Source organism: Acinetobacter sp. V116_7, assembly GCF_056735735.1.
The window spans coordinates 1-110,847 of the sequence record NZ_JBWZIF010000024.1 but is presented as its reverse complement, the minus strand read 5'-3'; the positions used below and the strand labels follow the sequence as shown (position 1 = coordinate 110,847).

At 38.9% G+C, this 110,847-nt stretch carries 96 protein-coding genes, 5 tRNA genes and 2 pseudogenes; 63 read left to right on the top strand and 40 right to left on the bottom strand.

The features are described from left to right. Nucleotides 1-76, top strand: a tRNA-Phe gene (locus AC1PJP_RS10590). Between the two features lie 172 nt (nucleotides 77-248). Here AC1PJP_RS10590 and AC1PJP_RS10585 read toward each other — a convergent pair. The 5 genes from AC1PJP_RS10585 to ompR all read right to left on the bottom strand — a co-directional run bounded on the left by AC1PJP_RS10585 (nucleotide 249) and on the right by ompR (nucleotide 4,755). After that, the gene (locus AC1PJP_RS10585) at nucleotides 249-680 is read right to left on the bottom strand and encodes a GNAT family acetyltransferase (protein WP_004789884.1); all 432 of its coding nucleotides are present in this window, start codon (nucleotides 678-680) and stop codon (nucleotides 249-251) included. A 129-nt stretch (nucleotides 681-809) separates the two neighbouring features. Continuing rightward, nucleotides 810-2,324: an acetyl-CoA hydrolase/transferase family protein gene (locus tag AC1PJP_RS10580; RefSeq protein ID WP_005300881.1), complete on the bottom strand. Its 1,515-nt coding sequence runs from the start codon at nucleotides 2,322-2,324 to the stop codon at nucleotides 810-812. A gap of 35 nt (nucleotides 2,325-2,359) precedes the next feature. Continuing rightward, nucleotides 2,360-2,488 carry a hypothetical protein gene (locus tag AC1PJP_RS10575; protein WP_081399242.1) on the bottom strand — a complete coding sequence of 43 codons (129 nt, stop codon included), beginning with the start codon at nucleotides 2,486-2,488 and terminating at the stop codon, nucleotides 2,360-2,362. Between the two features lie 27 nt (nucleotides 2,489-2,515). Next, nucleotides 2,516-3,973, bottom strand: coding sequence for an ATP-binding protein (locus AC1PJP_RS10570; protein WP_199945073.1), 1,458 nt, complete (start codon nucleotides 3,971-3,973; stop codon nucleotides 2,516-2,518). Between the two features lie 17 nt (nucleotides 3,974-3,990). Further along, entirely contained in the window at nucleotides 3,991-4,755 is a 765-nt protein-coding gene (ompR, locus tag AC1PJP_RS10565; RefSeq protein ID WP_000060753.1) for an osmolarity response regulator transcription factor OmpR, read from the bottom strand. 667 nt (nucleotides 4,756-5,422) lie between these two features. Here ompR and AC1PJP_RS10560 point away from each other — a divergent pair. Both AC1PJP_RS10560 and AC1PJP_RS10555 read left to right on the top strand, forming a co-directional pair. Next, on the top strand, nucleotides 5,423-7,771 hold the full coding sequence (locus tag AC1PJP_RS10560) for a Tex family protein (protein ID WP_111855107.1): 2,349 nt from the start codon (nucleotides 5,423-5,425) through the stop codon (nucleotides 7,769-7,771). 296 nt (nucleotides 7,772-8,067) lie between these two features. Continuing rightward, the gene (locus AC1PJP_RS10555) at nucleotides 8,068-10,254 is read left to right on the top strand and encodes a bifunctional SulP family inorganic anion transporter/carbonic anhydrase (RefSeq protein ID WP_479766942.1); all 2,187 of its coding nucleotides are present in this window, start codon (nucleotides 8,068-8,070) and stop codon (nucleotides 10,252-10,254) included. Between the two features lie 67 nt (nucleotides 10,255-10,321). Here AC1PJP_RS10555 and AC1PJP_RS10550 read toward each other — a convergent pair whose 3' ends face one another. Both AC1PJP_RS10550 and AC1PJP_RS10545 read right to left on the bottom strand, forming a co-directional pair. Continuing rightward, nucleotides 10,322-11,212, bottom strand: a complete 891-nt coding sequence (locus tag AC1PJP_RS10550) for an SDR family NAD(P)-dependent oxidoreductase (protein ID WP_479766941.1) — start codon at nucleotides 11,210-11,212, stop codon at nucleotides 10,322-10,324. 273 nt (nucleotides 11,213-11,485) lie between these two features. Beyond that, nucleotides 11,486-12,763 carry an O-acetylhomoserine aminocarboxypropyltransferase/cysteine synthase family protein gene (locus AC1PJP_RS10545; RefSeq protein ID WP_479766940.1) on the bottom strand — a complete coding sequence of 426 codons (1,278 nt, stop codon included), beginning with the start codon at nucleotides 12,761-12,763 and terminating at the stop codon, nucleotides 11,486-11,488. A 295-nt stretch (nucleotides 12,764-13,058) separates the two neighbouring features. On the opposite strand from AC1PJP_RS10545, the gene ettA reads away from it, so the two are divergent. After that, entirely contained in the window at nucleotides 13,059-14,720 is a 1,662-nt protein-coding gene (gene ettA, locus AC1PJP_RS10540) for an energy-dependent translational throttle protein EttA (RefSeq protein WP_005300902.1), read from the top strand. A 60-nt stretch (nucleotides 14,721-14,780) separates the two neighbouring features. Here ettA and AC1PJP_RS10535 read toward each other — a convergent pair whose 3' ends face one another. Further along, nucleotides 14,781-15,473: a YidX family protein gene (locus tag AC1PJP_RS10535; RefSeq protein ID WP_151988694.1), complete on the bottom strand. Its 693-nt coding sequence runs from the start codon at nucleotides 15,471-15,473 to the stop codon at nucleotides 14,781-14,783. Between the two features lie 157 nt (nucleotides 15,474-15,630). Between AC1PJP_RS10535 and AC1PJP_RS10530 the strand changes: the two genes are divergently transcribed. The 5 genes from AC1PJP_RS10530 to AC1PJP_RS10510 all read left to right on the top strand — a co-directional run bounded on the left by AC1PJP_RS10530 (nucleotide 15,631) and on the right by AC1PJP_RS10510 (nucleotide 22,952). Next, nucleotides 15,631-16,029 (top strand): cation efflux protein, CzcI-like, encoded by a 399-nt coding sequence (locus AC1PJP_RS10530; RefSeq protein ID WP_215898316.1) that lies wholly within the window; start codon nucleotides 15,631-15,633, stop codon nucleotides 16,027-16,029. Between the two features lie 54 nt (nucleotides 16,030-16,083). After that, complete coding sequence (locus AC1PJP_RS10525) at nucleotides 16,084-17,499, top strand: TolC family protein (protein ID WP_479766939.1); 1,416 nt, start codon at nucleotides 16,084-16,086, stop codon at nucleotides 17,497-17,499. Between the two features lie 2 nt (nucleotides 17,500-17,501). Next, complete coding sequence (locus AC1PJP_RS10520) at nucleotides 17,502-18,722, top strand: efflux RND transporter periplasmic adaptor subunit (RefSeq protein WP_479766938.1); 1,221 nt, start codon at nucleotides 17,502-17,504, stop codon at nucleotides 18,720-18,722. Next, entirely contained in the window at nucleotides 18,712-21,870 is a 3,159-nt protein-coding gene (locus AC1PJP_RS10515) for an efflux RND transporter permease subunit (RefSeq protein WP_479766937.1), read from the top strand. The genes AC1PJP_RS10520 and AC1PJP_RS10515 overlap by 11 nt, the downstream gene beginning before the upstream one ends. A gap of 131 nt (nucleotides 21,871-22,001) precedes the next feature. Further along, on the top strand, nucleotides 22,002-22,952 hold the full coding sequence (locus AC1PJP_RS10510; protein ID WP_013196684.1) for a cation diffusion facilitator family transporter: 951 nt from the start codon (nucleotides 22,002-22,004) through the stop codon (nucleotides 22,950-22,952). Nucleotides 22,953-22,971: 19 nt separating this feature from the next. On the opposite strand, the gene AC1PJP_RS10505 is transcribed toward AC1PJP_RS10510, so the two are convergent. Continuing rightward, entirely contained in the window at nucleotides 22,972-23,310 is a 339-nt protein-coding gene (locus AC1PJP_RS10505; RefSeq protein ID WP_267531263.1) for a hypothetical protein, read from the bottom strand. A gap of 275 nt (nucleotides 23,311-23,585) precedes the next feature. Between AC1PJP_RS10505 and AC1PJP_RS10500 the strand changes: the two genes are divergently transcribed. Next, nucleotides 23,586-24,536 (top strand): hypothetical protein, encoded by a 951-nt coding sequence (locus AC1PJP_RS10500; protein WP_005300925.1) that lies wholly within the window; start codon nucleotides 23,586-23,588, stop codon nucleotides 24,534-24,536. Nucleotides 24,537-24,624: 88 nt separating this feature from the next. Here the strand turns inward: AC1PJP_RS10500 and AC1PJP_RS10495 are convergent. The 8 genes from AC1PJP_RS10495 to AC1PJP_RS10460 form a co-directional block, all read right to left on the bottom strand. Beyond that, nucleotides 24,625-24,700: transfer RNA gene (locus AC1PJP_RS10495), tRNA-Glu, on the bottom strand. Between the two features lie 30 nt (nucleotides 24,701-24,730). Further along, nucleotides 24,731-24,806, bottom strand: a tRNA-Glu gene (locus AC1PJP_RS10490). Nucleotides 24,807-24,927: 121 nt separating this feature from the next. Next, on the bottom strand, nucleotides 24,928-25,827 hold the full coding sequence (locus AC1PJP_RS10485; RefSeq protein ID WP_479766936.1) for a hypothetical protein: 900 nt from the start codon (nucleotides 25,825-25,827) through the stop codon (nucleotides 24,928-24,930). A gap of 119 nt (nucleotides 25,828-25,946) precedes the next feature. Further along, complete coding sequence (locus AC1PJP_RS10480; RefSeq protein WP_004789844.1) at nucleotides 25,947-27,368, bottom strand: amino acid permease; 1,422 nt, start codon at nucleotides 27,366-27,368, stop codon at nucleotides 25,947-25,949. Nucleotides 27,369-27,496: 128 nt separating this feature from the next. Beyond that, nucleotides 27,497-27,572, bottom strand: a tRNA-Glu gene (locus AC1PJP_RS10475). A 25-nt stretch (nucleotides 27,573-27,597) separates the two neighbouring features. Continuing rightward, nucleotides 27,598-27,673: transfer RNA gene (locus tag AC1PJP_RS10470), tRNA-Ala, on the bottom strand. Between the two features lie 57 nt (nucleotides 27,674-27,730). Then, a complete protein-coding gene (gltX, locus tag AC1PJP_RS10465) occupies nucleotides 27,731-29,239 on the bottom strand; it encodes a glutamate--tRNA ligase (RefSeq protein WP_004789843.1) in 1,509 nt (502 codons plus the stop codon). Nucleotides 29,240-29,355: 116 nt separating this feature from the next. Beyond that, nucleotides 29,356-29,655, bottom strand: coding sequence for a hypothetical protein (locus AC1PJP_RS10460; protein WP_005300933.1), 300 nt, complete (start codon nucleotides 29,653-29,655; stop codon nucleotides 29,356-29,358). 399 nt (nucleotides 29,656-30,054) lie between these two features. On the opposite strand from AC1PJP_RS10460, the gene AC1PJP_RS10455 reads away from it, so the two are divergent. Further along, nucleotides 30,055-31,053 (top strand): sulfate ABC transporter substrate-binding protein, encoded by a 999-nt coding sequence (locus AC1PJP_RS10455; RefSeq protein WP_005044064.1) that lies wholly within the window; start codon nucleotides 30,055-30,057, stop codon nucleotides 31,051-31,053. 66 nt (nucleotides 31,054-31,119) lie between these two features. Here AC1PJP_RS10455 and AC1PJP_RS10450 read toward each other — a convergent pair whose 3' ends face one another. Beyond that, entirely contained in the window at nucleotides 31,120-31,719 is a 600-nt protein-coding gene (locus tag AC1PJP_RS10450) for a TetR/AcrR family transcriptional regulator (protein WP_479766944.1), read from the bottom strand. Nucleotides 31,720-31,841: 122 nt separating this feature from the next. Here AC1PJP_RS10450 and AC1PJP_RS10445 point away from each other — a divergent pair, with 122 nt between their 5' ends. The 9 genes from AC1PJP_RS10445 to AC1PJP_RS10405 all read left to right on the top strand — a co-directional run bounded on the left by AC1PJP_RS10445 (nucleotide 31,842) and on the right by AC1PJP_RS10405 (nucleotide 41,054). After that, nucleotides 31,842-32,447: an NAD(P)H-dependent oxidoreductase gene (locus AC1PJP_RS10445; RefSeq protein WP_479766935.1), complete on the top strand. Its 606-nt coding sequence runs from the start codon at nucleotides 31,842-31,844 to the stop codon at nucleotides 32,445-32,447. Between the two features lie 257 nt (nucleotides 32,448-32,704). Then, entirely contained in the window at nucleotides 32,705-33,628 is a 924-nt protein-coding gene (gene rsmH, locus AC1PJP_RS10440; RefSeq protein ID WP_005300940.1) for a 16S rRNA (cytosine(1402)-N(4))-methyltransferase RsmH, read from the top strand. Then, nucleotides 33,628-33,960 carry a cell division protein FtsL gene (gene ftsL, locus AC1PJP_RS10435; protein ID WP_004789835.1) on the top strand — a complete coding sequence of 111 codons (333 nt, stop codon included), beginning with the start codon at nucleotides 33,628-33,630 and terminating at the stop codon, nucleotides 33,958-33,960. Before rsmH ends, ftsL begins: the two co-directional genes overlap by 1 nt. A gap of 11 nt (nucleotides 33,961-33,971) precedes the next feature. Further along, the gene (gene ftsI, locus AC1PJP_RS10430; RefSeq protein WP_005300944.1) at nucleotides 33,972-35,804 is read left to right on the top strand and encodes a penicillin-binding protein PBP3; all 1,833 of its coding nucleotides are present in this window, start codon (nucleotides 33,972-33,974) and stop codon (nucleotides 35,802-35,804) included. A gap of 3 nt (nucleotides 35,805-35,807) precedes the next feature. Next, complete coding sequence (locus AC1PJP_RS10425) at nucleotides 35,808-37,307, top strand: UDP-N-acetylmuramoyl-L-alanyl-D-glutamate--2,6-diaminopimelate ligase (RefSeq protein ID WP_479766934.1); 1,500 nt, start codon at nucleotides 35,808-35,810, stop codon at nucleotides 37,305-37,307. An 8-nt stretch (nucleotides 37,308-37,315) separates the two neighbouring features. Beyond that, nucleotides 37,316-38,716, top strand: coding sequence for a UDP-N-acetylmuramoyl-tripeptide--D-alanyl-D-alanine ligase (locus tag AC1PJP_RS10420; protein WP_479766933.1), 1,401 nt, complete (start codon nucleotides 37,316-37,318; stop codon nucleotides 38,714-38,716). Next, nucleotides 38,717-39,835 (top strand): phospho-N-acetylmuramoyl-pentapeptide-transferase, encoded by a 1,119-nt coding sequence (mraY, locus tag AC1PJP_RS10415; protein WP_004789827.1) that lies wholly within the window; start codon nucleotides 38,717-38,719, stop codon nucleotides 39,833-39,835. 59 nt (nucleotides 39,836-39,894) lie between these two features. Then, nucleotides 39,895-40,227 carry a DUF7709 family protein gene (locus tag AC1PJP_RS10410; RefSeq protein ID WP_192454579.1) on the top strand — a complete coding sequence of 111 codons (333 nt, stop codon included), beginning with the start codon at nucleotides 39,895-39,897 and terminating at the stop codon, nucleotides 40,225-40,227. 2 nt (nucleotides 40,228-40,229) lie between these two features. After that, nucleotides 40,230-41,054: a putative RNA methyltransferase gene (locus AC1PJP_RS10405; RefSeq protein ID WP_479766932.1), complete on the top strand. Its 825-nt coding sequence runs from the start codon at nucleotides 40,230-40,232 to the stop codon at nucleotides 41,052-41,054. A 95-nt stretch (nucleotides 41,055-41,149) separates the two neighbouring features. Here AC1PJP_RS10405 and ponA read toward each other — a convergent pair whose 3' ends face one another. Then, nucleotides 41,150-43,711 carry a penicillin-binding protein PBP1a gene (gene ponA, locus AC1PJP_RS10400; RefSeq protein ID WP_479766931.1) on the bottom strand — a complete coding sequence of 854 codons (2,562 nt, stop codon included), beginning with the start codon at nucleotides 43,709-43,711 and terminating at the stop codon, nucleotides 41,150-41,152. A gap of 161 nt (nucleotides 43,712-43,872) precedes the next feature. Between ponA and AC1PJP_RS10395 the strand changes: the two genes are divergently transcribed. From AC1PJP_RS10395 to AC1PJP_RS10315, 17 genes are all read left to right on the top strand, one after another. Then, a complete protein-coding gene (locus AC1PJP_RS10395) occupies nucleotides 43,873-44,931 on the top strand; it encodes a pilus assembly protein PilM (protein WP_005300961.1) in 1,059 nt (352 codons plus the stop codon). Next, entirely contained in the window at nucleotides 44,931-45,572 is a 642-nt protein-coding gene (locus AC1PJP_RS10390; RefSeq protein ID WP_013196695.1) for a PilN domain-containing protein, read from the top strand. Before AC1PJP_RS10395 ends, AC1PJP_RS10390 begins: the two co-directional genes overlap by 1 nt. Next, nucleotides 45,569-46,318, top strand: a complete 750-nt coding sequence (locus AC1PJP_RS10385; protein WP_151988681.1) for a type IV pilus inner membrane component PilO — start codon at nucleotides 45,569-45,571, stop codon at nucleotides 46,316-46,318. Before AC1PJP_RS10390 ends, AC1PJP_RS10385 begins: the two co-directional genes overlap by 4 nt. Before the next feature lie 10 nt (nucleotides 46,319-46,328). After that, a complete protein-coding gene (locus tag AC1PJP_RS10380) occupies nucleotides 46,329-46,856 on the top strand; it encodes a pilus assembly protein PilP (RefSeq protein WP_042895464.1) in 528 nt (175 codons plus the stop codon). Nucleotides 46,857-46,918: 62 nt separating this feature from the next. After that, nucleotides 46,919-49,084 carry a type IV pilus secretin PilQ gene (locus AC1PJP_RS10375; RefSeq protein WP_323739876.1) on the top strand — a complete coding sequence of 722 codons (2,166 nt, stop codon included), beginning with the start codon at nucleotides 46,919-46,921 and terminating at the stop codon, nucleotides 49,082-49,084. An 11-nt stretch (nucleotides 49,085-49,095) separates the two neighbouring features. Continuing rightward, complete coding sequence (aroK, locus tag AC1PJP_RS10370) at nucleotides 49,096-49,665, top strand: shikimate kinase AroK (protein WP_004789808.1); 570 nt, start codon at nucleotides 49,096-49,098, stop codon at nucleotides 49,663-49,665. A gap of 28 nt (nucleotides 49,666-49,693) precedes the next feature. Continuing rightward, nucleotides 49,694-50,776: a 3-dehydroquinate synthase gene (aroB, locus tag AC1PJP_RS10365; protein ID WP_479766930.1), complete on the top strand. Its 1,083-nt coding sequence runs from the start codon at nucleotides 49,694-49,696 to the stop codon at nucleotides 50,774-50,776. A gap of 16 nt (nucleotides 50,777-50,792) precedes the next feature. Beyond that, nucleotides 50,793-51,671: a hypothetical protein gene (locus AC1PJP_RS10360; RefSeq protein WP_479766929.1), complete on the top strand. Its 879-nt coding sequence runs from the start codon at nucleotides 50,793-50,795 to the stop codon at nucleotides 51,669-51,671. A gap of 461 nt (nucleotides 51,672-52,132) precedes the next feature. After that, nucleotides 52,133-56,608 (top strand): glutamate synthase large subunit, encoded by a 4,476-nt coding sequence (gene gltB, locus AC1PJP_RS10355; RefSeq protein ID WP_171067762.1) that lies wholly within the window; start codon nucleotides 52,133-52,135, stop codon nucleotides 56,606-56,608. 69 nt (nucleotides 56,609-56,677) lie between these two features. Next, on the top strand, nucleotides 56,678-58,099 hold the full coding sequence (locus tag AC1PJP_RS10350) for an FAD-dependent oxidoreductase (RefSeq protein WP_004789801.1): 1,422 nt from the start codon (nucleotides 56,678-56,680) through the stop codon (nucleotides 58,097-58,099). Nucleotides 58,100-58,272: 173 nt separating this feature from the next. After that, the gene (locus AC1PJP_RS10345; protein WP_479766928.1) at nucleotides 58,273-59,160 is read left to right on the top strand and encodes a metal-dependent hydrolase; all 888 of its coding nucleotides are present in this window, start codon (nucleotides 58,273-58,275) and stop codon (nucleotides 59,158-59,160) included. Between the two features lie 130 nt (nucleotides 59,161-59,290). After that, on the top strand, nucleotides 59,291-59,881 hold the full coding sequence (locus AC1PJP_RS10340) for a LemA family protein (RefSeq protein ID WP_003653797.1): 591 nt from the start codon (nucleotides 59,291-59,293) through the stop codon (nucleotides 59,879-59,881). Nucleotides 59,882-59,905: 24 nt separating this feature from the next. Next, nucleotides 59,906-60,988: a TPM domain-containing protein gene (locus AC1PJP_RS10335; RefSeq protein ID WP_479766927.1), complete on the top strand. Its 1,083-nt coding sequence runs from the start codon at nucleotides 59,906-59,908 to the stop codon at nucleotides 60,986-60,988. Next, complete coding sequence (locus tag AC1PJP_RS10330; RefSeq protein WP_479759941.1) at nucleotides 60,982-61,542, top strand: TPM domain-containing protein; 561 nt, start codon at nucleotides 60,982-60,984, stop codon at nucleotides 61,540-61,542. The genes AC1PJP_RS10335 and AC1PJP_RS10330 overlap by 7 nt, the downstream gene beginning before the upstream one ends. A 346-nt stretch (nucleotides 61,543-61,888) precedes the next feature. Continuing rightward, nucleotides 61,889-62,320: a pilin gene (locus AC1PJP_RS10325; RefSeq protein ID WP_479766926.1), complete on the top strand. Its 432-nt coding sequence runs from the start codon at nucleotides 61,889-61,891 to the stop codon at nucleotides 62,318-62,320. A 58-nt stretch (nucleotides 62,321-62,378) separates the two neighbouring features. Continuing rightward, nucleotides 62,379-63,692, top strand: a complete 1,314-nt coding sequence (locus AC1PJP_RS10320; protein WP_479766925.1) for an O-antigen ligase family protein — start codon at nucleotides 62,379-62,381, stop codon at nucleotides 63,690-63,692. A 105-nt stretch (nucleotides 63,693-63,797) separates the two neighbouring features. Then, the gene (locus AC1PJP_RS10315; RefSeq protein WP_479766924.1) at nucleotides 63,798-65,426 is read left to right on the top strand and encodes a PglL family O-oligosaccharyltransferase; all 1,629 of its coding nucleotides are present in this window, start codon (nucleotides 63,798-63,800) and stop codon (nucleotides 65,424-65,426) included. A gap of 43 nt (nucleotides 65,427-65,469) precedes the next feature. Here AC1PJP_RS10315 and bfr read toward each other — a convergent pair whose 3' ends face one another. From bfr to gmk, 7 genes and pseudogenes are all read right to left on the bottom strand, one after another. After that, the gene (bfr, locus tag AC1PJP_RS10310; protein ID WP_000678123.1) at nucleotides 65,470-65,934 is read right to left on the bottom strand and encodes a heteropolymeric bacterioferritin subunit Bfr; all 465 of its coding nucleotides are present in this window, start codon (nucleotides 65,932-65,934) and stop codon (nucleotides 65,470-65,472) included. Between the two features lie 245 nt (nucleotides 65,935-66,179). Beyond that, the gene (locus AC1PJP_RS10305; protein ID WP_004789790.1) at nucleotides 66,180-66,374 is read right to left on the bottom strand and encodes a bacterioferritin-associated ferredoxin; all 195 of its coding nucleotides are present in this window, start codon (nucleotides 66,372-66,374) and stop codon (nucleotides 66,180-66,182) included. Nucleotides 66,375-66,593: 219 nt separating this feature from the next. Further along, nucleotides 66,594-66,977 (bottom strand): RidA family protein, encoded by a 384-nt coding sequence (locus AC1PJP_RS10300; protein WP_004789789.1) that lies wholly within the window; start codon nucleotides 66,975-66,977, stop codon nucleotides 66,594-66,596. Between the two features lie 144 nt (nucleotides 66,978-67,121). Further along, complete coding sequence (locus AC1PJP_RS10295; protein ID WP_005301002.1) at nucleotides 67,122-69,227, bottom strand: RelA/SpoT family protein; 2,106 nt, start codon at nucleotides 69,225-69,227, stop codon at nucleotides 67,122-67,124. Nucleotides 69,228-69,266: 39 nt separating this feature from the next. Continuing rightward, nucleotides 69,267-69,356: pseudogene (locus AC1PJP_RS10290) on the bottom strand (hypothetical protein); the annotation flags it as partial. Nucleotides 69,357-69,436: 80 nt separating this feature from the next. Further along, the gene (rpoZ, locus tag AC1PJP_RS10285; protein ID WP_002116990.1) at nucleotides 69,437-69,715 is read right to left on the bottom strand and encodes a DNA-directed RNA polymerase subunit omega; all 279 of its coding nucleotides are present in this window, start codon (nucleotides 69,713-69,715) and stop codon (nucleotides 69,437-69,439) included. 72 nt (nucleotides 69,716-69,787) lie between these two features. Next, nucleotides 69,788-70,417 carry a guanylate kinase gene (gene gmk / locus AC1PJP_RS10280; RefSeq protein WP_004789787.1) on the bottom strand — a complete coding sequence of 210 codons (630 nt, stop codon included), beginning with the start codon at nucleotides 70,415-70,417 and terminating at the stop codon, nucleotides 69,788-69,790. A 122-nt stretch (nucleotides 70,418-70,539) separates the two neighbouring features. Here gmk and ispH point away from each other — a divergent pair, with 122 nt between their 5' ends. The 12 genes from ispH (at nucleotide 70,540) to rplS (ending at nucleotide 81,633) form a co-directional block, all read left to right on the top strand. After that, nucleotides 70,540-71,490: a 4-hydroxy-3-methylbut-2-enyl diphosphate reductase gene (gene ispH / locus AC1PJP_RS10275; RefSeq protein WP_144732820.1), complete on the top strand. Its 951-nt coding sequence runs from the start codon at nucleotides 70,540-70,542 to the stop codon at nucleotides 71,488-71,490. A 170-nt stretch (nucleotides 71,491-71,660) separates the two neighbouring features. Further along, nucleotides 71,661-72,134, top strand: a complete 474-nt coding sequence (locus tag AC1PJP_RS10270) for a pilus assembly FimT family protein (RefSeq protein ID WP_479766923.1) — start codon at nucleotides 71,661-71,663, stop codon at nucleotides 72,132-72,134. Continuing rightward, complete coding sequence (gene pilV, locus AC1PJP_RS10265; RefSeq protein WP_479766922.1) at nucleotides 72,128-72,688, top strand: type IV pilus modification protein PilV; 561 nt, start codon at nucleotides 72,128-72,130, stop codon at nucleotides 72,686-72,688. The genes AC1PJP_RS10270 and pilV overlap by 7 nt, the downstream gene beginning before the upstream one ends. Continuing rightward, nucleotides 72,688-73,692 carry a PilW family protein gene (locus AC1PJP_RS10260; RefSeq protein ID WP_479766921.1) on the top strand — a complete coding sequence of 335 codons (1,005 nt, stop codon included), beginning with the start codon at nucleotides 72,688-72,690 and terminating at the stop codon, nucleotides 73,690-73,692. The genes pilV and AC1PJP_RS10260 overlap by 1 nt, the downstream gene beginning before the upstream one ends. Continuing rightward, the gene (locus AC1PJP_RS10255) at nucleotides 73,689-74,498 is read left to right on the top strand and encodes a PilX N-terminal domain-containing pilus assembly protein (protein WP_005301018.1); all 810 of its coding nucleotides are present in this window, start codon (nucleotides 73,689-73,691) and stop codon (nucleotides 74,496-74,498) included. The genes AC1PJP_RS10260 and AC1PJP_RS10255 overlap by 4 nt, the downstream gene beginning before the upstream one ends. A gap of 11 nt (nucleotides 74,499-74,509) precedes the next feature. Next, the gene (locus tag AC1PJP_RS10250; RefSeq protein ID WP_479766920.1) at nucleotides 74,510-78,364 is read left to right on the top strand and encodes a PilC/PilY family type IV pilus protein; all 3,855 of its coding nucleotides are present in this window, start codon (nucleotides 74,510-74,512) and stop codon (nucleotides 78,362-78,364) included. A gap of 10 nt (nucleotides 78,365-78,374) precedes the next feature. Next, entirely contained in the window at nucleotides 78,375-78,857 is a 483-nt protein-coding gene (locus AC1PJP_RS10245; RefSeq protein WP_005301024.1) for a type IV pilin protein, read from the top strand. Further along, nucleotides 78,854-79,279, top strand: coding sequence for a type IV pilin protein (locus AC1PJP_RS10240; protein ID WP_192834155.1), 426 nt, complete (start codon nucleotides 78,854-78,856; stop codon nucleotides 79,277-79,279). The genes AC1PJP_RS10245 and AC1PJP_RS10240 overlap by 4 nt, the downstream gene beginning before the upstream one ends. 147 nt (nucleotides 79,280-79,426) lie before the next feature. Next, the gene (gene rpsP / locus AC1PJP_RS10235) at nucleotides 79,427-79,678 is read left to right on the top strand and encodes a 30S ribosomal protein S16 (RefSeq protein ID WP_000260334.1); all 252 of its coding nucleotides are present in this window, start codon (nucleotides 79,427-79,429) and stop codon (nucleotides 79,676-79,678) included. 20 nt (nucleotides 79,679-79,698) lie between these two features. After that, nucleotides 79,699-80,247 (top strand): ribosome maturation factor RimM, encoded by a 549-nt coding sequence (gene rimM / locus AC1PJP_RS10230; RefSeq protein WP_005301030.1) that lies wholly within the window; start codon nucleotides 79,699-79,701, stop codon nucleotides 80,245-80,247. Between the two features lie 42 nt (nucleotides 80,248-80,289). Next, the gene (trmD, locus tag AC1PJP_RS10225; RefSeq protein WP_005301033.1) at nucleotides 80,290-81,045 is read left to right on the top strand and encodes a tRNA (guanosine(37)-N1)-methyltransferase TrmD; all 756 of its coding nucleotides are present in this window, start codon (nucleotides 80,290-80,292) and stop codon (nucleotides 81,043-81,045) included. A gap of 219 nt (nucleotides 81,046-81,264) precedes the next feature. After that, the gene (gene rplS / locus AC1PJP_RS10220; RefSeq protein WP_004789772.1) at nucleotides 81,265-81,633 is read left to right on the top strand and encodes a 50S ribosomal protein L19; all 369 of its coding nucleotides are present in this window, start codon (nucleotides 81,265-81,267) and stop codon (nucleotides 81,631-81,633) included. A 53-nt stretch (nucleotides 81,634-81,686) separates the two neighbouring features. Here the strand turns inward: rplS and AC1PJP_RS10215 are convergent, their stop codons facing one another. Continuing rightward, on the bottom strand, nucleotides 81,687-82,628 hold the full coding sequence (locus tag AC1PJP_RS10215; RefSeq protein WP_479766943.1) for a lipase family alpha/beta hydrolase: 942 nt from the start codon (nucleotides 82,626-82,628) through the stop codon (nucleotides 81,687-81,689). Between the two features lie 116 nt (nucleotides 82,629-82,744). After that, a complete protein-coding gene (locus tag AC1PJP_RS10210) occupies nucleotides 82,745-83,776 on the bottom strand; it encodes a lipase secretion chaperone (protein WP_479766919.1) in 1,032 nt (343 codons plus the stop codon). A gap of 153 nt (nucleotides 83,777-83,929) precedes the next feature. On the opposite strand from AC1PJP_RS10210, the gene truB reads away from it, so the two are divergent. From truB to AC1PJP_RS10195, 3 genes are all read left to right on the top strand, one after another. Then, on the top strand, nucleotides 83,930-84,835 hold the full coding sequence (gene truB / locus AC1PJP_RS10205) for a tRNA pseudouridine(55) synthase TruB (RefSeq protein ID WP_013196721.1): 906 nt from the start codon (nucleotides 83,930-83,932) through the stop codon (nucleotides 84,833-84,835). Between the two features lie 19 nt (nucleotides 84,836-84,854). Then, a complete protein-coding gene (locus AC1PJP_RS10200; RefSeq protein WP_005301047.1) occupies nucleotides 84,855-85,631 on the top strand; it encodes a sulfite exporter TauE/SafE family protein in 777 nt (258 codons plus the stop codon). Nucleotides 85,632-85,841: 210 nt separating this feature from the next. Continuing rightward, nucleotides 85,842-86,285: a hemerythrin domain-containing protein gene (locus tag AC1PJP_RS10195; protein ID WP_005301050.1), complete on the top strand. Its 444-nt coding sequence runs from the start codon at nucleotides 85,842-85,844 to the stop codon at nucleotides 86,283-86,285. 7 nt (nucleotides 86,286-86,292) lie between these two features. On the opposite strand, the gene AC1PJP_RS10190 is transcribed toward AC1PJP_RS10195, so the two are convergent. From AC1PJP_RS10190 to serA, 3 genes are all read right to left on the bottom strand, one after another. Next, the gene (locus AC1PJP_RS10190) at nucleotides 86,293-87,156 is read right to left on the bottom strand and encodes an EamA family transporter (protein WP_479766918.1); all 864 of its coding nucleotides are present in this window, start codon (nucleotides 87,154-87,156) and stop codon (nucleotides 86,293-86,295) included. A gap of 92 nt (nucleotides 87,157-87,248) precedes the next feature. After that, nucleotides 87,249-88,133, bottom strand: coding sequence for an EamA family transporter (locus tag AC1PJP_RS10185; protein ID WP_111855051.1), 885 nt, complete (start codon nucleotides 88,131-88,133; stop codon nucleotides 87,249-87,251). Nucleotides 88,134-88,231: 98 nt separating this feature from the next. Then, nucleotides 88,232-89,464, bottom strand: coding sequence for a phosphoglycerate dehydrogenase (gene serA, locus AC1PJP_RS10180; RefSeq protein WP_004789759.1), 1,233 nt, complete (start codon nucleotides 89,462-89,464; stop codon nucleotides 88,232-88,234). 378 nt (nucleotides 89,465-89,842) lie between these two features. Between serA and AC1PJP_RS10175 the strand changes: the two genes are divergently transcribed. Beyond that, nucleotides 89,843-91,252: an FAD-binding oxidoreductase gene (locus AC1PJP_RS10175; protein WP_199945112.1), complete on the top strand. Its 1,410-nt coding sequence runs from the start codon at nucleotides 89,843-89,845 to the stop codon at nucleotides 91,250-91,252. A gap of 76 nt (nucleotides 91,253-91,328) precedes the next feature. Continuing rightward, nucleotides 91,329-92,753, top strand: coding sequence for an AbiH family protein (locus tag AC1PJP_RS10170; protein WP_199945114.1), 1,425 nt, complete (start codon nucleotides 91,329-91,331; stop codon nucleotides 92,751-92,753). Between the two features lie 52 nt (nucleotides 92,754-92,805). Here AC1PJP_RS10170 and AC1PJP_RS10165 read toward each other — a convergent pair whose 3' ends face one another. Beyond that, nucleotides 92,806-93,594 carry a xanthine permease gene (locus AC1PJP_RS10165; protein ID WP_479766917.1) on the bottom strand — a complete coding sequence of 263 codons (789 nt, stop codon included), beginning with the start codon at nucleotides 93,592-93,594 and terminating at the stop codon, nucleotides 92,806-92,808. Nucleotides 93,595-93,780: 186 nt separating this feature from the next. Between AC1PJP_RS10165 and AC1PJP_RS10160 the strand changes: the two genes are divergently transcribed. Then, nucleotides 93,781-94,149, top strand: a complete 369-nt coding sequence (locus tag AC1PJP_RS10160; RefSeq protein WP_004789750.1) for a hypothetical protein — start codon at nucleotides 93,781-93,783, stop codon at nucleotides 94,147-94,149. 46 nt (nucleotides 94,150-94,195) lie between these two features. Here the strand turns inward: AC1PJP_RS10160 and AC1PJP_RS10155 are convergent, their stop codons facing one another. Both AC1PJP_RS10155 and AC1PJP_RS10150 read right to left on the bottom strand, forming a co-directional pair. Continuing rightward, nucleotides 94,196-94,510 carry a putative quinol monooxygenase gene (locus AC1PJP_RS10155; RefSeq protein WP_267531238.1) on the bottom strand — a complete coding sequence of 105 codons (315 nt, stop codon included), beginning with the start codon at nucleotides 94,508-94,510 and terminating at the stop codon, nucleotides 94,196-94,198. Between the two features lie 13 nt (nucleotides 94,511-94,523). After that, the gene (locus AC1PJP_RS10150; RefSeq protein WP_479766916.1) at nucleotides 94,524-95,111 is read right to left on the bottom strand and encodes an NAD(P)H-dependent oxidoreductase; all 588 of its coding nucleotides are present in this window, start codon (nucleotides 95,109-95,111) and stop codon (nucleotides 94,524-94,526) included. A 224-nt stretch (nucleotides 95,112-95,335) separates the two neighbouring features. Between AC1PJP_RS10150 and AC1PJP_RS10145 the strand changes: the two genes are divergently transcribed. Continuing rightward, a complete protein-coding gene (locus AC1PJP_RS10145) occupies nucleotides 95,336-95,701 on the top strand; it encodes a hypothetical protein (RefSeq protein ID WP_111855048.1) in 366 nt (121 codons plus the stop codon). A 371-nt stretch (nucleotides 95,702-96,072) separates the two neighbouring features. Further along, nucleotides 96,073-97,302 carry a chloramphenicol efflux MFS transporter CraA gene (craA, locus tag AC1PJP_RS10140; RefSeq protein ID WP_479766915.1) on the top strand — a complete coding sequence of 410 codons (1,230 nt, stop codon included), beginning with the start codon at nucleotides 96,073-96,075 and terminating at the stop codon, nucleotides 97,300-97,302. A gap of 41 nt (nucleotides 97,303-97,343) precedes the next feature. Here craA and yccS read toward each other — a convergent pair whose 3' ends face one another. The 4 genes from yccS to AC1PJP_RS10120 all read right to left on the bottom strand — a co-directional run bounded on the left by yccS (nucleotide 97,344) and on the right by AC1PJP_RS10120 (nucleotide 102,280). Continuing rightward, nucleotides 97,344-99,494: a YccS family putative transporter gene (gene yccS / locus AC1PJP_RS10135; protein ID WP_479766914.1), complete on the bottom strand. Its 2,151-nt coding sequence runs from the start codon at nucleotides 99,492-99,494 to the stop codon at nucleotides 97,344-97,346. Nucleotides 99,495-99,697: 203 nt separating this feature from the next. Continuing rightward, the gene (gene sodC, locus AC1PJP_RS10130) at nucleotides 99,698-100,267 is read right to left on the bottom strand and encodes a superoxide dismutase family protein (RefSeq protein ID WP_151768241.1); all 570 of its coding nucleotides are present in this window, start codon (nucleotides 100,265-100,267) and stop codon (nucleotides 99,698-99,700) included. A gap of 125 nt (nucleotides 100,268-100,392) precedes the next feature. Beyond that, entirely contained in the window at nucleotides 100,393-101,511 is a 1,119-nt protein-coding gene (locus tag AC1PJP_RS10125; protein WP_013196736.1) for an AI-2E family transporter, read from the bottom strand. A 124-nt stretch (nucleotides 101,512-101,635) separates the two neighbouring features. Beyond that, entirely contained in the window at nucleotides 101,636-102,280 is a 645-nt protein-coding gene (locus AC1PJP_RS10120; protein WP_479766913.1) for a ParA family protein, read from the bottom strand. A gap of 158 nt (nucleotides 102,281-102,438) precedes the next feature. Between AC1PJP_RS10120 and AC1PJP_RS10115 the strand changes: the two genes are divergently transcribed. After that, entirely contained in the window at nucleotides 102,439-102,906 is a 468-nt protein-coding gene (locus AC1PJP_RS10115) for a Holliday junction resolvase-like protein (RefSeq protein ID WP_002116954.1), read from the top strand. A 139-nt stretch (nucleotides 102,907-103,045) separates the two neighbouring features. Next, a complete protein-coding gene (locus AC1PJP_RS10110) occupies nucleotides 103,046-103,609 on the top strand; it encodes a hypothetical protein (RefSeq protein ID WP_479766912.1) in 564 nt (187 codons plus the stop codon). Nucleotides 103,610-103,661: 52 nt separating this feature from the next. On the opposite strand, the gene AC1PJP_RS10105 is transcribed toward AC1PJP_RS10110, so the two are convergent. Both AC1PJP_RS10105 and AC1PJP_RS10100 read right to left on the bottom strand, forming a co-directional pair. After that, complete coding sequence (locus tag AC1PJP_RS10105) at nucleotides 103,662-104,195, bottom strand: hypothetical protein (RefSeq protein WP_479766911.1); 534 nt, start codon at nucleotides 104,193-104,195, stop codon at nucleotides 103,662-103,664. Between the two features lie 26 nt (nucleotides 104,196-104,221). Next, nucleotides 104,222-105,010 (bottom strand): class I SAM-dependent methyltransferase, encoded by a 789-nt coding sequence (locus AC1PJP_RS10100; protein ID WP_479766910.1) that lies wholly within the window; start codon nucleotides 105,008-105,010, stop codon nucleotides 104,222-104,224. 127 nt (nucleotides 105,011-105,137) lie between these two features. Between AC1PJP_RS10100 and AC1PJP_RS10095 the strand changes: the two genes are divergently transcribed. The 4 genes and pseudogenes from AC1PJP_RS10095 to AC1PJP_RS10080 all read left to right on the top strand — a co-directional run. After that, nucleotides 105,138-106,415, top strand: coding sequence for a hypothetical protein (locus tag AC1PJP_RS10095; protein WP_479766909.1), 1,278 nt, complete (start codon nucleotides 105,138-105,140; stop codon nucleotides 106,413-106,415). Nucleotides 106,416-106,828: 413 nt separating this feature from the next. After that, nucleotides 106,829-108,256: an amino acid permease gene (locus AC1PJP_RS10090; RefSeq protein ID WP_312322961.1), complete on the top strand. Its 1,428-nt coding sequence runs from the start codon at nucleotides 106,829-106,831 to the stop codon at nucleotides 108,254-108,256. Nucleotides 108,257-109,294: 1,038 nt separating this feature from the next. Continuing rightward, on the top strand, nucleotides 109,295-110,569 hold the full coding sequence (locus AC1PJP_RS10085; protein WP_004789729.1) for a Glu/Leu/Phe/Val family dehydrogenase: 1,275 nt from the start codon (nucleotides 109,295-109,297) through the stop codon (nucleotides 110,567-110,569). A 135-nt stretch (nucleotides 110,570-110,704) separates the two neighbouring features. Continuing rightward, nucleotides 110,705-110,847, top strand: a pseudogene (locus AC1PJP_RS10080) (hypothetical protein); the annotation flags it as partial.

Sequence of the window (110,847 nt, the reverse complement as noted above, 5' to 3'; positions counted from 1 at the left end):
GGCGTGATAGCTCAGTAGGTAGAGCAACGGATTGAAAATCCGTGTGTCCCCAGTTCGATCCTGGGTCTCGCCACCATATTCGAAAAAGCCTCATACATAACGTATGAGGCTTTTTTCATGCTTGTGATTTTATCTAAAGCATTATTTGTTTAACTGTGGGTAAAATGAGATTTATCCACAAGGACACTTACTTATCCCCAAACTCAGTTTATTTTCTGTGTTATGCCAAAATGATAATAAATAAGGCTCTAATCATGTGAACTATCGTTAATTAGACGTTTTCCTAAACATACCGCTTCTACTTCGTCATAGCCGAGTTGTTCATAAAAATTCAGTACATTCAAATTATCTTTACGCACCAATAATTGAAGTTTTGGGCAGCCTCGCGCAATCAGCCGCTTTTCAAGCTGCTGAACAAGGGCTGTAGCTATCCCTAAGCGTTGTTGGTGGGGGTGAACAGCCAAATAATTAATCCAGCCTCTATGGCCGTCATAGCCACCCATAAGCGTACCAATCAGTTGCTCATCTTTAATCGCAACTAGAAACAAATCATCTTGTTGTGAGACTTTTCTAAAAATATCCGTTTCAGGATTATTCCAAGGTCGAGTCAGGCCGCAGCTTTCCCATAAAATGACGACATCTTCCAGATCCGCATTTGTAAATTGACGAATGATAAACATATGGATTTCTACTTTTTGTTTTGATGTGCTCAAAAGATAAAATAAAAACTCGGGCTTGAGCAGTGTTTATTAATAATTTACACAAATAAAAAAGCACTCCCTTAGGAGTGCTTTAATTCAACCAGTTATTTAAGCTGATTTTGCAACTGGTGCTGCTTGAAGCATTTGACCAGTTTCTTCGAAGTTTGCATGCCAAGACAACGCTTCACGAAGTAAATGAGGAGTGTGTCCACCTTTAGCACATGCACGATCAAAGTAATCATTTAATGCATCACGATAAAGTGGGTGTACACAATTGTCGATAACAGCGCGAGCGCGTTCACGAGGCGCCAAACCGCGTAAGTCTGCTAAACCTTGTTCTGTCACTAAAATATCAACATCATGTTCACTGTGGTCAACATGGCTCACCATTGGCACGATAGAAGAGATATCGCCGCCTTTAGCAATTGATTTGGTCACAAAGATTGCTAAGTGAGCATTACGAGCGAAGTCACCAGAACCGCCAATACCGTTCATCATTTTTGTGCCACATACGTGAGTTGAGTTCACGTTGCCGTAAATATCAAACTCAAGCGCAGTGTTAATGCCGATAATACCTAAACGGCGAACCAGTTCAGGGTGGTTAGAAATTTCTTGTGGACGAAGTACTAATTTGTCTTTGTAAGCTTCGATATTGCCAAAAACTTTCTCGCCACATTTTGCAGAAAGTGTAATTGAGCTACCAGAAGCAAATTTCATTTTGCCTGCATCAATGAGTTCAAAAGTACAGTCTTGTAATACTTCTGAGTACATGATGAGGTCTTCAAAGTCAGAATCTTTTAAGCCAGTTAATACCGCATTTGCAATAGAACCGATACCCGCTTGTAATGGACCAAGGCTCTTTGGTAGGCGACCTGCCGCAACTTCTTTATTAAAGAAAGCAATAAGATGGTTTGCAATGCCTTGAGTTTCATCATCTGGCGGAGTTACCGTTGATGGTGAATCGTGAGTATCGTTAAATACAATACCGACAATCTTTGCAGGATCGATTTGGATTGCTGTTGTACCAATACGCTCATCCACTTTTGTTAATGGAATTGGAGTACGTGTTGGACGATAAGTCGGAATATAGATGTCGTGTAAACCTTCAAAGCTTTCGCTTAAAGATGTGTTGATTTCAACAATAACTTTCTCGGCAAAAATAGCAAAACTTGCAGAGTTACCTACAGAAGTTGTTGGGATAATGCCGCCATCTTCAGTAATTGCAATTGCTTCAATTACCGCAACATCAGGGCGTTTAAGTTGTTGGTTACGCATTTGTTCAACAGTTTCAGACAAATGTTGATCAATAAACATAACTTCGCCATTGTTAATGGCACGACGTAAAGTGTTGTCCACTTGGAATGGCATACGACGAGATAAAACACCTGCTTCCGTGAGTTGTTTGTCTAAGTCATTACCTAAGCTAGCACCCGTAATTAACGTGATTTTTAACGGATTTTTCTTTGCAAGTTCTACAAGTGCTTGTGGAACAGCTTTAGCTTCACCAGCACGAGTAAAACCACTCATACCTACAGTCATTCCATCTTCGATGAATTGCGCAGCTTGTTCAGCACTGATGACCTTGTCATGAAGAGAAGCTAGGCGAATACGACTTAAAGACATTGGACATCCTCAGAATTGTCAAAACATACGGGATTTTAGCTATGAAAAATTGAAAAGTGCATAGGTGTTAGGCTAAGGTCTAATTTTGTAAATAAATGGTGGTATAAATTATATTTATGGTTTTTATTTAATTGATTTTTATCGCTTTTATTTGTCTTTAAAATGAGGCTTTTAATAACCAACTGGTTAAATTAAAAGCGCTCACTCAAAGTTTGTTTTATTTTTTCTAATGGATTGATCGAGCTATTTTCTTCAGGGACTGATTTTGGGATCGGTAAAGAAATAATAACTTCTAAACCGCCTTGTTCACGGTTGTGAATTTGAATTTCACCATGATGAATATCGACAATACGTTTGACAATAGCCAATCCAAGTCCACTCCCTTGGATCGTTCTTGCGGCGTCTCCTCGGACAAAGGGTTGCATTAATTCTTCAATTTGATCTGGTGGAATACCTTCACCATGATCGGCAACAGTAATTAAAATATGTTCATTTTCAACTTTTGCACTGAGATCTATAGGTTCAGCACCATAGCGTTTTGCATTATTAATCAGGTTCGCAATAAGTCGTTTTAAAGAAAGGCTACGTGCCGGAATAATAGGCACATCCTGCATCTCGAATTGAATATCAAGTGGCTTAAATTGCACAACAAGTTCTTGCAAAAGTATATTGATATTGGTGTCTTTCAACTCTTCGTCTGAACCATCACGCATATACGAAATGAACTGATTAAGAATCGCGTCCATATCATCTACGTCATAGACTAGTCCTTCACGTAAGAACTCGTCAGGTAACATTTCTGCTGTTAAACGAATGCGTGTTAAAGGAGTTCGCAAATCATGTGAGATACCAGCCAACATAATACGTCGTTCACGCTCGGTTTGATCAAGCGTATAGACCATGCGGTTAAAGGCTTGGTTCACCTGTCGAATTTCTAATGGACCATGATTGGTATCTAGGTAAGGTGCTGTTCCTGATTTACTATATTCATTGGCAGCATTTTGCAAACGACGCAAAGGGCGGTTCATTTGTCTGACTAGAATCAAAATAATGATAGCTGACAGTAGAGGAACACCAACGACCCAACCAATTAATAGCTCAGGGCTGTAGTTTGCATAGGTTTTTAAAGGTTCACGAACCCAGTTCCCATGCATTTCAGGTGTTTGAATCCAAATACGTGGGCTAGGCTTAAACTGGAAGTAAACCGTAACATCCTTAGCCCCAATCTCATTTGCCAGTTTTTGTTCGATTTGATTAGTAAAAAACTCAGCAATTACTTTATCGCGGACACTTGGATATTCTTTGGGATTGGTAATGTATTCAATTCCAACACGATTACGTAACCACTCATCAACATCGACTTCATTTTCGCGATGAAAAATTCGTATATCTGGATTGTTGACGAGCTCGAGTTCAACTGCAAGATAACGCGCGTGTTGTTGAATTTCAGGTAAGTAAAGAGTGCGCCAAAAGAACCATAACGACATAAATAAGCTAAAAAACACCACCAGCAGTACCAGAATAGTGGTACGCATGGCAGCAGAGCGTGGCTTAATTTTGTCGAGAAAACGTTCCCACCGAGTTCGTTTCCGTTCTGAGTAGGTAGCGTAATCAGTAAAGTTTTGTGGCGCGATTGGATCTAAACTCACTCTATCTTATCTCAAACTTATTCCGCACCATCTGGAACAAATACATAACCCACGCCCCATACCGTTTGAATATAACGTGCACGTGCAGGATTATCTTCAATTAAACGACGTAGGCGAGAGACTTGAACATCAATTGAACGTTCCATTGCACCCCATTCACGGCCACGAGCTAAATTCATGAGTTTGTCGCGCGTTAATGGTTCACGTGGGTGCTGTACCAATGCTTTTAATACTGCAAATTCACCAGTCGTTAAGGTAACGATTTGTCCTTCGCGTGTTAGTGTGCGGGTAGACAAGTCTAGAGACCATGGACCAAAGCTTACAACTTCAACTTGTTGGCTTGGAGCACCAGGAACTTCACGAACTTGGCGACGCAATACAGCACGGATACGGGCTAAAAGTTCATTTGGATTAAATGGCTTTGGCAAGTAATCGTCTGCACCAGCTTCAAGACCTGCAATACGGTCTGAATCGCTACCGCGCGCTGTTAGCATGATGATTGGTGTATCAATATTTGATTGGCGTAAACGACGGCAAATACTCAAACCATCTTCAACTGGCAACATAAAGTCGAGTACGATAAGTGAAAATAACTCACGTTGTAATAGACGGTCCATTTGCGAAGCATCGTGGGCAGTTTTTACAACAAAGCCTTTATCTTCCAAAAAACGTTGCAAGAGGGTACGTAAACGCACATCGTCATCGACCACTAAAATACGTTCGACACGATCCGTTTCGTTGTGTACGGTTTCAGGATGTTCAGCAGGTACAACTAAACTCATGATGTACTCCCTTTAAAGTCATAATTTATATATTATTGGGTCGGTGAGGCTTATTGCCAACAAGCCCTCAGTATAATGCTGATGTTCTTGTTAAGACTATGTATCAATTTGCTCAAAATTACAATTTTCAAGGTAGTTTGAAACCAAAAAACAACATCTTAAGCTCATAATTTAGCAAAGACTGATCTAAAAAAACAAATAGTTAAATCTTTGATAATTTTTTAATAATTAAATATTAATAACTAATTGTTTCAAATAAGTTATTTCAGATTAGCTCACTTGTTTCTTTTAATTTTTTAATTGTTGAAATAAGCAAATAGCTGGGTTCGATAAAAAGTTAGACGAATAAAACCTTGTTGAATCTCTATATTTTTATCTTTTGAGGAGTGTACCAATATGTTCATTTTCTCATAAATTATAATAAAATTTTGTCAGATTCATGACAGTAAGTCCTACGTTTATATTTTATAAAGATTAAAAGACAGAGCTCAGTCTCAACTTTTTCATAGTTGAACTCCTGTTTTTATGTGCTCTAGTAGTCGTAAAAAGTATAAATATTCAGAGTCAATACAAAAAAACGTTTTGAATACGCAAACAAGTGTGGATTTTATGGGCTTGGTCTTTATAATCAGTGCTTTTAAACTTTATCCTTGTGGGATCAAACACGATGACTGACTTAGTTCAGCAGTTGGCAAGTGAGCTTGCCGTACGTCCAAACCAAGTAGAAGCTGCCATCCGCTTAATTGATGAAGGTGCCAGTGTTCCATTTATTGCCCGTTACCGTAAAGAAGTAACACAAGGTTTAGATGATACGCAGTTACGCCAATTAGATACTCGTTTAGCGTATTTACGTGATTTATATGAGCGCCGTGAAAAGGTTATTCAGTCATTGCAAGAACAGAATAAATTGAGTGATGACTTGTTGGCGCGGGTGAATGCAGCCGAAACAAAAAATGCTTTAGAAGAAATTTATGCACCGTATCGCCCTAAGCGTACAAGTAAGTCTTTTAAAGCAAAAGAAGCAGGTTTAGGACCAATTGCTGAAAAAATTATTGCAGAACAAGTTGACCCGACAGAAGCATTGGCTGGTTTTAGTCATGAAGACTATCCAGACGTTGAGAGTCAGTTAGATGCGATTCAGCATATTCTGATTGATGACTGGGCACAAAATATTTCACTTACTACAGAATTAAAAACAACTTTTGCAAAAACTGCGGTTTTAAAAAGTGCGGTTGCATCTGAAGAAAAGAAAGAAGTTGGTAAAAAATTCCGTGATTACTTTGAATTCTCTGAAGGTCTAAACAAATTACCTTCACATCGTTTATTAGCGATGTTACGTGGTCGTCAAGAAAACGTATTGGGTTTGAAAGTAGATGGTGAAGATGATGCGCCATTGGCACGTATTGAAACTGAATACAACCTTGAGCAAATTCAACCTCAAGCACGTCAGGATTTCTTAAAGCAAACTGCAAAATTATTCTGGTTAGGCAAGATTCGTCCTCAAATCGAACATTCATTGCTAACAGAAAAACGCCTTACTGCTGAAGCAGAAGCAATGCAGGTATTTGCTGAAAATCTTCGTCATTTATTATTGTCAGCGCCAGCAGGTAGTCGTACGACTTTGGGTGTTGACCCTGGTATTCGTACAGGTGTGAAATTAGCAGTGATCAGCGATGCAGGTGATGTACTTGCTCACAGCACGATTTATCCATTTGCACCTAAAGAAGATAAAGAAGGTTCAATTGCTGAACTTGCACGTCTATGCCGTGAATATAATGTAGAGCTGATTGCAATTGGTAATGGTACAGCTAGCCGTGAAACAGAAGCTGTTGTTGCTGAAATGATGGCTGCGAATACTGATCTGAATTTAACACGAATCACTGTAAGTGAAGCGGGTGCATCAGTTTACTCGGCAAGTGAACTTGCATCGGCAGAGCTTCCAGAGCTTGACGTTTCAATTCGTGGTGCAGTTTCTATTGCTCGCCGTTTACAAGATCCACTTGCTGAACTTGTTAAGATTGATCCGAAGTCAATTGGTGTGGGTCAATATCAACACGATGTGAACCAGACTGGTTTGGCAAAAACCCTTGATGCAGTGGTAGAAGACTGTGTGAATGCTGTAGGCGTTGATGTAAATACCGCCTCACCAGCAATCTTGGCTTATATTGCTGGTTTAAACAAAGCAATTGCTCAACAGATTGTTGAATACCGCAAAGAACATGGCCGTTTTGACAACCGTCAAGCGTTGAAAAGCGTACCGCGCTTAGGTGATCGTACTTTTGAACAAGCAGCTGGTTTCTTACGTATTCAAAATGGTTCTGAACCTTTAGATGCTTCTTCAGTTCACCCTGAAAGTTATGGTCTTGTTGAGAAAATTGTTGCAGCAAAAGCAACAACTGTTAAAGACATCATCGGTAATACTGAAATCATTCGCCAAGTAAAAGCTGATGAATTTGTTGATGACAAATTTGGTTTACCAACAATTCAAGACGTTTTAGCTGAACTTGAAAAACCAGGTCGTGACCCACGTCCAGAGTTCCGTACTGCTAAATTCCGTGAAGATATTACTGAAGTTGGTCAATTGACAGAAGGTATGCAACTTGAAGGTGTGATCACGAATGTCACAAACTTTGGTGCCTTTGTTGATATTGGTGTACATCAGGATGGTTTAGTTCATATTTCTGAACTTGCAAATGAGTTTGTATCTGATCCACATAAAGTTGTAAAACCGGGTCAGATTGTACAAGTACGTGTTATGCAGGTTGATGTTGAACGTAACCGCGTGAACTTAAGTATGCGTGCTGAAGGTTCTGCACCTGTAAAAGCTCAGCGTCCACCACGCCGTGAGCAAAATACGGAACAACGTTTTGAGCGTAAACCTCAAGGTAAACGTCCTCAACCGCGTAAAGATCAAGCTGAACGTCCTCAGCGCGCCAAGCAAGAGAAACCTCAAGAACAAAAAATTGGTGGTTTAGGTGCATTGTTGCTACAAGCAGGGATTAAAGGCTCTAAATAAGCGTCTTTAATTAATAAAAAGGCCTCCAATCGGGGGCTTTTTTATTGGCGAAGTATTATTTTTAATAGGGGTTAAAGAGCAATTCAGGAAAAAATCGCAGTCGTAAAGATGAGGTGAATCTTAAGATCAACAAATCGTTGTTAAATACACAATTAAATATACAACGTTATAGCATAACTAAACTTTAATGATATTCAGTTGTTCGACATTATCAACCGAGCCTTGAAGCATTTACTCACTTTCAGGCTGTAATAGTACAACTTTGCTTATTTCTTTTTATTATAAATGGTTGTTTTATGTCGGTTTTAAACCTGAAAAATAGATTTCATTTAAAAGACCTCTTATCTGGAGTCGTCGTATTCCTTGTGGCATTACCGCTGTGCTTGGGTATCGCTTTAGCCTCAGGTGCTCCCATCATCTCAGGTATTATTGCAGGTATTGTAGGCGGCATTATCGTAGGTTTGCTAAGTGGTTCCCACATTAGCGTTGCAGGCCCAGCGGCAGGGCTGACTGCCGTCATTCTTGTACAGTTAGAACAACTAGGCGGCAATTATGCCGCCTTTTTATTATGTATTATTTTTGCTGGTGTCCTGCAAATTCTATTTGGATTATTCAAGTTAGGTTTTTTTGCCAACTTTATTCCAAATAATGTCATTTTAGGATTGCTAGCCGCTATTGGTGTCATACTGATTGCGACACAATTGCCTTATCTGTTTGGACTTTCTGATTTTTCATTGAAACAGGTTTGGACATCGACTCCGGATGCATTTCTGCAGCGTTTTGATGGCGGAGCTGCACTTATTGGTTTGCTCAGTTTATTCTTAATTTTAGCGTGGGATAGTAGCCCACTCAAAAAATTAGCTTTACCTTCGGCATTGATTGCGGTTGTGCTTGCAGCAGTTTTAAATTTTGTTTTAGTGAGTATTGGCTCTCAATGGGCAGTGCAAATTGATAACCTCATTCAGTTACCGAATATCTTACAAGCACCTGAAGATGTATTAATTTTTCCTGATTTTAGCTATTTAGCTGAGCCTATGATTTACACAGGGGCAATTACTCTGGCTGTCGTGGCATCTTTAGAAACATTATTGAATCTAGAAGCGGCAGACAAAATTGATCCTCAAAAACGCTCTTCTCCTCCTAACCGTGAACTCTGGGCACAAGGTACAGGTAACATCATTTCTGGCTTAATTGGTGGAATGCCGGTGACTTCAGTGATTGTACGTAGTTCGGTAAATGCGAATACAGGCGCGCGTAGCAAATGCTCTACCATTATTCATGGCGTATTGTTGCTACTAGCGGTTTTGTTCTTCGTGCCATTAATGAACATGATTCCTTTGTCTGCATTGGCTGCGATCTTAATCGTGACAGGCTTTAAGCTGACCCATCCAAAACTCTTTAAGCAGCTTTATCAAAAAGGTTGGAAACAGTTTTTACCTTTTATTATTACTTTGGTTGCAATTTTACTGACCGATCTTTTAATGGGAATTTTAATTGGTCTGTTCGCCAGTAGTGCTTTTATTCTCTATGGTAACTTTAATAAAGGTATTCGTGTTTATAGAGAGAAGCGCTTGCATGGCGTAGTGACTCGCATTGAACTTCCATCACAAGTGACCTTTCTTAATCGTTCTGCGCTTATTTCTGCATTGGAACATGTGCATAAACATCAGCAACTCATTATTGACGCGACTCAATGTGATTCGATCGATCCTGATATCTATCAAGTTATTCAAGATTATCAAAGTGAAACGGCCATTAAACGTCAGGTAAATCTTAAACTGGTCGGGTTCAAACAGCACTATCAAGACGTTGATGATGCAGTACTTGATATTGATATTAGTACACATGATTTGCAACAAAAGCTGAGTCCTCAACAGGTCGTCAACTTACTTAAAGAAGGGAACGAACGTTTTGTAAAAAATGAACGTCTACAACGAGATATTTATCGACAAATTCGTGTTACTGCAGATGAGGGGCAGCATCCGATTGCGGCAGTCCTTGGTTGTATGGATTCACGCGCACCTACCGAAATGATTTTTGATGTGGGTATTGGTGATCTTTTTAGCTTACGAATTGCAGGTAATATTGCTGGGCAAAAAGTGTTGGGTTCACTTGAGTTTGCTTGTCAGGCTAAAGGCTCTAAAGTAATTGTTGTTTTGGGACATACCGATTGCGGTGCTGTGACGAGTGCATGTCAATTACGTCTAGAACAAAAGCAGGTGTCTGATGTAAAGGAAATGCCCCACATTCAATATGTGCTTGGGCCATTAATGCATTCGGTTGATAGCGTATACGACATTATGCAGCCCCGTGAATTAGGTAATGCTTTTATTAGCCAAGTAACCGCAATGAATGTCCACTACAATATCCAGTACATTATTAATAACAGCAGTGTGCTCAAAGATATGGTTGAGCGAGGTGACATTGTAGTTGTGGGTGCAATTTACGATGTAAAAACAGGGGATGTTCAATTTCTTGATTGATCAGTTCTTTAATTAAAAAAAGCGCCTTATTTAAGGCGCTTTTTTTAATTATGATATCAACTCAAAATTACCAGTGTTCGCCTGGGAATATTCGTGCATATGCTTTTTGTGCCCAGTTTAATTTCTCGGTTTTTTCACCTTTTGCTGCATCTGAACTTGGGAATAAACGGAAACCAATCGACATAAATATATTGTTGATGCCCGGTGCAACCGAATATGTCATTGAAGCTAAGCGGCCTAAGTTAGTTGCCATACGTTTTGGACGTTTCACAATTGCATAAGCAATTAAGTCTGCAGCCTGCTCAGGTGAAAGTGTTGGTACATATTTATAAATTTTAGTCGGTGCAATCATTGGGGTACGAACCAATGGCATATAGATTGAAGTAATTGCGATTTTATGGGCATGAACTTCGGCTGATAGACAACGGCTAAATGCATCAAGCGCTGCTTTAGATGCAACATAAGCAGAAAAGCGAGTCGCATTTGCTAACACACCAATCGAGCTAATATTAATGATTTGCCCGTCTTTACGCTGAATCATATGTGGCAAGATATTGAGAACTAGACGAACTGCGCCAAAATAATTTAATTGCATCGTGCGTTCAAAGTCATGAAAACGATCATAAGACTCATGTACGGCACGGCGAATAGAGCGGCCTGCGTTATTAATTAAAATATCAATGTGATCAACGGTCGCTAAAATTTCTTTAGATACTTGATCAATCATGTCCATATCGTTGAGATCACACGGGAAAATTGATGCCTTACCGCCACGACTTTCAATATCTGCTTTCACTTCTTCCAAAGTTTCTTGAGTACGGGCAACCAGTAAAACATGGGCACCAGCATCAGCAAGCTTATTTGAAATCGTTAATCCGATTCCACTTGAGGCGCCTGTCACTAAAATGACTTTATCTTGTACCTTTTCCTGGAACAGAGCTTCTAATTTTTTATTCACAGCATTTTACCTAAGTAGGGGCAGGGACTATTTATTCCGGTATGTAATTTTTATTTTTTACAACCGTAGGTTCATCCAAATGAACTCATAAATATTGTCCTTATCTTAATAGATGTTTAAAAATTGTCTAGTCTGTAAATATATGAAATTTAACAATTTATTTAGAGTAAAAACTCTAAAATACGATCTTAATCTATTAATTATTTTAGTTGTATAATAAATGAAAAATAAAAAAAGCCTCTATTTCCAGAGGCTTGTTGAATAGTTTAAAAGTTATACAGCTGAAAGTGCTTGGTCTAAATCGGCAATTAAGTCATCAATATGCTCAATTCCAATTGAAAGACGTACCATATCTTCGCTTACACCAGCAGATTTAAGTTCTTGTTCATTAAGCTGGCGATGGGTCGTCGTTGCAGGATGACATGCCAAACTTTTTGCATCGCCAATATTTACGAGACGAGTAAATAATTGAAGAGCATCGATGAACCGAGTACCGCCTTCGAGACCATCTTGTACGCCGAAAGATAAAATTGCAGAAGGTTTACCTTTTACATATTTTTGAGCAAGTTGGTGCTGTGGATGGTCTGTTAAACCTGCGTAGTTGACCCATTTTACTTTCGGATGGTTTTGCAAATATTCCGCAATTTTCTGAGCATTTTCAGTATGACGTTCAATGCGTAAGTTTAGAGTTTCGAGACCCTGTAAAATTAAAAAAACACTGAGCGGGCTAATAGCTGCGCCTGTATTGCGTAATGGCACAACGCGAGCTCGTGCTATATAGGCAGCCTCACCTAAAGCTTCGACATAATTAACCCCGTGATAGCTTGGGTCTGGTGTATTCAAAACTTTAAAACGTTCTGGATATTTACCCCAAGGGAATTTACCGCTATCTACAATTGCTCCACCAATGCTATTGCCGTGTCCACCGATATATTTAGTAAGTGAATGAATGACGATATCGGCACCATATTCAAATGGTTTTAATAAAGCAGGGGTGGCAACGGTGTTATCGACAATGACGGGTACACCATATTCATGTGCGATTTTTGAAATTTCTTCTAAATCGATGATATTTCCGAGCGGGTTACCAATTGACTCAACAAAAACAAGTTTAGTTTTATCATCAATTAAATTACGTAAGCTTTCAGGGTTTTGATAATCAAAAAAGCGAACTTCAATGCCTTGTTTGGGTAAGGTATGGGCAAATAGATTATACGTTCCGCCATACAAGGTTGAGACGGAAGCAATATTGTCTCCAGCTTCGGTAATCGTCTGAATTGAGTAAGTAATTGCTGCCATTCCAGAAGCTAGAGCTAAAGCACCAATCCCACCTTCGAGTGCAGCAAGGCGTTGCTCAAGTACAGCAGTGGTCGGGTTCATAATACGGGTATAAATATTACCCTGAACTTTTAAATCAAAAAGATCGGCACCGTGTTGTGTGTTATCAAATGCATAAGAAGTGGTTTGATAAATAGGGACTGCAACAGCTTTTGTGGTTGCTTCTGGTGAATAACCAGCATGGATTGCTAAGGTTTCATCTTTATAAGTCATGATTACTTCATCTTCGTGAGTTAAATATTGAGCGAGTCTAGCCTAAAATTCATATTGAAAATTGCAGAAATTCTGGTTTGTTTTCTAATTTTAGGAATAAAGATAGAAAAATATACGCTGAAACGCTGTATAAATCTTATACATAAACATTTTGCAACTTATTGAAAAAGAAAATTGTTTGATAAATCCGTACGATGGAAATCATAACTTCAAGTCAATGAGGTTTTCAGCGTATAATACGCGCGATTATTTATCGCTTATGCGATGTATTGGTTTTTCAATTGAGGAGTCCTGCGTGGCCCAATATATTTATACGATGAACCGAGTGTCTAAAATGGTTCCGCCAAAGCGCGAAATCTTAAAAGACATCTCTTTATCATTTTTCCCGGGTGCCAAAATTGGTGTACTCGGTTTGAACGGTGCAGGTAAATCTACCCTGCTTCGTATTATGGCTGGCGTAGATAAAGATTTCTCTGGTGAAGCTCGTGCACAACCTGGAATTAAAATCGGCTATTTAGAGCAAGAACCACCGCTAGATCCGACAAAAGACGTTCGTGGTAACGTTGAAGATGGCGTGCGTGAAGCTTTAGATGCATTAGAGCGTCTTGATCAGGTTTTTGCAGAATATGCAGACCCAGATGCAGATTTTGATGCACTTGCAAAAGAGCAGGAAAAATTAGAATCAATTATCCATGCTTGGGATGCACACAACCTAAACAACCAGCTTGAAATTGCTGCGGATGCTTTAAATCTTCCAGCTTGGGATGCAGACGTAACATTACTTTCTGGTGGTGAGCGTCGTCGTGTTGCACTTTGCCGTTTATTGCTTTCGAAACCAGATATGTTACTTCTGGACGAACCGACGAACCATTTAGATGCAGAATCTGTAACTTGGTTAGAACGTTTCTTGAAAGATTTCCCGGGCACTATCGTTGCCATTACGCATGACCGTTATTTCTTGGATAACGTGGCTGAGTGGATTCTTGAACTTGACCGTGGTATGGGTATTCCTTATCAAGGAAACTATTCTTCTTGGTTAGAACAAAAGAATGCGCGTTTAGAACAAGAGCAGAAACAAGAAGAATCTTTTGCTAAAGCATTGAAAAAGGAACTTGAATGGGTTCGTTCAAATGCGAAAGGTCAGCAAAAGAAAAACAAAGCACGTATGGAACGTTTTGAAGAGCTTAACTCTAAAGAATTCCAACAACGTAATGAAACGTCTGAAATCTATATTCCACCTGGCCCGCGTTTGGGTAATAAAGTTGTGGAAGTTGAAGGTATCAGTAAATCATTCGATGGCCGCTTGTTGTACGAAAACTTAACGTTTACCGTACCTCCAACAGCGATTGTTGGTATCGTTGGTCCAAACGGTGCGGGTAAAACGACTTTATTCCGTATGATGACTGGTGAACAGCAACCTGATACAGGTACTGTGACCTTAGGTGAGTCAGTTAAAGTGGCTTATGTTGGTCAGATTCGTGACACTCTAGATAATAATAAAACTGTTTGGGAAGAAGTTTCTGGCGGTTTAGATATCTTAAAAATTGGTGATTACGAAATCGCGTCACGTGCTTACATTGGCCGTTTTAACTTTAAAGGTCAAGATCAGCAAAAACGTGTAGGTGAATTATCTGGTGGTGAACGTAACCGTTTACAACTTGCGAAGATCTTGCAGATGGGTGCAAACGTGATCTTACTGGATGAGCCATCGAACGATTTGGATATTGAAACTTTACGTGCGCTTGAGGATGCAATTCTTGTATTCCCAGGTACGGTAATGGTGGTATCGCATGACCGTTGGTTCCTTGACCGTATTGCGACACATATCTTGTCATTTGAAAATGAACAGCCAGAATTCTACGCAGGTAACTATGCAGAATACGAAGCATATCGTCAGTCACGTTTAGGTGACGACGCTGTTCAAAAACGTACGAAATACAAAAAAATTAGCGGTTAATCTCTGCTAATTGAAAAAACCAGCCTAAGGGCTGGTTTTTTGTTTTAAGAGTGAAAGATCTTACTTATTAAAGTCACCATGTAAATCTGACCATATTAATGATGGAGCTACCGTAATCACATCAAAGGTCATTGCTAAAGGATATAACGCCATACGTGTTACACGTTTAAACGGATGTTTCTTGGTTATTTCATCTTTTTGCTGTAAAGCGACTGGGTAGGGGGCTGCGAGTTGCTGTTTAATCTTTTGATTCTCTGCTTTTTGGTAAATCTTTCCTTTAAAGCGGATGATGGTGAAGGGATAAAAAACTTGTTGTTGATTTTTCATTGCCATGAATTGATTTTTAAAACCTAAGGTCTTTAAAAGTTCCTTTTGCTTTTCATCCATTTTGGACGTAGGGATATTATAACGAATCGTTATTTCTCCATGGAAATGGGTGGAATCATCCATCTCAAGTACAAGAGGTGATGGAGTCTTTATTGTTCTCTGCTCTGCTGGAATACTTTTGATAATATTTAAAAGATTTGAGCTCCCCTCAGTCATTAAATAATTATAATCTTGACCGATAAATACAAAGCCTTGTTCTTGATCATTTTTAACTGCTTGACCTAATGCAATAATTTGATCGGTTTTTAAAGTGGTTGTTTTAATTTCAGTTGTTTCATTTGGTAAAGCGGTGGACAATATATTAGTCGCACAGCCCGTTAAGCCCAGACAAATTGTTAATATAGATGCAGAAAAAAGCTTGTACATAATGATTACTCAAAAGAAATTATTTTTGTCTCGTATAGAGTGAGATAAGTTCTAAATAAAAAAACGGAGATTTATGAATCGAGGTTTTGTAATTTTATTACATGCCTAGAGCCTGTTATAGTGCCTTTGTTCAACTTTTTAGTTTAATGGTGTGCTTTTGCCACGTTCCGCAATTTTTATGTCCGTCTTGTTTAGTTTGCTCATATTCCAGAGTTTATGGAATGTAGCTGCTGCATTTTGTGCGCATGAAAATCAGGAAAAAGCATTGCATCATTTCGGGCATCACGCAGCTTTAGATGTATATCAACCTTCACATCAAGCTCATACTGAACAGAAAGATGCCGGAAATATTTCTCATAAAGCACCTTTAAATTTGCAAGATCATCATGATCATTTGCCTTCATGTTTTCATGTGGTGATGACTGAAGTTGCAAAGCAAGCTGAAACACCTGTAGTGCATGTGCAGGAACTCTCACAAATTTATCACTGGTCTAATTCTTACCAGTCGCCCCATCTTACTGCTTTAAAACCTCCTCCTGTTTTAACCCCGCTATAGGTGGGGTAGCCAAAACAAGCCCACCGCATCTCTTATTTATTGCGGGGCAAAAACATGTCTTCTATTTTTTCAACTCGAGTGAGTTCTACTTCTCACTTAGAGAGTAACGTTAAGATAACGTTAAAAAAGGTTTTAACAATCTCAAGCCTATCTGTTGCGATGCTATTGGCTGGACAAGTAACGATGGCTCAGTCTGAGATTCAACAAGAACGTTATATTCAAAAAGCAGCGTTTACTTTTGACCAAGCTTTAGAGCAGGTACAAAAATATCAAAGTCAGCAAGGTGTTTGGCAAGCACAGCAGCAAATGGCTGAGGCCAATTTAAAACAAAGTCGTTTATGGGCCAACCCAAGTCTTTCCATTGAACAAACTGGCTTCCAAAGTGATCAAGAAAAAGAACTCGCGATAGGTATTTCTCAGCCTTTAGATATTTTTGGACAACGTAAGGCTGCGCAAAACTTAGCAAAAGTGGAAATATCAAAAATTGATTTGGCTGAGCAGCGTTATCAAGCTGAACTTGGATTAATCGTTAAATATTTCTGGTCACAAGTGGCTTTGTTTGAGCTTGAAAAGTCTCTTATTGCAGAGCAGCTAGAAGTCAGTCAAGAAAATTTGTTGGCATCGGAAAAGCGTTATCAAGCAGGAAGTATTGCGCAAGTTGATGTAGACCGAGTGCGGATGTCTCACTTGGAAAATCAGCGTTTATACCAACAAGTTGATTTAAAACTTCAAGTTGCGAAACAACAATTGGTGAACTTATGGGGAGGTGGTTCAAGTCAGTTTCAGCTATTCCAAAGTCCAAATCAGTTATGGGTATTGGCCGCGAATCTAGAACCAAGCCAAGATGCGCAAAATAATTTATTAGAGCGTTCTTTCCAGCTAGATGCTCTTGCGCAGCAAGCCAATATTCAACAGCTTAAAGCAAAAGCAAGACCGCAACCTACTGTAACTTTGGGTGTTAATAACACTCGTTCTCCAGAACAGAGTACAGATAACCAAATTCGTTTAGGTGTGGAAATTCCTTTAAATCTTTTTAATCGCCAGCAATACGGAATCAAGATTGCTCAGGCCAAACAAGAGCTATCTCAACGTCAGCAAAGCTTTTATCGACAGCAAAATCAGGTTGATATTGAAACCCTAATATCAGAGTTAAAAGGTTTACGCTTCCAGTTTAAACAACTGAATGATCAGCAAGTTCCTCTTGCTATTCAAGTTCAGCAAAAAACATTGCAAGGTTTCCGTTTGGGTAAATTCGCCGTTACCGATGTTCAGCAAGCCACCATGCAATTGCAAGACGTGCGCTTACGTAAAGTCGAGCTATTAAAACAAGCTTGGCAAAATTCAATTGAAATTCAAAGTTTAAGTCTTGGGTTAGAACCAGAACAGATCATGGCGAAAGATGCCTTAATGCAACTCAATCAACGTGCTTGGCAACAAAGTCAAACATTCCCAACTCAGGCAGGAGAATAATAATGTCGACAAATTTAAAGAAAAATTCTCAATGGCTCTGGGTCGGGGTGATTGCTGCAATCACTGCACTATTAATTGGTTTACTGGTTTTAAATTCAAAAAATAAATCTAATTCTTCCGAAGCATCGGAAGGTCACGGGCATGCTGAAGAAGAGGGTGAAGAACACCATGAAGAAGGTGAAAAACCACTGCTACTCACTGCCCAGCAAATGCAGGAACAAAATTTAAAAATTGAACAAGCTGAACTAGGTGAAGTTCCTCAACTTCAAACTTATCCAGCAAAACTGGTTGTGAATACAGACCGACAAGCCCATGTCTCACCAAGTTTTAGTGGTCGTGTCGAAGCGGTATATGTTGAATTGGGGCAACAGGTTAAAAAAGGGCAGGCTCTCGCAAGCTTATTGGTTCCAGATTTAGTCGATCAACAAGCAAATTTGCAAATTGCCCAGTCTAATCTTGATTTAGCGCGTCAAGACTATGAACGTGAGCGTAGCTTATGGTCTCAAGGAATTTCTGCCAAACAAGATTATCAACGAGCTTATAACGCTTACCAGCAGGCCCAAATTCAAGTGAAAGCAGCTCGTTCGCGCTTAAGTGCTTTCGGGGCGGGTTCGGGCTCAGGAGGACGCTATACCTTAACAGCGCCAATTGCTGGGATGGTGAGTAATAAAGATATTGTGGTAGGTGAAAACGTACAGCTAGCAGACCAGCTTTTTATTATTAATCAGCTTGATCAGTTGTGGCTGGAGTTTATTTTACCAAGCACCGCAAATCTGAATTTACAGCCAAATCAGCAGATTGAATTTAAATCTTTACAAACAGGGAATGCATTTAACGCTCAAGTTCAAAGTTTAACAACTGAAGCCGATGCTCAAACGGGGCGTTTACAAGTACGTGCCAAGGTCTTGGCAAATAGTAGTGAATTGCGTCCAAACTTGATGGTTAATGTTGAGCTGAATTCTTCAGGCACAACGCAAAAAGTGACCCGTGTAAAAGCTCAGGCGATTCAACAAGTCGAAGGTAAAGACGTTATCTTTATCCCAAAAATGGTGAAAACAGGCTTTGAATTTGAACCTGTCACTGTGCAGTTGGGGCAACGTTCTAAAGATGGTCAGTGGGTCGAAGTTGTAAAAGGTATTAATCCAAGCCAGCGCTATGTGGCAGAAGGTAGCTTCTTGCTGAAATCCGAACTGGAAAAGGGAGAGGCGGAGCATGGACATTAATAAACCTGAGCTACCCAAACCAGAAGGACTGTTTGATAGAGTTATTCAGTTTGCTATTCAAAATGCCATTTGGGTTATGTTATTTGTACTGACTTGGATTGGAGTTGGGATCTGGAGTTATCAAAAGCTTCCTATTGATGCAGTTCCAGATATTACTAATACGCAAGTCCAGATTAATACCCAAGCCAATGGTTATACCGCTTTAGAGGTTGAACAGCGGATTACCTATCCTATTGAAAATGCGATGGCTGGAATTCCAAATCTGGAACAAACCCGCTCTATTTCACGTTATGGGCTTTCTCAAGTCACCATCATTTTTAAAGATGGAACCGATATTTATTGGGCAAGACAACTGATTAACCAGCGTTTACAAGAGGCGGATGGGCAACTGCCTGAATCAGTCGATCCAGTCATGTCTCCTGTTTCTACAGGTTTAGGTGAAATTTACCAATGGGTCGTAAAAGCAAAATCTGGTGCTAAAAAAGCAGATGGCACGGCCTATACAGCCATGGATTTACGTGAAATTCAGGACTGGATTGTACGTCCTCAATTGCAGCGTGTGAAAGGCGTAGCCGAAATTAACAGTATTGGTGGCTACAATAAAACTTATATTGTGTCGCCTGATTTAAAACGTTTGCAGCAGCTTCAGATTTCAATCAATGAATTTCAAACTGCTCTGCAAGAAAATAATGAAAATCGCGGTGCCGGCTTTATTGAAGAAAATGGAGAGCAACTCACTGTTCGTGTGCCGGGCATGTTAAGTAGTGTTGAAGATATTCAAAACATTACTGTGAGCACCAAAAATGGTTTACCAATTCGCGTGGCCGATGTAGCAAATGTTTCTATTGGGCATGATTTAAGAACAGGAGCTGCAACTTACAATGGTGAGGAAACCGTTCTTGGCATTGCCATGATGATGATGGGCGAAAATAGCCGTACCGTTGCTCAGGCGGTTGATACCAAAATTAAGGAAATTCAGCCTACATTACCTAAAGGTGTGGAAATCGAAACGGTTTATGACCGAACAAGTTTAGTAAACAAAGCAATTGCAACCGTACAGAAGAACCTTGTTGAAGGTGCAATTCTGGTTATTGTGATTTTGTTTATTTTCCTAGGAAATTTTCGAGCTGCTTTAATCACAGCCTGTGTTATTCCACTTTCGATGTTATTTACCCTTACAGGTATGGCTGAACAAAACATTAGTGCCAACCTCATGAGCTTAGGAGCACTTGATTTTGGGATTATTGTAGATGGTGCAGTTGTTATTGTAGAAAACTGTATTCGACGTCTAGCAGAAGCACAGCATGCTTTACATCGACCTCTTACACGGGCTGAGCGATTCAAAGAAGTATTCCTTGCAGCAAAACAGGCCCGTCGACCTCTTATTTTTGGGCAAATCATTATTTTGGTGGTCTATTTACCTATTTTTGCTTTATCTGGTGTTGAAGCCAAAATGTTCCATCCAATGGCAATGACTGTGGTGATGGCATTATTGGGTGCCATGATTCTTTCTGTGACATTTGTACCTGCCGCAGTTGCTCTTTTTGTTACAGGTGAAGTGAAAGAAAAAGAAACACGTTGGATGTTGCTTTTAAAGCAGAAATACCGAGATGTCCTCGATCAGGCTTATCAGCTTAAGATAGTGGTTGTTAGTTTTGCATTAAGTATTTTAGTGCTCACAGGCGTGTTAGCTACCCAAATGGGCAGTGAATTTGCTCCACAACTCAGCGAAGGTGATTTTGCCTTACAGCAAATGCGTTCACCGAGTACTGGGCTCGAGCAATCACTGCGAATGCAGGAAAATACTGAAAAACTCATTTTGAAAAACTTTCCCGAGGTAAAAGCTGTTTTTGCTCGAACAGGAACGGCTGAGGTTGCAACGGATGTGATGCCGCCAAATATCTCTGATGCAGTTATTTTACTTAAACCGCATGATCAATGGCCAAACTCTAAAGAGACGCTGGCTGAGCTGCGTTCACGTATGGAAGCTTTTTTAGCGACATTACCAGGTAATAACAGTGAGTTCTCTCAACCGATCGAGCTGCGCTTTAATGAGCTAATTTCAGGGATCCGGAGTGATATTGGTGTCAAGGTTTTTGGCGATGATATGCAAGTACTCAATGAGCAGGCTCAAGCACTCGCTCAGAAAGTACAAAAAATTTCAGGTGCTACCGCGGTTAAGGTAGAACAAACGAGCGGTTTACCGGTGCTGAGTGTTGAAATTAACCGACCTCTGGCTGCGCAATACGGACTATCTGCAAAAGCCATTCAAGATATTGTGGCGGCAAGTGTCGGTGGACAAAATGTTGGGCAAATTTTACAAGGCGATAGACGATTCGATTTTGAAATTCGCTTAGAAGACCAGCAGCGTACCATCCAAAACTTAGCTCAACTTCCGATTCAGCTACCAAATGGTGGACTGATCCAGCTTCAAGATGTCGCTAAAGTTGAACGTACATCAGGTTTAAATCAGGTGGGACGTGAAAATGGTAAGCGCCGTGTCATTATTACTGCAAATGTAGAAGGCCGTGACTTAGGATCATTTGTTCAAGAGTTAAGAACAACACTCGCAAAAGAACAACTGCCAGCGGGTTATTGGTTGGAATATGGCGGTCAGTTTGAAAATCTAGCGTCAGCTGCTGCCCGAATGAAAATTGTTGTTCCATTGGCGCTTGCTATGATTTTCATTCTACTTATGGCTGTATTCCATAATGTTAAAGAAAGCCTGTTGGTCTTTAGTGGTGTGCCATTTGCTTTGTCAGGTGGTCTTATTGCTCTGTGGCTAAGAGATATTCCGCTTTCCATGTCGGCTGGTGTTGGGTTTATTGCTTTGTCGGGTGTCGCTGTTTTGAATGGTCTGGTGATGCTGAGCTTTATTAAAGAGCTTAGAGAAAAATTTGATATTCAAACTGCAACATGGAATGGAGCGATCTTGCGTTTAAGACCTGTACTCATGACGGCTTGTGTCGCGTCACTAGGTTTTATTCCAATGGCTTTAGCAACTGGAACTGGTGCAGAAGTACAGCGACCTTTGGCAACTGTAGTAATCGGTGGCATTATTTCATCTACGATATTAACGCTGGTTTTATTACCAGTTATTTATCGATGGATGAATGAAGGCAAGACGAAAAGTGTTGAACATTCATAATGTCATCGATTTGAGATATCTTTTTTGATGATAGAGTCAATTCAAAAGAGTGTTTGAAAGAGTTAAAGGTAATGGTGTCTTCATTGTTACTTTTAACTCACCATAAAGATAAATAAAAAGGAGTCCGCAAAATGGGTGGACATCATGGTCATGATCATAGTCATGCTGTAGTGACTGAAGGTAATGCTAAGAAGTTAACGATTGCTTTAGCGCTTACGACAACGTTTTTAATTGTTGAAGTCATTGCAGGTTTAATCACACAAAGTTTGGCATTGCTTTCTGACGCTGCGCATATGTTTACAGATGCAGCTGCTTTGGCAATTGCTTTGGTCGCTATTCAAATTTCCAAACGTCCTGCTGATAATAAACGCACTTTCGGTTATCAGCGCTTTGAAATTCTGGCTGCTTTATTTAATGCACTCATGCTTTTTGTGGTGGCAATTTATATTTTATATGAGGCCTATATCCGCTTCTCTAAGCCACCTGAAATTCAAAGTATAGGAATGCTCATTGTGGCGACCATTGGTTTGGTGATTAATCTCATCTCAATGAAAATTCTCATGTCGAGTGCCAATAGCAGTTTAAATGTGAAAGGTGCTTATCTGGAGGTATTGAGTGATGCGCTAGGCTCAGTCGGCGTTATCATCGGGGCACTCATCATTTACTTCACCAACTGGTACTGGGTCGATACGATTATTGCGGTACTGATTGGCTTTTGGGTATTACCAAGAACATGGGTTTTACTTAAACAAAGTATTAATATTTTACTCGAAGGTGTGCCAGAAGAAGTGGATATTGAGAAGTTACGTACAGATCTGCTTTCTTTAAATGGTGTGGAGAGTATTCACCAACTTAAAGTGTGGGCGATTACTTCTAAAAATATCCATTTAACGGTGCACTTATTTGCGCCTCAAGCAGATCGTACCAAGCTCTATCAAGATGCTGTTGAAATGCTTTCTCATGAACATGGTATTGGCGAAGTGACCTTGCAAATTGAAGACGATGCCGAGATCAATTGCCAGCATATTGCTCAACATGCTTCACACGAGCATGATGATAAAGAACATTCACATCAGCATTAAGCTGATGTGAACACTTTTTTTAAATTTCCCATTCGTTATTGCAGTCACGGCATTTCCAATGTTTTTGTGACTGCATAAATGCTTGCATAGACAGTTTAAAGTCCGGCAAATCACGCCAAAACATAAAACCTGCTCCTACAGTCACAACAAAAACAACTACTGTTGCAATTTGAAGAGTGCTACCTGCACCATTGCCAAAAATCCACATAAAAATGCTAATCACAACCAAGAGTAAAAGCATAAAAAGTGCAGGAATTAAGATAGCTAGGCTTTTAGGAACTGCTGGTTTTACGCTGTTCATGCCTTGGCTTACAGGCATGATTTTAACACTTTGACATTGAGGGCAACGATATTGCATGAGAACTCCACATTTAGTTTGAATCTATTCTAACGGAAATGTGGGAAAAGAAAAAAATTTGTAAGATATCGATGAAGTACTATGAGTTAGCAAAAAAATTACTTATGAATAAACAAAGAAATATAAAAAACTGATGATTTATCCGTACACATAAAAATTAAAATAATATTGTAGAGCATGCTAATCTACAGAAAAATGAAGTGTGATTAGCACTATAAATGAGCTTAAATACTCGTAAATAGGACGTGGAATAAATATAAAAAGGAGAGAGGGACTTGGGTCAACAAGATGACAATAAGTCGCAGCCTACAACGACAGCATCGGTTTTAGCTACCCCAGATACCGCAAAACCGTCATTATCTCGTCGATTACTGCATAAGACATTGCAACATGCCCAAGATGCAGTTGGGTTTGCTAGCGACACAACACGTAATATTGCAGAGGTTGCAGATGCGGCTTTAGATGCGCTCGATCAAGTGACTACCCACACCAGACGTGGAGTTGTTGGAATGACAAATCTGGCGGCTGGCACTGTAAGAGATATGGTGTCTGAAACTAGTGAAACCGCACGCCAAGTTGCATTGATAATGGCGCGTACATTTTTGGGTAAGAGTACCTTAACGTTGTACTTACCTGAAATGTTATTAAATAATCAAATCCGCAAGCGCATAGACCGCTCTGAAATTGATGATATTAAAATTAAGTGCGGCAATGATAGTTTCCAAGTCGAGATCGATGGGCATTATCATCGTTTCATGTACCGTTTAAGTTTAGATTTTAAAGTATTGGAATGTCGTATTGGGCAGGAAAAGTTTTTGCGCCTACGTCAAATGGATGAAAGTCTTGATGTCCAGATTCGTCATGGAGGAACATTGTCAAACTGGGCTGTGCGCCGTATTGGTCGGGTTGGTTTTGAAGTTGTAAATATGTTACCCATTCCATCACTTATTAATCATTTAATTGGTGATATTCCGGGGATCCAGCGTGATGGCCACCGTATGTGGTTTATTGACCTAGAGCAGGCAGGATTTATTGACTTTATTAATAATCGATCTTGGATGGTTGAAAAGCTTTTGAGTCTTACAGATTTCAGTATTTTACCTGGTTTGAATATTTTGAGAGAAAGTCGAGAATTGGTCCAGCAATTGGTAGATCAATTTGAAATTAGAGGACTACGTGTACAGTCGGGTCGCCTTGAAGTACAAGTGGGAATAGCAAGCTCATAGAGCATAGTAAAAGCCGATCATTGATTGGCTTTTTATTTTTTTAGGCAAGAAAAAAGCCACTGACGTTATGCAGTGGCTTTTTAGAATTTGGCGTCCCTACGGGGATTCGAACCCCGGTTACCGCCGTGAAAGGGCGATGTCCTAGGCCTCTAGACGATAGGGACATATGTGAGGCATACATCTGAAAAAATTATTGGCGTCCCTACGGGGATTCGAACCCCGGTTACCGCCGTGAAAGGGCGATGTCCTAGGCCTCTAGACGATAGGGACGTTTCAGAGGTGGGCGTATATTAGGTCGATTTAATAAAAGTGTCAAATAGTTTTCTGAAGAAATATTAAAAAAAACAGTCAACCGATTAAAAATAACTCTAATTGTAGAAAATATATACATTTATCCTTCATTTTTCTGAAAAGGCTCAATAATTGCCGTTATAACAGACGGATGTTGTAGATAACCTAAAATCTCATGGGGCTGGTTGGCAAAGGTATAAATTTTCTGATTAATAATTGGAGGATCAAAATTAAATGGGGCCTCACATAGTGGAAATGCAGTTAGAAAATCGTCTTGAGAGTAAAAATTAAACCAATCACCGTGAATACATGATGGCCTAACGATTGGAATCGGAAGCTTACTTTGAATTACGCGAAAAGATAAAGGAGAAGCTAACGTTATAAATCGTTTAATTGAGAACCGATATGCAGGATTTGAAAGAAGGTTAAAGGCAATAACCGAGCCGAGAGAGTGCGCAACGACAATATAATCTTCATTTTCTCGCATTTTCTTTAAAATCCGTTCATTTACTTCCTCCATAAATTCAGGATTAGATAAGTACATATAAGTCTCAATCAGAAACTGTTGTATCAAGCTCTCATGTAATTTAGGGAAGTTATTTAACAGAACAACCAACTCTTTGAGTAGGCGGTCTTTTACGAGCTGAGAGGTCAGATAGATTCGTTCTGAAAAGCTTTTTTCAGCGGAGTCAGTTGCTGGTAGCAATAAAGGAACAAATGGGGTGTGCTCTTTAGCAGGAGGATTATGGGGATGTAAATGAATGGGTAAATAATTATTTAAAAATGACTTAGGTAATAACGTATTGAGGTCTAATTGATTGCTTAATCGATATTTAGTCATTAGGTCGCCATAAAATGGCATATGAATATGAAGATCGCGCACGTTAACTTTGCAAGGCAACTGTTTTAGGCCAAGCTTAAATACTTTTAGCCAATGCTCTTTTAAGCGATGAGCAGTGTAATTCTGTTGATTCATCCCGTGGATAAATATAATTTTCATTCTATACAAGGAATTGTTTTTAATATAAATTTTAATCTACAACGGTACGTTATATAAAACCAGTATGCAGACAAAAAAAAGTGTAGCTTTTTGCTACACTTTCATTGAATAAGAGTGGTTTAGACTTTATTGCGGTAAAAAATAAAATAGCTGACATAACATAAAGCTGTAAAAATAAGGCAGCCTACGAAACCAGCACGCATTTCAGGGTCTGCTGCCATACTTAAACACGTAATAAAGCAGAAAATAAAACCTAAAATCGGGACGATAGGAAATAATGGAGCAGCATATTGTAAGTCTTTAACTGTATGGCCAGATTTGTACCATTGGCGACGGAAATTAAATTGACTTAAACAAATGCTCATCCAGACAATAACCATAGTAAATGCTGCAACGCCAAGCAGATTTTTAAAAATAGTCTCTGGGGCAAATTGCTCTGATAACAAGCCTGGAATTGCTCCAAACATTGTTACAACTAAGGCAACAATAGGTGTTCCACTTTTTGAGAGCGTAGCAAATACGCTAGGTAATAATTTTTGTTCTGACAGTGACCACATCATACGTGAAGCGGCATAAAGTCCTGAGTTTGCTGCCGAAAGCAGAGCTGTAATAATTACAAATCGAATAATGTCATCCGCATAGGGAATGCCAATATAATTAAATACAGTAACAAAAGGACTGCTACTTACGCTTTCACCACCTAAACCTGCAAGCTGGAAGGGAAGCAAAGCGCTAATAACAATAATGGTACCCACAAAGAAAATAAGAAGACGCCAAATCGCAGCATTAATTGCTTTGGGTACATTCTGAGCTGGATCTTTGGTTTCACCTGCTGCTACGCCAATTAATTCTGTGCCTGAGAAAGCAAAGTTAACAATCAGCATGGTGGTGAAAATAGGAATTAAACCATGTGGGAACCAGCCTTGCGCTGTAAGATTGCTAAATAGCGGTGCAGTTTGGCTGCCATGAAAAGGAATTAAACCAAAAATTGCTAGTAGGCCGAGCACAATAAAAGCAATCACGGTAATGACTTTAACAAGAGCGAGCCAAAACTCAGACTCAGCAAAAATTCGAGTTGAACTAATATTTAAGCCAAAAATAGTGATTGCAAAAACAATTGTCCAGATCCACATTGAAATATGTGGGAACCATTCCTGCATGAGTAATGCCGCAGCTGTGAACTCAGTTCCAAGCGTTGCAGTCCAGGTCAGCCAGTACATCCAAGAAATCATATAGCCAGTACTAGGACTAATATATTTTTTGGCATAAGCACCAAAAGAGCCTGAAACAGGCATGTGTACAGCAAGCTCTCCTAGGCAAAGCATGACCATGTAAGCGATCGCGCCACCAAGTATATAGGCAATAATTGCGCCAATAGCTCCAGTTTGTGAAATGACTTCCCCTGAACCTAAAAAGAGACCAGTTCCGATAGCTCCGCCTAGTGATAACATCACAAGATGGCGAGTACTCATGGCTCTTTTTAAAGGTGCAGTACTGTTCTGATGCTGATGAGCATCTAGTTGATTGTCAGATGGCTGCATATTACACATTGAGAGAATTAAGAAAGACGCTATTTTAGATAAAATAGACAAATGTGCAATCTAGAAAGAGATAAAGAATAAACAGTAAGGTGACGATAGAGTCTTTTTATAATTTTTAAAGCAGAATATGGCGTCCCTACGGGGATTCGAACCCCGGTTACCGCCGTGAAAGGGCGATGTCCTAGGCCTCTAGACGATAGGGACTTGATGAGGCAAACACAAAGGAGCGTGGTGGAGTCAAGCGGGATCGAACCGCTGACCTCTACAATGCCATTGTAGCGCTCTACCAACTGAGCTATGACCCCAGTTTGTGTGAGCGCAATATTAGGGTGGATGCGCTCACACGTCAACAAAAAAATGAATTAAGCTTCGCTAGTTGCTTCATTTTTAGGCAATTTTAGGCTCTCATTGAGTTTTTCCCAATTTTTAACTTCTTTCTTGCTTGGTCCACCCACAACTTCTAAGGCGCGGCGTAAACGAGCGAAAGTTAAATCAGGTCCAAGGGTCACCATCGACTGCATTACAGGTGTTGAACTAGTTGAACCTGCAATTGCGATAAAGAACGCTGGCATGAAATCGCGTAATTTAATCTCCATCTGATTCGCAAGATCCATTAGAGTTTGGCTAACAGTGTCGTTATTCCAAGTAAACTGACCTTCAAGACGCCAAATTGCAAATTGCAGACTTTGACGAACCTGTTCTTGAGTCAATTTTTTGCTTTCAAACATTTCAGCAGTAATTTGTGGCATATGGTTAAAATAGAAACCAGCCCAATTCACAGCTTCTGAAAGTAAATTAATACGCGGTTGAATGGCAGCTGCAATATCTTCTAAAGTGCTGCGATCACTTTTCCATGTTAATAAGCGGTCTAATAATTGACCAGGGGTTAAGCCTTTGATCCATTGACCATTTAACCAATTCAGTTTTTCAACATCAAAAATTGGTCCACCTAGTGAAACACGTTGAATATCAAAGCTATCCATCATGTCTTGTAGCGTAAATACTTCACGCTCATCTGGCATTGACCAGCCCATACGGCCTAAATAGTTTAATAAGGCTTCTGGTAAAACGCCGATATCGCGGTAGTAGTTAATTGATGTCGGGTTCTTACGTTTAGATAATTTTGATTTATCTGGGTTACGCAATAATGGCATGTGACAAAGTGTCGGCATTTCCCAACCAAAATATTGGTAAAGCAACTGATGCTTCGGTGCAGATGGAAGCCATTCTTCACCACGTAATACATGAGTGATTTCCATTAAATGGTCATCGACCACATTCGCTAAATGATAAGTCGGTAACCCATCATTTTTAAGAAGAACTTGCATGTCGACTTGTGCCCAAGGAATTTCAACTTCCCCGCGTAATAAGTCATTAAATTTACAAATACCTTCTTCAGGTACTTTCATACGGATGACATGGGGTTCGCCCGCTTCCAAGCGACGAGTCACTTCTTCTTGAGAAAGTTTTAACCCGCGACCGTCATATTTTGGTGTTTCACCGCGTGCTTGTTGTTCAGCACGCATCTGGTCTAGTTCTTCAGCAGTAGCGAAACAATAAAAAGCATGACCTTTTTCAACAAGTTCTAATGCGTATTGCTTATAAATTCCCATACGTTCAGATTGGCGATACGGTGCATGAGGACCACCTACATCTGGACCTTCAGACCAATTTAGACCTAACCAACGCAATGAATCCAAAATCATTTTTTCAGATTCTGGTGTAGAGCGAAGTTGGTCTGTATCTTCAATTCTTAAAATGAATTCTCCGCCATGTTGTTTCGCAAAACACATGTTAAATAAAGCGATGTAGGCAGTGCCGACATGAGGAAAACCGGTAGGAGAAGGTGCAATACGAGTACGAACTTTCATAGGTAATGGGTCAAAATAAAAATTGAAACTATTATAACGAAAAAGCCCAGTATTCTGACGTTTTATTTAACGTCAGTCTGGGCTAAAACTGAAACGAAGAGGGGGTGTTTCAGATTTTAAGAAGCATGCGGCTGGAAGATTGCCTGAACAAAACGTGAAAAACGTTCGTGTTGTGCAGCAAGAAAATTTTGAGTCGGTGTAACGCGAATAGTATTGAGTACCTTAAGCTCATCATCTGAAGAAGGTAATACAATAGGATTACGTTTCTGTTGATCTAAAGCTTTTTCAATAAGCGAAGTCTGCTTATCTGACCCAGTTTTATTTGGGGTATCTTTAAGTACTGCTGCTGCAGAAAATTGTGATGCTAAACCCAGCACCAAACTTAAGCTTAACGCTTTTCCATAATGAATTTTCATTATTAATCATCCCCTCAGTTCATTACATTTCAACTATTTTTTGAGTTTAACGAAATGTAAAATTACGGTAATGCTACGATTTAAACATAAATCTTAATAAAAAAGTGGAACTGTGTCACACTTTTTACAAAAATTATCTATATTTTAATCTGGTCGACCCCAATGTAGGTCATGTGTATCCTTTACGCTTCATTATTTAACAAATTAATGTGTAGATAAAGTGAAGGCCCTCATTAAGTTGTAAGAATAATTACAAAAAATTTCAAAAATGAAATGATTTAGGCTTCTTAAGCTATATATCTTAAAGAGATTAATAAAAAATATATTAATATAAGTAATTGATTGTAAATTATAAAATTAAAAATATAGTAAAACTAAAACCAATGATGGATTTTGTAAATGAAAAAAATATCAATAATGGCTGTAGCGGTGTACTTGGGAATGGCAACAGCAGCTCAGGCCGCTACTTCTTTTTTAAATGTTTCTTATGATCCGACCCGAGAATTTTATCAAGAATATAATCAGGCTTTTGGGAAGTTCTGGAAACAGCGTACAGGTCAGGATGTTGAGTTTAAACAGTCGCATGGTGGGTCTGGTAAACAAGCACGGGCAGTAGCTACGGGGCTTGAAGCCGATGTTGTAACGTTAGCGTTAGCGAATGATATTGATGAGATTGTGAAAGCGGGTTTTATCCAACCAAATTGGCAAAAAGAATTTCCAAACAATTCTGCACCTTATACGTCCACCGTTGTGTTCCTAGTACGAAAAGGTAATCCAAAAAATATACGTGACTGGAATGACTTAACAAAACCAGGTGTGGAAATTATCACCCCTAATCCTAAAACAGGGGGCGCACCGCGTTGGATTTATTTGTCGGCATGGGGTTATGCTTTAAAACAACCGGGCGGAAATGATGCCAAAGCTCGTGAACTAGTTAAAAAACTTTATCACAATGTAAAAGTACTTGATTCGGGAGCACGTGGTTCGCTAACAACATTTGCTGAGCGTGGAATTGGTGACGTTTTATTATCATGGGAAAACGAAGCTTTATTGGCGACAAAAGGACCTGATAAAGATAAATATGAAATCGTTTATCCATCAATTTCAATTTTGGCAGAGCCTTCCGTCGCAATTGTAGATAAAACCGTAGATAAAGATGGCAACCGAACATTAGCAAAAGGCTATTTGAACTTCTTATATTCACCATTGGGACAAGAGTTGGCGGCTAAACATTATTTCCGACCACGCAATGCGCAAGTGGCTGCTAAATATGCAGCACAATTCCCAAAAATTAAATTATTTACAATTAATGATGTTTTTGGTGGCTGGGCTAAAGCTCAAAAAACTCACTTTGCAAATGGGGCTGTCTTCGATCAAATTTACGATGGGAAGCAATAATTAATTAAGTTTTTTTAGAGCCGCTTATTTAATAACTAAGCGGCTCTTTGTATTTTTTAGATTAATTTAAAAATTACCTAATCTTTTTATTAAAGTATTGATAAATATATTAATGTGGTGGTTAATGTCATCTTTAAAAATCATATATTGTAAAGCTAGCCCATAACTTAATGATACGAGCTCTATAACAATAGAATCATAGTCATCAGGCTCAGTTATCTCCGTTAAAGAAAAGAATTGCTCCATAATCTTCGTTACTTCTTGTTGATGAGTTTTCCAAACCTTTTGATACTCCTCGGCGAAGGTAATATCACGTGCAGCAAATAGCTGTAATTCTATTGATATTTTAAGCCATTCATCGTTTGTAAAAAAAGCGGTCAGCCATTGACGTAATGAATCAATGAGTTGATCCGTATTTGAAGGGGCATTGGTAAAGATTTCTTGTAATTGTAAATTTTCTTTAGCGAATTGAAGCTGCATTAGCTCAAGTAAAAACTCTTCTTTATTGTTGAAATTCGAATAAAAGGCACCTTGAGTATAACCTGCCTGTTTAGAAAGATTCCTGATTGATACCGCGTTATAACCAAATTCAGAAATGAGAGCAAACCCAGCGTCAATGAGATGTTGCCGAGTTTGTATCTGTTTTTCATTGCGAGAAAGAGTCATAAGAGCCAGATAAAATAATAATTGAGATATCACTTGATATCTTAATTTTTGTGAGATATTTTTGCTATTCATTTATTTCAAATATCAACTGATATCTGATTGTGCGACAATAAAGGCGCTATATGTCTCAAGTCTCTAAACGTATTGTAGTTATCAATGGTCATCCATCTGATACTAGTTTTAATCATGCATTAGCTCAAAACTATGTAGAGCAGGCAAAAACATTAGGTATTCACGTAGATATAATAGAAATTGCCAAGTTGGGTTTTGAACCTAATTTAAAATATGGCTATGAGACACGAATGGAATTGGAACCTGATTTAATGAATGCGCTTGAAAAAATTCAGGCTGCGGATCATTTGGTATGGTTCTTTCCAGTGTGGTGGGGAGGGCTGCCGGCTATCGCTAAAGGTTTTATTGACCGACTCTTTTTACCGAATCTCGTATTTAGTTACCGAGAAAACAGCAATCGTGTTATTGGGCATTTACAGTCAAAAACAGCACGACTGATTACGACTTTAGATCAGCCGGGTTGGTTTTATCGTTGGTACTATGGTGAGCCAAGTACTCGACAACTTAAAAAAGCGACTTTGCAATTTTGTGGGGTGAGTAAAGTTAAAGTTAATTATGTTGGAACAGTGCGGGGCGCAAGTTCAGACCAACGGCAAAAATGGTTAAATCAAATCGGTAAATATGCAGAAAAAGATTGCCAGCTCATCTCGTCCTAAGGTAAATCGGCGGGAGTTTTTAACAAAATAAGCCTAAAGAAAAAGAGAATTTTTAAATAAAGAATTTAATAAAAAAGTTTTATTAATTCGTATTTAACTCTAGAAAATTATTCTTACTTTCTTATTTTGCTTAAAAAGTGCTAACAAAACGGTTTTATCTATGAAAAATTAATATTTTCCTACAAAAAGCCGTTTGGCGTTGGTCATAAACAAGGTGATAATGTGCAGTTACATTTTTACGCAATGATTTAACACCTATGTCGCATATTTCTGTCTTACTTTTTGAGACCGTTGAGAGCTTATTGGCAGATCGCACAACAGGGGTGTATATCGATGCAACCTTCGGAAGAGGTGGGCATACACGTTTATTGCTCTCTAAACTTGATGAAAATGCACGAGTGTATGCATTTGATAAAGACCCTCAAGCACTGGAAGTTGCTGCTGCTTTGGCACAAGAAGATCCAAGATTTACGATCATTCATGCGAGTTTTGCTGATATCAAAGAGAAGATGCAGGAAATTGGCGTGATGAGTGTTGATGGCATTATGGCTGATCTGGGAGTGTCATCTCCTCAACTTGATCAGGCAGAACGTGGTTTTAGTTTCATGCAAGATGGTCCGTTAGACATGCGAATGGATAATTCTAAGGGTTTAACTGCGGCCGAGTGGTTACTTGAAATTGAAGAAGAACAATTAGCAAATATTATTTATCAATATGGTGAAGAGCGTTATAGTCGACGTATTGCTAAAGCCATTAAAAATGCTGGAAAACTAGATACAACTGCTCAATTGGCGGAGCTTGTAAAAACAGCCCATCCAAAATGGGAAAAACATAAACATCCAGCGACACGTACATTTCAGGCTATTCGTATTGCTATTAATAAAGAGCTCGAAGATATTGAAGTGTTTTTGCCGCAAGCTGTAGACTTACTCAAACCGGAAGGACGTTTGTCTGTTATTAGTTTCCATTCTCTTGAAGACCGACTGATTAAGCAGTTTATTCAAAAAGAATCTACATTAGCAGAAGATTTCGGTTGGGGAATGCCAGAGCAGCGGGTAGATACAAGAAGATTAAAGAAAATTTCACGGGTTCGTGCGAGTGAAGAAGAAGTAAAAGCGAACCCTCGGTCACGTAGTGCATGGCTTCGGGTTGCTGAACGCTTGGAAGAAAAAGGCGCGTAATGAAAAGCAGTGATGAAATCGCAACCACAGAAAACAAAGTGGTGAAAAAAGTTGTGGTGTATACAGTCTTGGTGGCACTTGTTTTTATAAGTGCCATGATGGTGGTATTTCAAGTATTTGAATATCGTCATGATTATAGAGAGCTTAGCTCTTATATGCGTGAACGTGATGATCTCAATGCTGAATGGGGGCGTTTGCTCATTGAGCAACAAACCTTTGGTGCAACGGCACAGATTGGTACACGTGCTGTAACTCAGCTACGGATGTTTTCTCCACCGGCTGCAGAAACGGTGGTAATTTCTTTACCAATGACCTCAGAGCAAAATAAGTAAGGCCTTGCTGTATGGTAGATAAGCGAACAAAACAAACACGGAAAAAACAGCAGTCTATTTCGGAAAAACCAACTCTTGCCTTTGATATGTGGCGGTTTTATCTGCTCTGGGCAGTAGTGTTACTCTGTTTTGTTGTTTTAATTGCACGTGCATTTTATGTACAGGTAATTAATAAGGATTTTTTACAAAACAAGGCCAATGCCAATATTTTGCGTACTGAGCGTGTAGAAGCTATGCGTGGCGTGATTAGTGACCGCCATGGCGTGCCTTTGGCAATTAGTACACCGATCATGAAAATCGTAATGGATCCGCGTGATTATTTCGATACAAAGCATTTATATGACCAAATTACAGCGGAATTAAAGAAAGATCCGAACAATCGTAAATTAAAACGACAATTACCCGATAAAAACTTAAATCTTGATGAGTTGGCAGATGTCGTTGGTTTAGACCGTGCCGATCTTAAAAAGCAGATGAATGCACGACCGCGTTCTCGTTATCTGGTTTTGAAAAAAGAAATACCGCCGCAACAGGCAGATCTTATTACGAAAGGTAACTTTCAAGGCGTGTATGCCGAGAAAACCTATAAGCGTTATTATCCTCAACCACAGCCAAATGCCCAGATTATTGGTTTAACCAACAGTGAAGGCCAAGGGATTGAAGGCTTAGAAATGCAGCTCAATAAACAGCTGTCAGGTGTGGATGGTGAGCAAAAAATTATTCGTGATAAGCGCGGAAACCGTTTAAAAGTTTCAGAGGTGATCCGTGAGGGTGAACCAGGCGAAAATATCACTTTAAGTATCGACTCTCGTTTGCAATACATTATGTATAGAGAGCTGACCGCAGCTGGTGTTGCAAATAATGCCCGTTCGGCAACGGCAATTGCTGTAGATGTTAAGACCGGTGAAATTCTGGCAATGACCAGTTGGCCGTCATATAACCCGAATGATAAAAATGGTTTGTCTAATAAAGATGCTATGCGTAACCGCGGTGCGATTGATATGTTCGAACCGGGTTCAACCATGAAGCCATTTACAATTTCTTCTGCATTAGAAACTGGGCAATATACGCCTAACACGATTGTAAATACTTCTCCAGGTTCAATGCGTTTAGGTTGGCATACGATTCGTGATACCCATAATTATGGTGCTTTAACTGTTAGTGGCGTCATTATTAAATCTTCAAACGTGGGTTCTGCAAAAATTGCATTGTCACTTCCAAAAGAAACACTACCAAGCTTCTTTAATCGTGCCGGTTTTGGTAAACGCTCGGCTGTGAAGTTTCCGGGGGAAAGTTCAGGTTTAGTGCTTCCAGTAAGTAAATTGAACTCTTCTCAAATTGGTACCATGGCTTATGGTTATGGCCTAAACGCAACTATTCTTCAGCTGGCGCAAGGCTATGCAATGCTTGCAAATCATGGCGTAAAAATGCCTCTAAGTTTACATAAGCTCGATCAAGCACCTAAAGGTGAGCAAGTTCTTGCTCCAAAAATTGCTGATCAGGTTTTGCTTATGCTAGAGCAGGTTACGATGCCTGGTGGTACTGCCAAGCAAGCTAATATTCCGGGTTATCGTGTTGGTGGTAAAACAGGTACAGCTCATAAACTTCGTGCAGACCGTAAAGGTTATTCAAATAATGAATACCGTGCTTTATTTGCTGGTGTTGCGCCAATTAGTGACCCACGTTTAGCTGTTATTGTCGTTGTTGAAAACCCACAAGGCCGTTATTACGGTGGTTTGGTTGCGGCTCCTGTTTTTGCACGCATTATGCAAGAATCATTACGTTTAATGAATGTGCCGCTTGATAAGCCCCTTGATACTTCAGTAAATCCTATTCGCAGGTAAGCTATGTCTGTTTCTTTTCAAGAAATTAATCCAGTCGAGATTAATGCACAGTGGTCTCAGCAGCCTTTTCATGGCTTCGGTCTAGACAGCCGTAAGGTTGAGTCAGGCCAAATTTTTATTGCTTTGACCAGTTATAGCCAACCTGAAAAAACACGTGCTTTTGCAGAGTCAGCTTTAGCTAATGGCGCACTTGCAATCATTAGCGAGACGGAGCTGGGTGTGGCAAATGAATGGGTATGCCCTGATGTACGTCAGCGCATGGGCGAATGGCAAGAGCGTTATTTGCAACATATTGACCCTGTTACGCCAGCGCGTATTGTTGCAGTAACAGGCACAAATGGTAAAACGACAATTTCACGTCTAGTTGCTGAATTAATTAGTTCACAACAACAGCGCTGTGCGGTGATGGGCACAACTGGTAATGGTATTTTGCCTGATCTGACACCATCAACTCATACTACGCTCGATGCTTTACAACTACAAAATGCATTGCATGATTATGCTAAAGAAGGTGCGACTTTCGCTTCTTTGGAAGCAAGCTCACATGGTTTAGAGCAAGGTCGTTTAAATGGTTGTGCGATTGAAATTGCTGTTTATAGTAATTTGAGTCGTGATCACCTGGATTATCACGGCACTTTAGAGGCTTACGCTGAAGCAAAGGCTCTCTTATTCCGTTTTAATTCTTTAAAAGTAGCTGTTATTAATCTTGATGATGAACATGCTGCTCTTATGATCAATGCGGCAAAACAAAATCCTGCTCAGCCAAAGATTTTGACGTATTCACTTACCCAAAATACGGCTGATTATTATATTAGTGACTTAAGTTACAGCTTGGCAGGGGCGACTTTTAATTTAGTCAGCTCGCAAGGTTCTTTTGCTGTTCAAAGTCCATTATTGGGGCATTTCAATGTTGAAAACCTGATTGCAGCGCTTATTGCTGCTGAACAAGCAGGTTTTGATTTAAAAGCATTAGTTGCTTTTGTTCCTAAGCTTATTGGTGCGCCGGGGCGAATGCAGGTCATTCGCGACGGTGAGCGTTTATTTGTTGTGGATTATGCACACACACCTGATGCTTTGATTCAGGTGCTTAAGACTTTAAAACGTCATGTATCTAATCAGCTTTGGGCAGTATTTGGGTGTGGTGGAGATCGTGACCGTGGTAAACGTCCACTCATGACTCAAGCAGCTTTGGATGGAGCGAATCCGATTATTCTGACTTCGGATAATCCAAGAACTGAAGACCCTGAACAAATTTTTGCTGATATGAAGCAAGGAATTGATTTCTCTGGGCATCGCATGCAGGAAATTCATGATCGCCGTGAAGCAATTAAATTTGTTGCACAGCAAGCTCAAGCTGGTGATATTGTGGTTATTGCGGGTAAAGGTCATGAAAATTATCAAGAAATTAATGGTGTGCGCCACTGGTTTGATGATGTTGTCGAAGTACAATCAGCAATTGCTGTGCAACACCATACTGTAGACGCTGCTTACCCTGCACAATAGGATTATTTATGCATACTTCAACCACCAGTACCGTGCCTTTGGAACCGTGGACAGCTCAACAATTACAACAGGCAACGCAGGGTTGTTGGCATAAAGACCAGATCCCTCAAACTGAAATTAAACGTATTTTGACGGACTCTCGTCATGCGGAAACTGGGGATGCCTTTTTAGCACTAAAAGGTGAGCGTTTTGATGCACACGACTTTGTAGCACAGGTTGCCGCGAATGGTTGTCAAATCGCCATTGTTGAACGTCCTTTAGATATAGAAATTGCACAGTTAGTTGTTGCCGATACTCGCTTGGCTTTGGGACAACTCGGCGCTTATCGCCGTGAGCAAAATACACAATTAAAAGTGATTGCTTTAACAGGTAGTAGCGGTAAAACCACAACTAAAGAAATGTTGGGAAGTATATTATCGCGCTTAGCTCCGACATTAATCACCCGTGGTAATTTAAATAATGACCTTGGTGTACCCATGATGCTGCTAGAGCTTCGCAAGGAACATCAATATGCGGTGATGGAGTTGGGTGCAAGCCATCAAGGTGAAATTGACTATACTTCTAAATTAGTTCAGCCTCATGTTGCAGGCATTTTAAATATTGGTACAGCTCATCTGGGCGAATTTGGTGGGCGTGAAGGTATTTGCCGAGCTAAATCGGAAATTTATCGTCATATTTTGCCAAATGGCGTTGCAATCGTACCGCAACAAGATGATTTCACTGCTGAGATTCTTGACGCTGCAAAAGCGCATCGTATTTATACATTTGGTGTAGGTGGCGATGTGTATGCAACAGATATTGAATTATTACCTCAATCAACAAATTTTACGCTACATACGCCGCAAGGCGTCAGTGCCGTTAAACTCCCTTTTGCAGGTGAGCATAATGTTCAGAATGCAACCGCAGCTGTGGCTTTTGCTTTAGCAATTGGTATTGGACTAGAAGATATTGTCCAAGGCTTAGAGCAAGCTCAGGGCGCCAAAGGTCGTCTTAACTTTATTCAAAAGTCACCTTACTTATTTATTGATGATACCTATAATGCCAATCCGACTTCGATGCGTGCTGCTGCACAAGTGTTGTTGCAGCAACAAGGCTTAAAAGTGATGGTCATGGGGGATATTGGTGAGTTAGGTGATAGCAGTTGGCAGGAACACCACGATTTAGGTCGTGATCTTGCTGAACTTCCTTTAGATCATATTATTGCAGTTGGGCAGTTTGCTCCAGCCGCTCTCGAGGGTGCAGACTCTCATTCCAATAAAGTGAAAGCATTTCAGACACAAGCTGAGGCGCTTCCATTTCTAATCAATCTAATCCAAACACATCAACCACAGTCCATGAGTTTCCTGTTTAAAGGTTCTCGCTTTACTCATATGGAAACGTTGATGGCTGATTTGATGGAGAAACTTTAAATGCTGTTATGGTTGTTTGAACAACTTGCGGGCTATCACAGTTCGTTTCAGGTCGTTCGTTATTTAACATTACGTTCTTTACTCAGTGTATTAACTTCACTGACCATTGGTTTGGTCCTCGGACCGATCATGATTCGTAAATTACAAGCGTTAAAATACGGTCAGGCAGTAAGTTCATTTGCTCCTGAGAATCATGCTAAAAAGATGGGTACACCAACCATGGGCGGAATTTTAATTCTGCTTTCAATTGGTATTAGTACTTTACTCTGGGCTGATTTATCTAACCCTTATGTCTGGATTGTGCTTGGTGTAATGGTTGTGTTCGGTGCTGTGGGCTGGGCAGATGACTGGATTAAAATTCGCTATAAAGACAATGCTGGTTTACCTGCCCGTAAGAAGTTTTTCTGGACTTCTGTTGCATCGCTTGGGGCCGGTATTGCTTTATATTTAATTGCAACCCAACAGTCGAATGCTGAACATACGGCAAACATGCTGGATTTATTGATTCCATTCTTTAAGAATCTTTCAATTCCACTCTCTATGGTTCCTTTAGGCTTGGCATTTATTGTATTTACCTATCTGGTTATTAATGGTGCCTCTAACGCCGTTAACTTAACTGATGGTTTAGATGGTTTGGCAATCATGCCTGTTGTCATGGTAGCTACGGGCTTAGGCGTATTTGCTTACTTGTCAGGTGATATTCGTTTTGCTAACTATTTGCATATTCCATATGTGAAATATACATCTGAGCTTGTTGTAATCTGCTCTGCGATGATTGGTGCGGGTTTGGCATTTCTTTGGTATAACGCACACCCAGCTCAAATCTTTATGGGTGATGTTGGCGCATTAGCTTTAGGCGCGATGCTTGGAACAATTGCTGTCATGGTTCGCCAAGAAATCGTATTTGCGATTATGGGTGGTGTGTTTGTAATGGAGGCTGTATCTGTCTTCTTGCAAATTGGATCGCTGCGGATGCGTAATAAACGCGTGTTCTTAATGGCGCCGCTACATCATCACTATGAAAAGCAGGGCTGGAAAGAAACCCAAGTTGTGATTCGTTTTTGGATTATTACAATTATATTAGTAGTTTTAGGTCTAATGACTTTAAAATTGCGATAGATCTTATTTTAGTGTCAATATAAAGCCAGTTCTACTGGCTTTTTTTATTGGAGAGATGAATGACAAAAGTTGCTGGTCTAGACCAATTATCTGTAATTAATCAGAAAGTAGTTGGAGAGGGCGAAGTATTACCTCAAGTTGTGCTTAAAGATGGAAGTCAGGTACAAACCGGAACTGTCGCTACAATGCTGCATAATATTGAATTATATAATGCAGGCCAAAGAGGCCAGATTGAGGAAGAATTAAAGATTGCTATTCCAACTTTAGTCAAAGTGGGGCTATTTGATTTATTTCAGGTAGATGAATGGATTAAGGGAACAAATGCAGGGCGTACATTTGTGGGAATGCATGCAAAGACTTATTTACAACATAAAGAACAAGAGAATAATTAAAAGTGACTAAGCAAATTTTAATGTGTCCTGTGTGTCGTCAGTCTCTCGATTTAAATGAAAAAACTTGGCGATGTGGACAAGAGCATAGTTATGATGTCGCTAAACAAGGTTATGTGAACTTACATGTTGTGCAGCATAAACATAGTAAGAACCCTGGAGATACGCCAGAGTCGGTCGATGCACGAAGAGCTTTTTTACAAGGTGGTTATTATCAGCCTTTACAACATGCTGTAGTCGCTTTATTAAAACAATTAGATGTAAAAACCGTACTTGATATTGGGTGTGGTGAAGGTTACTACACCAGTGCCATGCAGCAAGTCGTTGAGCAATGTGTTGGTGTTGATATTGCAAAAAATGCGGTACAGCGTGCAGCAAAGCTTAATGCTGAGGTGACTTGGGTTGTGGGAACTGGTGCGACTTTGCCTGTGCTTGATCAAAGCATGGATGCATGTACCAGTTTGTTTAGCCCAATTCCACAAGTAGAAATTGCTCGAGTTTTAAAGGATGATGGATATTTAATTGTTGTCACTCCTGCATCTGAACATTTGTATGCAATGCGTGAGGCTCTATTTGAGCAGGTTAACCCTCATATACCAGAGAAGTTTGTAGAGCAGTTGCAAGATTTTTTTGAGCTTAAACAAGAGCAAATTATTAATGCCCCTTTTGTGCTTGACCAACAGGCTTTAAAAAATCTGATTGCTATGACACCTTATGCTTATAAAGCATCTCCTGAGCGTCGTTTGCAGTTAGAGCAGCAGTCGCAATTAGAGGTAACGGCATCTTTTCAAGTTTATGTTTTTCAGAAACGTAATAAAACAGCTAGCTAACAGTCGATTGTTAAAAGCGTAAAAAAAAAGCCATCATACGATCTATTTTTAAGAGCGCAAAAAAAGAAGCCATCTGATGATGGCTTCTTTTTTTGCTATTCAATCTGATTAATTAGATTTTCTAGTTCATCTTTCTCACGCTTCGGCGCTGCTCCCTGTGAAGGCTTCATCGCAGGAGGTGCAGCTTTTGTTGGAATAACAATTTCCTCACCTGGTAAATCGGAAAAGTCATTGTCATTGCTCAGTTTCGGTTGTGGTGGTGCTGGGCGATATAGCGGGCGTGCTAATGGTGGAGCTGCACGATAAGTTTTCTTATCGCCTACCTCAGTAACAGTTTGTTGTTTGTCACGTGAAATAGGACCTTGAGCATCTTTATCTAAACGAACCCAAGATGCTGGCGTACCTTGCAATGCTTGACCCATAAAGTTAATCCAGATCGGTAATGCAGCAATACCACCATACTCACGTCGACCTAGTGTCGTCGGTTGGTCAAATCCAACCCACGTTACAGTCACTAATTTACCGTTAAAGCCTGCAAACCATGCATCTTTTGCATCGTTGGTTGTACCTGTTTTACCGCCTAAATCACTACGGCCAATTTTAAGTGCGGCACGGCCTGTACCATGCTCAATTACATCACGTAAAATGTTCGCCATATCGTAAGCAGAGCTTGATTTTAAAATACGTTGAGCTTGGCGATATTCGCTATTCGCTTTATCAGTTTGTTTAAGATTAAGTTGCTTAGCTGCCTTTTCTTTCTGCTCTACGTCTTTGTTAGTAACCTCAATCACTTCATCATCTGTTGTCGTAGCTTTCTGTTCGTCATCAGTTGTGTCAGGCGCGTTAATGCATGGAATACATGCATATTCTGGCTTAGCTTGATAAATCACTTTACCGTATGCATCTTCAATACGCTGAATAAAGTGTGGTTGAACGCGATAACCACCATTTGCAAAAGTTGCATATCCAGTTGCCATTTGAATTGGTAATACTTGAGGTGTACCTAGAGCAATGGTGTAGTTACGTGGAATTTGATCTTCTTGTAAACCAAAATCCATGAATAACTGGCGAGTACGTTCAATTCCCACCGTTTGTAAAAGGCGTACTGACACGGTATTACGAGACAAATACAAAGCACGGCGTAAAGGGATCATCCCTAAATAACGACCGTCAGAGTTTCTCGGTGTCCACTTACCAATTGTGATAGGGCTATCATTCACCATGCTGTACGGCGTCATACCGCGTTCAAGTGCCAATGCATAGACAAACGGTTTGATCGTTGAACCGGGTTGGCGCCAGCCTTGTAAGGCACGGTTAAATTTCGATTGATAGAAGTTATAACCACCTACAATTGCTTCAATTGAACCATCATTCGGGTTAATCGCAATAAGTTGACCTTGAACTTTTGGAACCTGAACTAAAGACCATGCTGTTTTTGCATCATTTGGACGTAAGCGAACAATATCTTTAACTTGAACAATTTGAGATGCACGTGAAGGAGCACCACCTACACTATTCGCATTGCGATAGGGACGAGCCCATGACATACCTGACCACTGTACAGTTACGGTCGTGCCATCTTGCATTAATGCATCAAAAGAGCTGCTATTTACCTTGGTAACTTGTGCCGGGTAAGTATTGGCATATGCTCTAAATTCATTTAATGGTTTATCGTGTGCTTCCGCACCACGCCAGCCATGACGACGGTCGTAAGCTTCAAGACCATCTTGTACAGATTTCTCTGCAATCGCTTGGCGTTTAGCATTGATGGTTGTATAGACTTTATAGCCAGAATCAATGGCTTGTTCGCCAAAATGTTTAACGAGTTCCGAACGAACCATTTCGCCCGCATATGGGTGAATATTATTTAAATCCCGATTGGGCATGTTTAGATTAATCGGTTCAGCTACAGCTTTTTGATATTCTGTTTGAGAGATATAACCCAGCTGTAACATACGACCTAAAATCCAGTTGCGGCGTTCAAGTGCGCGTTCAGGATTAACCACAGGATTGTATTTAGAAGGTGCTTTTGGTAAACCTGCAATCATTGCCATTTGAGCAATGCTGAGCTCATTAATACTTTTGTTGTAATAAATTTTGGCTGCTGCTGCGATACCGTAGGCATTTTTTCCTAGGAAGATTTTATTCACATACAGACTGAGAATTTCTTCTTTAGATAAGTTTTGCTCAATTTTTCGAGCTAAAAAGATCTCGGTTATTTTACGTTTTAAGGTTCTTTCTGGGCTCAAATAATAGTTCTTTGCAACCTGCATGGTAATGGTTGAACCACCAGTTTGCACATCAGAACCAGTTACACTTTCACTTAAAGCACGCCCTAAACCTTTAAAACTGATCCCGCTATGTTCGAAGAAAGAAGAATCTTCTGCTGCTAAAAATGCATGAATAAAAGCAGGAGGAATTTGTTTGTATTCAACTGGAATAGAAAGCTTACCACCATACTCGGCAATCAGTTGATTATCCGAGGTATAGACCTGTAGCGGTTTTAAAAGCGGAGCTTTTTTTAGTGAACTCATTTCAGGGAGCGATGGGGCGATATAGAGATACATGCCATAAAAGCCCATCGGAAGTGAGACTAAGATAATAATAATGATCAAAAAAATTGGACGCACGAAGCCCAAACTGGATAGCTTTTTCATGATAAGTAAGCTTTAATAAGATCGAATACAAACTAATTGTGGTCAGTATAGCCTTTAGACATGCGGATTGTTAGATGAGATATTGTATCCGTGTAAAAATAAAGACCTAGATTATTGGTTTGTAATTTTTTTTGGGGATAAAAAAATAATAGGACAATAGTGTGCTCAGGTTATATCGTAAACCGAATAAGGGGTTAATGGGTGTCGATATTAGTTCGACTTCTGTTAAGTTGTTAGAGCTCTCTGTTAAGAACGGTAAATATTGGGTGGAAAGCTATGCTTTGATGCCTTTACCCGAGAACAGTGTAGTTGAAAAAAATATCTTGAATCCAGAGGCAGTAGCAGAAGCTTTGGAACGGGCGATGAATTTAGCAAATCCCCAAACCAGTAACGCTGCAATTGCTGTTCCAACATCGACGGTTATTCATAAAACCATCGAAATGGATGCAGATATGAATGATGATGAACGAGAAGTTCAGATTCGTTTAGATGCGGAGCAGTATATACCGTTCCCTTTGGATGAAGTGAGTCTTGATTTTGAGGTTTTACCAGATCGACTGCCTAATCCAAACCGTGTAAATGTACTTCTAGTTGCAACAAGAACAGAAAATGTTGAAACACGAGTAGAAGTGCTGGAACTAGTAGATCTAACGCCTAAGCTTGCTGATGTCGAAAGTTATGCTGTCGAGCGCGCTTTTAGTGTATTTGCTGATAGTTTGCCCATGGGTGCAAATACCATTGGTATTTTAGATATCGGCCATACCATGACTACATTATCGGTTATGCAAAGTGGCAAAATCATTTATACCCGTGAACAAGTCTTCGGCGGCAAGCAGCTTACTCTGGAAATTCAGAGCCGTTATGGTTTGTCATTGGAAGAAGCGGGACGAGCTAAAAAAGAACGCTCTTTACCCGATGACTATGACATCGAAGTTTTAGAGCCATTTTTAGATGCCGTTGTGCAGCAAGCAGCCAGATCTCTACAATTTTTCTTTTCTTCATCACAGTTCAATGAAATAGACCATATTTTACTAGCAGGTGGGAATGCCAATATTCCTGGACTTGCCAAATTGTTGCAGCAAAAACTTGGTTACCGTGTGACCATTGCCAATCCATTTTTACAAATGGGTTTTTCTCCTCAAGTCGATATTCAAAAACTTGAAAATGATGCTTCATCATTAATGGTGGCATGTGGTTTGGCTTTAAGGAGTTTTGATTAATGGCAACAATTAATTTACTTCCTTGGCGTGATGGGCTTAGGGAACAACGCAAAAAACAATTTATTATTTTCTGTTTTGGGGTCGTTGTGCTGGGGATTACCACTGTATCTTCTGGGTGGTTTTATTTAAATCAAAAATTAGATGATCAAGAACAAGCTAATCAACTCATTACCAGTACAAACCAGAGTCTAGATCAACAGCTTAAAACCTTAAATGGCTTGCAAGAACAGCGTGATGCCATTATCGAACGTATGAAACTTATTCAGGGGTTGCAAAGTCAACGCCCTGTTGTTGTGCGTTTGGTGGATGAATTGGTACGGGTGACTCCGGCAGCGATGTATTTGACTAAATTTAGCAGAACTGGAGATAAATTTACCATTGAAGGTAAAGCAGAAAGTCCAAATACGGTCGCGGAGTTATTACGTAATCTCGAAGCATCACCATGGTATCGCAATGCTTTTATGAACTCTTTCTTGGCGACCGAAGAGAAAAAAGATAAGACGGCGAGTTCACTGCTTCCTAGAGTAGAAGATAGTTATGGCAGTTTTGTTGTGACTGTTGATTTAGGAGAAATGGGGGTGACTACAACAGATGATACCGCCAATACGTCTGTAAGTGCGGATAAGGGGGCGGTTAAATGAGTCCGGATGAACTTCATGAGTTGTCGTTAGAACAAGCTCCATCTAAGAAAAAACAGATTACTTTAGAAAAATTTCTTCAGCAATTTAACACACTAGATATGAACAGTTATGGTAGCTGGCCATTATCTGTGAAAATTACGTGCTGGGTTTTTATTTTCTTTGCTGTGTTGGCTTTGGGATACTTTGTTGTGATTCAGCCAAAGTTACAAGCAATTGATAATGCGCAGGCGCAAGAAAGTAATTTGTTGAATGAGTTTCGTGAAAAGGATTCAAAATTACGTAACTTGCAGCAATATCAACTTCAACTTCAAGAGATGCAAGCAAACTTTAATCAGCAGTTAGAACAACTCCCAAAAGAAACCGAGATTCCAAGCTTGGTTGAGGATATTAACTTAACTGGTGTGAGCTCCGGTCTGAAGTTTAAAAATATTCGTTTAGAAGATGAAGTGAAGCAGGAAATCTTTATTGAACAGCCTATTACGATGGAAGCAACTGGCGATTATCACGCTTTTGGTGCTTTTGTTAGTAGTATTGCGGCATTACCACGTATTGTGACGATGCATGATTTTGTTGTAGAAGCTGCACCTGTTAAAGATAGTAAGTCGGATATTCCTGTCCTTAATTATTCTATTAAAGCAAAAACTTATCGCTATATGGGCGCCGTAGAAAATGCTGAACATCCGGAAAACAACGCTTCTGCTTCAGTAGCACCTGTTTCCTCTACTGCTAATACACAGTCGAAATAGGAGCATTACAATGAAACTTAAGCAAATTTCTTTTTCTATTTTGGCATGTTTAGTTTTAGTTGGATGTGACTCGAGAATTGATGCTGTAAATCAGCAAATGGCAAATATACGTAATCAGCCACCACAGCCGATAGATCCAGCACCTGTTTTCACGCCTGTACCACAATTTAACTATGCGGCTCATCAGCTAAAGAGTCCATTTTTACCAAGCTCACTTGCTGCTGAGCTCAAAATTATGGCAGGAAAACGGGTGTATCCGAACTTCTCACGTGCACCTCAGCCTCTAGAAAGTTATGCATTAGAATCCTTAAACATGAAAGGAAGCATACGTAATAACCGTGGGCAAGTATTGGCTCTTATCCAATCACCCGATCAGCAAATTGAACGGGTACAGGTGGGGAACTATATCGGGATGAACCAAGGGCGTATTACCCATATTGGTCCAACCCAGATTGATCTGGTAGAGATTGTTCCTGATGGGCGCGAAGGCTATGTGGAGAGACCAAGAACCTTAGTGTTAATTGGACCCGCACCCTAAAATTTAGGGAATAACAAAGAAAAAGTATTTTTAAAGATTATTTAATTGGGGATGGTCAGACAATGAATCACGTATTCCGTCAGTTTTCTATGGGGGCTGTAGCCATTGCACTTATGCAGGTTGCCTCTGCACAGGTCAGCATGACCAATATTGTACCAACGCAAATTGCAGGTCAGGGTACAGAAATTCGAGTTATGTTTAATGGTTTACCACCACAACCACAGGCATACCAACTTGAAAATCCTTCACGTTTGATTTTGGATTTTAATAAAGCTCAGCAGACTTTAACACAGTCAAAAGTAGCAATTGGTACAAATGAAGCAAGCTCAGTTGATGTAAGTTCTGATGATCAGCGCTCACGTTTAACTGTAAATTTAAAAGAGGCAGGTGCGTTTACAACGCGCATTGAAGGCAATACTTTTATTCTAAAGATTAATTCAGCTCAAGCAGCTATTAAGCCTTTACCAACCACGACAGTACAGCCGCAAGGTGTCTCAAATATTGGCTTTCAGCGCGGTGGTCAAGGTGAAGGATTAATTGTTATTGATTTATTGGGAAGTAATACCCCTGTTGATGTTCAGCAACAAGGTAGCAAAGTCGTAGTGAGAACTCTGGGCTCTAAAATTCCTACCCATTTGGCTAAACGTTTAAATGTGAACGATTTTGCAACTCCTGTTTCTACCATTGAATCTTATAACGAAAAAGGCAATGGTGTTATTACGATTCAATCTACTGGTAGCTATGAATATATGGCTTATCAAGCGGAAAATAAACTCACCATTAGCTTAAAGCGCCCTCAGGATAAAAACGTAACTTCTTTATATAAGACACCTAATTACTCTGGTAATAAGCTTTCTCTTGATTTCCAAGATATTGAAGTCCGTCGCGTTTTACAGTTACTTGCCGATTTTACTGGCATTAATATGGTGGCCGCCGATAGTGTTCAGGGTAATATTACTTTGCGCTTGAAAGATGTTCCGTGGGATCAGGCACTTGATATTATTTTAAAGACCAAAAATCTTGATAAACGTAGAAATGGTAATGTTATTTGGATTGCGCCTGTTACGGAATTGATTAAGGCTGAAGAAGAAGAAGCAAAAGCTGTCGCTCAAAGTGTCAAACTCGCTCCTTTGCAAACTGAGTATATTCAACTTAAATATGCTCAAGCACAGGATATTATGGGTTTAATTACTCAAGGTTCAAATAATAGCAATGGTTTGCAGCGAACTTCCGCTGGTGGAACATCAACTTCTACTAACTTAAATACGGGTGTTGATAGTTTAGGAAATAACGTAGGAAGTTTATTGAGTCCACGTGGAACAATTACTCAAGATGATCGTACCAATACCTTGATTATTAACGATACAGCTCAGTCGATTGATCAAATTCGTAAAATGATTGATTTACTAGATGTGCAAGTTAAGCAAGTCATGGTTGAGGCACGTATTGTTAGAGCATCTACTTCTTTTACCAAAGAACTTGGTGTTAAATGGGGAATATTATCGCAAGGAATTACCAATAATAATAACTTGCTGGTTGGTGGTAGTGAAACAACCTTATGGAATTTAAGAAAGCCAGAAAAAGACAGTACAACGGGTGGTTATACATATACGATTGAACGTCCAGATAACTTAAACGTCGATTTAGGGGTAACCAATCCGGCTGGAAGTATTGCCTTTGGTTTGATTAGCATGTCTGATTTTATGCTTGATCTTGAACTTTCAGCATTACAAGCCGATGGTTATGGTGAGGTTATTTCTACCCCTAAAGTGATGACAGCAGATAAACAGCCAGCGAAAGTTGCGACAGGTCAGCAGGTCCCTTATCAATCTACAACGAACTCTGCTGCAGGCTCAACTGCTACAACCTCATTTAAAGATGCACTGTTAAGCTTAAATGTGACACCAAGTATTACACCTGACGGTAAGATCCAAATGAAATTAGATATTTCGAAAGATTCTGTTGCTGGTGCTGCTCCTAATGGCGAGTTAATTTTAAATAAAAATCAGATTAACACCAATGTATTGGTTAATAACGGTGAAACAGTCATTTTAGGGGGGGTGTTTGAGCAGACGACAACTAACTCACAAACCAAGGTTCCTTTCTTCGGTGATATTCCTGTACTTGGGCATTTATTCAGAAAAGATGTGAAATCTGATGATAAACAAGAGTTACTGATTTTCGTTACTCCACGAATTGTTAATGACACTTTGGTGAGAAATCATTAATATATTTTTTAATGAAAGCAATTGAAATAGGTGGCGCCTTGCCAAGCAAAGCGTTTGAAACCCTGCCAAATATTTATTTGGTGGGGCCCATGGGGGCAGGAAAAACAACCGTTGGACGTCATTTAGCCGAAATATTAGGGCGTGAATTTTTAGATAGTGATCATGAAATTGAACGCAAAACAGGGGCTACTATTCCTTGGATTTTTGAAAAAGAAGGGGAATTCGGATTTCGTGCTCGTGAAACCATAGTGTTGAATGAGTTAACTTCCCGTAAGGCTTTGGTTTTAGCAACAGGCGGTGGTGCGATTACTCAAGCACCCAATCGTGAGTTTCTAAAGCAGCGTGGTATAGTTGTTTATCTTTACACTCCTGTGGAATTACAATTACAACGAACTTATCGCGATAAAAACAGACCTCTATTACAAGTTGAAAACCCTGAACAAAAATTGCGAGATCTGTTAAAAATACGTGATCCTTTATATCGTGAAGTTGCTCATTACACGATTGAAACCAATCAGGGTGCTGCACGCGATCTTGCTCAAAAGATTCTGCAACTTATTTTGTCTAACACGCTAAAATAGCCAAACTTACTCGTGGTTTAATAAACTCATGCAAACTTTACATGTTGAATTAGGCGAACGCCGTTATCCTATTTTTATTGGCAGTCAACTTGATCCTAAACAGTTGCTTGAACCTTATATTCATGGTCAACAGGTCATGATTGTGAGTAACGAAACGGTCGCACCTTTATATTTATCTCACTATCAAGAAGCATTACAAAGTTTGGGTAAAACTGTAGCTACATGTATTTTGCCCGATGGTGAAAAATATAAAGATATTCAGCATTTAAATTTAATTTTTGATGCACTTCTTGAAGCTGGTTTTAACCGAGATTGTACGGTTTTAGCTTTGGGCGGTGGTGTTATTGGTGATATGGCTGGCTTTGCATCAGCTTGTTTTCAGCGCGGTGTTTATTTTGTTCAGGTTCCAACTACGCTCCTTTCACAAGTAGATTCAAGTGTAGGTGGTAAAACTGGTATTAATCATCCACTGGGTAAAAACATGCTGGGCGCATTTCAGCAACCTCAAGTTGTTTTGGCTGATATGGCTCAACTCGACACCTTACCGGATCGAGAGTTGTCTGCTGGATTATCAGAAGTTATTAAATATGCCTTGTTAGGCGACGCTGATTTTCTTGTTTGGTTAGAGCAAAATATGGATGGGTTGATTGGGCGAGATGCTGATCTTTTAGCAGAAGCTGTTTACCGTTCATGTGCTCATAAAGCCCGTATTGTTGCAAACGATGAAAAAGAGCAAGGCGAAAGAGCCTTACTCAACTTAGGTCATACGTTTGGTCATGCTATTGAATCTTATCTAGGTTATGGAACTTGGTTGCATGGCGAAGCAGTAGCTACCGGCATGGTTATGGCAGCTGATTTATCACAGCGTTTAGGCTGGATTTCAAGTGATGATGTAGAGCGTACAAAAAAAATTATTCAACGCGCTAATTTGCCGATATCATGTCCAAAAATTCCATTGGATGAATTCCTTGGATATATGGCACATGATAAAAAAGTCCTCAATGGTCAATTACGTTTAGTGTTGTTAAAGCAACTTGGACAAGCGGTAATTACTAAAGACTTTGATGTTGAATTCATGAAACAAGCTATTTTGGCAAATCAACACGGATAATAAATTAAGGTAACACATGACTGTATCACGTACACTTTGGCAGAATGTTCAACAATATATCTGGTTGGTGGGTGGTATCGTCTGCTTGTTTCTGGCTTTTCTTTTCTGGGTAATGACGGATAGCAAGAAGCTTGTAGAAGTTGAAAAAGCTGCCGATTCAGAAGCACCTGTGCAAATTCAGCCAGAAAAAGTAGCAACAACGGCTAACTTAGGGGCTTTAGCTGATGAAGTTAGGCCTCTTGATTTAACGACTCGTACGGTTGCTTCAGGTCAGCATGAGGCAGAGTTCCGCGGTACAAAATTTATTAACGAAAACAAGAAACAGTGGACGCTTGAGCTATTCCGTGCATCTGATGAAGATATTATTAAAAACTTTTTAAAGAATCGTTCAGACCGAAATAAATTTATCTACTTCCGATTAAGTGGAGAGAAGCAATCTGAACAATATGTTTTGACATATGGTGTATTTAAGCGTTCTGAGGATGCAATTCAGCAGTTAACGCAACTGAATCTTGATTTGCCTGAATCAATTAAGCCACAACCACAACAATTTTCTACTTATGTGCCACTAGTTAATGACTTGGGTGCAGATGAAATGAAAGGTGGAATTAGCCAAACTTATGAAGTGCGTCTACGACCAGCTGCATTGCCTAAAATTGATGAGTCTTTGCTCATGGGTGCAGGTGTAAACGGTGCGATAAGTACGCAGCCGAAAGTGACTGCTCCAGCAACGAACTCTACAACCCGGACGACCATTATTCGTCGGGATGCTGAAGGAAATGTTGTGGATGTACATCAGTCGAATTCTGCAGATGCTTCTAAAAAGACTCAGCAAAATCCTGCAACTGAAGCTACTCCTAAAAATGCAACAAATGAGGGCACAAGAGGGAACTAAGGATAAGAATAATGTGCACAAATATAGTGCAATAACAAAAGAGATATATAATTTTTGATCAAGTGTGGTGCATATTTGGTCATTTATTAAAATGATAGCCTGAATAAAACTGATCTATTTTTAAGAAATATAAACACTTAAGCTACGAAAATTATATTGGCATAGTTTTTGCTTTATTCTTGTGCTTATTAATGTACTGCTAACTATTTTGGCGCTCTAAAGAGTGAAGTCTATGCAGAGTCGTGGGGTCGAGCTGCTTTAAAAGAGTGCGAAATAAGTCAAAACATTTTTCTAGCAAAAACCAGTGTACGTAAAAATGGAACAGCGTATATTGGCTTATCAGCCCAAAATTTTTTTTTGCGAAACATTGAGCTAACCATCGTCCGTAGGCAATATCGCAGAAATAAGTTGTTTGTTTGACGCTCGAAAGAGCCTTATTGAAAGAAGGGTACGCTATGCACATGCCATCGCCTAATACTGTAGCTCCCGCTCAAGGTTTATATCAACCTGATGAGTTTAAGGATAACTGTGGTTTTGGACTGATTGCCCATATGAAGGGTGAATCAAGTCATCATCTTGTAGAAACCGCGATTCACAGTTTAAGTTGCATGACGCACCGTGGTGGTATTGCCGCAGATGGCAAGACGGGAGATGGTTGCGGCTTATTATTGGCGATGCCAAAGCAATTTTTCCGTGATGAAGCAAAAAAACTAAGTGATATTACACTTAGCGAAGTTTTTGCTGTAGGAACGGTATTTTTAAATGTCGATCCGGCATTAGCGCAGCACTCTAAAAATATTTTAACTAAAGAAATCGAGGCTGATGGCTTACGCGTATTGGCTTGGCGTGTTGTCCCTACAAATAACGATGCACTAGGTGAAATTGCACTTCAATCTTTACCTGCTTTTGAACAGGTCATTGTGAACTGTCCAATGGGTGTAACTGAAGTTGAGTTTAACCGTAAACTATTTTTGGCACGTCGTCGTGCAGAACAACAATTACAAAATGATCCGTCATTCTATGTGACTACACTTTGTTCGACAGTGATCAGCTATAAAGGCTTGATGATGCCGGCTGCAATTGCTGAGTTCTATACAGATTTGGCAGACGAACGTTTAAAATCACATATCGTGGTGTTCCACCAACGTTTCTCGACCAACACTTTACCGCGCTGGCCTTTGGCGCAGCCATTCCGTTACCTTGCGCATAATGGTGAAATCAACACTATTACAGCAAACCGTAACTGGGCATTGGCACGTACGCCTAAATTTGAAAACCCATTGTTACCAGGCCTAACTGAGCTTAACCCAATTGTGAACCGTACTGGTTCAGACTCTTCAAGCTTAGATAACATGCTTGAAATCTTGGTTGGTGGCGGTATGGATTTATTCCGTGCATTGCGTATGCTCGTGCCACCAGCGTGGCAGAACGTTGAAACTTTGGATGCAGACTTACGTGCATTCTATGAGTTCAACTCTAAGCATATGGAAGCTTGGGATGGTCCAGCAGGTTTAGTAATTCAAGATGGTCGTCATGCTATTTGTATGCTTGACCGTAATGGTTTACGCCCTGCACGTTGGGTTATTACCAAAAATGATTACATTACCTTGGCATCTGAAATTGGTGTGTGGGGTTATGAACCTGAAGATGTTATTTCTAAAGGTCGCGTAGGCCCTGGTCAAATTTTAGTAGTTGATACTTTAACAGGTAAAGTACTTGATACTAAAGATGTTAGTACTCATTTGAAAAACATGCGTCCGTACCGTGAGTGGTTACGTGATCATGCAATTCGCCTCAATGCCAACCCTGAACTTGAAGAACAATTAGTTGATCAGGGTTTAACTGGCGATGCGTTAAAAGCAGCTCAAAAAATGTTTATGGTGACATTTGAAGAGCGCGACCAGTTGTTGCGTCCTATTGCTGAAAGTGGTCAGGAAGCTGTAGGTTCTATGGGGGATGATACGCCTATGGCTGTATTGTCTCGTCAAGTACGCCATGTGACTGATTATTTCCGTCAACAATTTGCGCAAGTAACAAACCCGCCAATTGATCCACTACGTGAATCGATTGTAATGTCGCTCGAAACCTGTTTAGGTCGTGAACAGAATGTATTTGAGCAAGGTCCAGAGCACGCAGATCGAATCATTATTTCGAGCCCTGTTCTGTCTAACTCAAAAATGCAGCAAATCCGTAGTATTGATCGTGCAGGCTATGCGTCTGTTGACATCAATTTGAACTATGCTGAAGAAGAAGGTTTGCAAGCTGCGATTACGCGTATCTGTGAAGAGGCAGCGCAAGCGGTTCGTGATGGTAAAACTTTAATTGTTTTAACTGATAAAAATATTCGCCAAGGTTTCTTGCCTGCAAATGCAGCGCTTGCAACAGGTGCAGTACATCATTACCTCATTAAAACTGGTTTACGTACTGATGCAAACATCATGGTTGAAACTGGTTTTGCACGTGATCCGCACCAATTTGCGGTATTACTTGGTTTCGGTGCAACCGCTGTTTACCCATACCTTGCATATGACGTAATTAATGATTTGATTGCGAAAGGCGAGCTTTTAGGTGATCCAATCCATGCTCAAGCGAACTTCCGTAAAGGTATTGAGAAAGGCTTATTAAAAGTTCTTTCAAAAATGGGTATCTCTACCGTTGCTTCGTATCGTGGTGGTCAGCTTTTTGAAGCAGTAGGTTTATCGTCTGAAGTGGTAGATCAATGTTTCTTGGGTGTTCCAAGTCGTATTCAGGGTGCAACATTTGCTGATCTTGAAAAAGACCAGAAAAAATTAGCTGCTACAGCATGGTCAAATCGTAAACCAATTGATCAAGGTGGCCTGCTTAAATTTGTGTTTGATAAAGAATATCACGCGTTTAACCCAGATGTGATTAACTCATTACACAAAGCGGTTCGCTCAGGTAAATACGAACACTTTAAAGAATATGCTGAACTGGTGAATAACCGTCCAGTAGCGACTATTCGTGACTTATTTAAGTTAAAAACAACGAACTCGATTCCAGTTGAGCAAGTTGAATCAGTTGAAGAGATCTTGCCTCGTTTTGACTCTGCAGGGATGTCTTTAGGTGCTCTTTCTCCAGAAGCGCATGAAGCGATTGCAATTGCGATGAACACGATTGGTGGTCGTTCAAACTCTGGTGAAGGTGGTGAAGATCCTGTTCGCTACGGCACAATTCGTAACTCGAAAATCAAACAGATCGCATCTGGTCGTTTTGGTGTAACGCCTGCATATCTAACTTCTGCTGAAGTATTGCAAATTAAAGTTGCTCAAGGTGCAAAACCAGGTGAAGGCGGTCAGTTACCGGGCGGTAAAGTAAATGGTTTAATTGCACGTTTACGTTACTCAGTGCCAGGTGTAACACTAATTTCACCTCCACCACACCACGATATTTACTCAATTGAAGATTTGTCTCAGTTAATTTTTGACTTGAAACAAGTTAACCCACAAGCAATGGTATCAGTGAAGTTGGTATCTGAACCGGGGGTAGGTACGATTGCAGCTGGTGTTGCTAAAGCATATGCAGACTTCATTACCATTTCTGGTTATGACGGTGGTACTGCTGCATCTCCACTTTCATCTATTCACCATGCGGGTTCTCCATGGGAATTAGGTCTAAGTGAGGCGCATCAAGCTCTTCGTGTAAATGACTTGCGTGGCAAAGTACGTGTACAAACTGATGGTGGCTTAAAAACTGGTCTTGATGTGATCAAGGCAGCAATTTTAGGTGCTGAGAGCTTTGGTTTCGGTTCAACACCAATGATTGCGTTAGGTTGTAAATATTTACGTATTTGCCACTTAAACAACTGTGCGACTGGTGTTGCAACTCAACAAGATCACTTACGTCAAGAGCACTACATTGGCGAACCAGAAATGCTCATCAATTTCTTCCACTTTATTGCGGAAGAAACACGTGAATGGTTGGCAGCATTAGGTGTGTCTTCATTGAAAGACTTAATCGGTCGTGTTGATTTACTTGAAGTATTACCGGGTGAAACTGAAAAACATGCTCACCTAGATTTAAGTGCATTGTTAACTTCTCATCCATCTGCTGACGGTAAAGCACAGTACTGTGAAGTACAGGGGAATGCACCATTTGATAAAGGTGTGTTAGCTGAGAAAATGGTTGCTGAAATGCTTCCTGCAATTGAATCAAGCGCAGGTGGTCAGTTCAACTTCAATGTTGTGAACTGTGACCGCTCGATCGGTGCTCGTGTGTCTGGTGAAATTGCTCGTCGCTATGGCAACTTAGGTATGGAAGTACATCCAGTAGTGATGAACTTAACTGGTACAGCTGGTCAGTCACTTGGTGTATGGAACGCGGGTGGTTTACACATCCGTCTTGAAGGTGATGCAAACGACTATGTGGGTAAAGGTATGGCAGGTGGTCGTATCTCAATTTTCCCACCAAAAGGTTCACCTTTCCAAACCCAAAACACAGCAATTATTGGTAATACCTGTTTGTATGGCGCAACTGGCGGTAAGCTTTTTGCAGCGGGTACAGCGGGTGAGCGTTTTGCAGTTCGTAACTCTGGTGCATTTGCTGTAATTGAAGGTGCTGGCGATCACTGCTGTGAATATATGACAGGTGGTGTTGTGACTGTACTTGGTAAAGTAGGCCATAACTTTGGCGCGGGCATGACTGGTGGTTTTGCTTATGTACTTGACCTGGACAATGACTTCGTAGATTACTACAACCACGAATTGATTGATTTAAATCGTATTTCAACAGAATCTATGGAAGATCATAAAGAGTTCTTGTTGCGTATTATCGATGAGCATATTAAAGAAACAGGTAGTGCCTGGGCTTATAAAATCCGCAATGAGTTCGATTTCTACAGCCGTAAATTCTGGCTTGTGAAACCAAAGGCTGCTAATTTACAAACGCTTTTGAAAACAACACAAGCTGATCCACAATAATTCCACGACTGCAACGACATAGGCAGGTGCGGACAACAGTGAAAACCGCGCCTACCCACGGAGAGAGACATGGCAGAACGCCTAAATAATGACTTTCAATTTCTGGATGTAGCACGCCAAGATCCAGAGAAAAAAGATATTACTGTCCGCAAAGCAGAATTTGTGGAAATTTATAAGCCTTTTACATCGGAAACTGTTACTAATCAGACTCACCGTTGTTTAGGTTGTGGTAACCCATATTGTGAATGGAAATGTCCTGTACATAACTACATTCCAAACTGGTTAAAACTCATTGCTGAAGGCCAAATTTTCCAAGCTGCTGAGCTTTGTCATCAAACGAACACACTACCTGAGGTATGTGGTCGCGTATGCCCACAAGACCGTTTATGTGAAGGTGCTTGTACCTTAAACGATGGTTTTGGTGCAGTAACCATTGGTAATGCTGAAAAATATATTAACGATACAGCCTTTGCTTTGGGCTGGCGTCCAGATATGTCAGGCGTAAAATGGACTGACAAAAAAGTTGCCATTATTGGTGCTGGCCCTGCTGGTTTAGGCTGTGCAGATATTCTAGCTCGCGGTGGTGTTAAACCAGTTGTATTCGATAAGCGTCCTGAAATTGGTGGCTTACTTACATTTGGTATTCCTGAATTTAAAATGGAAAAAGATGTGATGAAACGCCGTCGTGAAATTTTCACAGGTATGGGCATCGAATTCCGTTTAAATACTGAAATTGGCACAGATGTAACCATTGATGAATTACTAGCAGAATATGATGCGGTGTTTATGGGTATGGGAACTTATACCTACATGAAGGGTGGTTTCCCGGGTGAAGATCTTAATGGCGTTTATGATGCTCTTGATTTCCTAATCTCTAACGTGAACCGCTGCCAAGGTTGGGAAAAAGATCCAAGTGAGTACATCAGTTTAGATGGTAAAAAGGTGATAGTACTTGGTGGTGGTGATACAGCGATGGACTGTAACCGTACTTCATTACGTCAAGGCGCTCATGATGTAACGTGTGCATACCGTCGTGATGAAAGCAACATGCCGGGTTCTGCACGTGAAGTAAAAAATGCTTATGAAGAGGGTGTAAAATTCCTATTCAATCGTCAACCGATCGAAATCGTTGGTGAAAATGGCAAAGTGACAGGCGTAAAAGTGGTAACGACCCAAATGGGTGAGCCAGATAGTCGTGGCCGTCGTAGTCCTGAACCTGTTCCAGGTTCTGAAGAAGTATTACCAGCCGATGCAGTTTTACTTGCATTCGGTTTCCGCCCAAGCCCAGCGGATTGGTTTGGTAACGCGAATATTAATCTTGATGGTTCAGGTCGTGTTGTCGCAGCTGAAAAGCAAGAATTCAAATTCCAGACATCAAACCCGAAAATCTTTGCTGGTGGTGATATGGTACGTGGCTCAGACCTAGTCGTGACTGCGATTTGGGAAGGCCGTCAAGCTGCTGAAGGTATTTTGGATTACCTTGGTGTTTAATAAATTAATGTGTTAAAACACTCAAAAAAGCCTACTTCAAGTAGGCTTTTTTATTGTCTACCATTAGTCACTTTGATGTTTTTGGCAAATATAATAAGCTTTTTTGCCCTTTTTAGCTTTTTAAGCTCACGACATACTCAAAACTTCCTTCTTCAATACAATAGGTGTTGAGTATGAACATCGCAGATATGACGGCAGAAAAATCATATTTAAATCGTCGAAAAGCGTTGGGTATTACAGTGCGTCGTCTTGAATTTAATCCAAAGGCGATCAAGCGGCACTATTTTGCAAATTCACCCCTTATGTCTCATTTTTTAACTGCACTCTCATCAACGTTTCCAGTAGGTGAGCAATTTTTTGTAAATAGCGTACGTAATGTGCGTGATAAAGTTTCAGACCCTCAATTACAAGCGCAAATTGCAGCTTTCATTGGACAGGAGGCTATGCATTCAAAAGCACATGGAGAGTTTAATGAAGCTTGGCGCCGTGATGATTATAATCTGGATAGTTTTCAAAACTGGTTAAATGAGCGGGATAAATACTTAAGAACGATTCCACCTAAGCTGCAATTAGCACTTACCTGTGCTTTTGAACATTTTACAGCTCTCCTTGGAGCATATGTTTTACAACATCCAGAATTGTTAAAAACGTTAGATCAAGATGCATTAAAACTTTGGGTATGGCATGCGATTGAAGAAATTGAGCATCGTTCAGTCGCATTCGATGTCTATCAACATGTATATGGAGATGACCGTATTCGTCGTTTACTCATGCGTAGCGTCACGACTGGGTTTGCGAGTCTGGCTTTTTATGGGACAACTCGTTTATTTTGGCAAGATAAGTGGAATAGCTTACCTAAAATCGGAGGTAATTTATTTGGGGCATATTTGCTGATAAAGATGCTTGTCCAATTAATGCCTGAATACTTTGCATATTACAAAAAAGATTTTCATCCTAGCCAAAAGGATTACGACAAAATGGTGGATTACTGGAAAAGTTCTTTAGCAGAAGAGTATCAAATGACAAGTTTTCAACAAGAAAAAGATCAAAGATTAAGTTAATAGAAAACCGGATTTAAAAATCCGGTTTTTAAAAATCAATAAAATAAAAGCAACACAATAATGCCAAATTCATCATACAATCGAGTAAAGAGGTCAAAAATATAAAGAAAAACTTGAGGATAATGTGACGATGAAAACGTTGAAACAATTAGCGATCGCAACAACGCTTGCCAGTACCTTACTATTTTCGGGATGTGGCTATAACACTCTACAAGTAAAAGATGAGGCAGTAACAGCAGCATGGTCTGAAGTACAAAACCAATACCAACGTCGATCAGACTTGGTGCCAAATCTAGTCAATGTAGTAAAAGGTTATGCTAAACATGAAGAGCAAGTATTAACTGAAGTGACACAGGCTCGCTCGAATGTTGCGGGTTTAAAAGTTGATAAAGAAGTTTTAGAAGACCCAGCTTTACTTGAGAAATATCAACAGGCTCAAAGTCAATTAACAGGGGCATTATCTCGACTTATTGCTGTGTCTGAAAACTACCCAGATTTGAAAGCCAATACTCAATTTCAGGAATTACAAGTTCAGCTTGAGGGAACAGAAAACCGTATCGCAGTTGCACGTAATCGTTATATTACAACAGTGCAAGATTACAACGGATATGTACGCCAATTCCCGCAAGCAGTGACCGCAAAAGTAATTGGTATGCATCCTAAAGCCAATTTCTCTGCAGAAGCTTCTGCACAACAGGCTCCAAAAGTTTCTTTTGATTAATTTTATAAATCAAAGGAGTGCTGTATGAGAAATACTATATTGCTTCAGTCTAAGCAAATTAAGGTCTTTATTACGACCTTAATTATGCTCTGTTGTGGTGTTTTTTTTCAGAATCCAGCATGGAGTGAAAGTAATATTGCAACTGCTACTGACGAGACTGACACAATAGTAGCGGGCAAAATCATTCAAAAACAGCAAAATCAAGCCACTGCGTCTAAGACAGGTGAACAAGCTGCTTCAAGTGTTGCTGCCTCGCCTAAAGTCTCTAACGATATGGCAGACGGTGAATCAATTCGTGGTTTGCCAACTTTAAATCAGCCTGTTATTGATCAAGCTAACATTTTAAGTGAGGCTGAGAAGCAGCAGCTCGACCAAAAAATTCTAAGTTTATACCAACAAGGCAAAGCGCAAATTGGTGTCGTTATTGTCCCAACTACGGGTCAAGAAGATATTTTTGATTATGCATTACGAGTGGGTGAGCAGTGGCAATTAGGTTCAGCTAAACGTGACAACGGATTACTCATTGCAGTTGCGGTAAATGACCGCCGTATACAAATTTTAACTGGATATGGTTTAGAAGGCGTATTGCCTGATATTGTCGCAAGTCGGATTATTCGAAACCAAATTACACCTTATTTTAAACAAGCCCAATATGCACAAGGTTTAAATGCAGGTCTTGATGAAATTGGAAGGATTTTAAATCTTGACCCAGAAGTCGCTCAGCAAGCTGCTCAAGATTTAAAAGAACGCCAACATCAAGCAGCGGAAGAGCAACAAGCTAAACAGACAACCCTGACAATGGCTTTATTTATTCTTGTTGCTGGAATTGTGGGTTCATTTATTGTAGGACGACCTCTTAGTGCATCTACTGCAGGTGTTGCTGCCGCGGTAGCAGGTTTTGTAAATGGCGCAGGTCTAGTGACTAGCTTATTACTTGGTTTTGGAATCTTCTTTTTACTCATTACTTCTATTGCCCAACTTATTTTACAGGCCATTCTAAGTGGTTCTGGCGGCGGTGGACGTGGAGGAGGCTTCGGCGGTGGTGGCGGAGGCTATGGCGGTGGTGGAGGTCGTTTTGGCGGTGGAGGTGCTTCAGGCTCATGGTAACAACATCAGAAACAACACAAATTATTACTCAGCCAAAAATTGAGGAATCTGTAGAGCCAAGCCTAAAACGTTGGTTTAAACATTTATGTTATTTTCCGGCCAGTAGTCGTTATTTTTCAAAACAAGATAAGCAAATTATTGCCGATGCTGTACAGCAAGCAGAACATGGACATGTTGGTGAGATACAGGTGGTAATTGAAGGCCATATTCCATGTTCACAAGCCTATAGACAAAACACGCGTTTAAGAGCACAGCAGCTATTTGCAGAGTTGGGCGTTTGGGATACTGCATTAAATAGCGGTGTATTGTTATACCTAAATTTATGTGAACGTACTGTAGAAGTTATATTTGACCGTGGTATTAGAAATGCGACTAACGATCAGGTCTGGCAGCAGATTTGTGAGTCTATCGTTCAACAGCTTAAACAGAAAAAATATCAGCAAGCTGTCGTGATGGGTGTGCAGCAAATTGGAGATGTATTGTCACATTTTTATGATGAAAACATGCCAGATCAATCCAATGAATTGGGAAATGCTCCAATTATTATTAATTAAGTTATTTTTTAAAAGTTCTATATCTCATAATTTTAAAATTTTATTTCTTAAGGGGATTGACAAAAAATGTCACCTATTTATTTATTTTTAAAGAGGATTTGTTCACAAAATAAATATAAAGTTTGATAAGTTTTGTTTACTTTATTTGATGTGTGATCTGTTATAACCAAAAGTTATGTGACGATTTTTGTCAGTTATTTACAGTGATTTTAGATTAAGTAAATTTTAAAATTAATATAAGTTTTTGTTTTATAAGTAAAATAAAAGTTGGCATGGTTGCTGCTATATAGTTGATAGCTGAAAAGGCTTATATAAAAACATACATACAATCTTTGGGGAAAAGGCTATGAATGCACAAAAAGGTTTTACATTAATTGAACTCATGATCGTGGTTGCGATTATCGGTATTTTAGCGGCAATTGCGATTCCGCAATACAGTAAATATCAAGCAAAATCTAAATTAACAGCAAGTTTAGCTGAAATATCAGCTGGTAAAACAGTTGCTGAAGAAAGAATTAATAATGGTGAAGCAGTTACATTAAATGATCTTGGGATAGCTGCTACAACATCGAACTGTGGTATTGCTGTGACAGGCTTTGCTGCTGGTAGTGGTGCAGGGAGTATTGCGTGTACAGTACAAAAAGCTCCTTCTCAAGTTACGGGTGCAATTATGACTTGGACAAGAAATGGGACAACTGGTATTTGGAGTTGTGTAACTACAGGTATTACAGATACGGATAATAAAGCACTTGCTCCTAAAGGATGTGCTGCCTCTTAATATTAAGATAAAGAAAAAGAGAGGTACTATCCTCTCTTTTTTATTGACGAAAATACATATGCTGAAAAACAATATACTATTTCTCTTAATATCAATTTATATTATTACAGCTTTATTGGGATATCAAATTGGTTGGTCTATTTTTCAATATGATGAGCTCCGCTTATTGCAGTTTCCATTAGTACTATGTGCTTTATTAATTTTAATTTTTGAAAAAAAAATAGAATATCCAATCTTTACTCAAATTACTTTTTTTCTTATTGGTGTATTAATAGCTACGCAGCTAACCAATTATAATATTTTCCAGTTTCAAGAGCTTTGGTCGGCGATAACGTTATTATTTATATTGTCTGCTTTAATATATGAGTTAAGGAATATAAAAAATATAGAACATGGCCTAGCATTAGTCGTCGTTTCAGCCTTTATTCCATGCTTATTTATTCTTATTTCTATTCTTAATTTTATTTTTTATCAACAATGGTTTGACTGGCAATTTAATTCTGGCACGATTCGAATTTATGATAGCGTTATAGTGCCTCTCTTCTTTTTTCTGATTTTTTTGAAAAATAAAAACTACCCTTACTTTCATTATTTTTATCCGATAGTTGTATTCTTTTTTACCTTAGCATGGTTGTTTGATGGCGCAAGGTCGGCGCTGTTGGCAGTAATGACAGGTTTATCCTTTTTGTTTATTTCTTCTAAGCAAAATCGAAATCCGATTTTACAAGCGATAGGGTGTATGTTATTAGCATTTCTGGTTTATAAAAGTACTATTCATTTCGCTAATAAAAATACAATGACCGTAATGAGAGCGGGAACATCCATGCGTGTAGAGATGTGGAGTTTTATTTTTGAGCAATGGAAAGAAACACCTTGGTTTGGAGTGGGCGGTGGTTATCTCTCAAAAATCCAATATAAATATGGCCATCACATGCATAACCTCTATTTTAGGTTGATTTTTGAATGGGGAATGGGTGGATGCATTTTTTTAGTTTGGATGATTTATCAACTTATTAGATTGTTCATAGATAAGAATGTTTTACCTATTGCAAAAGCTGGTGTTGTTGCAATTTTGGTTGATGCGATGTTCTCAGGGAGTATGGTTTATCCTGCTTCACAAATTGCTTGCATATTATTTGTCGGATTTGCTTTTTCTCAACGGCAGCATTCTAAGGAATATTTTAAATATTCTTACAGAGCTACAAAACTGCTAATTAGCTTATGGGGAGCTTTATTCTTATATATTACAATTATGTATTTAGGACAAGATTTAATATGCTGGGGGTGTGGTAGTTATACTGGGAGAATGGCACCAAACTTTTGGTTTTATGGCGCTGCCGAGCATTTGATACAAGCTTCACACATTCCTTAATTTTTTGAAGTAAATTTTATCAGAGCCTTTTCATTGAGACTTCATACATTCTTTTTTAGGCTTCCATGTATAATTCTTTCAAGTTTTAGCCTCTAATCTTTTACTATGCAAGTATTCTTCCTATTCCTCGCTGCAATCCTGTTAGGTTTTGCATGGTTGTCTCCATTTCACTATAGCCCTTGGGTTATGTTTTCGAGTGAAGTGAGTACTTTTGGGGCTGCATTATGCGTATTAGCCGCCCTAATTCAACAAAATATTAAAATTCCTAGAGCGCAACTATTGTTGCTGCCATTTACTTTAATTCCAATAGTGCAGTGGGGTTTTGGTTTAGTTTTTGATTTGAGCACAGCCTTATTGAGTTCATTTTACTTATTAGGTTTTTGGTTTATGGTCTTGGCTGGTTATAACCTGTCTTTAAATCAACAAAAGCGAGATCAAATCTTTTCTGGTTTTAGCCTACTTGTAATTATTGTATCGCTTATTACTAGTTTCATTGCAATTTGCCAATGGTTGAATATCGAGTCTCATATTCCTTATGTGCTTAAGTTGCTGGGTAATCGTCCTTACGGTAATTTTGGCCAACCTAATAATATGGCAACCTTTTTAATCATTGGATTATTAGGGTGTTTGTATTTATATGAAAAGAATAAAGTAACAATTTGGTTGTTACTGCCTTCAACGCTCATTATTTTATTTACGGTCGCATTGAGTCAGTCAAGAACTTCGTGGATAGTTTTTCCATTTTTACTCATCTATTGGGTGATCAAGCAGTTTAGAAAGCAAAAAAGATTTGGATTTGCTCAAGGCTTCTTGTGGTGCTTAGCATTTTTCTTAATTGCTGGATTCATCTTACCTTATATTACTCAATTCATTGAGTTCTCTACAAATACACAGATTACTGAAACAAGTACATTTGTTGCTCGTGCAGGTTCGGGGCATGAGCGTGTAGGTATGTGGATACAAATATTACATGCCATAGCACAGCAGCCATGGGCAGGGTATGGATGGAGTCAAACTAGTGTTGCTGTAGTAGATAGTATTCAATATGGAACTGTACATGTATGGTTTAATAGTGCTCATAATGTACTGCTTGATTTAATTGTTTGGAATGGTATTCCATTAGCAGCTGTAATTATTGCTTACTTTGCGTGTTGGTTCCTTTGGTTAAATCAACAGGCTAAAGAAACCATCTCAATTATAGCGATTATGATGGTGTGTGCGGTGTTTATTCATGCCATGTTCGAGTTTCCACAGCGCTATGCTTATTTCTTGCTTACTTGTGGTTTCTTGCTCGGTATTGTTCAGGCGCAGATTCCAGTACTCAAGGGAGTTGTACTTAATAAGCAACTTTTTCGCTTAATATGGATAATTAGTTTACTGCTTATTATTGCGATTTTACGTGATTACAATGTGTATGTTCTAAATAGTAATTTACTGTATAAGAATAAAAAGCCAAATGCAGAGTTCATGGGAAGCAGTAAAATTTTTGTTTTAACGCAGTTTGACGAGCGTTTAAAATGGATTGAACTTAATCCAAAAACTAAATTATCTGAAGCTGAGCTAGTCCAGTGGGGAAACTCGGTAAAGAATAAAGCAACTCCATATAATTTACGTAAAAATGCAAAATTGCTGGCTTATAATGGAAAACCAGAGCAAGCAGAACAGCAATTATTAATTTTAAAGCATCTCTATAAGCAAAAAATAACGCTACCAGAGTTATTAAAAGAAAAGTAATAAAAAACTCCCCTTATATTCAAGGGGATTTTTTCATGAGAAATTACATCTGACTCTGGATGTAATTTTCAATACCAACGCTGCCAATAAGGTCAATTTGGGTATCTAACCAGTCCCAATATTCTTCTTCTTTTTCTAAAATTTCTTGAACAAGATCACGAGTCACATAGTCTTGTTCTGTTTCAGCGAGTGCAACTGCTTTTTGAATCGCTTCTATATTTTCTTTCACTTTACGAATGTCACATTGCAGAACTTCTTCTGTATGTTGACCAATATAAAGTTTGCCTAGGTGCTGAAGATTAGGTAGACCTTCCAAGAATAAAATACGTTCAATAATTTTGTCTGCATGCTTCATTTGACGAATGGATTCTTTATATTCAGCAGAGCCAAGCTGCTCAATTCCCCAATCATTAAACATGCGTGAATGCAAAAAGTATTGATTAATTGCAGTTAAATGATGATACAGCACTTGGTTGAGCTGATTAATGACATCACGATTGCCTTTCATTGTAGCTACTCCAAAACAATTTCTGCCTTAATTCAATTAAGGCAATCTATAAAACCATTCTAGTGAACAAACACTGATATGGCGAGTAATTTATAGAACAGCAAATGAAAATCGCAATCAAAAACAACACAAGATTAGGAAAGGAGAGTTTCCAACCAAAAAAAACCGCTTGAATGAGGAACTATTACCGTTCCGCAAAAAGCGGTGGAGGAGCTAATAAATACTATTAAATTTTTATAAATCTTTTAGGCAGCTACAGAAATACGAGCAGCGATTTCTGCTAATTCTTCATTAATAATAGCACGTGCTTCTGGTGCACAGCGTCCACAGCAAGTACCAAGATCAAGCAAATCACGAATTTCGCGATAGCTTTCTGCGCCATTTTCAACAGCGTCTTTAATATCTTGATCGGTAATGCCACGACACAAGCAAACGTACATGGGAGTGATCCCCAAATATAAATGCGATAATTGATATTATTGATAATTATTATCGTTTGTCAATGAAATTCATTTAAAATCTCATTTATTATTATTGGGAATTTGGATAAAAAAATGCCACCTGAGTGGAAATCTGAGTTATGTTCAGATTTTATACAAAGGTGGTTCATGATTTAGAGTTAATAATTTAACAAAAAATATTCAATATATTTCTATATCTTATTGATTAATAACTACAATACCATCCATTTCAACTAAAGCACCTTTTGGTAAACTTGCTACACCAAGAGCTGCACGTGCAGGATAGGGTTGCGCAAAATATTCACCCATAATTTGGTTTACAAGTTGGAAGTTTGATAAATCAGTTAGAAAAATATTGAGCTTGGCAATGTCTGCTAGAGAACCGCCAGCAGCTTCACAAACTGCTTTTAAATTATCAAATACACGGCGAATTTGAGCTTCAATACCTTCTACAAGTTCCATACTGTATGGGTCTAAACCAATTTGCCCTGAAAGATATAATGTATTATCTACTAAAATGGCTTGAGAGTATGTGCCGATAGCAGCAGGGGCATTTTCAGTATGAATTACTTGGCGGGACATTTGGTTCTCCTTGATTAAATCTCATTTCATCATAATCGATGATCGCTTTGGACAAAAGTATCATCGATTTAATTGATTAAGTGGATTTGGAAAGTTTGATTTTGTTAAAGAAACATAAATCTGACCAATAGCCCTTGTAAAGACTTAGCTTACTTTTGAAATTTCCATCTGTGGATTAGGCGCATCTAAACGCTCAATACGTGGAAAACCATAATGCATACGTAAGTCACGGATGACTTTTGCAATATGTTTACGGTTATTCACCACAATATTAACAAAAGTTCTTTGCTCATTTGAGTGAACCATTTCTACCCCTGCATTATTTTTACGACATTGATAGATCAGGTCAGATACCTGCTCATCATTCATTGCCATTTCTATAGCGAGGTAGGCTGTAAAACGAACATCGTCTACATCATCTGCTTTCCATTGAAGCGGCATGATATTTTCAGGATGTAGATGTTGTTCATGTAGCAAATTATGGCAACGGATACGATGCACAATTAACCCACGACGTGTTAAATGCCCTTGAATTGGGTCACCCAAAACTGGATTACAGCAATGCGCATATTTAACGTCGATACCTTCAGTACTTTGAATGAGTCGATCTGAATTTTCCACTTGTGGATGCTTGTCATGAGCAAATAAGTGATTAGCTACAAGTTGAGGTAGTAGGTCGCCAACTGCAATTTGTTCAAACAATGTATTTTTATTATCGATGTGGCGCCATTGAAGTAAATCTAACCAGTCGGCTTCAGAGAGATCGTTAATCGAACGGTTAAAGAGTTTTAGTGCTCGAGAAAGTGCTTGTGCACCGACTAAACGTTGTTCTTCAATGTCTTGATCTTTAAGGACGTGTTGTAATGCACGGCGAGCTTTTTGCGTATTAATAAAACTTAACCAGTCTGGATTTGGTGTTGCTAAAACATCCGTAATAACTTCAATAACCTGACCACTGATTAATGGTGTCGATAGTGGTTTAATCTCGCCATCTACTTTTGCACCAACGGCATGGTTACCTAAAAATAAACTGGCTGAATAAGCAAAATCAACTACTGTAGCACCTTGTGGTAATTCGTGGAGCTGACCATGTGGAGTGTAAACCCAAATTTTTTCTTGGTGTAAGTAATCTAATAAATCATTGAAGGTCGTTTTTGCACATTCTCCATCGATGAGCGTATTCAGATTTTGCATTGAAGCCTGAATAGCTGAACGACAAGTTTGCGGTGCATTTTCACCAAGCACTACCCCAAAGCGAGCAGCTTTACGCATAAGCTCGGTTTGAATGGTAAGAGAGAGTGTGGTTTTTTCGCCTTTGAGCTTAATTAATAAAGACTGGTTGCCACCTGGTAGCGGGCGACGGATATGGTCTTGATATTGAATGACCTGAAAGTTTTCTCTTAAAGCATCAACTAGGCGGTCACAGTCGGCAATTGATTGTAAAACGATTTCAAAAGCATGGCTGTGCGTAAGCTCTTGTAGATCCATCTCATTTTTAACGAAATGGCGTAATAATTCGATATTGTTGTTTTTCTTTTTAATGCGGCCTTGAATATGATAATTATGAAGAAGTTCAGCGAGGTTTTGTTCCCAGATGCTTTGATATTTACATCGCTCTGGTTTGGTTAGACGTAGTGCATTTTGCACGTTATCAAACATATCAAGATCAAGATTTTGATAACAAAGATTTTCTAGATTATCACCCATTTCATTCATGCCGACTAATCTTGCCATTGGCACAAAGATATCAAGAGTTTCTTGAGCAATACGAGCGCGTTTATCTGGACGCAAAGCACCTAGAGTTGTCATATTATGATAGCGGTCGGCTAATTTAATAATAATGACACGTGGGTCCTGTAGGGTCGCTTGCAAGATTTTTCTAAATGAGGCGGCCTTGTTATATTCTTTATCACTGGATTGGCTAAGTTTGGTTACACCGTCAACCAGCTCGGCAACTGTCAGGCCAAATTTTTCAGTAATATCTTCTTTTGTATATTGAGTATCTTCAATAACATCATGCAAAAGAGCTGCCATTAAGGTTTCAGCATCTAAACGCATGTTCGCAAGAATACAGCTGACAGCAATTGGATGCAGAATGTAGGGTTCACCACTTTTACGTGTAATGCCAGTATGCGCTAGATCGGCAAAATCACAGGCAGCAAGCACTTTCTCGACTTCACTTACCGATAAGTAAGGGTCGATAATCAATTTAAGCTGTTGCTTGGCTTGGCTGACCTCTTCGCCTGGCATAAATCACCCTTTTTCCTAATACTGAAAAACTAAATCTATCTACTTCTTAATGAAAAGCATATTGCGGAACTTGTCAATTTTTTCATTTGAAAAAGTGTATTTTTTTTTCAATGAAAATAATTGCTTTTTTCAATATCTTTAAATTCAAGACAAAGCCAAATAAAAAACCACCGCAGAAAAACGATGGTTTTTTTATGAAACAGAATTAATTAGAAAGAAAAACCTTCTAAATTCAAGCTGTTTGTAGAAAGAGCAAGATCAAGACTAGAAGTTTGATAATCTTGTTCACGTTGCTTAAGAATTTCTTTCGTAACGTGCCCTGCCGCGATTTCGCGCAAAGAAACTACAGTCGGTTTGTCGTTATCCCATTCTACAGTTGGCTCCATGCCTTGACGTGCCAATTGACGAGCACGTTTACTTGCAACGAGCACAAGCTCAAAACGGTTGTCTACATGATCTAAACAATCTTCAACGGTGACGCGTGCCATAAAAGTTCTCGTTTTGGAATGGTGAATTTGAACAGACTAAACAGTATAAAAGGCTTTCGATCTAGACTCAAGTTATTCCTGTTTTGGTTGAGGAGTAATCAAGTCTTGAATTAATGTTTGATAACGTTTCGCTTGCTGAGATAGCACTAGACGGTTTGCTGTAATCACAGCTTCAATCTCATGTAAGGCTTTATTAAAGTCATCATTAATAATGATGTAATCAAAGTTCGTATAATGCTGCATATCTTCAACTGCACAGCTTAAACGATGTTCAATGACTTCAACTGAGTCTGTACCGCGATTAGATAAACGCTGACGAAGGTCAAACTGTGTTGGTGGTAAAATAAATATTTGCTTGGATTCAGGAAAAAGTTTGCGTACTTGCTCTGCACCTTGCCAATCAATTTCAAGTAGAACATCGTGTCCTTGAGCTAACTGTTGTTTTACAGTTGCTTGAGAAGTGCCATAGTAATTACCAAATACTTCAGCGTATTCAATAAAACCGTCATGGTTGACTTGGTCTAGAAATTCATCTTTTGTAGTGAAGTGATAGTGAACACCATCTAATTCACCGGGACGTTGACCTCGGGTAGTATGTGAGACTGAAACATGTAAATTGCTCACACGGTCAAGCAGGGCTTTCACCAAAGATGTTTTGCCCGTTCCTGATGCAGCAGAAACGACAAACAATAGACCCGACATGATATTTTTCCTGATATGATAAAATATCTTCGCTATTGTAGTGTACCGTGCGTTTAAACTGAATAGTTTTAATTGCAAATATTCAAGAGAAATTCCCCTGTTTTATTAATTTTGAGGCTGTTATGGAAATTGTGTTAGCTAATCCGCGTGGTTTTTGTGCCGGTGTTGATCGAGCCATAGCAATCGTCAATCGGGCTTTAGAATGTTTTAACCCTCCTATTTATGTGCGTCATGAGGTTGTACACAATAAATTTGTGGTAGATGACTTACGTCAAAGAGGGGCGGTTTTTGTTGATGAACTAGATCAGGTTCCGGATGACTCAATTGTAATTTTTAGTGCTCACGGTGTTTCAAAAGCTGTTCAGCAAGAAGCGGAGCGCCGAGGTTTAAAAGTATTTGATGCAACTTGTCCTTTAGTTACTAAAGTTCATATTGAAGTGACTAAATATGCGCGTGAAGGTACTGAAGCCATTTTAATTGGTCATGAAGGACATCCAGAAGTTGAAGGAACAATGGGTCAATATGATAAATTGAAGGGTGGTGACATTTATTTAGTTGAAGATGAAGCTGATGTTGCTGCGCTTGCAGTAAGACATCCTGAAAAACTTGCATTTGTAACTCAAACAACTTTATCTATTGATGATACGGCTAAAGTTATTGATGCTTTACGTGCAAAATTTCCTCAGATCCAAGGTCCGCGTAAAGATGATATTTGCTACGCCACTCAAAACAGACAAGATGCTGTACGTGACTTGGCGGAGCAGTGTGATGTGGTCTTAGTTGTTGGTTCACCTAACTCATCAAATTCAAATCGTTTACGTGAGCTTGCAGAGCGTATGGGCAAAGCTGCTTACCTTGTAGATAATGCTGACCAGTTAGAACAGTCATGGTTCAATGAAACTTGTAAAATTGGTGTGACAGCGGGTGCTTCAGCACCAGAAATTCTGATTAAGCAAGTTATTCAACGTTTACAAGATTGGGGCGCGCAAGCACCTAAAGAACTAGATGGACGTGAAGAGAACATAACCTTTAGTCTTCCTAAAGAATTACGTATTCATGTGACTCAAGCATAAAGTGTGACTTATTTAACATACTGATTTTAAAATAGTAAACAGATAATTGTTGATGTGACAGTTATCTGTTTTTTTATACCCTTCATCTGCTTTGTATTTGTTTTGTAAATCTAAACCGTAAAATTTAAATAATAAATAAAAAATTCTTAAGTTTATTTGGGGTTCTGGGGATGAGGGGAATTATTCCGCAAGAAGGGTTCACCTTGGTTGAGCTTATAGTGACGATTATAGTAATGACCATCATTGCGATGATGGCCGCACCGTCTATGTCGAATTTATTAGAAAGTAAACGACTAGATGAAAATCAACGAGACTTAATCAATACTTTGTCTGAATCAAAAAGCCAAGCAATACTTGGTCGACAAGATGTAACTATTAATCTGAATTCAACAGCTTCAAATACATCAACATCTTTTAATTGGAAAGCTGCAGCCAATAATACTCTTGAGCTCAAAAATATTGCTGCTAATGGTACGCAGAGTTCACTAACAGCGACGACGTTAACTTTTAATGCGAATGGAGTTGTAAGTAATATCACCCAAGACACACTTTTATCTATTTGTAATTCAAAAATAAATACAAAGAAAATTCTTATTTTAACAAAGCTTGGCACATTAATTTTTAAAGCTGAGGAGACATGCTAATGCTGGGTGGCAAACAAAAAACTCAAGCCGGGGTGGGTTTATTAGAAGTGTTAGTCGCCTTAATTTTACTTGCAATAGGCGTTTTAGGATATGTTGCCTTGCAGGTTCGGGCTATAGACGCCTCTTCAGAAGCACTAAGTAAATCTCAAGCTATTATGATTATGAGAGGGTTAGCGGAAAATATTCGCGTAAATAGTTCTCAAGCTAGTCAATATCCTGCATTTGTTCGTAGTTATAGCAATTACTCCTCTACAACCATAACTCCCACGTTGTGTTTTAATGCCACTTGTACGCCTTCTCAACTTGCTCAATTTGATGCATATCAAGCAGCAAAAAATGCTGATCAACTTGGCATGAAAATCACAATGACAAATTGCCCTGGGGTTACAAGCACAATGACCCAGCAGAGGCAGTGTTTGTTTATTTTCTGGGGGAAAACTTCTCCAGTAATTACAACAAATGGGGGAGTCACTACCGCGGATGTATCGAGTTGTATGAGTACCAATGGCGTTTATGCCAATAATTCAAATTGTTTAATGATGGAGGCATATTGATGGCTCACTCATTTTTTTCGGGGAAGCAACGAGGCTTTACATTAATTGAGCTTATGGTTGCATTGGTTTTAGGTCTGATTTTGGTGGCTGCAGCGACGCAATTATTTATTGGCGGACTCCTATCAAGTCACCTACAAAAAGCAAATGCTGAAATACAAGATAGCGGTATTTTCGGTCTGGAATATATTGCACGTGATATACGCCTTTTAAATTATGGAAATGTAATCAACCCGATATTAACTGATATCACCCCTTGGGGCGGTGTTGTATTAACTGGCTCAACAGCAACTAATAATGACAGTGTCAATTTTGTACCTAATGTTGGAACAAATACTTATATTGCTGATGCCTTATTAAGTCGTGGTGCTGGGGATAGCGTAAGTACTGTTAGCAACTATTGGAAAGGCCTTTCAAATATACAGAATAGTTCAGACGCCGCTGTGCAGAGTGATCAGCTGACGATTCAATTTATTGCTCCTAACTCTATGACCAATTGTGAGGGTGTGAATGTACTTGCAGGAGATTTAATTGTAGAGCGTTATTTCTTACGTCTTGATAGTAATGGTGGTTCTCAACAAGATTATGCACTTGCATGTGATGCAAATACTCCCTCTGCTGCAGCCGCGGCTGCTCAACCTACCACTATTACTGGCTTGGGTGACGCCGGCCAAATCGTATTACCGCGTATTGATCATTTTCATGTGTTATTTGGTGCAAAAAATGCGGCTGGCAATTTTGCTTACTATACGATTCCCCAGTATCGAGCTGCTGCACAGGCTGCGCGAGATGCCACACCATCTGTGATGGCACCGCGAATTCTTTCAATACAAATATCTGTACTAGCCCGTTCCACGAATAATGCTCAAAACAGAGCAATAGATCCTGCTCAGTCTTTTCTTATGTTAGATCAAACAGTGCATGCTTCTGATAATACAACTCGATTCTTACGCCGTGTTTATAACGTAACAATTGCTCTACGTAATGCGATGGGGGAAAGTCTATGACCCATTTAATTCATCAAAGTAAATCTAAAGAAAAAGGGGCAACCCTTATAGTTGTGCTTATTATTTTGTTGGTTGTTATTTCTGTAGGTGTTTTAGCAATAAGAGTGGCTATTGTTTCTTTAAAAGTTGCTACGAATAGCCAAGTTAACCAATTAAATTTTCAATCATCTGATACGCCCTTGGAACTCATTGTGCAGATGAATCCTAATACACTGACTAATATTACTAATGTGATTGGTGCAGCGCTCAAAGAGCATGAAAGTAATCCGGGTGCAGAATACAACTTTTGTTACAAGCCTGTTTCTACATCTACAAATTTTGCTCAGACTCGAGGCGCAAGTTTACTTCGGGCAGGGAGTGCTAATAATGCAGTCGTCGAAGATGGCGGGGTAGCGGGTTTTTGTGATTTAACAAGTGACTATGGAAGTAATCGTCAAGCAGTCGTTACCCAAGTTGCTGTCAGTATTCCAACAGATGCTCTTAATGATATTCCGGGTTCAAATTTACCGCGGGGAACAAATACCTCCGAAGGTACGCAACTACCTAAAAGTATGCTGTCTACTCAACGTATTCGAGTGATTACAACTGCTTTTCTACCTGCCTATGCATCCACCTCAATAGAGACTTTACAAAGTGATTGTTTAAGTACGAGTTCAGCAAAAATTAGTGACAATTTTGATACTACATTAACAGCGAAGCAAACCTTAGCAGAGTGTTTGGCAAATCATAACGTACCTTTTAGCACTCAAGTTCAAGAATTTAACTATACCAATAAGCTCACTCAAATTGCGGCACCAGGTTCATAGCGGGGAATATCGTGAAACTAAAATTGAATAATTTTAAGCCAAATAATTTATGGTATGCCATCTGTTCGAGCTCGGTTGCTTTTACATGGCTAGTGACAAGTTCCGTTGCGCAGGCCAGTGATTTACAGATTTATGCTTCACCTACAGCTGGTAAAAAAACTATTGTAATGATGTTAGATACTTCAGGGAGTATGACATCTAATAGTTATAACGAAAATCGTTTGGCTATGCTTAAAAATGGTATGAATGCTTTTTTAGCCAGCAATAATCCTGTTTTAAATGATACTCGTGTGGGTTTAGGTAATTTCTCTGCAAATGGTGATAGTCGAAGTGGGCAAATTTTGGTGGCTGCTGCTCCTTTAGGGGATGCAAGTACTTTAAATACGGTGGGGTCTCAGCGTTATAAATTAAAACAGGCAGTTGCAAATTTATCTGCTGGTGGGTCAACACCTTCGGCACATGCTTATGCAGAAGCTGCTGCTTATTTGATGGGTACATCGACTTATTCAGAGGCGAATTACCTTATTCGCAAAGATAGTTATATAAAACGTGTACGAAAATCTGATAATAGAACAGAATATACATATTGTACGAATTATCGCGATTCACAAATTGATACAGCAAATTTATGGCAACCTTGTCGCTCTAGTAGTTATTGGAGTAACTGGTCAACCTCTAATCCAGGTGTAGCCACGGCCACAGTCTATGATACTTCGTCTGATTCAAGCTATTCTTATACTTATTACTACACCACTTTTAATTATGCTATAGCAAACACTGATAGTGGTATTCCAAAATCAAAAACCAATGATACGACAAGCAATCCGAATATTGTTTTAGATAGAAATGCTTCTAACTTAAATGCCATTTACCAATCTCCTTTGCCGGCAGTGGCCAATCGTCAAAGTTGTGATGGGCAGGGCATTTACTTTTTATCAGATGGTGAGCCGAACAATACAACAGATACACGCTCGGCAACAGTAATGTCGACGGCCCTAGGTAGCACTCTGGGAGCAAATTTCAGTTGCTCTGGGGGACTTTCTAATACTTCATCAGATTCTGGTTGGGCTTGTATGGGGGAGTTTGCTAAACGACTATTTGATAAAACAAAAAACCCTGCTGGAGTTTCTATTCAAACAGCATTTGTTGGTTTTGGTAGTGATTTTTCTAGCTTGAGTTCGGAAGATGTGAAAAATGCCTGTCGTCTAAGTTCAAGAACCCAATCTAACCGTAAAAGTGATGATAATTGTTCACCTAATCAACCAAACAATGCAGTTGCCACGCCAGGATATGGAAACGGTGGTTTTTTCCCTACCCAAAGTGCTCAAGGGGTAACGAATAGCGTTATTGCGTTTATCAATAATTTAGATAAGGTCCCTTTAGAACCTTTAACAACAGGTGCAATTTCTGTTCCTTACGATGCTTTAAATCCTAAAAATTTACAAGAATATGGTTATTTACGTGCTTTGGAGCCTAACCCTGCCAATACGTATTTAACATGGAGAGGAAATCTAAAGAAATATCATGTTGTTTTATCAGGAACAAATGCTGGGGCTTTTGAAGCTAACACGGGTGGATTGGTTTACAACGCAAATGGTGCATTTAGAGCAGATACAAAAGATTACTGGAATAGCTCGAATTACAATGATGGCGGAAAAGTCTTTTTAGGTGGTTCGTATGCAAAAGTTCCTTTACCAATTGCTGGACAAAATGAAACACGTGATGAAGAAGGAAATATCACAAAATATTATTACGCAGTACAAACTAAAATCCGTAACTTATTTACTGATGTTTCCGCTGTTGCAGCGGATGGTAGCTTAACGAAAATATCGACTTCTGGAACTAATTTACTAAGAATTCCTGCTGCTCCTGCTACTGGAGCTAATCCTTTTGATAGCGCAAGTAATACAGCAAGTTATGTATTAGGAAAATTTGATGCCTCAACTGGACAAGATATTTTAAAAACTTTCCCTATTAGCTTGAAATTAAAAATATTAAATTATCTAGGTTACTCAACTGATATTAGCGCTACGACTTTACCTTCGTCATTAGTTACATCGAATGCACCATATTTATCGATGGGTGGTAGTATTCATTCTTTACCAGTACAGCTTACCTATAATGGAACATTAGATGAAAATGGGAATTTAACATCTGCGCGCGAACAATCCATTCTCTATGGAACGATGGAAGGTGGTCTGCATATTGTGGATGCCTCAACTGGTGTAGAACAAATGGCTTTCGTCCCTGCTGATATATTAAATGATCCAGTTGCATCAAAAGCTTTAGTTGTTGGGCAAAGTGATACTACAGCTCCTGCTCACGGTATGGATGGGGCTTGGGTATCTGATCCTGCATATAGTATTACTACAACGGGAAGCGGTAGCTCAGCAGTATCAAAAGTAACTGCAAAGCAAATGAATATTTATGGTGGCATGCGAATGGGGGGCAGCAGCTATTATGGCTTAAATGTCCTAAATCCTGCTTCACCTAAGCTTCTATTTAGAGTAGGAGCAGATCAAACTGATTATAGTCGTATGGGGCAGAGTTGGTCTAAACCTGTACTTGCAAATATACGTTATAACGGGGTTATTAAACGCGTCATGATTGTTGGTGGTGGCTATGACCAATGTTATGAAAACCCGAATATTACCTTGAGCAACTCTTGCTTTACGAATGGAAAAGCAAAAGGGAATGCTGTTTATATTATTGATGCTAAAACTGGGGAGCGCTTATGGTGGACTAGTGATACAGGCTCAAATATAGATAACTCTAATATGAAGCACAGTATTGTTAGTCGCATTAGTACTTTAGATCGAGATGCTGATGGTTTAGTCGACCATTTATATTTTGGCGATTTAGGTGGGCAAATTTTCCGTATCGATCTTAATAATAACCAGACAAAAACAAATTCAACTTATAGCAGTTTCGGTATTAGAGTTGTTCGATTAGCCAATTTAGCGACGAATGACTCAAATTATGATGCTTCGAACGATTATACGAATGGGAATGCACCACGGTTTTATGAACCGCCTACAGTCACTATACATGATTATGGTATCCGTACTTTTATTACTGTAGGTATTGCTTCAGGTGACCGCAGTACACCCTTAGATGTTTATCCACTTACGGGACGTGAGGGAATGTCACCTAGCTCGGCATTAAGCGGAAGACCTGTAAACAACGTCTATGGAATTATTGATAAAGACTTTATCAAAAAGAATTTGATGTCTTTAACTGATAGCCAACTTGAAACAAAAGATATTACTCGATCAGCTCTTAGAAAAAATCCACAAATTTTAAGATCTGGAGAAACACGAGTAGCCCAAATTTTCTTCCCAAACACTGGGACGGGGCAAGGTGGTTGGTATCGCTCACTTTCTAGTATGAGCGATGGCACAGAGAAAGCTAATAATAGTTTCCGTATTAAAGGTGGACTAAAAGCTTTTGAAGAGCCTATGGCCGTTACGGGGACTTTAATTGTGCCTGTTTATGACCCGCAGGGAACAGGTATTGTAGCGGCAGACCCATGTTTACCACGAGTAGTGGGGGAAACGGACCAGCAGACTTACTGCCTACCATTTGGCGCCTGTCTTAATTCTGATGGATCAATTGATCAGAATAAAGAGAATGGCAATGGATTTAAAACACAAACTGGTAGTAACTGCCCAGCAGGGGCCTCTGAATGTAATACAAACGTCATAGGTGCAGGTATTCGTAGCGTAACATTTGTACCAACGGAGGATAACCCACCTGCGACTAATAGTTGTGGGAAATTAAAGCTGTCTGGTAATGAGCAAGGAACTGGACAGTGGCAATGTACGAGTCATTTAGTTCCTACGCGTTGGTATGAGCGTTATCGTTAAGGGATGACTTATGAATAAGTACTACATTTTACGGTTCAATCAGGGTTTTACCTTGATTGAGCTCATGGTTGTCATTGTGATTGTCGCTATTTTTGCTTCGATTGCTATTCCTTCATATCAAAGTTATAGCCGTAGAGCGACGGCTTCTGCTGCCAAAGGTGAAATTCTAAAATTGGCAGAACAATTGGAACGGCATAAATCCAAGAACTTTACCTATAGAGGATTTACGACCACATCTGTAACGTTGCCACGGGGTGGTTATACGATTGCAATTAGTGATGATACGACGACAGGAAATTTATTGACGAATGGTGCTGCAAATGGGCAGACATGGGTCATTAAAGCGACAACTACAGATTCAAGAAACATTAACTTTATTGCAAAGAATTCAGGTTTGCGTTGCCAAAGTTTAACAGCTACGGCTGTTGATAATGACTGTGGTGGGACAGTCACTTGCAATGTATGTGAAACAAATAGTGAGAATTGGCAATGAAGAATGGTTTTACTTTAATAGAAATCATGATTGTAGTAGCGATAATTGCAATTTTAGCAGCTATAGCGACACCTTCATATTTGCAATATTTACGTAAAGGGCATCGTACAGCTGTTCAATCTGAAATGATGAATATTGCCCAAACATTAGAATCAGAAAAAATGGTTCACAATCATTACCCATCAAATGCAACCATTACTTCGATTTATGGCTCAAATGTAAGTCCTCAACAAGGCCAAGCCTTATATAACTTAGCTTTTGCCAACATAACTGATTCAAGCTGGGTGTTAACTGCTACGCCTATTGCTAATACTTCTCAAGCTGGTGATGGGATCATTTGTCTTAATGATCAAGGACAAAAATTTTGGGCAAAAGGCGCAGCGAATTGTGCGTTATCTGCCGCATCAAATTGGCTACAGTAATTTTAAATTCAAAACTGCGGATAACTCAAAAAATAATCTTTCTTTCAGGGCGAAAATCACGTAGAATGTCGCCCTCTATGAAAGGGGTTTGAAGTGTTGCCGATGGTCGGCGCAGGGATAATCCGTAAGAATTATAAGGCTTTTATCATGGTTGTTATTCGTTTAGCACGTGGCGGCGCAAAAAAACGTCCATTCTATCAAATCGTTGTGACTGACAGCCGCAATGCACGTGATGGTCGTTTCATCGAGCGTATCGGTTTCTTTAACCCGACTGCACAAGGTCAAGCAGAAAAACTTCGTTTAGACGCAGACCGTTTTGCTCACTGGGTTTCTCAAGGTGCTCAACCTTCTGAACGTGTTGCTTCTTTAGCTGCTCAAGCTAAAAAAGCTACTGCATAATTTTTTGTAGTAGGTAGCCCATGACATCAACACAGAATGTTCCCGAAGATCGTATTCAGATTGGACAGTTACGTTCAGCTTATGGATTGAATGGGTGGCTCTGGGTGTATTCAAATACAGAACCTATGAGCAACATGTTTGACTACCTGCCTTGGTACATTGAGACCAAGGCCGGTTGGCAAACAATAGATGTAAAACGTTGGAAACCACATGGCAAAGGCTTAGTTGTTGCTTTGAAAGGTGTGAGTGATCGCACTGGAGCAGAAAACTTGGTTGGCGCTAATATCTGGATTGCTAAGTCTCAACTGCCAAAAGCAGATGTAGATGAGTACTACTGGTCAGATTTAAAAGGCTTAACCGTGTTAGGTCTTGATGATGAAGAGCAGGAAGTAAACTTAGGTAAAATTCATGAATTGTTTGAAACTGGAGCTAATGATGTGATGGTGGTACATGCTACCCCAGACAGCGTTGATTCAGAAGAACGCATGATTCCTTGGCATAAAGATGTAGTACAACGTGTTGATCTTGAAGCTGGTCGTATTTACGTCAATTGGGGCGTAGATTATTAATCCTTTTAGGATTAATACAGCAGGAAAATAGAGGAGTCTGTGATGTTTTTTGCAGTCATTACGCTTTTTCCTGAAATGTTTGAAGCGATTACAGCCTACGGCATCAGCGGACGTGCGGCAAAACGAGATATCGTACAAGTTACTTGTATTAACCCTCGTGATTTTGCTGAGGGAAACTACAGAAGAGTGGATGAACGTCCATTTGGTGGTGGCCCTGGGATGGTGATGATGGCTGAGCCTTTGGCGAAAGCAATTGCGCATGCCAAACAGCTTGCCTCACAAGCAGGACATGTTCATGTTCCTGTGGTGTACATGTCTCCACAAGGCAAAACTTTAAATGAACAGGCAGTACAGCAGTTTGTTGATTACGACGGCTTAATTGTACTGTGTGGACGTTATGAGGGAGTGGATGAGCGTTTGATCCAGCATTATGTTGATCAGGAATGGTCAATTGGTGATTACGTTTTATCAGGTGGTGAACTGCCCGCTATGGTGTTACTTGACAGTATTATTCGCCGTTTGCCGAATGTAATGTCAGATGAACAATCAGCAGTACAAGATTCTTTTGTTGATGGTCTTTTAGATTGTCCACAATATACAAAGCCAGACCATTTTGAAGGGTTGGATGTACCGGAAGTTTTAAAATCTGGACATCACGGCAATATCGAAAAATGGCGCTTTTTGCAGCGTTATCAACGAACTTTAGAACGTCGACCAGAGTTGACCGAGAAAGTTGAGTTGAATAAGCAGCAGAAAAAATGGCTAAAAGATGCGCAAGAGAGCGGTGGTAATTCTTAACCATTATTCTCAGGAACGGAAGTTCTGCAAAAATACGAGAAGCAATGCTTCGAGTTAAAGCATGATTCTATTTAATGAATAGTTTTATGTATATTCTAAGGCTCTTTATAGACATTTTGTCGTAAAGGGAAAGATAAACGGGTTGATATGCGCTTTAGCCTCTATCCCCAGCGGAATTTCAGACCTCTTCTGACTCCGCACATATTGGAGATTCCCACAATGAGTGGTAAACATCCTTTAGTTCAAGCTGTTGAAAATGCACAGTTAAAATCTGATATCCCTGCTTTTGCTCCTGGTGACACTGTTATTGTCCAAGTTAAAGTAAAAGAAGGTGAGCGTGAACGTCTTCAGGCATTTGAAGGTGTTGTAATCGCTAAGAAAAACCGTGGTTTGAACTCTGCGTTCACAGTACGTAAAATTTCTAGCGGTGTTGGTGTTGAGCGTGTATTCCAAACTCACTCACCAGTTGTTGCTAAAATCGAAGTGAAACGTCGTGGTGACGTTCGTCGTGCTAAACTTTACTACCTCCGTGACTTGTCTGGTAAAGCTGCACGTATTCGTGAAAAATTACCAGCTCGTAAAGCGTAAGCTTATCGCGAGTAAAAAAATGCGCCTTTTGGCGCATTTTTTGTTTTAAAAAATTACAGTCCTTGAAGTTTCAAACGGTTTGCATGTTGACGGTAAACCGAGACCGGATCTGATGCAAAGATAGAACGTATTCCAAGTACTTGGTTCACTTCATCTAAATGATTCCAGTTGTAATCATCACGAATTGTTTTACCAAATTTGGCACTGCATCGAGAAACAAGTCCATCATTATCACCAAATGGATCGACCACTAAGCTACTGCCCGTAAGAGCAATATCAAATGGATCTAATGGATTGGTTAAGGCTTTATTTCCAGAGAAAGAATACATATAAATGCCTTTCTCTTGATATGCTCCCTCGCCACAAGAAGTGGTTGGTATACCCATAGGGAATTGAGTATTAAACTGAGCTGAACCTTGAGTCGATAAGCTATGGGCGCCTGCTAAAGAGTCATGCGGATAGCTAGTCGGGTCTAGACCTCCTGCCCAAGTAATCGCTGCTGAAAACCAATTTACTAACGTTGCCAGTCCAGACAGAGGAGTACCCTCAACGTTCAGAATGACATCTGCCATTGGTGATCCCTTATGAGGCGCACCAATTGTGGTAAGTGAGGCAACTTTTTCTGGCATGATACCGGCCACATAGCGAATTGTTGGACCCCCATGGCTATGACCGATTAAGTTGACTTTAGATTTACCAGTAATGGCAATAATCTCTTCTACTTGCTGGGCAAGTTGTTCTCCACGCACTTCTGTTGAGTTAAATGGTGAGACCCTTGTAGCCCAGACATTTCCTCCATTGCGGGCAAGATCAGGAAGAATTTGGTACCAGTAATCGAGACCAAGCGTATCTGTTCCAATTCTATTAAAACCCGCCATACCATGATTAAAAACCATTGGATATTTTGTCTGCGCGTAAGATGAATAAACGAACGAGCTTTTAACTTGTTCAGCATTTGTTGCATGGGCCGCTGAAATACTCAGTCCTGAGAGCATTGCAGCGTAGAAAAACATTAACTTCCTTTTCATTTTTTACTCACTATTTTTATTTTGTATGAAAAGCAGCTTCTTACTGCTAGTGAATGTTTAGCCAGTTCCCAAAAAGGAAAGGCTTAGTAATTAAATGGCAGCTCACCTCCCTGATCATGGACCGTTTCAAAAGTTCGAAGTCTTAGTTGTTCTTGTGATGAATTGAATTGTTGTTGGCGTAACTGTTGAATAGCTTGATTTTTGGCGCTATCACTCATGTTACTTTTAATGATTTCATCTCGACCATCGAGATAACTTATGACCCTTTGTTGCCAAGCATTCCGCTCTGTATCTAAAGTTTCTAATCGTTGAGTCGCTTCGACTCCAACAAGTGCTGTACGCATCTGTCGAAGTTCTTCTGCTGAACCCTTACGAGCTTTAATTTGTTTGGTCAGGGTATGTAAATCATCAAGTTTAGAAAGTTCTTGCAGGTTTTGTTGCCAGTCTTCTGGAAGTTCTTCAAAACGTTCTTTAAGTTTTCGTGCTTTTTCAATTTCGCTTAGAGAAGAGTCTTCAAGTATCTGCATTCGATCTAGCGTATAGTTCTGATAGATATCTTCGCTCGAGAAAAGGCCTTCAATTTCAGAAGTCGAAAAGAAACGCTTTCTTATATCTTGAATTGAATTAAAGATCTTTTGAAAATAATTTTTATCTTGTTGTTTTGCAGAAGGTGTTTGGATTTGAGCAAGCTGTTCACGATATTTTAAATAGCGGGCCCATAAATCCATAATTTGTGAGCGGGCTGGCTCTAAATATTGTCCTTGAATGAATTTCCCAAAGTGATTTTTGATCTGTTCTAAATCGTTTTCGCCATATTGAGTAATAAAATATTCAAAGCAGTCGCGCGTTTGACTATTAACGACCAAATGTTGAGAACTATCAGTTTTTAACTGGCAGTTAACTTCGGTGTCTTGCTGACTTTTACTATGGTAAGCATCTTCATTTAACGATGAATGATCTGTGGGTTGAGCTGATGCTAAATTTTGAGCTGTATTTTCACTGACTTGGGCTGATGTGTTTTTTGAGTCAGGACTTAACCAATAGACACATGCAATGAGGCTCAAAATAAAAAATCCGAGCACGCACCACAATACCTTCTTCTGCATTCCGTGCATAAAGATATCTTCCTTAAGTTTTAATTTGTTGTTTTTTTACTCGATCATTAATGTGCCATAAAATAAGTGAAAAGGCACCTAAATATTGTGAAAATATCTTGTCGAATTTGCTAACATGTCGGCACTTTTTTCTAGCTTTGTGTTCCAGTAAAAATGACGACAAAAAATCAAAAAATTTCTCGTCGCCATATCAGTGGTGTATTTCTATTAAATAAACCATTAGGGCTCAGCTCAAATGCGGCTTTGCAAAAAGTGCGTTGGTTATATCGCGCCCAAAAAGCAGGTCATACTGGAGCTTTAGACCCATTGGCGACAGGTTTGCTCCCGATTTGTTTGGGAGAGGCTACCAAGTTCTCACATTATTTGCTGGACTCAACAAAGCGCTACCAAACTACTGTTCGCTTGGGGCAAACCACGACGACAGGTGATGTGGAAGGGGAGATTCTACAAGAACGCTCCGTTCCTGTTCTCAACCAAGAGCTTATTGAACAAACCTTAGAAAAATTTAGAGGTGATATTCAACAAGTTCCGCCGATGTATTCGGCTTTGAAAAAAGAAGGCAGACCATTATATGAGCTTGCCCGAAAAGGTATTGAAATTGAGCGTGAAGCCCGCCCAGTCACAATTTATGCTTTAGAGCTCATTGAATTTACCGAAAATAGTATCACTCTGGACGTCACTTGTTCTAAAGGAACATACATTCGTGTATTAGGTGAAGATATTGGTGAAGCACTTGGTTGTGGTGGGCATTTAACGATGCTAAACCGGACTCAAACAGGACATTTTGAGCTTATTCCGAGTTATACCATTGAATATCTGGAAAGCTTAACTGAAGAGCAAAGAGAAGCATTGTTACTACCAGTGTATGCGCCAATTGACCATTTCCTAAAAATTCAGGTGCCTGAAGGGCGTGAAAAATATTTTTGCAACGGTTTAGAAAGCAATATTGAGCATTCTGCAGAAGCAGAAGTTTTGGTTTTTTCGGGTGAGCGTTGTTTAGGCTTAGCTGAGATTACCGATAAAAAACGGTTGGTACCTAAGCGTATCTTAAATTTGTAGTAGATGTAGAGTATAGAGCATGGGCATGGAATGGGACGTTATCCTAAGTTTGATCTTTTTTGCGTTTACTGCGGGAGCAATTGATGCTGCTGTAGGTGGCGGTGGACTCATCCAGATTCCCGGGATCATGAGCACTTTTCCTAACATGTCGACTGCTACGGTAATTGGTACCAATAAAGTCTCATCCATTTTTGGTACTGCATCGGCTGCTTATACATTTGCTAAAAAAGTAAAATTGCAGTGGAAGCTTTTAGCAGTTATTGCCATTTGTGCTCTGATTAGCTCTTTTGCTGGGGCAGCTTGTCTATCGCTTATTCCTCAATCGGTATTACGTCCTTTCGTGTTCGTGATGTTGATTGTGATTGCCGTTTATACGCTAGTTAAAAAGAACTTCGGGCAGGTTCACACTGAGCAAAAAATTACCAATAAAATGCTGATTTTAGCTGCTATAGGTAGTTTGGCGATTGGTTTTTATGACGGTATTTTTGGGCCAGGTACAGGTAGTTTCTTTATTTTCTTCTTTATCCGTTTTTTACAAGTTGATTTCTTGCATGCTTCAGCTTTGTCAAAAATCGGTAACTTTATGACGAACTTAGCTGCTTTGAGTTTCCTCATTCCGACAGGTCACGCTATTTTGCATATCGGTTTAATGATGGCCGTTGCAAACGTGCTTGGTTCTGTTGTTGGGGTACGTACCGCGCTTAAATACGGTAGTGGATTTGTTCGTATTATCTTTTTAATTTTAGTGAGTATTCTGATTTGCCGTTTGGGCTATCAAATGTTTGTTACGGGTTAAATAAGATTAAAAGTATGAGCTGTCTCTAAAATGCAGTTCATACTTTTATGTATCATTTAAAATTAGAAATATAAAAATCATTACAGAAGTTTACTGGAAAGAAAACTGTGTAAAAAATAGTCTCATTTTAAGCTACTTAGACATTATAAATTTCAACGTATGATAAACCTTGAAATAAAAAAGATTTTTTAGCTAAAAATGAGGAAGAGAATGAATATTTTCGAAGCATTAAGAGAAAGCCATGAAAATCAACGTAACCTTTCTGAACAACTTATTCAGACACATGGTTTAACCGAAGAAAGAAAAGAACTATTTGATGCATTAAAAAATGAACTTTATGCCCATTCAGTTGCTGAAGACCGTTATCTCTATATTCCTTTAATGTTTGATGATGTCGGTTTAGATATTACGAGACATGCTTTATCTGAGCATCACGAAATGGATGAGTTGGTTGAGCAGCTCGAAAAAACTGATATGAGTAGCCCAAGTTGGTTGGCAACTGCCAGACAGTTGAGTGAAAAAGTTCATCATCATTTAAAAGAAGAAGAGCATAAATTTTTTCAACAGGCGGGAAAAATTCTTAAAGATAGTGAAAAAGAAACGCTGGGTAATAAATATTTAAAGGAATATAAAAAGTATAAAAAGCAGCAATAGTATTTAACTATGCTACTTTTTTAGTACTTCTTAAAGTTACCCCAATCGATGCCAACATTACACAACCTAAAGCCACCCATTGCAGCATGCTGATTTCTTCGTGAAGTAATAAGAAACCCGTTAATGCTGCCAATGCTGGTGCTAAACTTGTTAGGGTGCCGTAAGTTAATTTAGTAAGTTGTTTGAGTGCCATTAAATCAAGTGCATATGGAATAGCCGTCGCTAAAATAGCAATAAGTAATGCTTTACCCCAATACTGTGTTTCAAGTAATGCAGGAGCATTATGCCAGATGCTAATCGGTAGTAAGGTTAGAGCAGATAATCCAATTCCAATGGTTAAAGCATGCATCCCTATATTTTGGGTCACAACTTTCTGACCAAAATAAATATAGAATGCCCAGCAAAATCCAGCGCCTAGCGCGCAGGCAGCACCGATATAGGAAAAGTGGTGTTGTGTTGGGTCTTGCCAAGGCACCATCAATGCAATACCTAACATCGCAAATGCCACCCAAATATAGTCACTCTTTTGTTTAATGGAAAGTAGAGCTAGTCCTAAAGGACCAATGAACTCTAAGCCCACGGCAATTCCTTGAGGTAACTTCCCAAGTGACGTATAGAATAAAATATTCATGAGACCCAAAGATGCGCAGTACATCAATAAATCACGCCATTTTAAATAGGGTAAGCGTGACCAGATTTTCCATGAACGGAACATGATCGCGACAATAACCGTTGCAAAACTCAGCCTTAAAACTGTAACGGTAAGAGGGTCTAATATTGAAATGAGTTGCTTAGCAAATGAAGCACTGATTTGATATGAGACCATCGACAGAATCATATATAGCACAGCAATAATGGGAAGATTCTGCATGGAAATACTCTAGGGACTCATCTAATATTATTTAAAACTAACAAGGGTTAATTATAGCGAATGCCATGTTTTAACTCGTGGTTTTAGTCGATTTAACTTACTATTTTTTCACGTTCCTGACGTGCTTTTTGGGTAGTTATAGTACAACCGACCGAAGCTGCAATAATTGTTGCAAGTGCCAACCATTGATTCCATAACAAATACTCACCTAAAAAGATAAAACCAGAAAGTGCAGCAACTGCGGGCTCTAGGCTCATCAATGTTCCGAAACTTAAGGGCGTTAAATTACGTAGGGCTAGCATTTCTAAAGAAAAGGGTAATGCGCTGGCTAAAATTGCCAAACCAATAAAATAAACAAGATAGGGGAGCTCTATAACTTGCCCTATTGAGCCTGAGAAAAAAGTAATGGGTAATAAGATGCATGCGCCCACACTCATTCCTAAACACACAGTGTGATTGCCTGATATACCTGACGGTTTCTGTCCAGCAATAATATAAAGTGCCCAACATGCGCCCGCACTAACTGCAAATAATACTCCGATCCAATCCAGACTATGAGCCTGATTGAAAGGGAATAGTAAAATGAGGCCAACAATCGCTAAACTGACCCAAACAAAATCATACTTTTGGCGTGCATGGTATAAGGCCACACTTAAGGGACCAATAAATTCAAAAGCAACTGCAATACCAATGGGTAACCGTTCAATTGACAGATAAAAAAGCGCGTTCATTCCTGCAAGAGCAAAGCCATACGCTAAAATAGCTTTCCAGCGGACCTGACTAAAGTTAATTCGCCAAATTCTAAAAATAAAGGCAAGAATAATTGCACCTAAGCATAAGCGCATTGCTGAAACGGTAAGGGTAGGAAAGCTCTGGAACAGAAATTTAGCTAAAGATGCGCTGCTTTGAACGCTTAACATGGCAAGAATAAGAAAACCCAACGCATGTAGCTGAGATTTCTGGTTCGAACTGGACATTTTATTATTTGATCAATTGGTATACTTTTCACATGATAATGTAAATGTCCATAAAAAAGCCACAGACAATGCTGTGGCTTTTAAATTTACAGTTCGTATTAGAACAATACGCGCACGCGAATTGTACCTTCAACTTCATGCAACATATCTAAAGCTTCGTGAGAAGCAGAAGCGTCAACGTCCATTACGAGGTAACCGATGTCACCTTTAGTCATGAGTGATTGACCAGAAATGTTGATGCCTTGCTCAGCAAACAAGTTGTTGATCTTAGACAAGACGCCCGGTACGTTTTTGTGGATGTGCAATAAACGGTGTTGGCCAGCAGTCAATGGTAATGCGATTTCTGGAAAGTTTACTGCAGAAAGCGTCATACCTTTGTCAGAGTAAGCAACAAATTTCTCTGCAACTTCTAAACCGATGTTTGCTTGAGCTTCCATGGTTGAACCACCAACGTGAGGAGTCAAAATCACATTGTCTAAGCCACGAAGTGGAGAAACAAACTCTTCGCCATTTGCTTTTGGTTCTTTAGGGAATACGTCAACCGCTGCACCAGCAATATGACCAGATTTGATGGCATCCGCTAAATCTTCAATCACTACACATGTACCACGTGCAGCATTTAGGAAGATTGCGCCTTCTTTCATTTTTGCAAATTGTGCTTTAGTGAAGAAGTTGCGTGTAGATGGAACATCAGGCACATGTAATGTAACTACATCAGCAGTCGCTAAAAGTTCGTCTAACGAACCAACTTGGCGAGCATTACCCATTGGTAATTTAGTTACAGCATCGTAATAAATCACATGCATACCTAAGCTTTCAGCAAGAACAGAAAGCTGAGAACCGATGGAACCGTAACCTACAATACCTAAAGTTTTGCCACGAGTTTCGAAAGAACCGACAGCAGACTTGTCCCAACCACCACGATGACAAGCCGCCGATTTTTCAGGAACACGGCGAAGAAGAAGAATTGTTTCAGCAAGTACAAGCTCTGCAACCGAACGCGTATTTGAATACGGTGCGTTGAATACAGGAATACCACGTGCCATTGCTGCTTTAAGATCAACTTGGTTGGTTCCGATACAGAAACAACCCACTGCGATCAATTTATTTGCAGCTTCGAAAACTTCTTCAGTCAATTGGGTACGCGAACGAATACCAATAAAGTGAGCATCTTTAACAGCTTCTTTTAGCGCTTCGCCTTCAAGAGCAGTTTTGCGATAGTCAATATTGGTGTAACCCGCAGCGTTTAGAGTATCGACTGCGTTTTGGTGAACGCCTTCTAACAAAAGGAAACGGATTTTATCTTTAGGTAGTGAAAGATGTTGGCTCATTACGGCTCCGCTACAAAGGCCAAATTTGGTGGCGCTATCATAACATAATGGTCGGTACTATAGATATTTCGTTTGCGCCATCGTCTTATGGCAATTTTATCTATGTCTAATCACTTCTATTTATGGCTTGTGAGTCATTTAGAATAGGTTTGGTATGGAATTTAAATGCGATTTTTCTCTGAAAGTCTCATAGAAAAGCATTTATTTACGTTAAACATGTTTTGTAGTGACAGTATCTCTATTCTGAACTTTATCGCTTGAGCTGTTGCATGTAGAATATAGGAGTTCCTTGAACATTATGGCTTTGCTCAGGTGAGAACCCTGAAAATATGAAGTCATATTCCCACCATAGTTTACTTCTTGCTAGGTCTGCAAACGATGAATGCTCCAGTCGCTTTAACACCTGAGTTACTCACCCAATTAACAGCAATCGTCGGTGAAAACCGTATTAAAACCGATGCTGATAGTCTCGAAAACTGGGGTAAAGATCATACCAAGCATTTTAATCCGAACCCATCGGTCATCGTTTTTCCATCGACCACTGAACAAGTTCAGGCAGTTGTAAAGCTTGCGAACCAGTTTAATATTGCGATTACACCGTCAGGTGGTCGTACTGGTCTCTCTGCTGGTGCGGTAGCAACCAATGGTGAAATTGTCATTAGCATGGACAAAATGAACCAGATTCTTGAGTTCTTCCCAGCAGATCGTATGGTACGAGTGCAAGCTGGTGTTGTAACTGAACAATTGCAAAATTATGCTGAAGAACAAGGAATGTATTACCCAGTTGACTTCGCGTCAGCAGGTTCTAGTCAGATTGGCGGTAATATCGGTACCAACGCTGGCGGTATTAAAGTAATTAAATACGGCATGACACGTAATTGGGTGCTTGGTTTAACCGTTGTTACTGGTAAAGGTGATATTTTACGTTTAAACAAAGGCATGGTTAAAAATGCAACTGGTTATGCATTACAGCATTTGTTTATTGGTGGTGAAGGTACTTTAGGTTTAGTGACTGAAGCGGAAATTAAACTTGAGCGCCAACCACAAAACTTACAAGTTTTAGTTTTAGGTGTTCCTGATTTTGACGCAGTAATGCCTGTATTACATGCGTTCCAAAAAGATATCGATTTAACTGCATTTGAGTTCTTTGGTGAACTTGCAATGCAAAAAGTTTTAGACCACGGGCATGTACAACGTCCATTTGAAACTCAATGTCCATTCTATGTATTGCTTGAGTTTGAAGCGCCATATGAGCCGATTCTCGATAAAGCAATGGAAATTTTCGAGCATTGTATGGAGCAGGGTTGGGTACTTGATGGTGTAATGAGCCAGAGCCTTGACCAAGTAGAAAGTTTATGGCGTTTACGTGAAGATATTTCTGAATCAATCGCGCCGTTTATTCCATATAAAAACGATATTTCAGTGTTAATTACTCACGTGCCTGCATTTATTCGTGAGATTGATGCAATTGTTCAAGAAAACTATCCTGATTTTGAAATTTGCTGGTTCGGTCATATCGGTGATGGTAACTTGCACTTAAATATTTTAAAACCTGAAAACTTAACCAAAGATGAGTTCTTTGCGAAGTGTCAGGTTGTGAATAAATATGTGTTTGATACCGTGAAAAAATACGATGGTTCAATCTCTGCCGAGCATGGTGTAGGTATGACGAAAAAGCCATATTTAGAATATTCACGTTCAGCTGAAGAAATTGAATATATGAAAGCTTTGAAAAAAGTATTTGATCCGAATGGTTTGATGAACCCAGGTAAATTATTTGATCTTTAATGCTTGATTGAATAAAAGAATTTCTGTTAAAAGCGTATCGAAAGATGCGCTTTTTTATTATGAGAATTTTATAACAATGAATATTCTAATAGTTGGTAATGGCTTCGATTTATCTCACTATTTGCCTACAAAGTATGACCATTTTATGGTTGCAATGGAAGCTATAGAAAATTGGGATTTATCTGTTGGGGAGATGAGCTTTGATGATCTATTTGGCTCTTTGTATGAAAAAGAGAATTATTTCTTCAGATATACAAAATCAATGTATCAAACAGATGAGACCAAAATCTCGGTTGACCAAATCATAGAGTTAAAGCAACATTTGAAAGAAAATGTTTGGTACCAATATTTCTCTGATCATGTAAGACAGGTAAGAACTTGGATAGATTTCGAAAAAAAGATTGAAGAAGTATTAAATTATTTTACTAAATTATTTGAAAAAATAACTGATTTTTATAATAAAGATAACAATCTTGAGTTGGAAGTAAAAACATCTATAAGTAACGATTCTACTTCTAATAAATTTATTTATCTGGGAGAAAGAGCTTGCGATGCTCTATCATGTGTGAAAATTTTAGAAAAGAAATATTATAAATCAGTAAGAGATTCAGATGGATATAGAGAATTTAATTACACAGATTTGAAGTCAAAGAATTACAATTATTTTATAAGTGATAAATATATTAAGCGCTTTGATAAATATGATTTTTATATGGTTGAAAATAGTATTGGGGATTTGAATGAATCTTTGAATAATTTTATTGATATTTTTAACTGGTATCTTTGTTTGATTTGTGATCTTAAGTTTAAAAATGGTATAGATGATAGTTATATTTCTAATTATGATAAGGTTTATTCATTTAATTATACTAATACTTACACTAAGATTTGTAATAATGATCGATATGTTGATTTCTTACATGGTAAGGCGGGTGTTAATCAAAATATTGTTTTAGGGATTTCAGATTTAAAGTCAGAATCATTAAAAAATATAAAAGCATATGGTTTTACTAAATATCATCAGAAAATGTATAAAAATACGGATTATATTTTTTTAAGTGAAATTATTAATCATTTTTACTCTACGGAAAGAAAAGTTAAAAGTTTAGAGGATGAAATCAATAGTTACTTAGATAACCCCTCTTTAAGTGTAGATGTATATTTTAGAACAATGTTTGATGCTAAAACTAGAGATTACGGAGTGTTGAAGCAAAGTTCTGAAGAAACTTACAATATTCAAATATGGGGACACTCTTTAGACCAATCAGATGAAAATTATATTAAAGAAATATTCTCCTTTAATGGAGAGTTTATTCAGCAGCGTTGTAATATTATTGTTTTTTATTTCAATAATTATGCAAAATTTGAATTGTTAAATAACTTACTTTCCATTCTTGGAAGCAATCTAGTGGAAAGGTGGATGAAAAATGGTTGGTTAAAGTTCGAGCCTAATCCTAATCTTGTCGAAATTAATAATATTCAACCAGTTGATTTAACTTAGTTTGGGTAACTTTTGATAAAGCCACTTATCTTACAAGTGGCTTTAGATAGAGTTATTTCTTGTACGCTTTCCAGCCCGTCACAATATGATAAATCAACGGTAAAAGACTAAGAGCAAAAAAGCTACAAAGCCCAATGGCCCACACAGGTAAATCCCTTGGATTACCTAAAAAGAAATAGGCAAAAATAGAATAAGACAACATCGAAAACATCGCCATTGTTCCAAGTGGAACTGTGACTTTAAAAATTAACGTACTAGCAAATGTTTTGTAGGGTTCCATGTCGCGCTTTAGACTATAGGCAATAATCATGAGCAACACATAACCTAAAATAAACAGCATAAATAAAGCGGCTGCAAACAATAGAATTGTTCGCCAGCTCTTTTCTTGTGCGGTGTGATCACCTGATTCATAAATAACAGTAATATGTTCACCAACTACAGGTACATCACCAGAGCGAACTGAGTTGTCTAAAGTTAGAGTTCTGTTTTGATTATCTTTAAATTGAACCTGAGCAATATGCATCAGTGTCTTAGTTTTATATTTACGCCCATTTGAGTCGGTACGTTCAGTATCTACCCATTCCGAAGTATAACTCACTACAGTTGCATCGTAAGTTGGTTTGGTTGCTAAGCCGTAGACTGCCTGAGAAACCCAATAAGTAAATGGGAAAAATAAAGCACTAATACTAAAAACCACGGCAAATAAATAGGCAAATTCAAACTTACTACTTTTACGATTTTTAGCTAAACGCTTGACCCAAAACTTGGTGAGTACAAATGACCAAATCATCAAAACTGCAACGACCACCAAGAAAACTTGTCCCGCATACGTCAGTTGCATAATGATCCTATTTGTTATGTGTAATAGAAATTAATTTTATCAAACGATTGTCGTTAAAGTTGAGTGAGTAAGAACAATTATTTGATCTGTAAAAGAGTAGCTATCCTTAGAACTACATAGTTTCTACAGAGTAACCGAGCAAGGCATAGCATCATAAAGCTATGCCTTTTGTTTTTGGTGATAAAAATGCAACGTTTATTTTTAATTTCAGCGCTCTGTGCTGGACTTTTCACTGGGTGTGCGACGACCAGTAAATTAATTCCTTTTGTGGGCTCCGAAACCCCTATGCAACAAGTACTTAAAGCTCAACCTGAGATTGTAAAAGAGCATAACAATACCTCAGTTCAGCAAGTGTTTAACCGAGTAGAATCTCCAACAGTTTCCCGTATTGTTGTCATTCAAACAGGTTTAATGGATGACTCCGTTTCTGCTATTCGAACAGAATATGCATTTAAATTAGTGGATGAAAAGTGGCAGTTGCAGAATAAGCAAAAAAGCTATCAGTGTGCGAGAGGGAAAGGCTCTAGAGGTTTTCAAACACAGCTTTGTTCTTAAAATATAAAAAAAGACGATAAATATATCGTCTTTTTTATGGGCTAAATTATACGCCGCTTTCTAAAATTTTAATTTTGACATCAATGACATCATCTTTAACTGCTTCATGATGTGCTTGCATATGAGGCGTAGCCAAATGTGCCTCAAGATGAGCAACGCTTGCCCATTTTTCTAACATCACAATCGTGTCAGGCTCTTGAGTCTGGAAGCTCGCATTTGATTTGTGGTCAACTAAAGGTTCATAACCATGACAACCATCTTCTGCTAAAACAGTTGGAATAATTTTTTGAAAAGCATCCAACACGTTTTGACGATGCTGCCCAGCTGATTTGGTGCGAATTTCTGCAATAATGGTTAGCATGGATTTCTCCTTTTTAAGCTGCTGCAAATACACTATTTAAGTGTGCTTTATATTCTTCAACATAACTATCAACGTCAGGCATTTTAATTACGTCGTTTACAATAAAAGTCGGTAATGTGCCCATGCCTAAGAACTGATTAGCTTTATGGAATGGTAAATAAACACCATCTACGCCTACGCCGTGGAAGAACTGATCTGCATCGTCAAATGCTTCCATTGGCGCATTCCAAGTGAGTGACAGCATATATTTTTTGTCATGAATTAAACCACCTGAACCATATTTTTTTGAAGCATTAGAGCGGCTACGACCATCACTTGCATAAAGTGAACCGTGTCCTGTCGTAAATACATCATCAATATATTTTTTTACAGTCCAAGGTGCACCCATCCACCAACCTGGCATTTGATAAATAACAACATCTGCCCATAAGAATTTTTCTACTTCAGCTTCTGCATTGTAGTCGCTATCTGCACGAGTCACTTGAACTTCATGGCCTAGTTCAGTGAGATGGTCTGTTGCCAATGTCGTGAGCGTGTCATTTAATTCACCATTGGAATGGGCAAATTGTTTGGCGCCATTAATCACTAAAATATTGCTCATGAGAGTTACTCTAATTAATTTCCTAAATTTGATGTGTACTTTACGGAATTTACTCTTGTTGAAAAATGCATGAATAGGAAAAATATTATTGATTAAAAGTCACTAATATTGATTTGATGCATCATTTTATTTTCCACATTAAAGATGAACACTTTACAAAGTAGAACGGAAAAAATTATTTGTAGTCTTTAGCATTAAATTTGAGTAAATCTAAGAGATCACGTATGAGAAAAATGAGTTTGCTGATTGCTTTTAGCCTTGTAACGCTAACGGCTTGTGCCCCAGCGAAAAATTCTTCTGCTCAACTTGCTGATAGCCCGATACAAGCGGTATTACTCGATCAGCCCGATCTCTTAAATGATGCAAACAATTTGGATATTTCACAGCAAATGAATGCTGCCGATGATCCCTCTAATGCTCAAGTCACTATTTTACAGACAGATCCGAGCGAAGATGCGATAACAAAAGTCCGTACAGAATATTTATTAAAGCGAGACCAGCAAGTCTGGAAAATTGTAAATAAAAAGCAAAGCTATCAATGTACACAAGGACAAGATGCCCCAGACTTTCAAGTTAATCCTTGTCCTTAATGCTTAATTTTTTATCGAATATGTGGATAACTTTGAGTTTGTGCACAACAAGAATTTGTGGGTTTTTTAGTGCAAAAAACTGAAATTTAAGCTTCTTGAAATTGCATGATTGCTGATCAATTTAAAAAGTGCTATTGTTGCGCTCGGCAATTGTGCCAATTGGTAAAAATTACCGAATCTCACGTCATACATTTTTTCTCGTTTTAGACACCTTGTGAATACGGTGTTTCACATTCTAAACATGCACTCTCACGGCATATAAAAACTTAACTAAAGATTGATAGACCATACTGTCATCGTCATGACTACATTATTTATTTCAATATGTAGTTACTGAGACATTTTGGCCGTTATTTTGAAGTGTACAACTCATGAAAAATATTCAAACGACAACGTTGAACCGTACAACGTTGATGTTTCCTTTGGCCTTAGTGCTATTTGAATTTGCGGTTTATATTGGCAATGACCTTATTCAGCCAGCAATGTTGGCAATTACTGAAGATTTTGGTGTAAGTGCAACTTGGGCCCCATCTTCAATGTCATTTTATTTATTAGGTGGTGCTACGGTTGCATGGTTACTTGGACCATTGTCAGATCGTCTCGGACGTAAAAAAGTATTGCTAGCAGGGGTTTTGTTTTTTGCTCTATGCTGCTTTTTAATTTTACTAACACGGCAAATAGAACAGTTTCTAGCATTAAGATTTTTGCAGGGAATTGGCCTAACTGTAATCTCCGCAGTCGGTTATGCCGCTATTCAAGAGAGTTTTGCCGAGCGTGATGCAATTAAAGTTATGGCACTCATGGCAAATATCTCGTTGCTTGCACCATTGCTGGGGCCTGTACTTGGAGCCTTTTTAATTGATTATGTGTCTTGGCATTGGGGCTTTGTCGCCATTGCTGTATTGGCATTACTCAGTTGGGTCGGTTTAAAAAAACAGATGCCAAGTCAGCAAGCCAGTGTAACTCGACAACCTTTTAGTTATCTTTTTGATGATTTTAAAAAGGTGTTTACTAATCGCCGTTTTTTAGGCTTAAGTCTTGCCTTACCGTTGGTGGGCATGCCTTTAATGCTTTGGATTGCTTTATCTCCAATCATTTTGGTAGATGAGTTAAAGCTCACTAGTGTGCAATATGGCTTGGCTCAATTTCCAGTATTTGTTGGTCTCATTTTAGGTAACATTGTCTTAATTAAAATTATTGACCGTCTAGCTTTAGGTAAAACTATTCTAATTGGCTTACCGATTATGCTGATTGGGACACTCATTTTAATATTAGGTGTGGTGTGGCAAACCTATTTAATTCCTTGTTTGCTTACAGGCATGACGCTCATCTGTTTTGGTGAGGGAATTAGCTTTTCAGTCTTATATCGCTTTGCACTCATGTCATCTGAAGTATCAAAAGGAACTGTTGCAGCGGCCGTTTCGATGCTATTGATGATGAGCTTCTTTGCAATGATTGAGCTGGTACGTTACCTCTATACGCAATTTCATTTATGGGCCTTTGTATTATCTGCATTTACCTTTATTGCTCTTTGGTTTACTCAACCACGAAGTGCTTTAAAGCAGGAAATGCAAGAAAGAAAGCTCGAAGGAAATGATTAAATTAAAAATACCGGAATCGATATTCCGGTATTTTTTTAATATTAGGTAATTTCTTGTTCTAACAGCTTATCTTTAAGCATCAGCAATTCTGGTAATGTTTCTAACAATAAACTGATTTGTTTCAAGACCAAGGTGTATTTCTCAGATAACTGTTCTTGAGCTGTTAGGTCCTGAATTTCTTGTAATATTTGAGAAATGAGCGTGTGGTCGGGTAGGGCTTGCTCAAGAACACTCTGGCTCAAAATTTCTTGGCAGCGTAGTAATAATTGTAAAACCTGCTCTTCATCAATTTTCTGCCGTTGGCTACCTAACGCTGCTACATAGCTCAGCTGGCTGTGGCTATAAACCAAATAGCGAAAAGCGTAATGGATGAGTTGCGGATTTGGATTCGGTTCAGCACTTAAACTCGAGATCATGTTCGATAGCTCGATTTGAGCATTATGGGCAGCACGACGAATTCGACGGTATTCTATATCCTGATTTTTGCCATATTGATATTGCTCAACAATCACATTGAAATAATCTAAGGTCGCTTTGCTACTTTTCTTAATATTGTTAGGAATATTGCGGAAGTTCCAATCAGGCCAAATAAAGTTTACGGCAAGCCATGCAATAAAACAGCCTAACAGCGTATCTATCAGACGGGGTAAAATAATGCTGTAGCCAGCACCTTTTAAGTTAAAAATTAACAGCACCATGAGGGTGGCCATAAGCGTCGCCAATGCATATTTCTTTTGCCTTAAGTAGAAAAAACAGACTCCGCAAATAATCGTAATGATGAGCTGACCTTCAATACTCGGTACAAAATATAGAATAGGTATTCCTAATAAGACACCGAGTAAGGTGCCAATGGTTCTTAGTTTAAGACGGCTTTTAGTCGCAAAATAAGTGATCTGACAGACAAATAAACTAGTCAGTAAAATCCAATAGCCATGCTGAGCAAATGGTAATAATGAAATGGCATAACCTGCGGCGAAAACGACTGCAATTCGTATGGCATGTCTAAATAAGGCTGACTGTGGTGTAAGCTGTTGCCTGAGTTTTAAGATCAGATCTGAAAACCCTTGAATATCATCATCAAGTAAATTTAAGTGTTCTTGTCTTGTTTGGGTATTATTTTCAGGGAAGGGCTGTGCATATTGTAGTTGTTCAAACTGTTCGTGCATTCCCTTTAAATTATCAAAAATAAGTCTTAAATTTTTAACTTCAAAGTTTTGTGGATGCTGTTGTATCCAGTCCTTTAAAGAACTTTTCAAATGGTTCAATACCGTCCGGCTTTCTTGCGAAGGCTGAGATGGTCGATTATGCAAAATACACTGAGCTAGATCTTGGCACGCTTGCGCTTGTAGGCGTAGATTTTTTTGGAAACGGAAAATAAGATCACTACGGCTAAAGTTCTGTTGAATATGCTCGTAATGTAAATAATTAGAGGTTGCTTGCTCGTGAATGTCCCGCGCAAAAAAATACAGGTTTAGCCAATAGATACTTTTATTACTGACCCGTGAAGCTTTGAGTCGAGTGAGCAGGGAGCTGCGTATTTGATTGAGACTTTGAGCAACTTGCGTATTTTGTAAGGACAGTTCATATAAGAGTTGTTCTACGTTTTCTTTATTGTCGGGATCAAACAAACGTGCTTTTGCTTGAAGTAGAACAGAAATTTCTTTAAAAATTTGTGAGAGCTTATCTTGTAAGGGAAGTGTCGGCTTAATAATAAAAAACAAAATAGATGTAAAGCCGTACCACAAAGCACCATAAACAAAGTAGGTGGGTTGTTGGTACCAGTGCGCATATTCTCCTAAACCGAACATGCTATAAATGGAAAGCAAAATAGTGCCAAATGAAATTGTGGCATAACGTTGCCCTAAAGCGCCTAATAAAATGAAAAAAGCACTAGAAAGAGAAAGATATAAAATAAAGAAAATTTTGTAGGGAGCTAAAAACCCAAGAATACTACTGACTGTAAAAAAGAGGAGACAGACGTAAACCAAGTTACGTAATCGAATACTTAAGCGATCATCAAAGTCGGTTAATGCTGCTGCAATCGCGCCTAAAGTTACGGGAACGATGAGCTCGTTATGGCCTAGCCAAAGTAAACCCAAAGTTGTGCCTGTGAGTACAATCAAAATTTGCAGGCAATAAATTAAAATCGAGTTCGTCTTAAAACTATTAAATATTTGGGTCAGATAGTTCACGGCTTTTGTTCTAAATTAGAGAATACGTGAGAAAGCAGTATGTAACTTTAAATTTTTATTACTTCAAAAATATTATTCTTTTTATCTACAAAAGTCAGTCATTTTTTAAGATTTTATTAGGCTTAAATCAAGTTATAACGATCAATAAATTAACAAAATTGTGGATATCTTTTTAGATACCCACAATTTGAAAAAGACATAAATTATTTAATCACGCCACATGCAATTCGTGCTCCGCCACCGCCGAGAGGCAGAGGTGAGTCTGAATAGTTATCGCCACCCGCATGAATCATGATAGCTCGACCTTGAAGATCAGCAAGTTTCAATCGAGGTGCGATTACTGCAGTCGTTGCAACACCAGTATTATCGACTACTAAAGCAGGTAAATCACCTAAGTGGCCAGTTGTTGGAGTACCGTGATGAGGGGCTTGATTCGGGTTGTAGTGACTACCAGCAGCTAAAGCAGCACCAGCTTTTCCATCTTTTACAGCTGGTTCACAAGAGGCATTTTCATGAATATGGAAGCCGCGTGTACCACTTGGTAAGTCAGCTAGAGCAGGGGTAATAATTAAACCTTTGTCGCTATCTTGAAAGCTAATCGTACCTAATTTTTTACCAATACCAGCGGCAGTCACTTCATTTACATCTACCACTTTTTTCGTATGCATTGTCGTTAATGCTTGAGCTGTATCTGATACAGTTTTTGTGACTGAACTACAGCCAACCGTAAAAAAAGCTGTAAGCGCACAGACTGCGCCAATTTTATTAAACATCTGCATGATCGGATGTCCTTATAAATATATATGATTGTTTGATTCAAACAAACCAAGGTTTAACCTACAAGTTAATTTAAATAGTTAATTTGTATCTAGAAACATTTTTAAATTAAATAAATAAATCACTCTTTATCATTAGAAGATTCACTTTCAGAATCATAAATCATAGTCGTTTTAGGCATAGGTTCAGGCTCAATGGTTTCATGTAACCATTCACGCCAAATTGCCAGTAAAATAGCCAGAATTACAGGCCCAATAAATAAACCTACTAATCCGAAACTTGCAATACCACCTAACACACCAAACATGATTAATAAGAATGGAATTTTTGTAGCACCAGAAATCACAAGTGGTCGAATCACATTATCTGAGCTACTAACAATCACTACACCCCAAACTACTACACCAATTGCTTCCATAGTTTGTCCCTGAGAGAACAACCATAGACCGACACCTAAATAGGAAATGGGTGTACCAAATGGAATTAAAGCCAATAAGAAAGTAGCAATGGTAAGCACCATTGGGTTAGGGACACCTGCTACGAAATAACTTAATCCAGCTAAAACAGCTTGAGCAATTGCAGTTAAACCCACGCCATAGACTACAGCACGAGTCGTTTCCGAAATCGTATCGAGATAATGGTGAATACGAGGGCCTATAACCATTTCTAAGGCTTTACTCACCTGAGACAAAATCATTTGACCATCACGGTAGAAGAAAAATAGGCTAAATACGGCAAAGCCAAGTTTGACAATATTTTTACTAATTTCACCGAGCAGTACACGGCCATAACTTAAATGGCTTTGTACCCAAGCTGCAACATTTTGAATCGTGCTATTAGGGTCGTTATTTAACTCATTGAGTGTACGAGAAATTTCTTTTCCAACAAAAGGAAGATCACGAATAAAATCAGGAACACTTAAATGACCTGAAAAAACTTGACGTTGTAAGTCAAAATATAAGTTGCGGCCTTCATGCTGCAAAATAAAAATAGCGCATGTAAAAGGGACGCCAACAACCAAAATGACCAGACTAATCATTAGAGTTGCATTTAAAGTATTACGGGTTTCTCCAAAAAAACGTTGAATTCTTAAATAAATAGGCCAAGTCATATAAGCAATGATGGCAGCCCAAAGTACAGGAACAATAAAGTATTTCAGGATATTAAATCCTAAAAAAATCAAAATAAAAAACAGCCCAAACAATAAAACGCGCTGTAAATTAGGAGCGTATGGATGCACGAACAATATTTCTCTAATTTTCTACATAGAATAAAGTCATATTAACTGAAAAATAACCTGAGGCAAATTTTAAGGCCGCAATGTAAAGAACCTTATACATCTCTTTTTAGAGACTAAAAGTGATTTAAAACCACTCAGCTTTATCTTCAACTAACTTGTTTAGAACAGGTTGCCATTGATTTTGAATCGTAATAAAGTTTTTTTGAGGCTTATCAAAAATGCTTAAGCCTTGCATTGCTAAGCTGCCATAAGCAGTGCGTTCAGCAATCCACGCAACAGGTTCCTGTTCAATTTTTTCAAAAAACTGTTGAATATCTTTTGAGCTGGCACTATTTGGTTTTACGCGATTTGCAAGAAGTAAAATCTGAACTTTGCCTTTACGAATACGCTTAATATCTTGTAAATGCTTTAAAAAGCGACGAGTACTGTCTATATCAAAAAATGAAGGCTGAAGTGGAGTAATAATGGCATGAGCTTCACTAATGAGTTGCTCAGCATGTTCACCTGAAAGTGCACCAGGCGCATCAATAATTAAATAATCCAGATTTTTAGGCGCATCACCAATTGATTTTTCATGACGCCAGTCGAGGCTTTGAATTTTTACGACACCATCGGGGCGCTGTTTTAACCACTGTAAAGCCGATTTTTGATTGTCCGAATCTGCTAATGCTACTTTATATCCTTTTTGTGCCAATGCTGTTGCCAACGTAATGGCCGTCATGGTTTTTCCGCATCCGCCCTTTTGATTTGCAATAAGTATCGTTTTCATAAATCCAATTATTTTCAGCAGCACATTTGTTTATGTTTTATACCTTAGCATCTTTTTATGTGAAGGAGATGACCACATTTGACAAAAGTTTAAGCTGTTTCGTTATTTTAGATATGATTAGATCTGTAATCTTAATTCGCGCTTTTTAAGGAAAATTTATGTCTGTATGGCTTGCCATGCTTATTGGTGCTGGAATTGGCATCATTATCACTACTCTTATTTTATCAAACACTCGGAATGGACGAATTAAGGCTGAATATGAGCAATATATTGCTGAACTTGAATTAGAGCATCAGCAAGCTCTTACTCAAGCACAAAAGAGAAGTGTAAATACAAGCCGTGCGGTGTTGAAAGGAAAAATGGCAGAACAATTTGCTCCGGTTTTGCCTGAATTTCAGTATCTACCCAGCGATGCAAAATTCATGGGCGATCCGGTGGACTATATTATCTTTGATGGATATACCGATTTCCGGGACGGTGATGGGACGGCAGAAGACATCAATATTATTCTACTCGATGTAAAAAGTGGCGGTGCAAGGCTTACTAAAGGTCAACAAGCCATTGCACAAGCAGTCCAACAAGGTAAGGTTCGTTTTGAAACTTTGAGAATAGATTTTGAAGATTAACAAGCTGTTTAATTCAGCACAAAAATAGACGAAATTGATCTGTATTGTTACTAAATTCCGATATTTTTTTCATCACTTAAGGCTACTATAAATTGAAGATCTATTCACTTTGATCTAGCAATATTTGAGGTGTAACGCGATGAAAAAACAATGTTTGATGATGGGCTTGCTGACTGCTATTAGCATGAGTTCAGCATTTGCATCGACCTCAAGTGAATATAATATTGCCAATGGTTTGAACCCGATTGAAAAAGATCAATCTATTTCTGTATTACAACCTTTTCAAGGAAATTTCAGGATCTTGGGTTCAAAAGTCTATCAAAATGATGAACAAGCTAAATTTTCCCCTATCGACTATGCGGTAAGTTGGGGATTGTTTGCACAGCCTGAAATTGCACGTCATATTTCAGTGAAACAATATGACCGTTATTTAAACTGGAAAATTCCTAAATTACCTGTTCCAGCAGAGCAAGCAATGCAAATGGTGTCTAACATGCATATCATTCCTGCGAACCCTGAAATTGCTCAACAGATTAAACAAGTTAAACGTGGTGATCTCGTTTATCTAAAAGGGGATCTTGTCGAGATTAAAGACAAAAACTTAGTCTGGAAATCTTCACTTACGCCAACCGACACGGGTGATGGTGCATGTGAATTATTCCGTGTTCAGGCAATTCATTGGGTTGAAAAGCAAAATATATAATTTGAAAAAAGCCTTCATAAATATGAAGGCTTTTTTATAAGTAAAGTAATACTTATTTCTGTTGCGATGCTTTCCAATATTTTAATTGATTTTGCGCTTGTAAATAGTCGGCAAGATCATTGATCTGTTCATCTTTAGTCACGTGCTTATCACTATAGTGTTTTTCTTGGTTTTCCCAATATTGATAAAGTAATCCCTGAATGTAACGTCCTTGCTCAGTTTTTAAATCTAAATCTTTTAACATGGTCAGAGCAGAGCGCACATTATCGAGTGTACGTTTTTGCTCAAAATCTGTTGTGAGTGTTCCCGCTTCATGCATTTTTGCTAACTCATTTTCCATCTCGTCGCTCATTTCTGTAAAGCGGCGGTCATAGTCTTCTAAAAGTGCAATATCGTGTGCATCATCAGCAGTGGCAGGGAACGTCTTAACCGGTCTTTCATTTAGTTTTTCTAAAACCTGATCTGTAGATGAGGTCGCAGATGGTTGCTCCGTCTTAGCAGGCTCATCCGCTTTTTTACAAGCAGTGAGTAATAGGCTAGAGCAAAGCAAAGACATTAATATGACTTGAGGTGTTTTCTTCTTCATAACTTTCAACCAAACCTATTCACTAATTATTTAACGGGTAACGTACTTTTCTGAAAGTGATATGCATATGTGACATATGGAAAATCAATCTGATCTTGAGGACCTAATCCCGTAAAATCATAAACAATTTTTTCAAACTGTGCTTTGAGTTGTAACTGATCTTTTTCAGTCATTGCAGCAATAAAACTCGTAGAGAGTAAACGCTTACTCACAACTTGTTCGACAGAACCACATTGCGACTGTGTAAATGTTTGTAGGCTATCAAATATGAATAAATCTTGTTGTTCAAACACACGTTTCCACTTTTCACTATGGTAACGCGGCGTGTCTCCTTCAAGAGGAAGTAGAAAATCAGCTAAGGCTTTCACCCAATCCGTACGCTCGTCGCGTTGATTCCAAACAAGTCCTAAATGTCCTTGTGGTTTTAATACTCTATACATTTCTGTTAGGGTATCAATGTTGTCAAACCAGTGGAAAGATTGCGCACAAATAATGGCATCAATTTCATGGTCTGCTACAGGAATTGAATGGCTAAAAGCCTGTAATGTTTTGATATCAGGATAAACTTGTTGAAGCTGCTGTAACATCTCGCCAATTGGCTCAACTGCAATAACATCTGCATGTGTTTGTTTTAAGTAGGGTAAGAATTTGCCAGTACCCGATCCAAGATCGATAACAGTAGAGTTTTCCTGTATTTGTAGGCAATTTTGCAGCCAACTTACTATTTCTGCGGGATAATTAGGTCTAACTTGCTGATAAAGTTCAGCAGCTGAGCTGAAGCCTTTTTGAGCGGCAGGATGTAAGGATTGTGTCATATTTTGCGCTTTTTAATCTGACTGGCATCTATAAAATAAGATACTCCGCAATCATAAATTGGCAAAACACCTATTTTGTTTCATTTTTGACGTTGTATGTGGGAGTAAATTTTCTTTCGGTGTGAGCATGGATAAGCAAATTATTTTTGAAGACGAACACATTAGAGCCATTTTTTTACCAGGCGATTCTAATACATTGGTTCTCTCTTTTGGCGATTTGATTACCCGAGCGAGTGGCTTATCTATCAATGCTGAAAAGTCCCTAATTAAATACCAATATAATATTATTGGGGTAATGCCAAAACAAAAATCATGGTTTCCTCAAGCGAGCATGATTGAGCTGGCAAAAGCGATTTCGCCTATTCTAGAAGGCTTTAAAAATATTGTGGGTTATGGCGGTTCGATGGGCGGCTATGCAGCAATCAAATATTCTAATTTATTGAATATGAATCGTGTGATTGCATTTGTGCCTCAATATTCAATTGATCCTGACCAAGTTGAAGATCGACGCTATGCCGAGTTTTTCGATGCTGTGGCAAATAAAGGGATGCAAATCCAGTCGCAAGATGTCGATGCAGCACGTGAATACATAATTGTTTATGACCCTTATTTTTCAACTGACCGTGAACATTATCTAAAAATAAAAGAGCTCTTACCAAACTTACATACGATTCATTTGCCATTTACTGGTCATGAAGCATTGTCTGTATTGGCAAGCTCAAGTTTATTGCATGATTTTATTGAACATGATTTCGATGAGATCTATTTTTATCAGCAGGTTCGCAAGGTCAAAAAACAAAGTAAGTTTTACTTCCGTAATGTACTTGCACATGTTCTTACCCAACATGATGACATGTTGTTAAAAATATTACGCCAAAATGATTTTCAGCTTGATGAGCGTTATTTTGATAACCCCCTTAAACAGGCTATTACTCGTAGTTTAATAAAGACACAGCAAGCAACTGAGCTAGACTTTCAAAAGTTAGGTATTAAAGTACAGCGAATTCAGGACGCTGCGAATTATAAAGAAGGATTGCAGACCAGCTTTGGCTCAATTTTGGTATTCAACCTCATTAATTCAAAGTTTGAAAGTTATGCTCTAGATGTTCTGCTGGCGAATAAGTCTTATTTAATTCCAATTGTGGCTGAACACACTGGTGTAGTGCATATTAAATTAAATAATGAAACTTATTTGTTAGGAATGAATGATCGCAAAGTCATTAAATTGTTCAAGCATGACGAGCCTTTATCATCGGATATGAGTCCGTTTGTAGTCAAAAAATATTCCGACTGTTTTGCAATCAGCTATAAGCAATTAAATTTATCTTGTGATGAACATGGGATGTGTGAATTTATAGAAGGTTCAATTCAGTCGACTGAACAACTAGTCTCTATCAGCTTTTAAAACCTTATAGTGGTTAAATAAAGCTCAGACCTTAAGGTTTGAGCTTTATTTTTTGCTTAAAAAATATTTTTTCATAAATTTATTTGTATATTAATTTGAAATTCATTATTTAAATAAATAGTGTGTTTGTTCTGCGAATATTTATTGTATTAAAAGTAGATATAGCTAGTGGTGAATATAAATACTATATTTTAAAATAAATGGGTTTTATTAATATATAAATTATAGAAATAGTATCGGGTTAATTAAAATACATAAATAACGATGTTTTTTTATAAGATTATGTTTTTGTTATTTATTTTATTTAAGGAGGATGGGGCTGATTAAAATAAGTTCACTATTCAAAGATAATTGCATATTTATTTTTTTCTCCTAAAATGATTTTTTACTAAATTGTCGTTACAGTTTTTTATATGCAATCATTAAATTATCGGAATAATGATGCATCGCAACATGGAAGTTCTGCACCTTTGAAACGAGCAATGAGTACTCGACATTTGGTGATGATCTCCCTTGGCGGTGCCATAGGTACAGGTCTTTTTTTAGGGTCGGGTGATGTAATTTCCCAAGCTGGCCCAATTGGCGCAATTATTTCTTATTTTTTAGGCGGTTTAATTGCCTATACCGTGATGTTATGTCTTGGTGAACTTGCGGTACATGTACCAGAATCAGGATCATTCGGTGAGTACGCTCGTCGTTATATTGGTCCGGGTACAGGCTATATGATCACTTGGTTATATTGGTTAACTTGGACCGCGACTTTAGGAACAGAATTTACCGCAGCAGCTTTACTGGTTCGTGAGTGGTTTCCCTCTACTTCTGTTTGGGCTTGGACGCTATGTTTTGGTGCCTTAGTCTTTTTCATTAATATTAGTTCAACGCGATTATTTGCCGAGTCAGAGTTTTGGCTGGCACTTGTGAAAGTTGTCACAATTATCTTTTTTATTGGCTTGGGTTTGCTGGCGATTTTTGGCTTTATCCCTTATCACGGACACGAAACTGCGCCGTTGTTTAGCAATTTAACTGCCCAAGGCTGGTTCCCACATGGGTTATTTCCAATTTTTACAACTATGCTGATTGTTAATTTTGCTTTTTCGGGTACAGAATTAATTGGTGTGGCAGCTGGGGAGGCGGAGAATCCAGCACAGACAGTTCCTAAAGCAATCAATGCTGCTATTTGGCGACTACTGATTTTCTTTGTCGGCACAATTGTTGTAATTAGTTCATTGTTACCATTCCAGCTTGCTGGTTTGAGTGGTAATGAAGTGAGTAATAGTCCATTTGTGACTGTGTTTAATTATATTGGTATTCCCTATGCCGAAGATATTATTCGCTTTGTGATTATTACGGCTTTACTCTCTGCTGCAAATTCTGGTTTGTTTGCTGCTTCACGTATGATGTGGTCGCTTTCTGCAAAAAACCAATTACCAAAAATCTTTTCTAAACTTACACCTTCAGGAACACCTATTGTAGCAATTGTGGTCACAATGCTGGGTGCTATACCAGGTTTACTTTCAGAGCAATTTGCACCTGAAACTATTTTTAAGAATTTATTGGGTGTTGCTGCTTTCACCATGGTTGTAGTGTGGATTGCAATTTGCGTATCTCAATTTAACTTCCGTAGACAGTGGTATAAATCTGGTAAAACTGCAAAAGATTTGCGTTTTGCTGCTCCTTTATTTCCTTTGACTCCAATTGTGGGTGGTCTGTTCTGTGCTATTACTTGTATTAGCATGGTATTCGATCCTTCGATGCAGGTTGGCTTCATCTGTTGTATTGTTTTCATTCTTGTGTGTTATGCGAGCTACTTCATTTTTTATCATAAGAAAGATGTGGTGTAGAGCTAAGCAAAATATGCTTTCTGAAGCATAGTCTAAAGGCCCCATTTGGGGCTTTTTTATTGCCTGTAGGAAATTAGAAAAGGGGGGGATTTTATATATTTTTTTTAAAAATGAATTTTTATTTTTGATCATAAAAACAAATATTGTTTTATAAATTTACCACTGATCGGATTTTTATTAATATTTATTTATTATAAATATTTGATTAAGTCTATGTTTAGTCTTGTTATTTAATAAAGAGCCGTTTTTAGTTTTTTGGAATATAAGGGTTGAATGAACGTAATATGGATTTAATGTGAAGAATAGATAATTTTTTGATAGTTTTTTAAAAAATAAAAGTTATTAAGTTGTTGTTATATATTAATAAAAATATTTACATTTTTTGTATTTATGATTGTTTGTTTTCTATAATATTTTTTTATTAAAGTTAAGGATTTTTTAATATTTGTTGTTTTTTTATTATAAATGTCAGTTCGATTTGATTATTTTTTCTCTTCTTATTTATTTTAAAATGTTCTAAATGAGCTTGCTCTATGCTATATTTATTGGAAGATTTTATATCTATGTTGCGGCTTAATTTTAAGCAGTATGTGTGGAAATAATTAATCTGTAGGATTATTGAACAAAGTTTATTTTAAAAAGACTAATGGAGGGATCTATCGATTAGTCAAAAAAATTTTATGGACTCATGGTTTTTGTAAATCATAGTTCTTTTTAACTCCCAAACGGTTATGTCACTTCTTTTGTATTTATATTTCAGCCGGCTGGTTTTAGTGGGTTGTGGCTAGTTTTTTGCTTTTATAAAAATCTCTTTATAAACAGCAATTTAGACAAAAGAAAACTTGTAAAAGATATCGGTATATAAAAGTAGATCGTACTTTTAGTACCAACAAATGGAATTTAAAAAATCTGATGCTTTAGAAGAGCAAAAGATTTAGTAAATAAACTAAGGTACTGTTATTTCAGGGTTTTAGTTGCTAAATAATAAAGATTACAGATTTATCAAATCTGAGTCTATGAAGGTATATAGGAAAAAAGATGTCAGATCTTTCATACGTAAACGAACACAGCGATGCATGGCAAACTTACTTGGCACAAATTGACCGTGTTGCTCCGTACTTAGACCACTTAGCTGAGTTTATCGACACTTTAAAACGTCCAAAACGTGCACTTATTGTAGACGTGCCAATTGTAATGGATGACGGTTCTATTCAGCACTTTGAAGGCTACCGTGTACAACACAACTTGTCTCGTGGTCCTGGTAAAGGCGGTGTTCGTTACCATCCGAATGTTGATTTGAACGAAGTTATGGCGTTGTCTGCATGGATGACAATTAAAACTGCTGTTTTGAACTTGCCATTTGGCGGTGCAAAAGGTGGTATCCGTGTTGATCCACGTAAATTATCTAATCGTGAATTAGAGCGTTTAACTCGTCGTTATACGACTGAAATCGGTCACATTATCGGGCCTCAAAAAGATATCCCTGCTCCAGACGTTGGTACAAATGCCAATATCATGGGTTGGATGATGGATACTTATTCTACTAGCCAAGGTTACACAGTAACTGGTGTTGTAACTGGTAAGCCAGTTCACTTAGGTGGTTCTTTAGGTCGTGTAAAAGCGACTGGTCGTGGTGTATTCGTTACAGGTCGTGAAGTAGCTGCAAAAATCAACTTACCAATTGAAGGTGCGAAAATCGCTATTCAAGGTTTTGGTAACGTAGGTAGTGAAGCTGCTTTCTTATTTGTTGAATCAAAAGCGAAAGTTACACACGTTCAAGACCATACAGGCACTATTTTCAATGCTGATGGTATTGATCTTGAAGCTTTACGTGATCACGTAAATGCAAATCAAGGCGGTATTGGCGGCTTCGCTGGCGCGCAATCAATTGCTGATGAAGATTTCTGGACAGCAGAAGTTGACATTATTGTTCCTGCTGCATTGGAAGGTCAAATCACTGTTGAGCGTGCTCAAAAACTTAAAGCTAAGTTGATTTTAGAAGGCGCAAACGGCCCGACTTATCCTAAAGCTGAAGACGTATTAGTTGAGCGTGGCATTGTTGTAGTACCTGACGTTGTATGTAACGCCGGCGGTGTAACTGTAAGTTACTTCGAATGGGTTCAAGACATGGCGAGCTATTTCTGGACTGAAGAAGAAATCAATGAGCGTTTAGACAAATTGATGGTTCAAGCTATGGATGACGTTTGGAACACAGCGAATAGCAACGCTTGTACTTTACGTACAGCAGCTTACATCTTGGCATGTGAGCGTATTTTAAAAGCTCGTAAAGAGCGTGGTATTTTCCCAGGCTAATCTGCGGAAATTACTTTTAGGAAAAGTGGTCTGAGCAAATATTAAGGATGTTATAGGGTTATTTGTTCAGCCCCTTTTTCTGAATTATTCAAAATTAAGTGTTATCGAATATATTAAATAAATACTGAGGTAAGCATGGAACAGCCAATTTCTGTAACTCGAAGCAACTTTAACGACTGGATGGTTCCAGTTTTTGCACCGGCAAATTTCATTCCGGTACGTGGCGAAGGTTCACGTATTTGGGATCAAGAAAATAAAGAATATATTGATTTTGCAGG

Coding starts and splice junctions, on each gene's coding strand:
- AC1PJP_RS10585 (WP_004789884.1), bottom strand. CDS start 680: ATGTTTATCATTCGTCAATTTACAAATGCGGATCTGGAAGATGTCGTC.
- AC1PJP_RS10580 (WP_005300881.1), bottom strand. CDS start 2,324: ATGTCTTTAAGTCGTATTCGCCTAGCTTCTCTTCATGACAAGGTCATC.
- ompR (WP_000060753.1), bottom strand. CDS start 4,755: ATGAGTTTAGTTGTACCTGCTGAACATCCTGAAACCGTACACAACGAA.
- AC1PJP_RS10560 (WP_111855107.1), top strand. CDS start 5,423: ATGACTGACTTAGTTCAGCAGTTGGCAAGTGAGCTTGCCGTACGTCCA.
- AC1PJP_RS10555 (WP_479766942.1), top strand. CDS start 8,068: ATGTCGGTTTTAAACCTGAAAAATAGATTTCATTTAAAAGACCTCTTA.
- AC1PJP_RS10545 (WP_479766940.1), bottom strand. CDS start 12,763: ATGACTTATAAAGATGAAACCTTAGCAATCCATGCTGGTTATTCACCA.
- AC1PJP_RS10535 (WP_151988694.1), bottom strand. CDS start 15,473: ATGTACAAGCTTTTTTCTGCATCTATATTAACAATTTGTCTGGGCTTA.
- AC1PJP_RS10525 (WP_479766939.1), top strand. CDS start 16,084: ATGTCTTCTATTTTTTCAACTCGAGTGAGTTCTACTTCTCACTTAGAG.
- AC1PJP_RS10520 (WP_479766938.1), top strand. CDS start 17,502: ATGTCGACAAATTTAAAGAAAAATTCTCAATGGCTCTGGGTCGGGGTG.
- AC1PJP_RS10515 (WP_479766937.1), top strand. CDS start 18,712: ATGGACATTAATAAACCTGAGCTACCCAAACCAGAAGGACTGTTTGAT.
- AC1PJP_RS10510 (WP_013196684.1), top strand. CDS start 22,002: ATGGGTGGACATCATGGTCATGATCATAGTCATGCTGTAGTGACTGAA.
- AC1PJP_RS10505 (WP_267531263.1), bottom strand. CDS start 23,310: ATGCAATATCGTTGCCCTCAATGTCAAAGTGTTAAAATCATGCCTGTA.
- AC1PJP_RS10485 (WP_479766936.1), bottom strand. CDS start 25,827: ATGAAAATTATATTTATCCACGGGATGAATCAACAGAATTACACTGCT.
- AC1PJP_RS10480 (WP_004789844.1), bottom strand. CDS start 27,368: ATGCAGCCATCTGACAATCAACTAGATGCTCATCAGCATCAGAACAGT.
- gltX (WP_004789843.1), bottom strand. CDS start 29,239: ATGAAAGTTCGTACTCGTATTGCACCTTCTCCTACCGGTTTTCCTCAT.
- AC1PJP_RS10460 (WP_005300933.1), bottom strand. CDS start 29,655: ATGAAAATTCATTATGGAAAAGCGTTAAGCTTAAGTTTGGTGCTGGGT.
- AC1PJP_RS10455 (WP_005044064.1), top strand. CDS start 30,055: ATGAAAAAAATATCAATAATGGCTGTAGCGGTGTACTTGGGAATGGCA.
- AC1PJP_RS10450 (WP_479766944.1), bottom strand. CDS start 31,719: ATGACTCTTTCTCGCAATGAAAAACAGATACAAACTCGGCAACATCTC.
- AC1PJP_RS10445 (WP_479766935.1), top strand. CDS start 31,842: ATGTCTCAAGTCTCTAAACGTATTGTAGTTATCAATGGTCATCCATCT.
- rsmH (WP_005300940.1), top strand. CDS start 32,705: ATGTCGCATATTTCTGTCTTACTTTTTGAGACCGTTGAGAGCTTATTG.
- ftsL (WP_004789835.1), top strand. CDS start 33,628: ATGAAAAGCAGTGATGAAATCGCAACCACAGAAAACAAAGTGGTGAAA.
- ftsI (WP_005300944.1), top strand. CDS start 33,972: ATGGTAGATAAGCGAACAAAACAAACACGGAAAAAACAGCAGTCTATT.
- AC1PJP_RS10425 (WP_479766934.1), top strand. CDS start 35,808: ATGTCTGTTTCTTTTCAAGAAATTAATCCAGTCGAGATTAATGCACAG.
- AC1PJP_RS10420 (WP_479766933.1), top strand. CDS start 37,316: ATGCATACTTCAACCACCAGTACCGTGCCTTTGGAACCGTGGACAGCT.
- mraY (WP_004789827.1), top strand. CDS start 38,717: ATGCTGTTATGGTTGTTTGAACAACTTGCGGGCTATCACAGTTCGTTT.
- AC1PJP_RS10410 (WP_192454579.1), top strand. CDS start 39,895: ATGACAAAAGTTGCTGGTCTAGACCAATTATCTGTAATTAATCAGAAA.
- ponA (WP_479766931.1), bottom strand. CDS start 43,711: ATGAAAAAGCTATCCAGTTTGGGCTTCGTGCGTCCAATTTTTTTGATC.
- AC1PJP_RS10390 (WP_013196695.1), top strand. CDS start 44,931: ATGGCAACAATTAATTTACTTCCTTGGCGTGATGGGCTTAGGGAACAA.
- AC1PJP_RS10385 (WP_151988681.1), top strand. CDS start 45,569: ATGAGTCCGGATGAACTTCATGAGTTGTCGTTAGAACAAGCTCCATCT.
- AC1PJP_RS10380 (WP_042895464.1), top strand. CDS start 46,329: ATGAAACTTAAGCAAATTTCTTTTTCTATTTTGGCATGTTTAGTTTTA.
- AC1PJP_RS10375 (WP_323739876.1), top strand. CDS start 46,919: ATGAATCACGTATTCCGTCAGTTTTCTATGGGGGCTGTAGCCATTGCA.
- aroK (WP_004789808.1), top strand. CDS start 49,096: ATGAAAGCAATTGAAATAGGTGGCGCCTTGCCAAGCAAAGCGTTTGAA.
- aroB (WP_479766930.1), top strand. CDS start 49,694: ATGCAAACTTTACATGTTGAATTAGGCGAACGCCGTTATCCTATTTTT.
- AC1PJP_RS10360 (WP_479766929.1), top strand. CDS start 50,793: ATGACTGTATCACGTACACTTTGGCAGAATGTTCAACAATATATCTGG.
- gltB (WP_171067762.1), top strand. CDS start 52,133: ATGCCATCGCCTAATACTGTAGCTCCCGCTCAAGGTTTATATCAACCT.
- AC1PJP_RS10350 (WP_004789801.1), top strand. CDS start 56,678: ATGGCAGAACGCCTAAATAATGACTTTCAATTTCTGGATGTAGCACGC.
- AC1PJP_RS10345 (WP_479766928.1), top strand. CDS start 58,273: ATGAACATCGCAGATATGACGGCAGAAAAATCATATTTAAATCGTCGA.
- AC1PJP_RS10340 (WP_003653797.1), top strand. CDS start 59,291: ATGAAAACGTTGAAACAATTAGCGATCGCAACAACGCTTGCCAGTACC.
- AC1PJP_RS10335 (WP_479766927.1), top strand. CDS start 59,906: ATGAGAAATACTATATTGCTTCAGTCTAAGCAAATTAAGGTCTTTATT.
- AC1PJP_RS10330 (WP_479759941.1), top strand. CDS start 60,982: ATGGTAACAACATCAGAAACAACACAAATTATTACTCAGCCAAAAATT.
- AC1PJP_RS10325 (WP_479766926.1), top strand. CDS start 61,889: ATGAATGCACAAAAAGGTTTTACATTAATTGAACTCATGATCGTGGTT.
- AC1PJP_RS10320 (WP_479766925.1), top strand. CDS start 62,379: ATGCTGAAAAACAATATACTATTTCTCTTAATATCAATTTATATTATT.
- AC1PJP_RS10315 (WP_479766924.1), top strand. CDS start 63,798: ATGCAAGTATTCTTCCTATTCCTCGCTGCAATCCTGTTAGGTTTTGCA.
- bfr (WP_000678123.1), bottom strand. CDS start 65,934: ATGAAAGGCAATCGTGATGTCATTAATCAGCTCAACCAAGTGCTGTAT.
- AC1PJP_RS10305 (WP_004789790.1), bottom strand. CDS start 66,374: ATGTACGTTTGCTTGTGTCGTGGCATTACCGATCAAGATATTAAAGAC.
- AC1PJP_RS10300 (WP_004789789.1), bottom strand. CDS start 66,977: ATGTCCCGCCAAGTAATTCATACTGAAAATGCCCCTGCTGCTATCGGC.
- AC1PJP_RS10295 (WP_005301002.1), bottom strand. CDS start 69,227: ATGCCAGGCGAAGAGGTCAGCCAAGCCAAGCAACAGCTTAAATTGATT.
- rpoZ (WP_002116990.1), bottom strand. CDS start 69,715: ATGGCACGCGTCACCGTTGAAGATTGTTTAGATCATGTAGACAACCGT.
- gmk (WP_004789787.1), bottom strand. CDS start 70,417: ATGTCGGGTCTATTGTTTGTCGTTTCTGCTGCATCAGGAACGGGCAAA.
- ispH (WP_144732820.1), top strand. CDS start 70,540: ATGGAAATTGTGTTAGCTAATCCGCGTGGTTTTTGTGCCGGTGTTGAT.
- AC1PJP_RS10270 (WP_479766923.1), top strand. CDS start 71,661: ATGAGGGGAATTATTCCGCAAGAAGGGTTCACCTTGGTTGAGCTTATA.
- pilV (WP_479766922.1), top strand. CDS start 72,128: ATGCTAATGCTGGGTGGCAAACAAAAAACTCAAGCCGGGGTGGGTTTA.
- AC1PJP_RS10260 (WP_479766921.1), top strand. CDS start 72,688: ATGGCTCACTCATTTTTTTCGGGGAAGCAACGAGGCTTTACATTAATT.
- AC1PJP_RS10255 (WP_005301018.1), top strand. CDS start 73,689: ATGACCCATTTAATTCATCAAAGTAAATCTAAAGAAAAAGGGGCAACC.
- AC1PJP_RS10245 (WP_005301024.1), top strand. CDS start 78,375: ATGAATAAGTACTACATTTTACGGTTCAATCAGGGTTTTACCTTGATT.
- AC1PJP_RS10240 (WP_192834155.1), top strand. CDS start 78,854: ATGAAGAATGGTTTTACTTTAATAGAAATCATGATTGTAGTAGCGATA.
- rpsP (WP_000260334.1), top strand. CDS start 79,427: ATGGTTGTTATTCGTTTAGCACGTGGCGGCGCAAAAAAACGTCCATTC.
- rimM (WP_005301030.1), top strand. CDS start 79,699: ATGACATCAACACAGAATGTTCCCGAAGATCGTATTCAGATTGGACAG.
- trmD (WP_005301033.1), top strand. CDS start 80,290: ATGTTTTTTGCAGTCATTACGCTTTTTCCTGAAATGTTTGAAGCGATT.
- rplS (WP_004789772.1), top strand. CDS start 81,265: ATGAGTGGTAAACATCCTTTAGTTCAAGCTGTTGAAAATGCACAGTTA.
- AC1PJP_RS10215 (WP_479766943.1), bottom strand. CDS start 82,628: ATGCTCTCAGGACTGAGTATTTCAGCGGCCCATGCAACAAATGCTGAA.
- AC1PJP_RS10210 (WP_479766919.1), bottom strand. CDS start 83,776: ATGCACGGAATGCAGAAGAAGGTATTGTGGTGCGTGCTCGGATTTTTT.
- truB (WP_013196721.1), top strand. CDS start 83,930: ATGACGACAAAAAATCAAAAAATTTCTCGTCGCCATATCAGTGGTGTA.
- AC1PJP_RS10200 (WP_005301047.1), top strand. CDS start 84,855: ATGGGCATGGAATGGGACGTTATCCTAAGTTTGATCTTTTTTGCGTTT.
- AC1PJP_RS10195 (WP_005301050.1), top strand. CDS start 85,842: ATGAATATTTTCGAAGCATTAAGAGAAAGCCATGAAAATCAACGTAAC.
- AC1PJP_RS10190 (WP_479766918.1), bottom strand. CDS start 87,156: ATGCAGAATCTTCCCATTATTGCTGTGCTATATATGATTCTGTCGATG.
- AC1PJP_RS10185 (WP_111855051.1), bottom strand. CDS start 88,133: ATGTCCAGTTCGAACCAGAAATCTCAGCTACATGCGTTGGGTTTTCTT.
- serA (WP_004789759.1), bottom strand. CDS start 89,464: ATGAGCCAACATCTTTCACTACCTAAAGATAAAATCCGTTTCCTTTTG.
- AC1PJP_RS10175 (WP_199945112.1), top strand. CDS start 89,843: ATGAATGCTCCAGTCGCTTTAACACCTGAGTTACTCACCCAATTAACA.
- AC1PJP_RS10170 (WP_199945114.1), top strand. CDS start 91,329: ATGAATATTCTAATAGTTGGTAATGGCTTCGATTTATCTCACTATTTG.
- AC1PJP_RS10165 (WP_479766917.1), bottom strand. CDS start 93,594: ATGCAACTGACGTATGCGGGACAAGTTTTCTTGGTGGTCGTTGCAGTT.
- AC1PJP_RS10160 (WP_004789750.1), top strand. CDS start 93,781: ATGCAACGTTTATTTTTAATTTCAGCGCTCTGTGCTGGACTTTTCACT.
- AC1PJP_RS10155 (WP_267531238.1), bottom strand. CDS start 94,510: ATGCTAACCATTATTGCAGAAATTCGCACCAAATCAGCTGGGCAGCAT.
- AC1PJP_RS10150 (WP_479766916.1), bottom strand. CDS start 95,111: ATGAGCAATATTTTAGTGATTAATGGCGCCAAACAATTTGCCCATTCC.
- AC1PJP_RS10145 (WP_111855048.1), top strand. CDS start 95,336: ATGAGAAAAATGAGTTTGCTGATTGCTTTTAGCCTTGTAACGCTAACG.
- craA (WP_479766915.1), top strand. CDS start 96,073: ATGAAAAATATTCAAACGACAACGTTGAACCGTACAACGTTGATGTTT.
- sodC (WP_151768241.1), bottom strand. CDS start 100,267: ATGTTTAATAAAATTGGCGCAGTCTGTGCGCTTACAGCTTTTTTTACG.
- AC1PJP_RS10120 (WP_479766913.1), bottom strand. CDS start 102,280: ATGAAAACGATACTTATTGCAAATCAAAAGGGCGGATGCGGAAAAACC.
- AC1PJP_RS10115 (WP_002116954.1), top strand. CDS start 102,439: ATGTCTGTATGGCTTGCCATGCTTATTGGTGCTGGAATTGGCATCATT.
- AC1PJP_RS10110 (WP_479766912.1), top strand. CDS start 103,046: ATGAAAAAACAATGTTTGATGATGGGCTTGCTGACTGCTATTAGCATG.
- AC1PJP_RS10105 (WP_479766911.1), bottom strand. CDS start 104,195: ATGAAGAAGAAAACACCTCAAGTCATATTAATGTCTTTGCTTTGCTCT.
- AC1PJP_RS10100 (WP_479766910.1), bottom strand. CDS start 105,010: ATGACACAATCCTTACATCCTGCCGCTCAAAAAGGCTTCAGCTCAGCT.
- AC1PJP_RS10095 (WP_479766909.1), top strand. CDS start 105,138: ATGGATAAGCAAATTATTTTTGAAGACGAACACATTAGAGCCATTTTT.
- AC1PJP_RS10090 (WP_312322961.1), top strand. CDS start 106,829: ATGCAATCATTAAATTATCGGAATAATGATGCATCGCAACATGGAAGT.
- AC1PJP_RS10085 (WP_004789729.1), top strand. CDS start 109,295: ATGTCAGATCTTTCATACGTAAACGAACACAGCGATGCATGGCAAACT.